Raw genomic sequence first — 106,325 nt, forward strand, 5'->3', positions numbered from 1 at the left:
CGCTGATACAGCTTATTTTGGCGGAGAAATTGTCAATCCTAATAACAATTATATCACCATCTACAGTAATGAAACTGAGCGAGATACTATTCGTCTAGACGCACAAAATAGGTTTGTCTATAAAATCAATGATTTGAAGGCTGGTTTATATTATTTTACCCATGGAGGTGAATATCAAACGCTTCTTATTGAGCCTAATGATAGCATCATGCTTAGATTAAACAGTAGTGATTTTGATGAGTCTTTAGTATATACTGGAATTGGTTCCAAAAAGAATAATTTTCTCATAAAAGCATTTTTAAATGATGAAGTAGTTAGCAAAAAGTTCTATGAACTACAACATTTAGAACCAGAAGAATTTGAAAAACACATCAATAAAGCAAGGCAGCAGCGATTAGAAAATTTAGAGCGTTTTGTAGTTAAACAAGAAACGTCATTATTATTTAAGAAAATTGCTGAGGCTGGAATTAATTACAGCTACTATACGTATAAAGAAAAATATCCTTTTGGTTACTTCGGAAATAATAAGTTGATACATTATAAGGATCTTCCTGACGGTTTTTATGATTATAGGACAGATGTTAATTTTAATGATGTGTCTCTAAGTGGTGTTTATTCGTATAATAAGTTTATGGATTGGTATTTTCATAATACTGCCTTAAAAGAATATTATCATGATGGAAGTCATCATAAATTTGATAGACAAGCTCTAGATTATAATCTAGAAAAATTAAGATTAATTGATAGTGTTATTGATAATAAAACAATAAAAGACTATGTGTTAAAACATGCTACTAGAGTATTTGTATATAATAGTTCTAGCGCAGAGCAATCTAAAAGTATGCTCGACTCTTACCTAAAAAAGAGCACTAATGAATTTGACAAAACCTACATTAAAAATTTGGTTAATTCTACTTTAAGCTTGTATCCTGGAAATAAGGTGCCTAATATTGATATTGTAGATTTTAATAGTAATGTGATAGATCTACATGATGTTATTAAAGCACCAACGGTAATTTACTGCTGGTCATCAAATTTTAAATTTAGTTATACAAATAATCATTATATGATGAAAAATTTAAAAGTTAAATATCCTAACATGGATTTTATTGCCATCAATATCAATGATATGAACACGAGTTCGTGGAAAAAGACATTAAATTTATTAAAGTATCCTACTGAGAATGAATACATGTTTAAAAACCCTAATGAAGCTATACAAAAGTTCGCTATAGCTAATTCACAAAAGGTATTAATCGTTGATAATAATGGATATATAATTAAATCAAATACCGATTTATTTAGCACTGATATTGACGAGCTTATTGAGGCTACTTTAGCCCAAACGCATTAAATAAACTAAACTTAAATTCCTAAAAGCAAAAAACTCCTGAATATATATTCAAGAGTTTTTTGCTTTTGGGAATTTCAAAACAGTATTTAGTTCCCTTTGTTGTAATCTGCTAGGAATTTCTCTAAACCTATGTCTGTTAAAGGATGTTTTAATAATCCTGTAATAGAGCTTAAAGGACCTGTCATAACATCTGCTCCTAATTTAGCACAATCAATAACGTGCATGGTATGACGAATTGAAGCTGCAAGAATTTCTGTTTCAAAACCGTAGTTATCGTAGATCATTCTAATTTCTGCAATAAGGTTTAACCCATCTGTAGAAATATCATCTAAACGACCAATAAATGGAGACACATAAGTTGCACCTGCTTTTGCTGCCAATAATGCTTGACCAGCAGAAAACACTAAAGTTAGATTCGTTTTAATACCTTTATCTGTAAAATACTTACAGGCTTTAATACCATCTTTAATCATTGGTAACTTGACAACGATTTGTTCATGTAAATCGGCAAGCGCCTCACCTTCCCTTACCATGCCTTCAAAATCTGTAGAAATCACTTCTGCAGACACATCACCATCTACAATATTACAGATGTTGACATAATGTTTCATAATGTTATCATGACCTGTAATACCTTCTTTTGCCATTAATGACGGGTTGGTAGTTACACCATCTAAAATACCAAGATCTTGAGCTTCTTTTATTTGGTCTAGGTTAGCTGTATCAATAAAAAATTTCATGTGTTGTTATGTTATAGTTGTGATTAAAATTATGATCACGAATTTACAATTTTATGACGCTTTCCATAGAACATATTATCAAATGATATTAACAATAAATTGCTTACTCCTAGTTAATAATAATTATATAATCCTTGAAAGTTAATCTAGAACACAAATTAACCTCATATTCTCTTAAGTATTCATCATAATCTCTTGGAGATAATACATCTAAAAATACAGTAAATTTAAAAGCACTCGAAATTTGAGTAATACCTTCAATTAAAACTGTTCTATCATCAAAATTAATAACAGAGTTAATAGCTGTGTCATATTATTAGTTATTTACAAATAAGTCAGCAAAAAAAATATAGAAACTTATAATTTATAATGATTCAGCAACATTTTCTCATACATCTTATCAGGTAAAATTCTTTTCAAAATAATAGAAAACTTTTGCATAAATGCACCTACTTTATAATGTATTCTAGGATTTGGAGTTGTAATAATTTTATGAATCATATGAGACACAATGATAGGATCATTGCCTTTATTGACATCCTCGTCAATAGCTTTCAAAACTTGACCATATTTTTCTTCATAAGGTGAACCCTTAATCACAGGAGCATGAAAACGACCCGCAGCAATATTAGTCGCAAAATCACCAGGAGCCACATTCGTCATATGGATATTAAAATCTTTAATTTCCATTCTAAAGGCCTCTGTAATCAACTCTAATGCACCTTTACTTGCGCTGTAAATTCCGCGATATGGTAATCCCATATAACCAGCAATCGATGTGACGTTTATTATAAGCCCGGAGTTTTGTTTACGCATTTGAGGCAACACTGCTTTTATAACATTGATAGGTCCAAAGAGATTAGTCTCAAAATTACGCTTGATTTCTTCGTTAGGAATATCTTCAATAGGCCCAGTAATTCCTGCTCCTGCATTATTAATGACCACATCTATACGTCCAGCTTCATGAGCTACAGTTGCAATTGCTTTTTCTACAGAAAGTACATCTGCCACATCCAATGCTACCAATTTGATTTTAGAATCTGGATAGCGTTCAGGTGACCTACTTGTTCCATAAACCGTAAATCCTTTTTGAGATAAAAACTCGCCAATTGATTTACCAATTCCTGAAGATCCTCCTGTAATTAAAACAACTTTAGACATATTATTTATAAATTTCAAATACCAAAATACAACATTTCAAAATACCGTATTTCATAATGAGATCCCGATGACCGCTGAGAGTATTAAAAACTAAAAAATCCTGATTCGCCAAGGCTTTCAAGATTTGAGTTTATGGTACAAAAAAAGGCAAGCTACCTACATCACACTGCTACGACCATTTACCTTTGCTTCGTTCCCGACCTGGAGGATTCAACAGGAGCTAGTTGTGTAGGACTTGCCAGCAGCAAAGATACAATCTTTTAATTCTTTTGCAATGATTTTAAACTGAATTTTATTTGATTTTTTAAACTGAATTTTATTAAATAACTTGCACCTAAATATCTACAAAAATGTATTCAATTAAAGCTTTCATAATCACAATCTTAAGTGTTACTATTATTTCCTGCGGAAATTCTACACCTCAAAAACCGAGTCTTTCCATTACAACAAATGCTAAGAGTAATGTTGCAACGCTAGGAGAAACTATAAATCTTTCAATTAAAAACCCAAAAGGGATTGAAATATCAACAATTAGCTACACCTTAAATGGGGAACCGGTTGATGCGTCTTTAAAATTGGATAATGTTCTTTTAGGAATTCAAACAGTCAAGGCTAAGGTTAGTATAGGAGATGCTTCCGAAGTTATAGAAACTAAGATCACCATTTTAAACAACCAATCTCCTAAGGTTTACGGTTATAAAATCATAAACGAGTATCCTCATGATATCACCTCTTACACGCAGGGTTTAGAATTTCATAATGGAGAATTATACGAGAGCACTGGACAATATGGTGAATCTAAATTGAGAAAAGTAGATTACAAAACGGGTGAAGTACTTCAAAATAAAGCTATTGGAAATCAATATTTTGGAGAAGGCCTAACCATCATGAATGATCATATTTACCACTTGACGTGGCAAGAAAACATTGGTTTTGTGTACGATGTCAATACGTTTGAAAAGAAAAGTAGTTTTACCTACGGAAAAAGTAAAGAAGGTTGGGGGATTTGTAACGATGGGACAAACATTTACAAATCTGATGGTACTGAACAAATCTGGTTACTAAATCCTGAAACTTTAGTCGAAGATTCTAAACTTCAAGTGTACACCAATAAAGGAAAAATAATTGGCATGAATGAGTTAGAATATGTTAACGGTAAAATTTATGCTAATCGTTATCAAAAAAATGGAGTGGCCATTATAAACCCTAAAAATGGGGCTATCGAAGGTGTTATTGATTTTTCTCCATTGCATAATCTAGTGAAGCAACATCCAGGTTTAGATGTACTCAATGGTATTGCTTACAATCCTGATACAAAAACACTTTTCGTCACAGGAAAACGTTGGGATAAACTATTTGAGGTTGAAGTTTTTGAGAAATAGGCCAAACGTTTATTTCACTCACTTATAAGTACTGTTCACTCATTCTTACTTTCAAAATGATCTCTTCTTTTAGTTCTTTGAATCATGAGAACGACACTAATCATAAATATTCCTAAACCTTGTCACGAAGACTGGAATCAAATGACAACACAACAAAAAGGTCGTCATTGCTCATCTTGCGAGAAAACTGTTATTGATTTTACTTCTAAAACAAATGAGCAAATTGTTAAAATATTTCTAACGTAAGGCAACCTTTGTGGACGATTTAAATCCATACAACTCAATAGAGAACTAGTCTTAAATCGGAAAGAAAAAAACAACTATTTAAGTTATGTTGCTTCTACCCTATTCGCTTTCTTGAGTTTTGGCACGGAAGATATCCAAGCCCAAGGCAAATCAAGAATCGTAACAGTGGATTCTTTACAACTTCAAATGGTTAATTAGAAAACTGCGCCTTCAATTTTAAATGAACAACTAATAAAAGCCAGTATTATAGCAAAAATTGACGGATTACCATTGCCAGGAATTACCATAACCAATTTACGTTCAGAAATAAAAACCGAGTCAGACTTTGATGGCAACTTTTCAATGAAAGCAAAAACGGGAGACACTATAAACATGAAATTTATTGGTATGTCTGATTATGATCTCTTCATAAATCAAAGTAGCGTTTACAAAATAGAACTTGACAAATATCCTAATGATTGTGGTGAAAATTTAATATATGCAGGTGTTCCAGATTTCTATGAGATGAATAAATGTTTGAGACGTAAAGTAAAAAAAGAAGAACGCGAAAACATCAAAAACTGAGAATTAGAGCGTACATTAATAGGTGAATTGTTATATAACATCTCCAATATTTTCAGAAAGAAAGAATAATCCATACTTTTAAATTTTTATTCTAGAAATTAAAAAGTATGCAAATCTACGAGCAAGAACTCACGGTTACAAAAGACCAGTTAGACTTATTAAATCATGTCAATAATATAGAATATGTACGTTGGGTTCAAGATATTGCTGCGGCACATTGGACTTTAAAATCCACTCAAGAGATAAGACTAAAATACTTCTGGGTGATGATGAGCCATCACATTCAATATAAAGGAGAAGCGCTTTTAGGTGACACTCTTTTATTAAAAACATTCATACTACACTCTAAAGGCGCAAAATCCACTCGAGCAGTAGAGATATTCAATAAAACTACAGGAAAACTACTCACAACCTCAGAAACAGTCTGGTGTTTCATGTCTAGTGACACTAATAAACCAGCACGAATCCCAGAAGACGTTGCCAATTTATTCAGTTAAAGAAACTCTAAAAGAGCTATTAAACTCTCTTAAATCTAATTTTATTCTCTTCGAAAATGTCTTAATTTGAGATATCGACCAATGATTTCATCCGATTGAAGTATTTAACAATTCTACTATTTACAGCCTCGTTTACCTCTAACGCTCAAACCATTAGTGGTTTTATCTACGATCATGAATCTACAATAAAAGGGGTCAAACTTATAAACATAACTCAAAATATTTTAACATACTCTAACGAGAGCGGCCAATTTAAAATAGGAGTTAAACATAAAGACACACTTACTATCAGTTCTTATTTTCATTCGCAACAAACCATCATACTATCACAGGACTATTTTGAAGAGGAAATCGTTATCGAACTTCAAAAAACCACTAATGCATTGGATGAAGTAAAAGTTACTAAAATTTTGGAAAAGAAATTTGATTCTATTGTCTTAACAACTGAGATTAAAAATCAACTCCCTAATGATATAAAAGCAGACCTTATCTATACGGAATTCAACCCAGTAGCAATATAGATTTTATAGCTATTGGAAAACTTATTGGTAGTCTGTTTAAAAAGAAAAACAAAACTCCTGAAATCGTTTATATCCAAATAGAAGATTTGATCACCTTATTTGAAAACAATAGGCTTTTTAATCAATCCTTGCTCATCTCAGAATTAAAAATACCGGCAGAATTACAGTATTTGTTTTTTGAATATTGTAGTGCTCAAAACATAAATAAGACCCTTATTATGGAACATCGAGAGATTGAATTATTAGACTATTTAATTATTTCTAGCGAAGCATTCAACTCACTTTTAGCCAGACAAGTAGACGATTAAATCAACAATATTACATATAGTAAGGCCGTTAAACTCTCTTAATATCTATTTTTATTCCTCTAAAATTTCTTAATTTTAAAATTCAATTAACAACCACGGTTTTGAAACATCTAAAATTACTTATTGTGCTTCTTTTACCCTTATTTACTGGAGCGCAATCTATAAAAGGTTTTATCTATGACAACGAAGCACCAATAATAGGCGCTAAAATCATTAATAGAACACAAAACATCTTAAGCTATTCTGATGATAAAGGCGTTTTCCAAATTGAGGCTCAGGCAAATGATGTGCTGGTAATTAACTCTTATTTTCATAGTCAAAAATTTATAAGTATTAATGCCTCTCATTTTGAAGAAGATATGGTTATCGAGCTCAAAAAAATCACGAATGAATTAGATCCAGTTGAAGTTAATCAGATTAAAGAAAAAATGTTTGATTCAATTGGATTAAGCACGAATACGGCAAAGCAAGGACAAATAGCATTCAAAAAACGAACCTTTGGAAGTGGAGAAAACCTCCAACCTACTTTAGACCTTATTGCAGTTGCTAAATTAATAGGAAACCTCTTTAAAAAGAAAAAAAGTGAACCTGATGTGGTTTATTTAGCTCCAGAGGACTTTATTATTCTTTTTGAAACGAATACCTACTTCAATCAGAAGTATTTAACTATTCAATTAGATATCCCAAAACCATATCAACAATTATTTTTTGATTATTGCAGCGCGCAACAATTGAATGCTACAATACTTAAAAAAGAAAATGAGTTTATGTTGGTTGACGCACTTTTAACGCACAGTGAAGCCTTTAAAAAAATACTTGAAGCTCATACTAAGAATTAGATTTAAAACATTTTGTAGACAACCATAATAAAAGTTAACTACAAAAGTTATATTTGAGGTGTCTAAGGCACGTTTGATTATTTACTCAAACGCACTAGGTTTAGATTATTTTTTTATGAAACGAATTATATACTTTCTATTTACAATTGGCATATTAATGTTCTGGAGCTCATGCAGAAAAGATTTTGATTTTGCGCCAAGTACGGGTAATCTAGAATTTTCTAAAGACACCATCTATTTAGATACCATTTTTTCAAATATAGGATCAAGTACGTATAACCTAAAAGTCTATAACCGTAGTAATGATGATATTTCTATTCCTACAGTACGTTTAAGCCAAGGTGAAAGTTCAAATTACAGATTAAATGTTGATGGTCTCCCTGGAAAAGAATTTGAAAACGTAGAGCTTTTAGCCAATGATAGTCTGTTTATTTTTGTAGAAACTACAGCAGATATTCAAGCGCTCGCGCTAAACAGTTTAGAGTTTCTGTATACCGATGCTATTGAGTTTGATACTGGTACTAATTCCCAAAAAGTAGAATTGGTAACCCTTATAAAAGACGCAGTATTTATCTATCCAGATAGAGATAATACTACTGGTATCGTTGAAACCTTAACGTTTGATGTAGATGGTAACGGTACGCAAGATGAAACAACACTTCAAGGTCGCTTTCTAGAAAATAACGAACTCACATTCACAAACGAAAAACCCTATGTTATTTATGGTTACGCAGCGGTCGGTGATGGAGATGTTTTAACTATTGAAGCTGGAGCACGTGTGCATTTCCATGCTAATTCTGGTTTATTGGTGACTAATAATGCGTCATTAAAAGTTAATGGTGCTTTGAGCGCTGACCAAGAGCTTTTAGAAAGTGAAGTTATCTTTGAAGGTGACAGATTAGAACCACTTTTTGCTGATGTTCCTGGACAATGGGGAACGATATGGTTGTTTAATGGTAGTGTAGATAATGATATTAATTATGCGACTATTAAAAATGGTACGGTTGGGATTTTAAGTGAGGGCAACCAAAATGCCATAGATGATAAATTAACGATAACAAACTCACAGATTTATAATTCTAGTAACTTCGGAATATTGGGTCGTGCGAGTTCTATTTCTGCAGAAAACGTGGTAATTAATGCTAGTGGACAATCCTCTTTTGCTGGAACTTTAGGCGGAAAGTACAGTTTCACACATTGCACAATCGCTAACTATTGGAATAATAGTTTTAGACAATTCCCAGCAGTATTTTTAAACAATTATGTTACTGATGAAAACAATATGAATATTGGTAATGATTTAATGGAAGCTAACTTCAACAACTGTATCATCTTTGGAAATGATAATCCAGAGATTGGTTTTGATAATATTTCTGACAACCTTTTCAATTTCAAGTTCACCAATTGCTTAATCCGTTTTCAGGACACTAGTGGTAACTTCTCGAGTAATGCCAACTATCTTATAAGTAATACAGATTTATACGAGGACTGTATTTTTAATAGCGATCCAGATTTCAAACTCCCGTTTGAAAACATGTTGATGATTGGTGAGAATTCTGCAGCTAATGGCGCTGGAAGCACGAGTTTTGAAATAACTAATGATATTTTAGGTGCAACAAGACCATCTCCTCCAGATCTTGGCGCTTACAAGAGTACTCCTTTTACTGAGGACTGATTTATTCCAATTTATGACTAAAAAGAATCGATTTAATCTTTGTTGGTGTTTTTTACCGACAAGGCTAGAACTACTCTATACTACTGTTATAACTTAAAATTTTAGAAGCATACCGGAAGTCCTTAATAAGTCATATAATGAGATTTCTCCTTTCGTCGAAATGGCATTATACAAAAAAGACCCCATAGGTTTTAAAAGCCTATGAGGTCCAATTATAAATATCTACTTTAAAACTTAAAGGTTGTTTCTGTTGTTTTAAGCAAACAATGGCTTCCCGCCCATCATCTCATTCACTTGTAATGCAATCGCTTCTAGCTTTACATCATCTTCATAATTAGTAATCGCTTGATCAATAAAATCAACAATCGATTCCATATCGCCTTCCTGTAAGCCTCTAGTAGTAATTGCTGCTGTACCGACTCTAATTCCTGAGGTCACGAACGGACTCTTATCATCAAATGGCACCATGTTTTTATTCACTGTAATATCTGCTTTACCTAGAGCTTCTTCTGCAGCTTTACCTGTAATATCCTTATTTCTTAAATCAATAAGCATCATATGGTTATCTGTACCTCCAGAAATAATATGATAATCTCTATCTACAAATGCTTTTGCCATGGCTGCTGCATTATTTTTTACCTGCAACATGTAATGCATAAATTCATCAGTAAGCGCTTCACCAAATGCGATAGCTTTAGCAGCAATGATATGCATCAATGGTCCACCTTGATTACCTGGAAATACAGACGAATTTAACAACGAAGACATTTTTTTAAGATTTCCGTTTTTCAGTTTTAAACCAAAAGGATTATCAAAATCTTGTCCCATCATTATTAAGCCACCTCTTGGCCCTCTTAATGTTTTGTGAGTTGTAGTTGTTATAATATGACAATGAGGTAACGGATCGTTTAAAATGCCTTTAGCTATTAAGCCTGATGGATGCGAAATATCTCCTAACAATAATGCACCAACACTATCTGCAATAACACGAAAACGCTTAAAATCAATATCACGAGAATAAGCAGAGGCTCCTGCAATAATCATTTGAGGTTTTTCACGAGATGCAATCTCTTGAATTTTATCGTAGTTTAAAACACCTGTCTCCTCTTCTACTCCGTAAAATGTTGGGTTATATAATTTACCAGAAAAGTTTACCGGAGATCCATGGGTTAAATGTCCACCATGCGACAAATCAAATCCTAAAATTTTATCTCCCGGATTTAAACAAGCTGAAAAAACTGCAGTATTTGCTTGACTTCCAGAGTGTGGTTGTACATTAGCATACACAGCACCAAATAAAGTTTTGGCTCTATCAATAGCAAGTTGCTCTACTTCATCAACGATTTCACAACCACCGTAATAACGTTTACCTGGATAACCTTCGGCATATTTATTCGTTAGTACAGAACCTGCAGCTTCCATGACTTGGTCGCTTGCAAAATTCTCTGAAGCAATAAGCTCTAAACCGTTTATTTGTCTGCTTTTTTCAGCATCTATAAGCTCAAAAATCTGTGAATCACGTTGCATATCTAAAGTTTAAATTAAGTTTCACAAAAGTAAGAAATCATGCTCTTAAAAGAGTTCAAATAAACAGATTTATAACAAACTTTTATGAGCATGTTATTAACAGTTAAATTATCCCTATTTTTTATACTTTTATGAGATTAAAATAAAAAAATTATGTAGGTTTGAATAGAAAATAAAATATAATAAAACTGTTATACATGCCATTATCTGCAAATAATCCTGACCGTTCTTCGTGGTTGCACGTTGGAAAAAACTCTGATTTCCCAATTCAAAACATTCCGTTTGGAGTATTCTTAACTCGTGATGACATCATTACTATTGGAACTAGAATAGGAGACACAGCCATTGACCTTGGTGCTTTACATCAACTTGGTTATTTTGAAGGAATCCCTTTAACAGATGATATTTTTCTTCAAGACACCTTGAATGACTTTATTGCAGATGGTAGAAAAACGTGGCGTTTAGTTCGTAATCGCATCGCTAAAATTTTTGATAACGAAAACGAAACACTTAAAAACAACAATCCACATAAAGAAATTGTGTTATTTCGTTTAGATGAAATTGAAATGCAATTACCTGTTCAGGTTGGTGATTATACCGATTTTTATGCTAGTAAAGAACATGCAACCAATGTAGGCACCATGTTTAGAGATCCTGACAATGCGTTATTACCAAATTGGGTCCACATGCCTGTTGGTTATCATGGTCGTAGTTCGTCTATTATTCCGTCGGGAATTCCTATTCATCGTCCGCAAGGGCAAACGATGCCAGAAGGTGCAAAAACTCCTGTTTTTGGTCCCTCTAAATTAGTTGATTTTGAATTAGAAATGGCCTTCATTACAACAGATGCAAATGACTTGGGTGAACCAATTCCTATCGCTGAAGCTGAAGAATACATCTTTGGACTAGTGTTATTTAATGACTGGTCTGCACGTGATATTCAAAAATGGGAATATGTACCATTAGGACCATTTTTAGGTAAGAGTTTTGCCTCTTCAATGTCGCCCTGGATTGTAACGCTTGATGCTCTAGAACCCTTTAGAGTTGAGAGCCCAAAACAAAATCCTAAACCACTTGAGTATTTGCAAACTAAGGGTAAAAAGAGTTTTGATATCAACTTAGAAGTTGGTATCAGACCAAAAGGTGCTAAGGAAACGACTGTTACTAAATCAAACTTTAAGTACATGTACTGGAATATGTCACAGCAGTTAGCGCATCACACTGTAAATGGGTGTCCTGTGAATTCTGGAGATATGATGGGAAGTGGTACAATTTCTGGACCCACGCCAGATTCTTACGGATCTATGTTAGAGTTATCATGGAAGGGCACAAAACCAGTAACAATGAAAGATGGTAGTGAGCGTAAATTCATAAATGATCATGATACAGTAATCATGAGAGGGTATTGTGAAAATGACGGTACACGTATTGGATTTGGATCTGTGAAAACAGAATTATTACCTGTTTTTAATCCGAAGAAAAAGAAGTAGTAGAAAAAATACAAAACTAGAACATGGAAGCTTGAAGTTAGAAGGATATCCCTTTTAATTTCAAGCTTTTTATTTTATATGTTCTTCGGAATTTATAAAATATAAATGTTGCTTTTTTAGTATGGCACGTAATTTGGAATTACGAGTTTAAGATCCCGAAACGAGTTCGGGATTAGTTCAACTAACTATGTTGCTAAATCCTAAAGGATTTGCAACATAGAGTTTCACTAAAATCTAGAATTATGAAGCAATTACTACTCACAACAGTACTTCTTCTGGTACTAACATCATGTAGCGGAAGAAAACAAATTGAAAGCGCCATTAATCATGGTAACTATGACCAAGCCATCAATGATGCGTTAAAAAAACTCGAAAACAACAAAGACAAAAAGCGTAAGCAGGACTATATCGTTATGCTTGAAGATGCTTACTACAAAGTTTTAGAGGGAGATTTACTAGATGTTGTACATTTAAAAAAGGATGGAAATCCTGAGCAATACAAAACGATTTACGAAACTTATTTAGACCTAGAAGCAAGACAAAATGCGATTAAGCGCGTCATGCCCTTACAAATAAATGGTAGAAATCTTGATTTAAAATTCAATGATTATACCTTGGAAATCATCGACTACAGACATAAGACTTCAGAGTATTTAATTGGCCAAGGAATCATGCTTTTAGATTCTGAAGATAAGCACAAGGCTAGACAAGCATACGATATCTTTAGTTATATAGAACGTATCAATCCAAATTTTGAGGATACTCGAAGTCTTATGACCGAAGCTCACAATAAAGGCACCGATTATGTTATGGTTTCTATTGAAAACCAAACAAGACAAATCATTCCGCAGCAATTAGAGGCCGATTTATTGAACTTTGACACGTACGGATTAAATCAATTTTGGACGGTTTATCACGCTCAGCACATTTCCGAAGTCAACTATGATTTTGCAATGCAATTGCAATTAAAGCGCATTAATATTTCGCCAGAGCAAGTAAACTCTAGACAAGTATTAAAGCAAAAAAACATAGTTGATGGTTGGGAATATCAAACAGATACTCATGGTAATGTGATGGTGGATAGTCTAGGCAACAAAATAAAGATTGATAAGATTGTTACTATTAGAGCGCGATACTTTGAGGTTAATCAATTTAAATCAACGCAAGTTATTGCCGATGTGGTGTATACAAATTTAAGAACAAACCAAACCTTAGATGCTTTTGCTATTGATAGTGAGTTTGTATTTGAACATTTCTATGCAACTGTTAGAGGTGACCGAAGAGCTTTGAACAGACAAGAACATGCGTTAACTAGAAATAGAAGACTCCTGTTCCCTAGCGATGCACAAATGGTGCATGACACTGGTGAAGATATCAAGTTAAAATTGAAAGATATTATTAGCTCTTATAGAATGAGAAGAGGCTAAAGTTAGTATAACAAACTCTCAAAGTAATTGCTTTGGGAGTTTGTTATAAGAATGACAATCTAAAGATTAAATCTTAAAATAAATGCTAAAGAGTTCTAAACTATTAAAGGTTATTCTATTTTTACCTAAAATTCTGAACTAGCCAGATCTAAATGAAAAAATTTCTACTTTTAATTACGATAGCAACTGTAATAGTGGCCTGTAATACTACCAAGAGCATTGAAAAACAAGTTAATAATGGCAACTATGATATTGCCATAAATGATGCTTTGAGAAAATTGAGTAACAACAAGTCTAAAAAAAGCAAACAAGCCTCTATATTATTATTAAAAAACGCATTTAATAAAGCAACTAAGAGAGATTTAGATCGAATTTCATATTTAAAAAAAGATGCAAACCCAGAGAATTTTGAAGATATTTATGGACTATTCCAAAATTTAAATAACCGTCAGGAACAGATTAAGCCGATACTTCCACTCTATTATAATGGTAAGGAGGTTAAGTTTCAGTTTAGTGATTACAATACACAGATTATTAAATACAAAGAGGAAACGACTAATTACCTATATGGCAAAGCTATAATTTTACTAGAGACTGATGATAAGTTGAATGCAAGACAGGCTTATGATGATTTTAAATATATAGATAAAATAAACCCTAATTATAAAGATGTAAATGCACTCACAAATGATGCGTTATACAAAGGTCAGGATATTATACTTATAACTCTCAAAAACAATACAGAGCAAATAATACCACAACGATTAGAAACAGATTTACTAAACATAAGTACATATGGATTAAATGATTTATGGACTGTTTATCACAATGAAAAAGTAGCCGATTTAAATTATGACTATAATTTATCTTTAATTTTTAAAGATATTATAATGTCCCCAGAACAAATAAAAGAGCGACAAATTATTCAAGAAAAACTCGTGAAAGACGGTTTTAAATATGTCTTAGACCGCAATGGCAACGTAAAAAAAGATTCTTTGGGTAATGATATAAAAGAAGATAAATTCACAAAAGTCACATGTGAGTATCTAGAGACTCGTCAATTTAAAACATCGACTATAGTTGCAACTGCAGAATATACAGATACAAAAACGAAGCAGCTGATAGACCGCTTTCCTATAGAAAGTACATTTTTATTTGAACATTTTTTCGCCACATATCAAGGGGACAAAAGAGCCATAGACGGTGTGTATTTAGATTATATCACTAATAGAGTTGTACCGTTTCCAAATACAGAACAAATGATTTTTGATACAGGCGAAGATTTAAAACTCAGACTAAAAGAAATTATTACTAGATATAATTTTAAAGGTTAAAAAAAGTGCTAGAATTGGCACATTTTCTAATGTTCACTTTACTTTAAAAATCATACAATGTTGCCAAGGTAAGTTATCAATATTGTTTTCTAAGACAAAACCAGCAACTGCAAACTCTGTTATAGCTTGTTTTTCTGTCATTTTATGAATGGATTTAATGGGAACGTTACCATCTTCACCACGATACTCGATTAAAAATATTCTACCATTGGGTTTTAATGCTTTTTTGATGGATGCCAACATTTCTGCAGGATAATTAAACTCATGATACACGTCTACCATAAGTACTTTATCGATAGAATTTTCTGGAAGATTTTCACTTTGCTCACCACCTTTTATAGTTTCCACATTTTTAATATTGTCAGCATTTATTTTATAATCCATAGCCACTAACATTTCTGGTTGAATATCAATAGCATAGATCAATCCTTTAGAAGCCATTTGCGCCATTTTAAAGACGTGATAACCAGAGCCAGCGCCAATATCTGCAATAACATCTGTAGAATGAATGTTCATATTGCTTAGTAATTTTGCAGTCTTTTCTTCCTCTTCGCGCTCTGTACGCTCCAACCATCCAATCCCTTGATACCCCATAACATAGGCGATTTCTCGTCCCATATACCATTTACCAATACCATTGGGATTATCTTTTTTGTAAGTATACCTATGTTTAGCTTCACGGTCTTGAGCATATGAGTTGAAATACGCCAGCAGCATTATTATCAAAAAAATAAAGTAAGTTGTTTTTTTCATCCTAAATCTTATAACTAATGAATCGTCTAACGAAATTAACCCATTAACTATTTGAAAAAAAATCCTTTAACGTTGCTATAACAAAATGTAAATTAACTAAGCTTCATAAAATCAAAATCTTCAATTTAACTATAAGCTGATTGAACTGTTAAAGTATCATTTTATGAATTATTCAACTTTAGCCACATAGTACACCTTATCTAATACTCTTGAAATAGCCATAGCTTCGTTCACAATTTCTTTAGGGTAATCATTGATATCAAGGACTCTAATGACATTAAGTCCAACAGCGCGAATAAAAGAGGTCTTACCAGACATATTAGAACCCGTGAGCAACACGGACTTATCAGTTATTGTAATACTATTGGGAGTGCAGTCATAAATTAACGCGTGTCTCATTTTATGAGCTATAATTCCGTTACCACTTATAACAGTGGGTTTACAAGACGAATCAATACCTGCTCTCAAAGAAGCAATAGAAATGAGCATATCAACATGACCAACAAATTCGAAAACGTTCTCTATGTCCTCTCTCTTGGTATCCAATCGTCTCAAAACTCCAAATAAAAACAAAGGTTCTATTAGAAATAATGTTTTAAATATTTCAAAGAGAAACCAAAATATGATTTGAAAATCTCCTTGTAATTTTGCTTCATGCTGAAAGAGAGACATTCTACTTTTTACTTGATTTATTAATTTAATTGACGTCGGTAATTTTATATTTAAATCTTTAAATAAAGGAATACTATATAACGAAGTTGCTACTTTATTAAGATTTAATAATTGGGGAATAGAACTTACATATTGAAATAAGTTGTTTTTGTTCCAAAAGTGAATGACACAATTCACACAAAACACAACAAGTAAAATAATAAAAAATAATGGATTGATAAATGAAAGAATCAATGGAACTAAGCTTATAAAGGATAATAGTTTCATTACAAAAAACCACTTTGATGGCTTCACATGCGCATCTTAAAAAAGTGAAATCACATGATTAGCATCCTTATGATTTAGTTTTTCTATCTTTTTTTGAACAGATATTCTAAATTCCGAATCTCTAGTTAACACATCAATGATAGTCTCGTCCAATTTCGTTTGTTCTTCATTACGTTGAATGGCACGACGTTTATTATACAGGTATTGCTGACCTATTTTTGAATGTGTTCGATCTAAAAACGCATACAAATCTTCAAAACCCAGGTCATTACACGTTTTATCTGACAGAACCTGATACGCTTTAGAATTGTCTTTATTTCTAAAATACTTACTGATTATATCAAAGTCAAAGGACTTATCTTTGGGTTGACTAAAAGAGGATGTTAATCTTTTATCGATTCCTTTTTTTCCACTCAAGGTAAATTTAGAAAACTCGTGCTTTATTCGAAATAGAATATCTCGTGTCATTGACTAGTTAGTATCATAATTCACTCGCATGTTACAAAGTAGTCATTTAAAAAGTTTAAACAAAGGTCTCTAAATCCAATTCACCAATCGCACCATGAGATGCGTGTCCAACTGTAGTTCCGTTTTTTATGATAACTAATTGAGGAGATTGATGAATCACTTGAAATTTGTAACCAACTTCATTAGACACCTCTCTGTAACTCAACAAGTCTAAATAATGGAGATCTAAATTAGCATCCAAATTATAAGCACTAACAAATTGTTTCATTGCCATTTTACTAATTCCGCACGTTGTTGAATGTTTAAATATCACTTGCGTTTTAGTTTGTGATTGCTTTTCTATTTCTGCCAACTGCGCAACTTCAGTTAACGCTTGCCAAGGCAATACTTTTTCTTCTTTAGGCTCTGAAGAACCAAATACATTTTTAAATAACCCCATCTATAACTAGTTTATAATTCCCATAAAAACGGAAAGCTCATTATTAATTCTATTACTGTAAGTCGTACCCAATCTCGAATCTTACAAGCTGTCGTTTTATAAATTTTAAATTACAAAATTACTGCTTTATAAATTTAAAGGTTTGGCTAATTCCATTACCAAAAGACAAAGTTATAAAATAAACACCTGTATTGAGAGATGAAGCATCGTAAATAAGATTTTCATTATCTATTAAATACTGTGTTTTAAAAATAATGCAACCACTTATATCTGCCACCTGCAAATTGGTTTTTGTGTTTGTAAATTGACTAGATTGAATATGTAAATTATCTTGAACTGGATTTGGATAGAAACTCACTTTATTATCCTCAATGTCTGATATAGTTAATGTTGTTTCTTGATATACTCTAACGTAATCTATTTCCATAGCATCTTGATTAAATCCAGGTTGTATATCACCTCCTAAACTACCTCCCATCGCAACATTAAGTAAAATATAAAACTCCTGATTAAATGGATTCACCGAATCCATTTGGTTCACCAAAACATCATCCATATAAATCTTCATATTATCTTCATTCCATTCTAAAGCATAAACATGCCAATTTTGAGAGGTATCTGTATTTGTTGAAGCTATGCTGCTACTATTGTACTCGTAGCCATTACCATTGTCCCAATGCCATGTTGCTAAAATTTGAGTCTTTGGAACATTTGGCTCCATAATATCAATTTCCCCACACGAAGGCCATGAGGTATCTCCAAACCCTTCATTATCCCAATGACCACCATCTTCATTTATATTTTTTCCTAACAACCAAATAGCTGGCCAAGTACCAGCAATTGCGGGTAATTTAGCGCGCACTTCAACACGACCGTACTGAAAAGAAAATTTAGAATTTAATCTGGCAGACGTATATTGTTTCGTAACACCTTGATCATTGAATGCTTCACCTTTTGCTAAAACTTTCAAACTACCATTATCCACAAATGAATTATCTAGTCTATTCGTATAATGTTGTTGTTCACCATTTGCCCAACTATCTCCAGCAATTAATTGAGTCTGCTGAAACCATTTAGAACCGTCAATAGCACCAGTTCCATCAAATTCATCAGACCATACTAAGTGATCATAAACAGGGTCATTAGATACAGTATCAAAATGTAGTACATCATCTAAATAAGCTAGAACATAATCGTTATTGTTTTCTCCATTAACTTGAATGACGACCCTATTAAAATCGGTTCTTTGAATTGGTGGAAGAGCGTTAGGATCTAGATTTAGATAATTATCGTTTTCAAAGTCAAAAGTAACCTCTTGCCATTCATTTAAAAGTAGGGGTTTTATAATTTCACTTTGAGTCATCCACGGCGCTCCTTGATTTTTATCTTGAAGCTTTAGTGAAATTTGATTAATTTGATTTCCTGTTAAACCATTTGAAGGCACATATACTTTTAAACTGAAACTGTTTTTAGTTGATAAATCAAAATTCGTGTTTACATCAAACTGCACATTAGCATATTGTCCACCAATATCATGATATTCTAAAACAGTACTAGACATATTAATTCCTTGTTGGTACAAATTTGAAAAATTAATATTCATATTACAATTATCACCATACCATGATGAAATGGTTCCAGAACCTTCAAAGTCATCTTCAACTACTTGAGCATGCACTTGGAATGTAAAGACTATAAATAGGAGGTAGAAATAACGCATAATTACTTTTTTTCAAAAATATTACTAACGTTTTAAATTCATCAATATTCTAACCATACAAAACCTATACACAATGAGCATATTATGTTAAAAACACGAGCCAACAGACAAAATGTCCTACAAGTCAATAGTTTAAATGACTTTTTGTCGCTTAAATCTTACATTTCACTATTGGTAAGATTATTGACTTAGAGATATTATAAAACTGAAATAAATGATTAATATCATTCCTAATCATAACTAAGAGTCTTAATTTAGATTCCTAAATTAAGACGAAATGATAGTCGCTAAAAACCACATATATAATGAACTTTAATAATTATACCATAAAATCGCAAGAGGCCATACAGCAAGCCCAGCAGCTTGCTCAAAGCTTAGGACACCAACAAATAGAAAACGAGCACATTATAAAAGCCATTTTTGAAGTTGACGAAAATGTATTACCATTCATTCTTAAAAAACTGAATGTCAATATTGATATTTTAAAATTAGCTTTAGACAAACAAATAGAAAGTTTTTCAAAAGTTTCAGGAGGTGAATTAAATATCTCCAGAGAGGCCAGTAAGACACTTAACGAAGCATCAATCATCGCTAAAAAAATGAATGATGATTATGTTTCCATAGAACACCTAATATTGGCTATTTTTAAGTCTAAGAGTAAGATTGCACAAATGTTAAAAGATCAAGGTGTTACCGAGAAACACCTAAATGCAGCAATTGAAGAACTGCGAAAAGGTGATCGCGTCACCTCTCAAAGCCAAGAAGAGACCTACAATTCACTTAATAAATATGCAAAAAATTTAAATCAGTTAGCAAAAGACGGAAAACTAGACCCTGTGATTGGTCGCGATGAAGAGATTCGACGAATTCTTCAAATTTTGTCTCGTAGAACCAAAAACAATCCAATTTTAGTGGGAGAACCTGGAACTGGTAAAACTGCTATTGCTGAAGGTTTAGCACATAGAATTGTAGATGGCGATATTCCAGAGAATTTAGCAGATAAGCAAATCTTTGCACTTGATCTGGGAGCATTGATTGCAGGTGCAAAATTTAAGGGTGAATTTGAAGAACGCCTAAAAGCGGTCATAAAAGAAGTCACAGACAGTGATGGAGACATCGTTCTCTTTATTGATGAAATACATACTCTTGTTGGTGCGGGTGGCGGTCAAGGCGCCATGGATGCAGCGAATATATTAAAACCAGCTTTAGCTCGTGGCGAATTACGTGCTATTGGTGCAACGACTTTAGACGAATATCAAAAATATTTTGAAAAGGACAAAGCTCTAGAGCGTCGTTTCCAAAAAGTGATGGTTAATGAACCAGATACTGAAAGTGCTATTTCTATTCTCCGCGGCATTAAAGAAAAATATGAAACGCATCACAAGGTTCGCATTAAAGACGAAGCAATTATTGGTGCTGTAGAATTATCTGAGCGTTATATCACCAACCGTTTCCTACCAGATAAAGCTATCGATTTAATGGATGAAGCTGCTGCTAAATTGCGTATGGAGATCAACTCCAAACCAGAAGAACTCGATGTTTTGGATCGTAAAGTTATGCAACTAGAAATTGAGATTGAGGCTATTAAACGCGAGAAAGATGAACCGAAATTAAAATCTTTACGTGCCGATTTAGCAAATCTTAAAGAGGAACGTAATGAGTTAAATGCAAAATGGAAAAGTGAAAAAGAAGTCGTTGATAACATTCAATCAATAAAAGCAGATATCGAAGACTATAAGCTAGAAGCAGAACGTGCTGAGCGTGAAGGTAACTATGGAAAAGTTGCAGAAATACGCTACGGAAAAATTAAAGAGTCTCAAGAAGCCCTTGAGAAATACCAGAATGAATTAAAAGAAAACAAAAGTGAAAACTCTCTTATTAAAGAGGAAGTTACTTACGAAGATATTGCTGAAGTTGTCGCGAAATGGACAGGTATACCTGTGACCAAAATGTTACAGAGTGATCGCGAGAAACTCCTAAAACTAGAAGACGAACTCCATAAGCGTGTGGTTGGACAAGAAGAAGCAATTACCGCTGTAAGTGATGCTGTGAGACGCTCTCGAGCAGGCTTACAAAATCCAGCAAAACCAGTAGGAACCTTTCTTTTCTTGGGGACGACAGGTGTTGGTAAAACAGAACTTGCAAAAGCTTTGGCAGAATATCTATTTGATGATGAAAATGCGATGACTAGAATAGATATGAGTGAGTATCAAGAAAGCCATAGTGTAAGTCGTTTAGTCGGAGCTCCTCCAGGGTATGTTGGTTATGATGAAGGCGGACAATTAACCGAAGCGGTTAGGCGTAAACCCTATTCTGTAGTGTTACTAGATGAAATTGAAAAAGCGCATCAAGATACTTTCAATATTTTATTACAAGTATTAGATGAAGGTCGATTGACAGACAATAAAGGACGTGTTGCCGATTTCAGAAACACCATAATTATTATGACCTCAAATTTAGGAAGTCAAATCATACAAGAGCGTTTTGAAGCAACAAAAGATGTTAAGTCGGCAATTGAAGCTGCAAAAGTCGATGTTCTAGGCTTATTAAAACAAAGTGTTCGTCCAGAGTTTTTAAATAGGATTGATGATACCATTATGTTTACACCTTTAACAAAAGGTAATATTAAAGATATTGTTGGTTTACAATTAAAAGGTCTACAAAAAATGCTTGTAAAACAAGGAATCACTTTTGACGCAACACCAGAGGCTATTTCTTATTTAGCTGAAAAAGGCTACGACCCAGAATATGGAGCGAGACCTGTAAAGCGAGTCATTCAAAAAGAAGTACTCAATGAATTAAGTAAAGAAATATTATCAGGTACAATAACAACAGATAGTATTATTCTGCTCGATGCTTTTGATAATAAATTAGTATTTAGAAATGAAACAAGTGTTGTTGCTGAAGAATATTAAAATAATGCTGTAACATTTTTACAATATTACAGTCTTTTAAGTGGTTGGTTAGTTGAAAAGCAACGTGAATTTTAGAAATAAAATGAGCGTTGCTTTTCTGTTTTAAATACTCGTTTTGTATCGACTAGTTTTGTATATTACTCGTAACAACCAAACTTAACAATCTATGGGAATGTTTCACTATTATGATATTGGTCACGCAGAAGTTTTTATTTTCGATGACTTTTTAATTAAACAAGTTCGAGAAGGAGAATTAGTGGACAAAGAAGAGACACTAGAATTTAAGGTTATTTTAAACGAGCATTTTAAAGGTAAAAACATGGCCTATATTTCAAATAGAGTTTTTTCATATTCTGTCAATCCTTTAGTTTATAAAGAAGCCGAAAAAATACCTAATTTAGTTGCCATAGCTGTTATTCCATCAAACGACAAAACACGCGCTAGTGCTCAATATGAAAGTCAGTTTTATGACCGCCCATTTGGGATTTTTAAAAACTTAAGTGACGCTATTCAATGGGTCCATAAAATTATAGAAAGAGAAAATAGCGAATTGAATATTAAAACTATGTAGCCATCAATACTAAAATAGTGAAACAAAAAAAAAGGCCACAACGCTATGACCTTTTAATTTCAAGAGTATAATTTTAATTAAAACTTAAATCCTGCACCAAAACCTACTAACAATGGGTTAATTTCTACCTCTGCTTTATTTGCCGAATCATTATTAAGCGTTACATCTGTTTTTAAGAATAATTTCTTAATATCAAAGTTTAAAAACCATTTATCATTTAAGTTGTAATCCACTCCAGCCTGAAATGAAAAACCAAAAGCGTTATCATAGTCAATATCATCAATATCTCCGGCGTCTTCACCATAAAAAATTGTATAGTTTATACCAGCTCCTACATAAGGTTTAAATTTATCTGCGTAGAAATGGTATTGTAAATTAAGTGATGGTGGTAATAACCAAACATATCCTAAATCTGCTCCATTTTCTATTTCAACTTCATGCTTGGTCGTTGCTAAAATTAATTCGGCTGCTAGATTTTTATTAAAAAAATAGGTAAAGTCTACTTCAGGAACTAAAGTTGTCGAAATATCTACGTTGGCACCATCAATATCATCCTCGGGAGAAGGCACTACAGCTATTACTCTAAAGCGTGCCTGCCATTTACTATAAGTTGTATCATCTGTTGTATTTGCGTCTTGTGCGTTAACATTAGTTAAAGAAAAAAGACCTGTCATTAGTAATCCAAAAATTAATTTTTTCATAATACTTCGTTTAATATTTACACAAATTTAGAATTAAATCACAAGGAAAATCATGACAAAAATCATAGTCTATTTTTTGTTTTATTCAGGTTTATTTCATAGCAAAAAAAATCAATACAATTAACGAAGCAAATCAAAATATTTACAAGAATTAGAGTAAAAGTGTCTGATGTATAAAAAACAAAATTTCGTGAAATAGTATTAAGAATTGACTATAGTTTTAATCGCTCTGCACAAATTTTAAGTTGTGTTTTAAATCACTTTTTATTAATTTCAATATTAGATGTTGGAACAATATCTATAAATAGAGCCTTATCCTTTTCAGAATTCAGTAGTTCTGGAAACGCTTTACCCAAGATGCTTAACATCACGTGAGTTGCTGTTGATGCACCTGAAGAGGCACCTAATAGACAAGCTACACTTCTATTTTTACTACTCACGACTTCTGTGCCAAATTGAAGTTCACCTTTTTCAAAATCATTTTTCTTTATAATCTGAACGCGTTGTCCTGCGATCAAAATTTCCCATTTATCACTTTTTGCGTCTTCATAAAATTTCCGAAGATCATTCATTCGATCCTCATGAGACATTGCTAACTGCTCAATTAAATATTTTATTAAGGGAAGATTTTGCCAAAACGCACCTAACATGGGTGAAATATTATCCAGATTTATAGATTTAAATAAATCAAGAAAAGATCCTTCTTTTAGAAATTTCGGACTAAAACCAGCAAATGACCCAAACAATAATTCACGTTTTCCATCAATATATCGAGTGTCTAGACGAGGTTTTGACATTGCTGGAGCATCGGGTCCAGTTTTACTATAGACTTTAGCGTTCTACTAATTAATGATGTCCTCATTTTTGCAAACCAACAATTCACCACTTACTGGAAATCTACCACAACCTTCTTTTTAATCAATCTCTACTTTCTGCAATAACAACAGACTTCCGCCTCCTGCTCCAATAAACACATGGTGTGCGTCACAATATTTTTTTTGATGCGTTTCCAACTATAGACCATTCGATATTGTCATAAGGATCAATATCTAAAACCTCATGACAACATTGAACTTTAGTATTATATTCTATTTCTAAGATCTTAAATAGTTGACGTGTTAAACTTCCGAAGTTTACCTCAGTACCTCTATTTATTCTGCTAGCTACTATTTTTTCTTCGGAAGTTCTAACGTTAGCAATTAAAGGGAATCAATCTTTCCTTTTTTAAATACGCTCTGTGTATGCTATAGAACCAAACATAAAATATGTTTTTATTACCTCAAAACGTTTCTTAAGGTACTTGACATTATCGTCACCAAATACACAGCTATGATCTGGCACATGTGTTATAAAATCTTCTGGAGATTCAATTAAACCTTGAGCAACTAAGTAGGACCAAAATTGCTTAGACACTTCAAACTGATTTCAAATATCAGTAGCATTTTTTATGGATACATCTCCATTCTCTTTCGTAGTGCAATAATTCAACTCACACAACGCATAATGACCTGTTCCTGAATTATTCCAAGCAGCAGAACTTTCTAATGCAACATCATCTAATCGTTCTAATATTAAAGCCTTAATCGTTGGGTCAAAAAGTTTTGCCATCAATGCTAAGGTCGCACTCATAATACCGGCACCAACACAAATTAAATCGTAGTCTTTTTCAATATGAATAGATGATGTATTTATAAAAATAATTTTTACCGAATTTAATTAAGTTTTTGTAACATTTAAAATTAAAATAGCACTAATAGCTAAAATTAAAAAACTATGAAAATATCTATTTTACTTTTATTATTACACTATGTACTGCTTTTAGTTTACATGCTCAAGACCTCGAAAAATCACTGCTTTGGAAAATCTCTGATAATGGCTTAACAGAAACGTCATATCTCTATGGAACGATACACATGACTTGTGATGCCTCCTTAGATGCAAATGTAAAAAGCGCCTTAGATGAGACTCAACTTCTTGTTTTAGAAATAGATATGGACGACCCTTCTATGCAAGCATCTATGATGAAAGGGATTTATATGAAAGACAATACAACCCTAAAAGATTTAGTAACTAATGACGAATATGTATTGATTTCAAAATTCATAAAAAAACAAATGGGAATGCCTCTAGAGGCACTTGCCACTATGAAACCCTTTTTCTTAACGGCTATGTTTTACCCTAAATTATTAGGATGTCCTGTACAATCCTATGAAGAGGCATTGATGAAAGTAGCTCACGAACAAGGTGAAGAAGTACTAGGCTTAGAGACCGTTGAGGAGCAACTAAATGTGTTTGATGAGATTCCCTACAAGGATCAAGCAATAGATTTGTTGCGCTCTGCTAAAGACGAACTAGCTTATGATAAAGAATCATTTGATAAACTTATGCCGTATTATAATAGTAAAGACATTGAGGGCATGATTACAATGATGGAAGAAGACAAAAATCTAAGCACATCAAAGCATATACACAAAATACTAAACAACAGAAATAAAAATTGGATTTCTAAAATTAGTGATCACGCAAAAAAACAACCCACCTTTTTTGGTGTTGGCGCTGCGCATCTTGCTGGAGACAGTGGCGTGATAAAACGCCTTATAAAAGCTGGTTATACTGTTAACGCAGTTTTATAGAATTAGTAAAAAAAGACACTTAAGCCTCTCAATCAGAGGCTTTTTTGTTTAAAATATTTTTTAATCCATGATTCACACAATAAAACTTTAGTCATTATGGTTATGAATATTGGATTTAATGACTAACTTTGGAAGCTATTAATTCCCAAATTTACAATTATTGCAATACTATTGATTCTTCTTCAAATCAAGAATCAATACTAATTACACCTACTTGAACATGAATATTAATTCACATATTGACCATACGCTTTTAAGCGCTACAGCTACTGAACGAGACATTATTGATCATTGCAATCAAGCTAAGAAACATCAATTTTATTCCGTTTGTATTAATAGCTGCTATATACCTCTTGCTAAACAATTACTCAATGGCTCTAATGTAAAAATATGCACTGTGGTTGGTTTTCCGCTCGGGGCAACAGCAACTTCATCGAAAGTTTCTGAAGCAAAACAAGCTATAAATGATGGCGCTCATGAGATAGACATGGTCATGAACTTAGGTTTTTTTAAAAGCAAAAATTATGTTGAAGTTTTTAAAGATATTAAAGACGTAAAATCTGCTATAGGCAAAATACCACTTAAAGTCATTCTTGAGATAAGTGAATTATCAAAAAACGGAATTGTGAAAGCATCTGAAATTTGTTTAGACGCCAAAGTAGATTTCATTAAGACTTCCACAGGGTTTACTAAAAGTGGAGCTACACTTACCGCAGTAAAAATCATTAGAAAGACAGTTAGAAAAAATTGTAAAATTAAAGCCTCTGGAGGCATTGGTGATTACGAAACTGCTAGGAAATATATTGATATTGGTGTGGAGCGCATAGGAACTTCAAAAGGAGTTGCTATTTCTAATGGAGAATTGTCTTGTGCAGACCACTAAATTTCGCTAGCCTTTAGTGGTATTCTAATAAAGAGTTTTTATATTTGGTAACATTAAATCATCAAATTATGAAGTCTCTTTTCACAGTACTACTAATCATTACGTTTTGCTTACCTAGTTGGTCACAAGAAGACACGAGGACTAATGAAACAACAACATATTACTTTATTCGTCACGCAGAAAAGGACAGAAGCGATAAAACCAATAGAAACCCAGATCTTAATAAATTAGGAAAAAAACGAGCTAAGAAATGGGCCAAATATTTTAACAAAATCAACATTGATGCTATTTATTCTACCAACTACAACCGCACTCAGCAAACCGCTCAACCCACAGCAAAAAATAAAAAACTAGAAGTTTCAGATTATGATCCTAGAGCTTTATATTCAGAAGAATTTATTAAAGCCACTAAAGGAAAAAGAGTGCTAGTTGTTGGTCACAGCAACACAACACCAGCATTTGTAAATATAATTTTAGGGAATAAAAAACACGAAAATATTGATGATCATGATAATAGCAAATTATTTCTTGTTACTATTTCTGGAGAAAAAATCACAGATAAAGTGCTTACGATTAATTAAGCTGCACTGCGATATTCTCTAATTCTATTTTAGAGATCATTTTTAGTTTTCCTTTTTCAAATAATTGAGGTAAACTTATCAGTGAAATAGAGCTATCTGCTGGCTTATAATTATTATAATCTACAAATCGTAGTCCGTTTACATAACGTTCATTATAAGCTTCCCTAAAACGAATTCCTTTCCCATCACTTTCATTGTAAGAGTACGCTAAATAATCGACCTTATTCGTTTCTTTATTTACCCAATACATAAAAACATCTTCAAAATCTTCTCCTCCACCATCTTGATTAAACGTCACTTTAACAGCATAATAGCTATTATTTTTTACTAAAACATCTTCTAATAACGTCTTTTTAACTGCAAGGTCATTAAGTCCGTAAGGCAACACCGCAAAATAATGTACAGAATTCACAGAAGCTGAATATTTCACAGCCATAGAATCAGGAACTGATATTGGAAAGTCGTTTATAAAACGTTGAAATTCACCGCTACTTAAAACATCCTTCACGGAGTCGTTGTTTTCATTTATCATATACCTACTTAAAACTCGACTGTCAAAATCACGAATAGAAGTATATTTAGTCGCTCTAAAAGTAAATTCTATGGCTGATTTATCAAACTTATTCCCTCCTGAAACCTCAATCGTTTTATCAATAATGGATTGCACTTTCTGAGTTTCTGCGGAAACATCTTGCTTCACGTCTTTACAGTTCAGAAGAAAAAAGGCACCTAATGCGAGTATGGTGTATTTCATTTTTAATATAATTTATAAGTCATTATGACACGAAATCTATGTCGGAAGTTATGATTTTTACTTTCATGTATTCAAGAATAATTTAATAATTTAAATTGTCGACACTTGTGATTTTACAAAATTACGAGAATCGCTATTTAATATTCTTTAAATTGACGATTGATTCAAACCATAGCTATTATTCTATCAAAATTCTATAACTTTGTAACCTATGCAAAAACCAGTAAACATAAAGAATAAAAAGGCAAAGTTTGAGTATGAGATTCTCGATACTTATACTGCTGGAATTGTATTAACTGGAACTGAAATTAAATCAATTAGAGACAGTAAAGCTTCTATAGCCGAAGGTTTTTGTGAGTTTAACGATCGTAGTGAGTTATTTGTCATCAATATGACCATACAAGAGTATGTATTTGGTAATTACTACAATCACAAACCTAAAGCAGAGCGCAAACTGCTACTCAATAAAAGGGAACTTAAAAAACTAGAAAAAGAGGTTAATATCAAGGGTAATTCTATTATTCCGCTTCGACTATTTGTCAATGAGAAAGGATTGGCAAAGCTTGATATTGCTTTAGGGAAAGGTAAAAAACTCTTCGATAAACGCGACAGTATAAAAGACCGTGACAACAAGCGAGATTTAGATCGCATAAAGAAAATCTACAATTAGTTTATGAGTTGGCATTAAAATTGTTGTAGAGAAACATTGAACAAAACTATTCGTTTTATTTATGATTGTTTAACAATTGACATTTAATTAAATGTCTAATTTTGACAACGCTAGGCAACCCTTTTTCAATAAAAGTGCGGCTCTATATATAAAACTATCAATCAACACAAATAAAAAGAGTATGCTAAAAATTGTTATCGTTTTAAAAAACGAATCCTAGCGAACAGCATGGGACCTATAAACAAGAATAAACACACCACCACATGAAAAACAAACTACTCTCTACACTTACACTTTTGTGCGTATTCGCTTCATTTGCTCAAATTAAAGGAACCGTTACAGATGACAAAAATCAACCGTTACCCTTCGTAAATATTTATCTCGAAAACACCTACACTGGAACAACTAGTAACGAAGATGGCAATTATGAACTCAATGTCACCGAAATTAAAAATCATACCGTTGTATTTCAGTATTTAGGTTATAAGACCGTTAAGAAAAATGTAGACATTCAATCCTTTCCATTTAGGTTAGATGCTGTTCTTTTAGAAGAAGAAGTGTCTCTTGATGAGGTTGTCATAAATTCCGAAGAAAATCCGGCTAATAAAATAATTCGTGCAGCTATTGCCAAACGAAAAGAGAATCTTGAGAAGATTAATAGTTATAAAGCTGATTTCTATTCTCGTGGATTAATTAGAATTAAGGAAGCACCAGAAAAAATATTAGGACAGGAAATCGAAATTGATGGTCTAGATTCTACAAGAAGTGGTGTCATCTATCTTTCAGAAACGGTTTCTAAATTAGAATATTTACGTCCCAATAAACTTAAAGAAAAAATCTTGGCTTCTAAAGTTAGCGGCGATAGCAAAGGCTTTAGTTTTAATAATGCTATTGATGTAGAATTTGATTTGTATGAGAATACGATTGAACTGGGCAACCAAATCATCTCTCCTATTGCCAATAATGCTTTTGGGTATTATCGTTATAAACTAGAAGGTGTTTTTTATGATGATAGAGGCAACCTCATCAACAAAATCAAAGCAACACCTAAAAGAAAAAACGATCCAGTTTTTGAAGGATTTATTTATATAGTTGAAGATCAATGGACCATTTATGCTGCAGAATTAGATATCTCAGGAACGCAAGCCAGACTTCCTGCAGTAGAAAAAATCACAATTACTCAAAACTATACGTTCTCAGAAAACGATAATATATGGGCTAAAATATCTCAAAATATAGATTTTAAATATGGTCTCTTCGGGATCAAAGGAGATGGTCGTTTCACTGCTGTTTTTAGTAATTATGAATTTAATCCTGGCTTAACTAGGAAAGATTTTTCTAGAGAAATCGTGTCCTTTGCAGATGAAGCTAACAAAAAAGATTCCACATTTTGGAACACTATTAGACCCGTTCCTTTGACCACAGAAGAAATCACAGATTATATCAAAAAAGATAGCATTCAAATTGTAAAAGATTCTAAAGTCTATAACGATTCGGTAGATACGGTTAAAAATAAATTTAAGCTAGGAGATATTATTGGAGGCTATAACTATACCAATACATTTAAAAACTGGAGTGCAGGAATTAATTCTCCTATTGAAGCTATCAGTTTTAATACCGTACAGGGTTGGAATGCTAATTTAGGTGCCTATTACACAAAAAGCTTTAACGATAACGAACGTTATTTATCTATTGGTGGAAATCTAAATTACGGCTTTAGTGATGACCGTTTAAGAGGAACACTTTATGCGCAATATAAATTTAACAACAAAAGCAAACCCTATTTAACACTTGCAGGTGGTGTGACAACTCAGCAATTTAATTCTAGTGAGCCCATATCTAAATTGATTAACACTTCCTTTTCTTTATTTTCTGAACAGAATTTCATGAAAATTTATGAAAATAGTTACGTCCAAGCCTCCTACTCCAATGAGCTTTTTAATGGTTTTAGACTCAATACTAGCTTGAGTTATCAACGTCGACAAGCCTTATTCAATACCACAGATCAAGCTTGGTATCCAAAAGACGATAGAGCATATACCAGCAATAATCCACTAGATGAATCTGCTTTTGGAATTGCTCCTTTTGCAACGCATAACATCATGAAATTTGCAGTAGATGCTCGTATTAATTTTGCACAAGATTACTTGAGCTATCCTGACGGAAAATATAATGTTTCAAGCGGAAAATATCCAACACTAAGAGTTGGGTATGAAAAAGGTTTTTCGTCAACAGTTGATGATTATAATTTTGATCAAGTAAAAATTCGTATCTCTCAAGGTTTGAATATTGCAGATAAAGGTCGTTTTGACTACAATATTAAAGCCGGTAAATTCTTTAATGGAGATGATATTGCTTTTGTGGATTACCAGCATTTTAATGGTAATCAAACACAAATTGGTCAAGGTTCATACCTCGACGTTTTTAATAATTTGCCTTACTATGCAGCGAGTACTAATGATTCTTATTTAGAGATGCATGCAGAACATGATTTTAATGGTTTTCTCCTCGGAAAAGTGCCATTATTAAAAAAGCTCAACTTTAATTTGGTCGTTGGCGCTCATGCATTAGCAACTCCAGATAACAATCCTTATCAAGAATACACGATTGGTTTAGATAATATTGGCTGGGGAAAATTTAGATTCTTAAGATTAGATTACGTGCGTTCGTATCAAAGCGGATTTCAAAGCGACGCCATTTTGTTTGGTTTGAAGTTTTTTTAAGATTATTTACTCAATTTTAATATTCTCAAAGCACCTTGAACAACTAAAGCAAAAACAACAGTTCCTATGATTAAATCTGGTTTGTTGGAGTCTAATACTTGTACTAGAATTCCAGCTAAAATAACGCCGCAATTAATAATAACGTCATTAGAAGTAAAAATCATACTTGCTTTCATGTGCGCTTCATTATTACTTTTAGATTTCTGTAAAATGTAGAGACAAACACCATTTGCTATGAGCGCTAAAACTGAAATCACAATCATTGTAGAAAAGTTTGGTAATTCTTCAGCACCAAAAAAGCGCCTTAAGACTTCCAGAAAACCAAAAACAGCCAATATAATTTGAAAAACACCTGCAAGCTTAGCAATTTCCTTTTTCTTGACTACTGTTCCTCCAACGGCTAAAAGACTTATCGCATAAACAAAAGAATCTGCTAGCATATCAAGACTATCTGCAACCAATCCCATGGATTTTGAAATCAGTCCTGTAGTCATTTCTATGATAAAGAACACGAAGTTTATAATGAGAACTGTCCAAAGTAATTGTCTTTGATTGGTATCCTCCTCAAAATCGGTTTGGTCTGTGTCCTCTGTTGAGACTTTTTTGGAGCCTAACTTTAACTCGGTAAGTAAATTTTCAATGGTATCAATACTGCCAACATGAAATACCGACAATCTTCTATTCGCGATATCAAATTCGAGATTTTTAATATTAGTAATCCCATCCAATTTCATACGAATCAAATTTTCTTCGGAAGGACAATCCATTTTAGATATTTCAAAAATAGATTTTTGCATGGTGTATTATTTTTTTATCAACTTTAAAGTTTCCTGTAACCTTTCCGAAGACACCTTATCCTGAGGTAAGCTTAGACGTTTCTATTTGAGATTGATTAGTGTAGTGAGCCACCTGCTTTCCGAAGAGATTATAAACTCTAACTTCAAAACTGGCTAACTGAGAGTCAATCCTAATCACGTCTTTAAACGGGTTTGGACCTACAGAAATATCTAACATTTCATTTTCGGTAACACTCAGCAAATCACATTCTGGATTTACCGTTGATGACGCAGAAAACGAACCATTAATAACCGTCCAATTTTCCCAAATAACGCCTTGAGAATTTGACCAATCTGTTAAGTCGATATAATTTTCAGCACTGTAGAGTCCGGGGATTTTAGCTACTTTAATCGCTTCTCCCCCTTGGTCCCATACTAATGGCTGGCCGTCAATACAAGTTTCTGGCATAAAATCGCCAACACAATTAGCCTGTAAGAAGAATGCAAATTCAGGATAATCTGGATATTCTCCAAAAACATAAGCACGTCCTGCGTCGTGGATACAAACTGCTGTGTATTCGTTACAAGCAATCCCAAAAGCACGCGTGTTATTATCGATTGAATAACGCGCTAAAAAAGCGGCGTGTCTTGCTCGTCTATCTGGATCATCATAATGTGTATCTGTAATCACATGTTCAAAAAAAGGAATATCTAAAAAATCATTATAGCCCAAAGTCATCCGATTATGATAAGGGTTTGATAAGGCTTGTGCGTTTGTAACTGTTCCATTTTCTGCAGAAAAATAACCTCCTCCTAAAATGGCCATTCCAGCGCTCGTTCCTCCAATCACACCTTGTTTTGTGTTGATGAATGCATTAAGCACATCTTCCATAGCATTGTCTTTAAAGTAGCTCACATAATCATATTGATCACCTCCAGCAAACCAAATAGCTTCGGCATTTTCTACTTTTTGAAGCACGTCAGGATCTAGTGCTCCTACTTCATTATTAAAAACAAAAGTCGTCACAGAGTTGATACTTACGCCTAATCCTGAATACATGTAATTGTTATATCCATCACTTCCAGAAGCTCTTAAAACAACAACGTCTCCTCCATTAGCTTTTTCTAAAAACCAAATCATAGCATCATTATTTTCACTAGCTCCACCCATCATACAAACTCCAAATTGATGATTTGTTGTGATATCTGTCACACTTCCTGTTGCGTATTCTGTATAGTTTTGTGCAACTAGTAGTTGTGTGAATAGTATAAATAGTAGTGTGATTTTTTTCATTATATTTTCTATTTCTCTCTCAAAGTCTCAGAGACACACAGGTTTACTCATATGTTCAACTCATTGCTATATTTTATTTAAAAATAGAAATTATTTTTATTTTGAATAAGAGTAATCACAAAACGCTTTGCGTCTTTGCAGCTCTTCTAGAACCCTAATTCTTATCCTCTAACAATGGTACAAACCTAAACTCACCAAACTCATGTTGTTCAAAATCCTTTGGTCCTTTTCTAATAAATAGGGTCATCATTTGCACGTCACCACCAACAGGAATAACCAAGCGACCACCAATTTTCAACTGACTTAACAACGGCTTAGGCACAAAAGGTGCTCCAGCGGTAACAATAATACTATCAAAAGGTGCTTCGGTCTCTAACCCTATATATCCATCCCCAAAAACAAGTCTCTTAGCACGATAACCCAATTTAGGCAAAAACTTACTTGTTTTTTTATAGAGTTCGTTTTGACGTTCTATACTGAATACCTTTGCTCCTAACAAACATAGTACAGCGGTTTGATACCCACTTCCTGTGCCGATTTCTAGAACGGTATCTCCTTGTTTAATTTGCATTAATTCTGTTTGAAATGCTACTGTATATGGTTGTGATATGGTTTGGTCGGCAGCAATAGGAAAGGCTTTGTCTTGATATGCATGGTCTAGAAAGCTAGAATCCATAAATAAATGCCTCGGAATTTTACCAATAGCAAGTAATACTTTCTCATCCGTTATTCCTTTCGTTTTTAGAATATCAACCAATTTTTGTCTTAGGCCTTGATGTTTTAATGTGTCTTTCAAAGTAGTTAGGTTTGCTTTATAGTGTCTGGTCGCAAACACGATGTAAAAATAACTGAAACATTTTTATACTGAAAGTTAAATGTAATCGAATTATCAACTAAGTATATTAGGTATATTTTTATCATTAATTTCACATAATTACACTATGAAAATCTTATTTTTGATAAAAATCATAAAACAATGCTAAAAGCTGGTGTACTTGGTGCTGGTCATCTAGGAAAAATTCATTTAAGACTCCTAAATCAATCTGATAAATATGACCTTGTTGGGTTTTATGATGCAGACGAAATTAACGGAAAAAAGGTGGAAGAAGAATTTGGTTATAAATATTTCAAAACCATGGACGCACTCATTGAAGCCGTTGATATGGTTGATATCGTAACACCAACATTATCACATTATGAGTGTGCTAAAAAGGCCATTTCCTTTGGTAAACATATTTTTATAGAAAAGCCAATTACAAATACCATTGAAGAAGCTGAGCATATTAGAGAATTATTGGCTGAGCATGATATTCGCGGACAAGTAGGACATGTAGAGCGTTTTAATCCAGCGTTTATAGCGGTAAAAGAACAAATCAAAAATCCCATGTTTATTGAAACTCATCGTTTAGCAGAATTTAACCCTCGTGGCACAGACGTGCCTGTAGTTTTGGACTTAATGATTCACGATATTGATATTATCCTTAGTGTCGTTGCATCTAAAGTTAAAAATGTCTCTGCAAGTGGTGTTTCGGTTATTAGTGATACACCAGATATTGCAAATGCTCGTATAGAATTTGAAAATGGTTGTGTCGCGAATCTTACTGCTAGTCGTATTTCATTAAAGAATATGAGAAAAACACGTTTCTTTCAAAAAGATGCTTACATCTCTGTAGATTTTCTAGAGAAAAAATGCGAAGTGGTTAAAATGAAAGATGCACCTACAAGTCCTGGTGATTTTGATATGATTCTTCAAAATGCAGAAGGCATTAAAAAGCAAATCTATTTTGACAACCCAGAAGTCGCTAATAACAATGCTATTCTAGATGAACTAGAAACGTTTGCCGATGCCATAAATAATAACACGACACCAATTGTAACACTTCACGATGGCACAGAAGCTTTGCGTGTGGCGACTATGATTATTAATCAATTTTAAACACTTACATTATGATGCAACTAATTACAGCACTGTCAATATTAGTTTTAGGTTTAATTTATGTCTTTTCAATACGGAAGGATAAAAACAAAAATCCTGAAAACTAATAATTACTAGTGAAATTCACTTTTTTTAAGGGAAAGAAAAATGAAACAATAGATTCCTATAGAGACGGGAATGAAAATCGGATGTGAAACTTAATTAATGAAAAAAAATAATGTACCAGCTGTTTTAATTACTGCTAGTATCCTTTTAATAGTGGTCAATGTTGCAACAACCAATGAATTCGATAATGGCTTTTGGATGCAAACTTTATCTAGTGTCCTATTGATATTAGCAATGCTGCTAACAATTCGCAATAGAAATAAAACAAATTAATAAATAAAAGTTCCTCTTTACTATTGATAGGATTAATTGAAATAAATGACTCCCATCATCATGGGAACAACAAATTAAAATTTTTTATGAAAAACATAGCAGTTATAGGAGCAGGAACAATGGGAAACGGAATTGCCCACACCTTCGCTCAATCTGGATTTAAAGTACAATTAATAGACATTAGTGAAGCTTCTCTTAAACGAGGTATGGATACTATTACTAAAAATTTGGATAGAATGGTGTCTAAGGAGAAAATTTCCGAAGATGATAAAAAAGCAACACTTGATAATATTACAACATATACAGATATTACTGCTGGTGTTGAATATGCGAGTTTAGTTGTTGAAGCTGCTACAGAAAACATTGATTTAAAGCTTAAAATATTTAAACAATTAGACGACGCGTGTAGCGAAGACGCCATATTGGCATCAAACACCTCTTCTATCTCAATTACGCAAATTGGTGCTGTGACCTCAAGACCCGATAAAGTCATTGGTATGCACTTTATGAATCCTGTACCCATTATGAAATTGGTTGAGATTATTCGTGGTTATAGCACAAGTGACGAAGTAACAAATACCATTATGGAGTTATCTAAAACATTAGGCAAAGTCCCAACAGAGGTTAACGATTATCCTGGATTTGTAGCGAATCGTATTTTAATGCCAATGATCAATGAGGCTATTGAAACGCTATACAATGGCGTTGCTGGAGTTGAAGAAATTGACACCGTTATGAAATTAGGAATGGCACACCCTATGGGACCTTTGCAATTAGCAGATTTTATTGGTCTTGATGTGTGTCTTTCGATTTTAAATGTGATGTACGACGGATTCAAAAACCCAAAATACGCTCCCTGTCCGCTTTTAGTAAATATGGTAAGAGCTGGTAAATTAGGATCTAAATCAGGAGAAGGGTTCTATGATTATTCTGAAAGCAGAAAGGCGGAGCATGTTGCTGATCAGTTTAAGAAGTAGTCATACTAAGCGTTGTTTTACAGCAGCATAATACAATTTCTATTTATGATAAAAACGAAACCTTACAATTTAACAAAAGAAAAATACACAAATATTGTTGTTAAAAAAAGGTTTAAAAAATCTTGGTGGCTTTATCTTTTAATGCTTCTTATATCGATATTCAATTTTAATAAATTTGGTCAAGATAACTTCACAACATTTACGGTTATTTTTGGTTTCACTTATCCAATAATTATCTTTATGTATCTTTACTTTTGGTCAAGATCTAAAAATCATGATACGCTTTTTGAGACCATGAACATGTCATTTGATAATTCCAATCTTTATTTTGAAAGAAGTGGAAATGAAACTAAAATCCCTTCTGCTAATATAGAGAAGGTGATTTCTGAAAAAGACTTTTGGCTGTTATATCTCCAACAAAAAGGAAGCTTTATATATATTCAAAAAGATATTTTTTATTTAAAAACTGATATGAATGATTTTAACAATCTATTAATGATTGAAGAATAATATGATGCGTTTTTTTGTGTTTTACTGTCTTTTAAGTACAGTTTTCTCTTGCAAACAAAAAGATAACACTGCAAAGAGCCTTACATATCCTTCTGAGGAAAACGCTATAATAATCGAGTCTTTGGAGATTTTTAATCTGCCAAGCCGTAATGCAGAAGAAAAGACAGATTACATCAAACTCTTTAAAGATAATCCAGAGTTTGTCTCTAATGGATTTGATTTCCCCATAGGAAAACCGGATGCTCACGGTTGTTATAACGCACAAAAACTCAAAGTAAACGATCATTTAGGTGATGATTGGAATGGCGTTGGTGGTAGAAACAGTGATTTAGGCGACCCCATTTATATGCTAGCAAATGGTTATATTAGTGAGGTAAAAGATTATAAAGGTGGATGGGGAAATGTGGCGAGAATTGTTCATCTCCACGATAAGAAACTATACGAATCATGATATACACATTGCGATACTATTTTTAGTAACTCCAAATACCTTCATAAAAAAAGGCGAACAGATAGCCACCATAGGGAATTGTGATGGCACATATCTAGCACATTTACATCTAGAAATCAGAAATGAAATAGATATAGAAATTGGTGCAGGATATTCAGTAAATATAACTGGCTATTTGAACCCTACAAATTTTATAAATAAAAACAGAAATTAATTGGCAAAAATTCTACCATTTAAAGCAGTACGTCCAACCCGTGACAAAGTAAGTCTTGTGGCAGCACGTTCCTATCAAAGTTATACAATCGAGCAACGCGAGGCACGTTTGCGTGATAATCCATTTTCATTTTTACATATCGTTAATCCAGGTTATAAATACGATAAAGACATTTCTGGTAAGGATCGTTACGATTTAGTTAGAAACCGCTATTTAGAATTTAAAGAAGATTCAATTTTTGTTCATGATGAAAAACCAAGCTATTATATTTATAAAATTGTAAATAGAGATCAGCAAGTTTTCAATGGTATTGTCGCTGCAGCAAGTGCTGAAGATTATGAAAATGACATTATCAAAAAACATGAAGACACTATAGAATATCGTGAGCGCATTTTTAAGGATTATTTAAAAACTGTGGGTTTTAATGCAGAGCCTGTACTCCTCACCTACCCAGATAATCAAGTGATTTCAAACATTATTAAAGAGACACAAAAAGAGCGTGCAGAGTTTGAATTCACGACCACATACCGTGACACTCATTATCTGTGGAAATTAGAAAACCCCAGTATAATTGCCTCTATACAAAAAGAATTTGAACAGATGCCAACCATTTATATTGCAGATGGTCACCATCGTTCTGCGTCTTCCTATTTACTATATAAAGAAGAAAAGGAGCAAAATCCTAATCATACTGGTCTTGAATCTTATAATAAATTTATGACATTTCTAATTCCAGAGTCTGAATTATGCATTCACGAATTTAATAGATTAGTTAAAGATTTAAATGGATTATCTAAAGAAGAATTCTTAATACAATTAGATACAATTTTTAGAATTGAAAACAGAGGGGTTATGCTATATAAACCCTCAAAGAAACATCATTTTAGTATGTACTTAGATGGCGAGTTTTACTCTTTATATCTGCGGAAGACCTTGTACAACTTCAAAACAGCGTTAGAGGCATTAGACGCTCAAATCTTATACAACACTATTTTACAACCCATATTGGGAATTGAAGATTTACGTAATGATGATCGCATCAATTATATCAACGGAAAGAAAGATGTTATCAACGTAAAAAGCGCTATTGATTCTGGTGATTTTGCTGTTGGTTTTGGCATGGTTCCTGTTGATATTACTGAGATCAAACAAATCGCAAACGAAGGACTTAAAATGCCTCCAAAGAGCACATTTATAGAGCCTAAACTGAGAAGTGGTGTCACTATTTATGAGTTTTAACCTAATTCATGCGAAGGTAGAAATCTCTTATTCAAAATGACCAGCAATTATTTAGCTCCCAAATTAAAAATAACACAGAATGAAATACAATATTTTTTATATTATATCATTTTCTATTGTACTCTATTCATGTAAAACACAAAAAATAGAAGAACCTGAAAAAATAAGTTGTAGAACTTATCAAATTGAAGATCTAAATCAGGTAAGTTATCATGAGAGGTTTATTGAGGATATTTTTAATAAATCTTTTAATGAAGTTCGGTTTTGTAATTACCATCCAAGTATAGTAGCTGAAATAACTTATGAAAAATCTGGTAGATGGAATAAAATTATAAGAACAGTTAAAAAGAAACCTTCAATTTTACTATGGAATAACATTTATATTGAAGGCATTGTTAAACCTCTGAATTTTGCAACCACAACTTATGACGATAAATTTTCAGCAGTTATGATTTTTGATGATGAAGGAAACGACATGTTATCCTACACTTCTGGCAAAAAAGTTTTCTTAATAAATTATTTAATTTATGAAATAAATAGTTATGATAAAATACATAAATCAGATTACAGTAAAGAAAGTTGAAAGGCTATAAATCCTAAATCATATAAAAAACATCATTTCAAAGACAATTATATAGACTAGTAACTAAAACAACTTCACAACAAACAACATATGAACATAAAAGAAAGCCTAAACAACATAAAATCACAAATCCCTGAAAAAGTCGCACTAGTTGCAGTTTCAAAGACCAAACCCGTAAGTGATTTAATGGAAGCTTACAATGCTGGTCAACGCATTTTTGGAGAAAATAAAATCCAGGAAATGGCAGACAAGTATGAAGAAATGCCTAAAGACATTAAATGGCACATGATTGGTCATGTACAGCGTAACAAAGTTAAATACATGACTGAGTTTGTGACTTTAATTCATGGGGTAGATAGCTTTAAATTACTTAACGAAATTAATAAACAAGCATTAAAGTATAATAGAGTTGTCAATTGCTTACTTCAAATTAAAATCGCCGAAGAAGATAGCAAATTTGGAATGTCAGCTCAAGATGCTAAAGAACTATTGATTTCCGAAGAGTTTAAAAAATTAAAAAACATCAAAATTACGGGTCTCATGGGAATGGCAACATTTACTGATGACAGCAACCAAGTAGAACAAGAATTTAAAAAGCTAAAAACCACATTCGACGATTTAAAACCATTACAACTTGCTAACTGTGAACTAGAAATTATTTCTATGGGAATGAGTGGTGATTTTAAATTAGCAATTGACTGCGGAAGTAACATGATTAGAGTTGGAAGTAGTATATTTGGCGCACGTAATTAGAGTCATAAAAACACATTAAGAGTATTAACTTATTGCTTTGGCATTTGTGCCTTTGCAACGAAAAAAAAACAAGAAACATCTACGCAATACTAGACATAGAAACTACTGGAGGAAAGTACAATGAAGAAGGCATAACAGAAATTGCTATCTATAAATTTGATGGACATCAAGTCGTGGATACATTTATAAGTCTCGTAAATCCAGAACGGGACATACAACCTTTTGTCGTTAACCTTACAGGTATTAACAGCAAAATGCTCAAAAGTGCTCCTAAATTTTATGAGGTCGCTAAGCGCATTGTAGAAATCACAGAAGATTGCATCATTGTAGCACATAATTCGCAATTTGACTATAGAATTTTACGTACCGAATTTAAAAGATTAGGTTTTGGTTTTGTACGTAAAACACTTTGTACGGTGGAGCTTTCAAAACAATTAATTCCCGACCAAGCATCATATAGTTTAGGTAAATTAACACGTGCTCTAGGGATTCCTGTAAGTGACAGACACCGTGCTAATGGGGATGCTATGGCTACTGTAAAATTGTTTAAAATACTACTATCTAAGGATATAGAAAAGCAGATTATTAAAGATAATGTTAAGCTCGATATAACCAAAAGATTACATAATACTCATAAAACCATAATTGATGGCTTACCTTCAATTACTGGAGTTTATTATATACATGATGACGAAGGAGATATTATTTATATTGGGAAGAGTAAAAACATAAAACACCGTATCAATCAACATTTGACGAACACCAGTTCTAAATCTAAGAAGATTCAATTACTGGCAAAGACGGTCACCTACGAAGCTACAGGAAGTGAATTAATTGCTTTATTAAAGGAAAGTGAAGAAATTAAACGCAATAAACCTAAGTTTAATAGGACTTTAAAACAAACTGTATTTACTCATGGCCTTTATAGCCATACAGATAACGACGGTTATATACATTTAAATATTGCGAGAGTACACAGTGAAGATATACCTATCACTACATTTAGTAATCTTCAAAGTGCTAAAAGTTTTATTCATCGTGTGGTAGAAGAGTATCATCTATGTCAAAAACTAACAGGTATAAGCACATCAAAAAATGGCTGTTTTGATTATACCATAAAAAATTGTGCAGGTGCTTGCGTACTAGAAGAATCATCAACAGAGTATAATTTAAGGGTGAATCAACTCATTGCTAAAAACAGTTATGCCAATCAAAACATGATCATTATAGATCAAGGCCGGGAAATAGACGAAAAAAGTGTGATTTATATAGAAAACGGAACTTTCAAGGGGCTTGGTTTTTATGATCTTAATCATCAAATTAATAATACAAAAGTCTTAGAATCTATTATAACACCTATGGAAAACAATAGGGATACTCAACATATTATCCAAAGTTATTTGAGACGTAATAAGAAAGTTAAAACTCAAATAATCTAATACATGAAGGACCTTTTAAGATTCATCATTATCTTTATTACAATAAACTTACATGCGCAATCTGGGTTTAATTCTGGAGGTTTTGAAGTCACTAAACAAGATGTAGAACTACATTCCTACGATAGAGATTCTACAGCTAATGCTATAGTTATTTATGAGATGGGTAATAGTTATGTGGATCGATATAGTTACAGACTCACAACAGAAATAAAACGTAAAATAAAAATTCTAAATCGCAATGGCTTTGAAAAGGGATTGGTTTCGATATTTATTTATAATAGAGGAAAAGAAAATAGGGAGGAAGTAGATGAAATCAATGCTACCGTTTATAACATAGAAAACGGAAAAGTAGTTAAGACAATACTCGAAAATTCAGCCATTTTTAAAGAAGATTATAATGAAAATTATACTTTAGTAAAATTTGCATTACCAAATATTAAAGTGGGATCTGTAATTACCTATAGCTATACCGTAGCGTCACCTTTTATGTTTAAATATAGAAGCTGGTATTTTCAGGATGACATTCCTAAACTCCACAGTGAATATAATGCAAGCATTCCTGGTAATTGGGAGTACAATATAAAACTGGTTGGAGGACAAAAACTAACAACGAACGATTCTTCAGTTAAGAAAAACTGTTTGCAAATATCGAGTGGAGCTAATTCTAGTTGTGGTATTTACAAGTATGTAATGAAAGATATTCCTGCATTTATTGAAGAAGAATATATGACTACGAGACTTAACTATTTATCAAGAATTGAATATGAACTAAAGGTGTTTCGAAGTTTTAATGGCTCCGTTGACAACATCACTAAATACTGGAAATCAATAGATAATGATTTAAAAAGAGATACAGATTTAGGCAAACAACTTAGAAGAAACAGCGTTGTTAAAAAGCTACTTAATGACACTATCACGTCAGAAAACGACAAGTTAATTAAAGCAAAAAAGATATTAGAATTTGTTCAAAACGAATATACTTGGAATAAAGAATTCAATGTCCTTGAAAATGTTTCTATAAAAGATTTAATCAACAAGAAATCTGGAAATGTTGGTGAAATAAATGCCTTACTTTATAATCTTTTGGTTACCAATAATATTGAGGCAACGCCAATTCTGTTATCAACAAGAAATAACGGTTTTATAACACAAGTATTCCCTGTGATTTCAGATTTTAACTATCTAATTATTAAAGTAAACATTAATGGAGAAGTATATTTACTTGATGCTACAGATGATTATTTGACTTTTGGTCAAATACCGTTTAGATGCCTTAATTCACATGGTCGATTAATAGATTTAGATAAAGAAAGTGAATGGTATCCTATCAGTGTCGATGATTACAGTGTAAAGCAGTATAGATATAATTTAGATTTTGATGAGAATCAAATCTTAAAAGGTGATGTGAATTATTTATCTAAAGGTTATCACTCACTTAATGATCGTGAGCGTTATTTCACAAATAGTGAAACCTTTATAAATGATTATATAAATGATTATATAAATGATTACAACTCAGTAGAGTTCTCAGATTTTGAGATTATTGATACGCAAAAAACAAGCGACGATTTTAATTTTAAATTCAGTATTAAAAGTTCTCCAGATCTTGTAGGTAACACAGTGTACGTTAACCCATTTTTAATTAAGTTTTTTGATAACAACCCCTTTCAACTACAAGAACGCAGTTATCCTATAGATTTTGGCTTTAAAGATACTTACACGTATGCAATAAAAATTAATATCGATGATTCTTTTGACATCAAATCTCTTCCAGAATCAATAAATTTAGGACTACCAAATAATAAAGGATCATTTCTATTCTCTGCAAAACAGGAAGAAAATTCGGTTATTATTTATTTTAAATTAGCGTTTAAAGAGGCTATTTATGATCCAGCATATTATGACGGTTTGAAAAAACTGCTTGCTCAGGTTTTAGATACTCAAAACAACTCTCTAATTGTCTTAGAGAAAAAACAATAAAGTTTTAGTACATTTGATAGAATGAGTAGTAACGACAGACACCCCAATTGGAAAGAAAAACTTCATGAAGTTATTTATGAAGCAGATACTCTTGCAGGGAAAATATTTGATATTGTTTTACTGATATTTATCATTGCAAGTATAGCACTAGTAATGCTCGAGAGTATTAGTACAATTGACAATAAATATCACGATATTTTATATTATGGCGAGTGGGTGATAACTATTCTATTTTCTATAGAGTATATTGCTCGAGTCATTACCGTTCGTAAACCATGGAAATATATTTTTAGTTTCTACGGAATTATTGATTTCCTCTCGACCATCCCCATGTATGTATCCTTTGTTTTAGTGGGATCACAGGCCCTACTCAGTCTTAGAGCTCTAAGACTACTTCGCATCTTTAGAATTTTAAAAATTGCTCGTTATTTAGGAGCTTCCAATCAATTAAAAGATTCACTAATTGCTAGTCGTGTTAAAATTCTTGTCTTCTTATTTGGAGTCATCGTATCATCCATCATTTTTGGTACAATTATGTATTTGGTTGAAGGTGAAGAAAACGGGTTTACAAATATCCCAAAAAGTGTGTATTGGTGTATTGTAACGTTGACTACTGTTGGGTTTGGTGATATTGCACCACAAACTGCACTTGGCCAGTTTATAACTTCTATTATTATGATTTTAGGATATGGTATTATTGCTGTTCCTACGGGAATAGTATCGGCAGAATACGTAAAAAGTAGTAATAAAGATGAAAAATTAAAAGAAGCCATTGTAGAGTCAAAGTCTTTAGATCTCAATTCTCAAGTTTGCCGCAATTGTAATGCCTCAGATCACAAAGACACAGCAGACTACTGCCATGCCTGCGGACAAAAACTCCACCTTTAAAACAAACGATAATCACTAAAAAAACACCAATATTAATATCTATAGTTGGACCTACTGCCATTGGAAAAACAGCACTCAGTATTAAACTTGCTAAGTATTTTAATACTGAAATTATTTCGGCAGATTCAAGACAGTTTTATCAAGAAATGCAAATTGGAACCGCGGCACCTACTCTCGCAGAGCTTGCTGCAGTACCCCACCATTTCATAAAGCAAATATCTGTTGACAGCTATTATAATGTTGGTGCATTTGAAAAAGATGCCATCTCTTTACTTACAGAGCTATATATAAAACATGATATCGTTATTATGGTTGGTGGTTCTGGTCTATATGTCAATGCAGTCACAAAAGGATTAGACGAATTTCCAGAAGTAAATCCTGATATAAGGGACGTCCTCAATAGTCGGTTTAAAAATGACGGACTTGAAGGTTTACAATTTCAGCTAAAAGAATTGGACCCAAAAGCATATAATAAAATTGCGATTGATAATCCACAACGTTTAATCAGAGCACTAGAAGTTTGTTTATCAAGCGGAAAGCCATATTCCTCTTTCTTAACTTCGGAAAACAAGAAAAGAGATTTTGAAACAATCACCATAGGAATCACTGCTGATAGAGAGATCATTTATGACCGAATTAATAGACGCGTAGATCTCATGATTGAAGATGGTTTATTGGGAGAGGTTGAGGATTTACTTCCAAAGAAACACCAAAACGCATTAAATACCGTTGGCTATAAAGAATTATTTAATGTGTTGGAGAAGCAATGGACCTTAGCCTTTGCAATTTCTGAAATTAAGAAAAATACCAGACGTTTTGCAAAACGACAATTGACATGGTTTAAAAAAAATGAAGAAACCATATGGTTTGATTATGAAGTAGACCTAAAAACAATTATTGAGTATATCAATAAGAGGGTTAACACTTTAGATCATAGTTAGTTTTTAAATAAAAAAACAAAAAACTCTTTTTTTTACCATAAAATAATATTATATTTGCGACTTAATATAATTTAATATACATTATGAGTAAAGGTACAGTAAAATTCTTCAACGATTCTAAAGGATTTGGTTTTATTACAGAAGAAGGAAATGACAAAGAACACTTTGTACACATTTCAGGTTTAATCGATGAGGTTAGAGAAGGAGATGCAGTTGAATTCGATTTAACAGAAGGAAAAAAAGGATTGAACGCAGTAAACGTAAAAGTTATCTAATATTTCGATATTTTTTAATAAAAAAGCCAATCTTAACGATTGGCTTTTTTTATATCTATAATTTGGAGTTAAACATCTTGATTAACTACTAGTCGAAATCCTTCACCGTGTATATTTAATATTTCAACATTAGGATCTAGCTTTAAATATTTTCTAAGTTTAGCGATATAAACATCCATACTTCTAGAAGTAAAGTAATTATCATCTCTCCAAATTTTAGTCAAAGCTAACTCTCTTGGCATCAAATCATTTTCATGAAGTGCTAACATACGCAACAATTCATTTTCTTTAGGAGACAACTTAATGGGATCTTTTCCATCACACTTCAAGAAGCGTAGCTTAGAGTTTAAATCAAACCTACCTATTTTAAATTCAAATTGTTTGCTATCTGCTATAGTATCTGTTGCCTTACGCTGTATGATAGCTTTAATTTTCATTAAAAGCACTTCACTATCAAATGGCTTATTTAAATAATCATCAGCACCAACCTTGTAACCTTTAAGCACATCTTCTTTCATTGCTTTAGCAGTCAAGAAAATAATTGGAACATCAGTATTTTTCTCTCTAATTTCTTTTGCTAGAGTAAAACCGTCCTTATAAGGCATCATGACATCTAAAATACACAAGTCATAATCGTCTTTTTTGAATTTCTCGAAACCTTCCATTCCGTTTTTTGCATGAACAACATCATAATCGTTCATGTTTAAATAGTCTTTTAAAACCGTTCCAAAATTTGGATCGTCTTCAACCAAAAGTATTTTCTTATTTTGCTCTTCCATAATTTTATGATATTAATGGCAGTTTTATTGTAAATATACTGCCTTTTCCTTTTTCACTTTCTAATGATATATAACCTTGATGGTCATCAACTATTCTTTTTACATAAGCCAAGCCTAAACCATGACCTTTTACATTGTGTACATTTCCTGTATGTTCTCGATAAAATTTCTCGAACACTCTTTTTTGAACTTGCTTCGACATCCCATTTCCTTGATCTGAAATTCTAATTAAAATACTGTTTCCAACATTCTCTGTGAAAACATCTATTTTAGGTTCATCCTCACTATATTTAATCGCATTATCTAAAATATTTACAATTACATTAGTAAAGTGAGTTTCATTGGCTAAAACAGAAGCCTTATCTGCATTTAAATGCGTTTTCACATAGCCATTACGATCTTCCACCAATAATTCAACATGAGTTATTGCATCTTCAATTAACTCGTTAAGCTCTACTCTTTCCTTGCTTATATTAAGCTCGTTTTTTTCTAACTTCGAAATACGTAATACATTTTCAACTTGAGCATGCATTCGTTTGTTCTCATCTTTAATCATCTTTAAATAACGCATCACCTTTTCTTGATCACCTATTATTTTTGGATTTCTAATAGAATCTATAGCTAAATTAATTGTCGCAATAGGAGTTTTAAACTCATGAGTCATATTATTGATAAAATCTGTCTTAATCTGTGAGATTTGACGTTGTTTAATTAATTGATAAATAGCACTAGAATATGCTAAAATTATAATAAACGTAAAGACTACAGATAATACAATCATACTTAAAATAGAGGACAACAAATACTTTTTACGTTGTGGAAAATCAACATATAAAGAAAAGCTGCTTCTACTTTCATTATCTAAAAAAACAGGAATTCCTATTGTTGTTTTAGGAGTTAACTCAAAATTATCTGATCGTATTTTTGTAGATAAATCTTTATCATAAATAGCGTACTCAAAGGCAGTTTTAATACCACTTACATAAAATTGAGATTTTAATAACTCTAGAACCTCTTCGTTAGAAATTCGTTTATAAACTGGGTAATTTTTATATACTGCTCGATAATTTTGTTTATAAAAAGTACGGCTCAGCTCATCCATTGTGCTATAATCTCTGATCGTTTGAATGGGTTGCATATTAACTTCACCATCAATAGGAGTAGCATCCCATACATTAGTTTCACTTCGGCTCGTGAATTTTTTAATATCTATACTGTCTGTACCAATGTCAAAGAACAAGGATGGAACTTTAAAGCTTTCTTCAGATATAATATTTTTAAAACGTGTCGCTTGATTTGTGTCTTTATTGAAAGAATCATAAATCAAAAGTTGTTTAATTTCAATACTATCTGGTGTTCTTCCAGTTTTTGTAACTTCTCTGTAAAGTTTATCAAAACTAAGAAGCTCTTTATCCTCAATAGCTTTTGAAACTAAACTAAGGGAACGAAATACATCTGAAGTGAATTGTTTTTCTTCGTTATTCAATGCGTTATTAATAAAAAATGCCTGAACGAAGATAATACCAATGAGCGATAAACTCATTAAAATCACCAATGCAACGAATAGCCTTTTGCCCATCATCCAAATCTAATATTTTAACATTTAGAATGATTACTGTTTAACCTTACATTAACACAACTGTTAATTTTTAAGTTTTTTGATATGTTTCAAAATAGATTGATGGATTTTTATAACTTGATTCTCAGTATCCGCTAAATTATCATTAGTGATTACAAAATGAGATTTTTTGATTTTCTCTTCATCACTCATTTGATTTTTTATAATAGTTTCTATTTTTGATTTACTAGAGTGATCTCTTTTAATAACGCGACTAATACGTACGTCCATATTGGCAATAACCGTAATTATAAAGTCATAATTAGCCTCTTTATTATGTTCAAAAATAATAGCTGCTTCCTTAATGACATATAAAGATTCCTGCTTTTCAACCCATCGCTTAAAGTGAGAAGCTACTTTTGGATGAATAATAGCATTCATCTTTTTAAGATAGGCTTTATCATTAAAAATTTTAGAAGCTAGAAGCGGTTTATTGAGTGCGTCATCAATGTAAGCATCCTCACCAAATAAAGCCGTTAATTTTCTTTTAATGACTTTAGATTTTGCCATTAATCGTTTAGCTTCATCATCTGCAATATAGATTGGTATATCCAACGCTTTAAAAAAGTTAGCGACTATAGTTTTTCCGCTACCAATTCCTCCTGTGAGTCCTACGATAATCATTTAATAATGTATTCTACTTTATTTTGTTTCATTCTAGCAGATTTTACTTGACCTGAATTTACGATAAGTTTTGGATTAAAATACGATTTTCCAGATTTTAGAACATCTCTATAGTCACATTCTATGATAAAATCTGAAAGGTTAACTTCTCTATAATCCCTTAAACTTAAGTAGTATGATACCTTAATATACTTTGGAAAGTAATTAATCTCTATATTATTTGGAACATTTAAAATTGTAATAGGAACATCAAACGTCCCTTCTGTAAACTTCTCTACACTAGCGGTTATATTTATATTTTCTTCTGAAAGTTTTAACCGCTTAGAAGAATTTGGAAGTTCTAAACCTAAATTTGTGTTGATGTTCATCTTAATGTTTTCTAAACTTAAAAGTTGTGTTTCTACAAAATCAACATTGTCGATCTCCTCTTTTGCACCAATAACATTAACTGAGTCGGGTTTTATTTCTATACCATCTAACGTATCAAAACCTGAAGCAAAATTAATTTTAGACTTTAAAACAACGGGGACCCTTTTCATACTTAACGTCCCAAAGGGTAATATTAAAGTATCAGGTTTCACCGCAATTATATCTACATTTTTACCTAAAAGTTTTTTAAAATCGTAAATTCCTTTATCTGCTAACCACACATAATTATTACCCTTTATATAGGTGCTCTTTTTAAAATCTAATTGGAAGTTTTTGTCATAGAAATAATAGGATAGTAAATTAAACCCATGGGTTGAAACTGTGACATTAACTTTAGGAATACTATCTAACGTAATGATATTTTTCTCTGGAAGGTTTCTATATTCAATATTAAATGGAATCGTTTCCACATAAGTTTCTGAAAGTTTAGTTACCACTAATATCAAAAAAGCCAACAAAAAGAAAAGCCCAAAAACATTAAGCTTTTTGCTTTTTAATGATCTAACTAATTTTGTTTTTATGTTATTTAACATCTTTAAAGAATAATTTCGGAAAGTGTTTTTCAGGATTTTTATTCAAAATTTCGATTGCTAGAGTAGACTTAAGAAAGCCATACCCATATCCAAAGAATTGAATAAAAATAGCTAATATAGATTGAACTGCGACACTTATACTTTTATTAGCGACTAATGACAATGTAAATGCTAAGAACAGATAACATCCATAGAGAAGTAATGGTATTTTAAAGTCAAATAAAGCACATACGACCGCTATTATAAAACCTATTGAAAATAGAGCTGGAAACCAATACGTTAAACGTTTTGTTTGAGTATGCCACTTATTTAGTATAGGTCTAACCATACCAAATTTATGAACTTGCTGGTAAAATTTCATCCATGAAATACGACGTTTGTGATACACAAAGGCTTCTTTAATTAATATCGTTTCATAACCCAGCGTATTAAGTCTTATAGATAAATCTGGATCTTCTCCAGGATGAATTAATCCAAAACCTCCAGACGCCTCAAAAGCTGTCTTAGACAAGCCCATATTAAAACTTCTTGGTTGAAATTTATCACCAGAAATCTGACCTCCTCTAATTCCTCCTGTTGTAATAAAAGAAGTCATAGCAAAGTTAATGGCTTTTTGAAGATTTGTGAAAGAATCATGAGCGGCATCGGGACCTCCAAAACAATCTATATAATTGGAAAACAAATATGAATTAACTATTGTCAAATAATGCTTTGGCACTAAACAATCTGAGTCTAAAATAATAAAGTAGTTCCCTTTAGCCTTAGACATACCAAAATTTCTAGAATCACCCGGTCCTGAATTAGGTTTAACATAATATGATATCTCTAAATTGGATGAGAACTCATCAATTATAGATTTACAATCTATAGTTGATCCATCTTCAACAATAACAATTTCAAAAGTAAAATCACCTTCTAAAGTTGTAAAGCTTTTTAAAAGCTCTTCTATTTCATCTGGTCTGTTATATACAGGGACTATAAAAGAAAAATGTAATGCAGTCATACCCTACAAAGGTAAGTAAAGAAAATACAAAAGCCACCTAAACGGTGGCTTTTGAAAAACTATGTAAACTAAGCTTATTGCTTAATAACTCTTACTGTTTCTATAACATTACCAATAGTAACTTGCACAAAGTAAGCACCTTGGCTTAATTCATTCATATTGATAATACTACCTGTAGCATTAGGAGCCGTTCTAAGAACTTCTTGACCTAACAGATTAAAAATAGATACATTTTGAATATCCTTTTGAGCATTCAATGTTAACTCATTTTTAACTGGGTTAGGAAAATATGTAAATGCATTTTCATTTTGAAGTGAATCCACAGATAACGTTGCATCAGCAACTATTGTAAATGTCCCTTCAGTACGGCCTCCACTTGGTGGTGCTGGTGCAACGCCGTCACTCCATACACGAATTAAATACGTAGTTCCTGCAGTACCTCCTATAGTTAAAGTTTCTCCTGAAAAACCTCCTGATTCATCACAAGCTAATTGATTAACTTGTAAAATGGTACAATCATTTGAATAGATCGCTAAGTTAGCTTCTGAAGAACCTCCACCAGATACAGTAGTTATGACATTTAATGTATTTGTTCCAGTAGGAAGTGTTACAGTATACCAAACATCTGCAATAGTTCCAAATTCATCACAACCTGGTTTCTCATTTGCTACATTTTCAACCGCTCCAACTGTAGTACCGTTTTCTGCTACAGTTAACGTTAAAGCAATTGCATCTCCACACAAATCATTTGCAGGTGGAGGCGTTGGAGCAGCACAAGTAATCGTCAAAGTAAAAGCACCCTCAACAGTTGCATACCCTTCAACAGCTATATAATATGTTGACATTCCATCTGCAACAAAAGTAGCTACAGATCTTGTACCACAAGAATCATCATTATTTGTAATCTCTATACCACCACAAGAATCAAAAATTCTTATGTTCGTATCGTAAGAAGAATCACATAAACTAGCAGTAATATCACCAGCAGCTCCAGAGTAAGAATACCATAAATCTGCAGAAGCGTTACCTACTGTATTTGTAACTGTAGGGTCTGAAGTATCCCCAAAAACCGTTTCATCACATGCTAAAGGAATTGCATCTGCACACAAATCATTTGCAGGAGGACAAAGAAAAATTAAACCAGCGATTGTAACATCACATCCAGAATCTTCATCATCAACAAATGTGATATCAAATACTGTGTCTGTTGGAAAACCAACTAAAGTGACAATACCTGTCGCTGTAACCGATGTAGGTGGTAAACCAGCAGTATTCGTAATCGTAACAGAGGTAGCGCCTCCTAAATTTGTAATATCAACATCAAAATCAAATGTTTGAGCGACACAGTCGTCATTAGAAACTACTCCTATGGCACCAGCAGGTGGTGTACAAACCGCACAACTTACGGTAATATCTGTCGTTATACTTGCCTGAGCTCCAGATCCAACTGCTATACTATTAGCACTCAGTATTCTGTAAGATGTTTCACCACCAAATGTTCCTCCTCCATTCCAAAGTGTCGTAATTTGATCACCGTCAGTAACTGCGAAAGCAATTATAAATTGTTCTCCTACGGGAGTTCCTTCCGTTTCGTCAAAAGTAACATCGTCTAAAACTGTAACACCGTTTACAAGAACGTCTATTGTGTTGCCATTCCACCCATCTCCAAAGGAGTCATTCATCTCCAAGGTATAGTCACATTGTGCATTAGCAGAAAAGCCAAAACATAAAATAACCATAGCAAAAAGTAATAAAGTAATTTTTTTCATATTAGTTGAATTTATTAATTAAGTGTTAAAAATATAATAATTCTTCTATCCTCCACATTGAAATAATGAATAATCGATAAAAAGTTAATAATAACGACTAAAGACTTTAATGTTTTCAATCTCAGGACTTTAAAATCATCCTCTATTGTATGTGATTTTCATTATACAAATCGTCATAATATTTCATGTAAATAACTATCATAAACTGCGTTTTTATTTAAAAAAAAGAGGTCTATAAAGACCTCTTTTAAAATGCTATAAGAAAAACGCTCTCTTACTGTTTTATAACTCTTACTGTTTGTAGTACAGAATTGATTGTTACTCTTACGAAATATATCCCTGTTTGTAACGAAGACATATCTATTACTGAATTGATAGTGTTTGGAGAAGTTCTTAACACTTCTTGCCCTAACATATTAATTACTGTAATATTATCGATTTCATTTTGTGCATTTAATGTCAATGTATTTTTAACTGGGTTAGGAAAATACGTAAACGCAGACTGATTTTCAACATCGTCAACAGATAATGTTGCATCCACTGTAACCGTATAATCCTCTGTTTCTCCTCTTCCAGATCCAAATGAACATGGTGCATCATCTCCCGGGTTTGAATCATTCCAGTCAATCATAACTCTCATTCTATAATTTCCATCTGGAGTAGCATCAGGAATAGTGACTGTGCCTGTAAATGGACCACTACCATAACTTGTTGTACTAAAAGACACTTCAGAAACATCAAATATGAAATCGTTATTCCAATCTACCCAAACAGCACAACCAACAGTACCACTAACAATATCAACTTCAAAATCAAAAGTTCCGTTTGAAGCTTGACTAACTGACATTGTACCAGAATTATTTTCATAATTACCTGTAGTCAAACCAGATGTTAAGTTAGATATATTGACTGCTCCTCCTGTTGTTGAAAAATTATCAATATAAGTATTTGTATTTGTTCCTGAAGGAATACAATAACCAGCATTAAAACTAAAAGGTGCTGACCATGAACTCAAATCTCCTGTTCCACAATTAGATTGAACGCGTAAATCATATAACGTATCCAAAGTTAAACCAGTAGCTGTAGCAAATAAATCGGTAGTCGTGCCACTAGATACAGCTCCATCTCCTTGAGCATTTCCTTGTGGCACTACTTCCCAATTATAATCAGAAGGCACCGTTCCATCTGTTGGAGTAACCCAAGATAAATCTGCAGAGTTTGGAGCAACGAAAGCTGCTGCCAAGTCTTCAGGAACAAAACATGTTGGCTCTAAATACAAACAGAGATCGAACTCAACATAACTGGAAGATGACGAACTTCTTATATTTACAAAATATGTATTACCAGCAACTGTAGGAATAATTAAATCTCCCGAAAAGAAACAAGTAGTACTGCTTCCTATTTGTGTAAGGCCACCGCAACTTCCCTCGTAAGCTGAAATATAAGTTGACGAAAATCCTGAATCAAAAGTTTCAGTTTCTGAAGCAATATAATTTCCATCTACGACAGCTGTGAAACTATACCAAACATCTCTACCACCTGTACAACCAGACCCACTAGGCGTGGCACTTTGCGTAGTTCCAGAAACAGCATTTTCACATGTAGGTCCACTAGAAGTATTCAATACAATAGCCCCTGAACACTCATCATTCGAAGGTGGTGCAAGAGGCGTTCCTATACAAATATCAAAATTATTATATTGGATAGATGAAGACCATCCATAAACTCGCACATAATAAGTATTACCTATAGTTAAACCAGACAATGAAAGCGTATCAGGATCACTTTCCCCAACTTCGTTAACATCAGTCATATTGCATCCAGCAGCAGCATCAAAAACACTCATACCCATATCAGTACTTGTTGATGTTCCTCCACCTTGGTTAACTACATTTGATATAACTATGTTATTGTTTACTGCTGTTGCTACAAAAGTAAACCAAACATCTGTATTTGGTGTTCCAGTAGCATCATCAGGCTGTGCAGAAGCAGTAGCAAATTGAGTCGTTGCAGAAGTAATTTCGGCACAATCCGTATCCGCATTTACAGTTAAAGCTATTGCAGCATCACATTCATCGTTAGCAGGTGGACACCCGACCTGAGTCTGAGCTTCACTGGCTATTGTACAACTATCATCATCATCATCTTGATCGTCTACTGTAATAATCACATCTGTTGCATTTACAAAAGGACCAAATTGAACTGTCTCTGCTACCGTTACAGTAAACGTATCAGCATTTTGATCATTAGATACTAAAAGTGTACTAGCAGTACCTAAATCTGTGATTTCTACATCTATAACGAACCCTCCTGAAACATCACAGTCACTAACTACTGCATAAGTCACAGTTGCATCAGTACACGTATTTTCAAAAATATCTAAAGCGTAGTCGACAGTTTGCGGAAAAGCAAATGTTGAAATAACTATATAGTAAGTTGTACCATTAATTACATCTAAATCAATTTCTCTAATATCTGAATTTGAACTTCCAACTCCTGCAACACAAGACGTTCCTATATCAGAACAATTTGTATAAACAAAAACACCAGACCAAGTTCCTTCAGGATCTAAATCAATACTAATCTGAGTATCAGAAATCGCTGTGTAAGAATATACTATATCATCACCATTGAGATACGAGCTGGTTGTACCACAACCACTAGCTCCAGGAGAACCTGCATAGTCATCTCCAAACCCTGCAGTAGTTCCTGCTGCTTCACTATACGGTAAAGTAACATCTATCGCAACCTCGCAAATTTCTCCAGGTATATAAGTTTTTGTTATAAATGTTTGCTCGGCACATCCCGTTGCGCTCCCATTATCATTGTATGGCGTGATAGTAACAAAGTAGGTTGTGTTTTCTAGCAAGCCGCCCAAACTAAAAGTAGTCAATGCGCCATTATCCACATTATCGGCTAGGTCTGTTCCACCAGATGTAGTTCCTGCTGTTACAAAATATCCTGTTGGAATACCCGTAGCACTGCTCCAAGAAATTTCTCCATCAATAGACACATCTGCAGTCTCTGCCAATATGGCGTCACAATTTGGAGGGTTTGATACTACTTGCGCAGCATTGAAATTATCTACATGAAAATCATAATCTCCAGATACCCATGTATTAAAAATTCTCAATTTAACATCTGAACCTGTTGGTAATGAAGCAGCTGGTATTACTGCCATCATTGTTGCACATGTATTCGCAATAACATGATTGTTATCATCAATAATTAATACTGTTGTCCATACACCGCCGTCATCAGTAGAATATTGTAATTCCGCTGTTCCCCATCCTGAACCTGCAGCGTTTTGTGAATTCCAATCTTCAATTTTATAATCAAAAGATATTGTAAGGTCAGTTCCATTAGAACCTGCCGCAAAATTTGGAGATGTTAAATTTCCTGAATTAGAAGATGCATATAAATTACCTCTTTCTGTATTTCCTTCACAAGCATCTGTTGCATTATTTTGATAGGTATCAGTCCAGCCAGCAGGCGTTCCGGCGTTAAAATCCTCACTAATCCCAACCTGTGCATGAGTCAAACTAAGCACAAATAGAGTAAGTAATAAAGTAATTTTTTTCATAAATTCTAGTTTTAGTTATTTAAATTTAAAAATATAATAAATCACTTAGCTTATCTTAATAAACCAGCTTAATCGTTTAAAAGTACTTATCACCGACAAAACACATCTAAAACCCTAACATTTGATCTTAAATAATTAAGTTAACTTTAATACTTTCATGATAGACAAACAAAAGAAACCTTGCTAGCAAAATGCACCTAGATACTAGTAGTAGATATGGAGAATGATTGTTAACAGTTCTATGTAATTATTAGCAGATGCGTTTTTAAGCAATTATCTCAATTATTAAGGAGAAAATCAATAATTTGTAATCCCATCTACTTATGTAAATCTAAATTTCAAAGTAATCATAACTAGTAATTCAGGGTGTGACGTATAATATATAAAAGAATGAAACAAAAAAAGCCGCTGTTTTCACATCGGCTTTTTTTGTTGTAATATTTTAATTACTTTACTGGTTATCAACAAAGGTTTCCATAACCGCATCACTCACGCCCATATTACTAAAACCACCGTCATTATACAGGTTTTGGAGTGTCACACGCTTCGTTAAATCACTAAATAAGGTCACCGTATAATTTGCGCAATCCAAAGCAGTCGCATTTCCTAAGGGAGACATTTTTTCTGCATACGCAATAAAACCATCAAAGCCTTTAACACCAGAACCGGCTGTTGTTGGTGTTGGTGATTGTGAAATTGTATTCACACGTACGTTTTTATCTCTACCAAAGAAATAACCAAAACTACGAGCGATACTTTCTAAATAGGCTTTATTATCTGCCATATCATTATAATCAGGAAAAACTCGCTGTGCAGCCATATAGGTTAAAGCAACGATACTTCCCCATTCATTCATTGCATCTTGCTTATATAAAGTTTGCATGACTTTATGAAAAGACATTGCAGAAACATCTGTTCCCTTTTGAGTCCAAGCGTAATTTTGATCTGTATATGACTTCCCTTTTCTTACATTGATAGACATCCCTATAGAATGTAAAACGAAATCTATTTTGCCTCCCAAAATCTCCATAGATTGCGCTACCAGATTTTGAATATCTTCTTCAGAGGTTGCGTCAGCAGGAATAACTTGAGAACCTGTTTGTTCAGCAAGTTCATTTATTTGTCCCATTCTCATCGCCACTGGTGCGTTTGTTAAAACAAATGTACCGCCTTCTTCATGTACACGTACAGCTGTTTTCCAAGCTATAGAATTTGCATCTAATGCTCCAAAAATAATTCCTCGTTTTCCTTTTAGTAAATTGTAAGACATGCTTTTATAATTAAGTTATTTAGTTGTTGTTTTTTATATGCTCAAATATAGTATTAATTGAGTAATTGCTTGGCATGTTCCATAGCAGAGCTAGAAACATTAGTACCCCCAAGCATTTGAGCAATTTCTACGATACGCTCTTCTGGTGTCAATTTTTTAAGTTGTGTTTGAGTTAAATCATTAACATCTTCTTTAAACACTTTGAAGTGATGATCTCCTTTAGCAGCAATTTGAGGAAGATGCGTTATGGTAAATACTTGCATTGCTTTACTCATCTCTTGCATTATAATTGCCATCTTATTTGAAATTTCACCAGAAACCCCAGTATCTATCTCATCAAACATGATGGTTGGCAACTGTGTGTAATTTGATAAAATATGCTTTATAGCGAGCATAATACGGGATAACTCTCCACCAGATGCCGACTTTTTTAAATCGTTAAATTGACCGCCTTTATTGGCCGAAAATAAAAACTGTAATTCATCACTTCCATTAGAAAGGAAAGTTACTGATGTTTTCAAATCTATATTAAACTTAGCATTTGGCATTCCTAGCGTTACTAAAATGGACTCTAATTGTTTTATTAACTTCGGAATAACTTTATTCCTATTAGAGTGAATTGTTTGTGCGACCAGCACTAATTTATTTTTAAACAGCTCTTTTTGATTCTCTTTTTCTGAAATGTGAGCATCTAAATTTTCTGTTTCTAAAACTTTATTTGATAAGTCTTCTCTTATATGAATAAGCTCTTTAACGCAAGACACTGAATGCTTTTGCATTAAATTATGAAGTGTCTGTAGTTTTGTGTTCACCACGTCTAAGCGATTAGGATTTGCTTCAAGCTGATCTTCTAAGTTTTCAATTTCAGAAAAAACATCATCCAATTCAATTAAACTACTATCTATACGATCATAAATGGATTGATATTGCGCACCAAAACCTACCAACTTAGACAGATGTTGTTTTATGTCTCTTAAATTTGATGCAATACCCACGTCTTCGTCACTTAACAATTGATGAGATTGACCTAGTTTATCTTTGATCTCTTCTACGTTATTAAGTGTTTCATATTCGATTTCAAGCGTTTCCAATTCGCCGTCCACTAACTTCGCTTCTTCTAATTCTTTTAATAAGAACAAATTATAATCAAGCTCTTTAAGAGCTTCTACCTTTTGATTTTGGAGTATTTTAATTTCCGAAGTGATACTTTTAAACCCTTTTAATTCTGAAATGTACTGACTCAAATTCTCGTCATTATTGGCTAAGGCATCAATAATTTGAAACTGAAAATCATCATTAGTTAGTTGTAATGTCTGGTGTTGTGAATGGATGTCTAATAAGTGCTCGCCTAATACTTGTAGATCATCTAATTTAACTGGAGTATCGTTTATAAAAGCTCTCGACTTTCCTGACGGGAGTATCTCTCTCCTTAAGATAGTAACCGATTCGTAATCCAAATCTCGATTTTGAAATAATGGCTTTAGCTTGTATTTAGCAATATCAAAAACACCTTCAATAACACATTTTTTTGATGAATCTTTAACACTAGCTAAATCTGCCCTTTTACCTAATATAAGTGACAAACCCCCTAAAAGAATAGATTTCCCTGCTCCTGTTTCTCCTGTAATAATAGTAAGTCCATTATTAAAGCTTACTTGAAGTTCATCAATAAGTGCGTAATTTTTTATGGTAAGTTGTGTAAGCATAAAGTTCTTTAATGTAAAGTAAAATTAACCAAAATACTTATGGTAATAACTAAAAGCTTAGAAATTTATATCGCGCCACTTTGAGGCATGCATTGGTGCTATTTTGGTTAATGTAGATATCAAATCAGATACATTAACAGATGGTCCTCCACTAAATATTTGTTGTATTTCATCAGATTTTGTATCAAAAAATACACGCATCAAAAAAGAATTGGGCCTCTTATTGTTCATGCTTTGCAAGCTTCTTATCGTCTTAGCTATTGCCTCTTTAGCTTCTTTAGGATTGGTATTCATTTGATCCATACCTTCTCTGTGATACGAATACAGCACCTCTCTATACTCTTTAAATGTCGGTGATAATATATTATCAATTAATATAAAACGGGTTTGTCTTCCATCTTCAAGCTTCCAACCTTTAGCACTATTTTGTTGCGAGTAATTTAAAATAGTTTGTGCTTGTTGAAAATACTCATCACCACCATTTGGGCTAAACGTATCTGCATCTAAACCTAAAATCATATACATATGAAACGAAAGAACCGATATTAAATTAGATTCAAATTGTGTTGGATTGTATACAAAATTCTGAAATTCTAAATATTGAAAATCAAAATCTTGATCGTTAAAATTATAGGTAGGTGTTCCATACGTTGATCCAAAAACTGGTCTCGACGCTTGCACTTGAAGAGTCGCTTGAAATCTATCTGTATCATAATCGACTATTGTCACGACCATAGTACAATCTATACGCTCTTGATTTTTGTATGATTTATTAGTCCATTGTGTATTATTCACAAATTCTCTAAGTTGACGCTCTAAGGTTTTGAAAACTTGGACATTTTCATTACCTGTTTGTTGTGCATTTACAACCACATTACAATTCAACTCTTGAGACCAAGACATCGTAACTACTAATATTAAAAAAATATATAAATACTTATGCATGTGTTTGTTTTAAAATTTGTTGCATTAAATCTTGTGCTACTTCTGTCTTAGACTTTAACTCATGAGCAATAATTTCATGAGATGCAGTTATAAAAGTAACTTTATTTGTTGAACCTCCAAAACCTGCTCCTATATCATTTAATGAATTCAACACAATTAAGTCTAAATTTTTAGATACTAATTTCCCTTTAGCGTGTTCCAATTCGTTATTAGTTTCTAATGCAAAGCCGACTAAGAACTGCTGTTTTTTAATCGCTCCCAAGGACTTTAGTATATCTTTAGTTTTTTCTAACTCAATAGTAAACGTTGATTCCTTCTTTTTTATTTTTTGCTCTGCAATATTTTTTGGTCTATAATCTGCAACTGCTGCAGACAACACAGCGATATCTACATTTTTAAAATAATTATGACATGCCTCATACATCTGTTGAGCACTTGTTACACGAATTACATTGATGAGACTGTGAGCTACAGTTTGATGAGATGGTCCAGAAACCAATATCACCTCAGCGCCTAAATTCGCAGCTGCTTTAGCGATTTCAAAACCCATTTTACCACTAGAATGATTTCCAACAAATCGTACAGGATCTATCGATTCGTAAGTTGGGCCCGCTGTGATTAATACTTTTTTATGGCGCAGTGGTAATTTCCCTAGAATATCATTTTCAATAAAGGTAACAATATCTTCAGGTTCAGCCATACGACCTTCTCCAACAAGACCACTTGCTAATTCTCCAGAAGTTGCTGGAATCATGATATTTCCGAAGGTATTTAATTTTTCAAAAGAATTTTTAGTAGATTGGTGTTTGTACATATCCAAATCCATTGCTGGAGCAAAATATACTGGACATTTCGCCGAGAGATACGTCGCCATCAACAAATTATCAGAAGTACCATTTGCCATTTTAGACAGGGTATTTGCTGTAGCTGGAGCGATAACAAAGACATCTGCCCAAAGCCCTAATTCTACATGATTATTCCACATAGCATTATCATCATCTTCATTAGTAAAGGAAGAATATACTGAATTTTTGGATAATGTAGATAATGTTAAAGGGGTAATGAAGTCTTTAGAAGCAGGCGTCATAACGACCTTTACGTTTGCGCCTGCTTTTATAAAAAGCCTAACTAGGCCAGCCGTCTTGTAAGCAGCAATACCAGCAGTAATGCCTAGTAATATGTTTTTGCCGCTTAATATTGAAGACATGCTTATATTATTCCTGAACGTCGTCGTCAGTATTTCTGTAATAGATTTTGTCATCTAACCATTCTTGAACTGCTAAAGCATGTGGCTTTGGCAATTTCTCGTAGAATTTAGACACTTCAATTTGCTCTTTGTTTTCAAAGATTTCTTCAAGGCTGTCATTGTAAGTTGCAAATTCTTCTAATTTGTCAACTAACTCACGTCTAATGTCTGTGTTAATCTGTTCTGCCCTTTTAGCGATTACAGAAATTGCTTCATAGATATTATCTGTGGTAGCATCGATAATATTTCTATCGTACGTTTCTGTTGATACAGGAGCATGTGTCTTCTTTAAATCCATGGTATGTGTAAATTAACTTTTTGTATTATATTGTTCAAATGCAGTGGTCATTTCTTCATTCATTTTATCTGCTTCTAAAATTAATTCAGAATTTGGATAAAACTTTTTGAACGTCGTGTAATAATTAATTGCAATATTTAATCGTTCTTCTTGTTTTGCATTGATACTATTGATTCCCAGTTTATAAGCCGAATCTAATCTGTAAAACATGGCTTGCTCTCTAAAACTTGTTCCTGGAAAATCTGCTAGAAAATTGTCAAATGCTTTTATCGCAGCCAGATAATCTGAAGATTCGAAATAAGCTATATAATTATATTGTTTAGCAATTTCAAATGCCTTACGCTCCAATTTGTAATCTAATTCTTTGATTAATACATTCGCTTGAGGTAACAACTCTGAGTCTGGGTATTTATTTACAAACAATTGAAATCTTTCTAGTGCATGAACAGTTTCTTGTTGATCTTTGCTATACACAGGTGACACCTGGTAAAAACTTTTTGCTGCTAAAAACGACGCTTCTTGTACTTTTTCACTTGTTGGATAACTACTTTCAAAACGGTTTAATTGATACCCAGCAGTAACGTAATCTCCCATTTCATAAAATGATCTAGCATACATGTACATTAATTTTTCGGCTTGAGGTTTCCCTCTATATTTTGGAACTATTTGTGTAAAAAGTCTATTAGCTTTAGACCATTTTCCTGCGTCAAACAATTCTGTCCCCAAACTAAACTTGGTCGCAGTATCCTCAGATTTAAGTGCTTTTTGAAATTCACTACAGGAACTCAAGACAATCGATATGGCTAATAAATAAAATAATTTCTTCATAAATAAAAAACAGGTTGCAAAAGTACGTATTTATAACGTATAATAAAAACAAATATTCTATACTAAGTAATAACCAAAAATAGCCCATGAATTTAGGCTCTCATTATGATTAAGTAATTTTTAACTTTTAAATTAAGATTCAATTTCTTGAAGCGCCAATTTTATATTTTGTTTAAGTTGATTTGAAGCTTCGACCAAAGGTAATCTCACGATAGCTTTTGATAGTTTCAAAGCTTCTAAAACGGCCTTAATACCAGCAGGATTATTTTCAGAAAATATAAGAGCCGTCATGTCCATTAATTTAAAATGAATCTTATAAGCTTCTTTTGCATTCCCTTTTAGTCCTAAATTAATCATTTTAGTAAATTCTTTAGGAATTGCTTGTCCTAAAACAGAGATAACTCCTGCTCCACCGGCCAAAATAATACCTAAAACAAGATCGTCATCTCCAGAAATAATCAAGAAATCTTCTGGTTTATCACGAAGTAATTTTAAATATTGATGCACATTATTACCTGCTTCTTTTACTGCTATTATATTTTGAAAATCCTTTGCCAAACGTAATGTGGTTTCTGTAGACATATTAGAAGAGGTACGTCCAGGTACATTGTACAAAATAATATCTATAGGTGATGCGTCTGAAACCGCTTTAAAATGCTGATAAATCCCCTCTTGTTGTGGTTTACTATAGTATGGTGAGACTGACAAAAGTGCATCTATTTCGGATAAATCTGTTGCTTTAATTTCATCTACTACACTTACGGTATTATTACCTCCAATACCCAAAACCAAAGGTACTCTACCGTTATTTACTCTAGTAATTGTTTTTATAATAGCTTTCTTTTCAGCCTGGGTAATCGTTACACTCTCTCCAGTTGTACCACTAATAACAATATAGTTTGTACCGTTGTCAATATTAAAATTCACCAAGTTTGCCAATGCGATATGGTCTATGGTTAAATCTTCGTTAAATGGAGTAATAATGGCGATACCTGTACCATGAAATTTTGTCATTTATAATTTATTTAAAACTGTTAAATATTTTTTTAGTTCGTCTTTAAAAACTGAAAACTCTTTGGGTTTTACATCTATCATTAAATCAAATAAGCGCTCATCTTCATTTGTTAACCCTACTTTGAAATTAGCCTTTGAAGATGCCGTAATTAAGTTAAGTTCAAGATGATTTTCTTTGTAATAACTAATTAAAACATCAAATTTTGTATCCACAAAAATTTGTAAGTCAATATTATTAATTTTTCCTTTCCAACCGAAATCTTTTGGATTAAAATACGTATCCCAAAGCTCATTTGAATCTTTTGTGTCTTCAACAAAAGCTATAATTTTTGTTTTCGCTGCCTGAATTCCTAGGGACTTAAAAAACAACCTAAAGGACTCAAAATCAGAAAATTCACTGACACTCAAGATAACACCAACGGTATTCATTTTATTATTACTAACTGCAACTTGTCGTGCACTTAACAATTTGTTGATATATTTTTGATTTGATTTTTCTTTAAATACCTTTAAAATCATTTATCTTTATGCTTTATACAAATGTAATAAAAACACCTAGTAAGACATTCTAAACATCATATAATAAAGTTCATGAATTATAAACATGTAATACTCTTATTTTCAATTTTAATTTTAAGTGCTTGTAAAAAACAAGACGTTTATCTAAATAAAATTGAAGGCAGACAGATTAACATTTCTGATAGCCTAAAAATTGACCAAAACATAGAAGACTTCGTTAAACCGTATCGCAAGCGTGTTAACGCGGACTTGGATAGTGTGCTTGCTTACGCTGTTGACACGTATTCAAAAAATGATGGCGATTACAATACCGCAATTGGAAACATGTTGGCAGATGCCGTTTATGAACAATCTAACCCTATCTTTAAAAGTAGAACTGGAGAGACTATTGATTTTGTATTACTTAACCATGGAGGTATTAGATCCATAATCTCTAAAGGCGACATTACTACGAGGACTGCTTATGAAGTAATGCCTTTTGATAATTCTGCTGTGGTGGTAAAATTAAAAGGAACTCAAGTTAAAGAGCTTGTTGAATACTTAGCTAAAGGCAAACGTGCTCATCCTATTTCACGACTTAATATTGTTTTAGATGCCGACGGAAATCTTAAATCTGCAACACTAGATGGCACACCACTAGATTTTAGCAAAACATACAATGTAGCTACCAATGATTACCTATATAATGGAGGTGATCGTATGGACTTTTTTAAGACTAATGATAGTTTATATGTGCTAGATTATAAAGTTAGGAATGTACTTATTGATTATTTCTCCAAAATTGACACCCTTAATCCGGTCATTGACAACCGATTTATTAAGCTTAAAAAATAATTATGCAAAGAAGACAATTTTTACAACAAACAGCAGCTGCTTCAGCATTAGTAGGACTTAGCGGATTAGGTTTAACATCCTTCACTCCTGCAACAACTAAAAAAATAACCATATTACATACCAATGATGTGCATAGTCACATTGATGCTTTTGGACCTGATGACGGAAGAAACCCTAATCAAGGAGGTGTAGCTAGGCGTGCAAGTTTGGTTGAATCTATTAGAAAAGAAAACCCAAATACTTTATTACTAGACGCTGGTGATATTTTTCAAGGCACACCTTACTTCAACTATTATGGTGGAGAATTAGAGTTTAAACTCATGAGTATGCTTAAATATGATGTTGCAACTATTGGAAATCATGATTTTGATAATAGCATAGAAGGACTTTACGCTCAATTACCACATGCTAAATTTGATTTTGTATCTGCTAATTATGATTTTTCAAATACAGTAATGGATACACACGTAAAACCTTATCGTATTATCATTAAAGATGGTATAAAAGTTGGGGTTTTTGGATTAGGTATTGAACTCAACGGTTTGGTAGAAAAACGCATGTATAAAGAAACAGTCTATTTAGATCCTACAGAAGCTACTCAAGAAATGACGAGAATTCTAAAAGAGGACGAAAAGTGTGATCTAATTATCTGTTTATCTCACTTAGGATATAACTACAGAGAACCTTCTCAAAAAATATCTGATTTGAAACTTGCAAAAACCACTAAAGACATTGACCTTATTATAGGTGGTCATACGCACACATTTTTGAAAAAACCAACGGTTGTAAAAAATTCCGAAGGAAAAAACGTACTCGTTAATCAAGTTGGTTGTTACGGAATTAACCTAGGGAAAATAGATTTCTATTTTGATAGCGATAAAAATAAAGCAGCAAACGGTACGTCTATTATTGTCTAAATAACTCACTTTTTTTTAACATAAAAGCTATTACAAAAATATAGCCTTATAAATTCAAAGTTATTTGACGTAAATGTTCTCTAGTGGAAATGACATATTTGCTACAACTACTTACATAAAAAAGACACTCAAAATAGGTGTTAGTAGAAACACCAGGCTAATTGACTTTCTAAATGAGGAGTTTAAATTAAAGGAAATGCTGGACTTTTATTTTATGCTACTTTCACAACGGTTATATTGCCATTAATAATAGTGCTACTTTAGACCACGGAAAAGAGATTTGAATAATCAAAAAGAGATTAAATCTTCAACTCTTGATGCCTCTCATAAAGAGGATTATACTCGGCCTTTAATTTGGATTGAATATAAAAGAAAACAAAAGCTCCAACTAAAAAGAAAGAATACGTAACATTAAGAGCATTGTCGAGATCTGAAATATAAAAATAGGCTATTTGAGTCACCTCAGAAAACACAATACATATAGATCCAACAAGAATATTCATTGACTTCTTAGTATCATTATACATGCAATTAATCAAAGCTAAACACATTAAAAACATAATAACCGAATTATATATGAGCTCTACAGAATGCGTATAATTGAGAAACAATCGGGTCTCCGATAAATCTGTTATCATATAAACAACAAAAAATCCTAAGATAAAAAGTAATACTGTTTGAAAAGGAAATCTAGAAACAGCTTTCTTAAAGTTCATTATTGAAAAGATTCGTGAAATTAAAAATACATATGCTAAAATATAAAACGCATTTCCAATCAAATAGTGTGGGTCGTATACAGCGCCTGCTGGTGGAATTATATCGTAGGTAATATAATTATGGACTTCGGCAGCAGAATAACTTACCAAAAACAATATAAATAACATATGCTTTTTCTTTACTCCAATACAATACAATACAACTAAAAGAGACATACCTAACGCTTTTACACCAAAAGCCTCAAGCTGCTGTCCTAGATACTGCAGCCCCAGAAATAGCACACTCAATAGTATGAGAACACTACTTAAAATTTTACTTATGTTCATACATCATTTATTAAAACAAGACAAATATATAAAATAATTGCACTTAAACGTATAAAAACGTATTTAATCGATAAAATAAGAGGTTTTGTAAGAATTTTATCTAAGTTTTAATAAAAAGTCATTTTCCGAAATTATCTCTACTCCCAGTGTTTCTGCCTTGGCCAGTTTACTTGGGCCCATTTTATCACCTGCAACTAAAAAATTGGTCTTCGAAGATATTGAAGACGACACCTTTCCGCCATTATCTTCAATCATTTTTTTGAGCTCTGTTCTAGAAATCGTTTCAAAAACTCCAGAAACCACTATCGATTGTCCTTTTAGCTTATCGGTTTGATTGGCTAACTTTTCGGCAGAGATAGCAAGCTGAAGTCCAAAACTTTTCAACTTCTCTATATTTTCTTTATTGTCTTCAGAAGAAAAGAAAGCCACAACACTCTCAGCAATACGATCTCCAATCTCATCAACAGCTATCAAATCCTCAACCGATGCATTTGCAATAGCATCACTACTTTTATAATGCTTAGCTAGTTTTTTAGCTACGGTTTCACCCACATATCTAATCCCAATGGCGAATAAAACCCGCTCAAATGGTATTTGCTTTGAAGTCTCAACGCCATTTATCAAATTCTCAGCACTTTTCTCGGCCATACGTTCTAATGGCAATACCTGCTCTTTAGTTAATGTATATAAATCTGAATAGTTTGAAATCAAACCTTCATTAACTAAAAGCGCAATAGTCTCACCTCCTAAACCCTCTATATCCATGGCTTTTCTAGAAATATAATGCTGGATACGTCCAATAATTTGCACATTACACCCATTATAATTAGGACAATAATGTTTCGCATCACCCTCCTGTCTCACCAATTCGGTTTGACACTCTGGACATTGCGTAATATATTGAGTAGACAAAGAATCTACTGGTCGTTTGCTAAAATCAACAGCTATGATCTTTGGGATAATTTCTCCGCCTTTTTCTACATAAACGGTATCACCTTCTCTAACATCAAGTTTTTCAATTTGATCTGCGTTATGTAATGATGCACGTTTTACAGTCGTACCTGCTAATTCTACAGGTTCCAAATTAGCGACAGGTGTAATAGCTCCAGTGCGCCCCACTTGATAGGTGATTTCATTTAAACGCGTGGAAACCTGCTCAGCTTTAAACTTATATGCCATTGCCCAACGTGGCGCTTTCGCTGTATAGCCCAATTCTTCTTGCTGCTGTAGATTATTAACCTTAATCACAACACCATCGGTTTCATAAGGCAGATCATGACGATGCTCATCCCAATACTCCACAAACTCAAAAATAGCATCTACAGAACTCACTAATTTTGCAGCACTTGGAACTTTGAAACCCATTTGTCTCGCTTTTTCCAAACCTTCAAATTGAGTATCAAACCCTAAATTAGGTCCCGTAATATTATATAGCAAACATTCTAAAGGTCGTTTTGCAACCTCAGCGCTATCTTGTAGTTTTAAACTTCCAGACGCCGTATTTCTTGGGTTTCTGTAAGGTTCCTCTCCTGCTTCCAATCGCTCTTCATTCATTTTAATGAACCCTTCAAAGGGCAATACGATTTCTCCTCTAATATCAAATATCGCCGGAAAATCGCCTTTCAACTGTAATGGAACAGATTTTATGGTTTTTATATTAGCGGTCACCTCATCACCTTGCGTACCATCACCTCGTGTTACTGCTCTTAATAAACTTCCGTTTTCATAAGTCAAACTAATAGAGGCGCCATCATACTTTAATTCACAGGTATAATGAACCTCACCGTCAACCATTTTTTTAATACGTTTTTCCCAATCCAATAAATCGTCCTTAGAATAGGAGTTATCTAACGAATACATACGATGCTCATGAACAACGGTATTAAAATTTTTAGTCACCTCACCTCCTACTCGCAACGTTGGCGAATTAGCATCGTAAAATTCTGGATGCATTTCTTCCAAAGCCTGAAGCTCCTTTAATTTGAAATCAAAATCATAATCACTAATCGTTGGATTATCTAATACATAATAATTATAGTTATGCTCGCGAAGTTCATTGCGAAGACCTTCTATATTTTGTTGAATGCTCATTAAAATCGTAGTAAAAAAAAGTTATCTTTAAAGCATCTAATATAGTAAAATGTCATTCAAAAAAATTGTAGTCCTCTTTGTTTTTATAACCTTTTTATCCAATTGCAAAACAGAAGATTATGCCACTGAAATTCCGCAAATTATTCCTGCACCCAATACCCTAACAATTAATGAAGGGTATTTCTTATTAGATAGCACTATAGGAATCGCTTACGATGACAACTTTAAAATTTCTGGAGATTTTCTTCGGAAATATCTGCAGAAAGGAAGTACAATCGAATTAACTGACAGTAACGATATCCAATTCAAATTAGACGATACCATTGAAAACCCTGAAGGCTACCAACTCGACATTCAACCTTCGGCTATAATAATCAAGGCAAAAACAGACCAAGGTGCTTTTTATGCAGTGCAGACCTTACGTCAATTATTACCTCCAGAATTTGAAAACGGTTCATTTTCCGAAGAAAACCTAAGTATTCAATGCATAACCATTACAGATGCTCCGGAATTTCAATATCGCGGGATGCACTTAGATGTTGGTCGTCATATGTTCTCTGTAGATTTTATTAAACAGTATATTGATGCGCTTGCGCTCTTAAAAATGAACACCTTTCACTGGCATTTAACCGAAGACCAAGGTTGGCGTATTGAAATCAAAAAATATCCAAAGCTTCAAGACATCGCAGCGTATAGAAACGAGACATTGATTGGCCATTACAGTGACCAACCACATCAATTTGATGGGAAACGTTATGGTGGATTTTACACACAAGAGGAAGTCAAAGCTATTGTGGCTTATGCGCAAGCACGACATGTGACTGTTATTCCTGAAATTGAATTACCTGGACATGCTCAAGCAGCAATTAGCGCTTATCCTAATTTAGGGTGCACTGGAGAGCAAGTTAACGTCGCCACAAAATGGGGCGTTTTTGAGCATATCTATTGTTCTAAAGAGGAGACTTTTGAATTTCTTGAAGATGTTCTTGACGAAGTCGTCACTTTGTTTCCTAGTGAATACATTCATATTGGTGGAGACGAAGCCCCAAAAACAAACTGGAAAACATGTGATCAATGTCAGAACCGAATTAAAGAAGAAGGTTTAAAAGACGAGCACGAACTTCAAAACTATTTCATTACTCGAATAGAAAAACACCTCAACTCCAAAGGCAAAAAAATTATTGGTTGGGATGAAATTCTAGAAGGTGGTCTAGCTCCTAATGCAACAGTAATGTCTTGGAGAGGAACTAAAGGTGCAATTGAAGCTGCAAAACAAAAACACAATGTGATTATGACACCAACATCACATTGCTATTTTGATTATTATCAATCCACGAATCCTAATGAACCAACAGCAATTGGCGGATTCCTACCCTTGGAAAAAGTATATAATTTCAATCCTATTCCTTCGGAATTATCTGTGCGAGCATCCAAATATATTCTTGGCGCTCAAGGAAACATCTGGACTGAATACATGCCAACAGAGGATCAAGTTGAATACATGGCTTTCCCGAGAATGTTCGCTATGAGCGAAGTAGTTTGGTCTCAAAACGAGAATAAAGACTATCCAGATTTCATAAAACGCGTAGAACATTTTAATAAGCGTTTAGATGTTTTAGACATCAATTATGCGAATCATTTGTATGAGATTGAAGGCAAGCTCATTTCCAAAAACAATAAAAACTATTATCAATTGTCTACAACCTTAGCCGATAAAATAATATATTATACAACAGATGGAAGTCCGGTGAATCTATTATCATCGGTTTACGATAAGCCAATACCTATTAAGGAAAACACTAAAATCATAGCTGCAGTTTTTGATACTGAAAAACGTCTTGGTTCTGTTTTTTATGAAACGATAAATTATCATAAAGCGGTTGGCGCAACAATAACGATTAACAAAACAGCACACAAGTCCTATTCAGGAAGTGGACCAGAAGGATTGATTAATGGAATTTTGGGAAGTGATTCTCGTTATGGTGATCACCAATGGTTAGGATTTTGGGGAGAGGATATTGAGATTACGATTGATTTGGTTGAAGAAATAGAAGTGAAATCGATTGAGACTAGATTCTATAATGGGAATGGTCAATGGATTTATGCTCCAAATGAAGTAGATATTGAATTTATACTGGATGATGGAAGTCGAGTAACAGATAAAATAAAGGTAGAAAATCAAGAAAACAAGACGCTAGCAAACATAAATTACAAATTTGTGACGCCAAAAAAGTTAGATATCAAAGTCAAGACAATAATTTTAAACATCCCAAACTACGGCATTATTCCAGATGGTAAACAAGGTGCAGGACAAAAAGCTTGGACGTTTATTGATGAAATCATTCTAAACTAATATCTTGTTGTCATTTCGTACATGATGAGGAACCCACTTTTAACTAAAAATTAATAAGATTCCTACCTTCGCAGGAATGACAGTAAATATGACACTAGAAATCTGCACCAACTCATACCAATCTGCAAAAAATGCTCAAATCGCTGGAGCAAAACGCATCGAACTCTGTAGCGAATTATCTGTTGGTGGCATCACACCTAGTTATGGATTGATACATCAAATCATTGAGGAATTAGATATTGAAACCTTTGTGCTCATTAGACCCAGAAGTGGTAACTTTCAGTATTCTGAAGCTGAGTTTGACATCATCAAAAAAGATATTCAAATCTGTAAAGACTTGGGCTGTCACGGGATTGTCTCTGGTGTTTTAAATGAAGATAACACTATCGATATCAAAAGAACTCAAGACCTTATAGCATTATCAAAACCACTACCATTTACATTTCATCGCGCCTTTGATGTTGTGCCAAATCCAGAAAAAGCTTTAGAACAACTCATCAAATTAGGTGTCCATAGAATTTTAACCTCTGGACAACATCCAAAAGCTATTGATGGCATAGAAAACTTAAAGGCACTAAAAGAGCAAGCTAAAAACAGAATTATACTATTAGCTGGAAGTGGTATTAATTCTCAAAATGCTAAACTATTCAAAGATGCTGGTTTTGAAGAACTACACGCATCAGCTTCGGAAGTAATACATACAGTATCTTCAGTATATTTTGGAAACACACCTCAAACGGTTTCCAGTATTACAGAAATTAAAGCCATTTTAAAAACGATTGACAATGAAGTATAGTGTTTTAGTAATTATTCTTTTGACACTAATGAGTTGTCAGCCAAAGCATGATCTTCCTGTGACTGTTGATTTACATAAAGATTGGCAATTTAAAGCCTTAACAGATTCTATATGGCAAGCAGCAACTGTTCCAGGGAATGTGCATTCAGATTTGTTGGATAATAAACGTATTGAACATCCATTTATTGGCGCTAATGAAGATGGTTTACAATGGATCACCGCAACCAATTGGGAATATAAAACCACATTTTTTGTGGACAAAGAAACGTTTCTAAAGAAATACATAGAACTCAATTTTGAAGGCTTAGATACCTACGCATCTGTGTTTTTAAATGACAGTTTAATTTTGGAGACGAATAATGCGTTCCGTCAATTTTCAGTGGATGTCAAACCTACTCTAAAACTTCAAAACGAGCTAAGAATCATATTTGAGAGAACGTCTATTTCCGAAGAAAACAAAAAGGCAAAACTAAATTACCAACTACCTGAAGGTAATCGCATTTTTACACGCAAAGCACAATTTCAATATGGCTGGGATTGGGGACCAAAACTCAATACGAGTGGAATTTGGAGACCTGTAACTTTGAGTGCCTGGAATGATTTTAAGATCAAAGAATTTTATGTGGAACAACTCGAACTAAACAAGGAATTTGCTCATATGGTAATTAACTTAAAAAATGCGAGTACTATTGAGAACAATTCAGATTATGATATTTATATAAACGATCATCTCTATAAAACCTATAAAAATAAAGAAGGTAGTAAAGAACGTCATTCTAAACCTTTAATGGTTACTATTGAAAACCCAAAATTGTGGTGGCCACATAATTTAGGAGAATCTTATTTGTACGATATAAAAGTTGTTGTTCGGGATGACAAAACCATTCTCGATAGCATTTCTGTAAAAAAAGGATTGCGGACTATTGAATTGGTGACAGACAAAGACAGTATTGGTGAATCATTTTACTTTAAAATAAATGACGTACCTGTGTATATGAAAGGTGCCAATTACATTCCGCAAAATAGTATGCAAAATCAAGTTACAGATGCACATTATGAAAAACTTTTAGACGATGTCGTGGATGCTAATATGAATATGTTGCGTGTTTGGGGAGGAGGGATTTATGAAAATGATATTTTCTATGACCTATGTGACGAAAAAGGCATTTTAATTTGGCAAGATTTTATGTTTGCTTGCGCTATGTATCCTGGAGATAATGACTTTTTAGAAAACGTAGAAAAAGAGGCGATACAAAACGTAAAACGCTTACAAAACCATGCCTCTATCGCACTTTGGTGTGGTAATAATGAAAGTTCTGAAGGTTGGAATCGTTGGGGCTGGCAAGCCAATAGAAGTGATAATGAGAAAGATGAGATTTGGAATAACTACTTAAAGATATTTGATTCCATCCTACCAAATACGGTTAGTAAACTTACAGAAACTCCATATTGGCAATCGTCTCCACGTTATGGAAGAGGCAATCCAAGCTATAAAACCGAAGGCGATGCACACGATTGGTGGATTTGGCATGATGCCTACCCTTTTGAGCATCTAGAAGAAAATGTACCCCGATTTATGAGTGAGTTTGGGTTTCAGTCGTTACCTAGTTATGAAACGATTAGATATATCAACCAAAATGATTCTATCGAGATGTCATCTGCTGGTTTTAAAAATCATCAAAAACATGCTCGCGGATTCCAACTCATTGACGAGTATATGCAACGTGATTTCCCGGTTCCAAACAATGCAGAAGATTATGTGTATGTGAGTCAGTTATTACAAGCCTACGGAATTGCAAAAGGCATCGAAGCACATCGTCGCGCCAAACCTTATAATATGGGCACGCTATACTGGCAATTAAACGATTGCTGGCCTGCGGTGTCTTGGTCGAGTATTGATTACTTCGGAAATTGGAAAGCTTTGCATTATCAGGCTAAAAAGAGTTTTGAGAATGTTTTGATATCTGCTGTTATTGAGGATAATCGTGTAAAGATTCATATTGTTAACGATCACCCAGAATCAGTTTCGGGTCAACTAAAAGTAACATTAATAGATTTCAAAGGCAACAATAGCTTTGCGTATATTAAGGAGCAAACAACAGTTTCTAGATTGTCAAGTGCTCTTGTTTTTAATGAAGAACTCACTATTAAAGATAAATCAACATCGTTTTTAAGGGTTACTTTTGATAATAAAACGCGATTGTTTTATTTTAATAAACCCAAAAATCTAAAATTAGATAAAGCACCAATCGAAAAAACAATAACGAAAACGACCAAAGGGTTTCAAATCACTTTAAGAAGTACAACGTTACAGAAAAATGTATTTCTACACACTAAAGCAAAAGGTCATTTTAGTGATAACTATTTTGATTTAATGCCTAATGAAACCATAGTAATTAAGCTTAAAACTGAAGCTGAAATTGAAAAACTCGTTGATTTGAAGATTAAGACTTTGAATGATTTAGTACAATAACCCTATTGTTATAAAAATTCCATTAAACTCTCCTCGTTTTCTTAAGGAGCAGTGGCTTCATAGCTAGTAAAGGCGATGAAAGCGAGGTGGTTACTTCACACCTTTGACCATCCTGTCTTTCCCATATAGATCTTTCTTTAGTTCAATGTTTTTAAAACCATAGCCTTCTAACAATGCAATCATCTCCGCTCCTAGATATTCGTTGATTTCAAAATATAACATCCCATTGGCTTTGAGGTTGATTTGTGCAAATTCACAAATAGCTTTATAAAACTGTAATGGATTCTCATCATCCACAAATAAGGCCAAATGCGGTTCGTTATCGAGAACATTGGGTTGTATTTCAGCTTTTTCAAGGTTGCGAACGTATGGTGGATTTGAAACAATAACATCATACTTATGAAATACTGAAACAAGTTCTGTTTGACGCGAATTCAAAATGTCATCATGAATAAACTCAACATTAACTACATTCAATTCTGCATTTTGTTGAGCTATTACTAATGCTTCTTCGGAAACGTCTAAGGCAGAAACTTTGGTATTTAAAAGGTGTTTTGCTAATGAAATAGCAATACATCCTGTTCCTGTTCCTATATCTAGAATTTTGGTTTGAGGTTCTTTGCTTACAATTTGACTGCGCTCAGTGTGACAATTAATTATCCAGTCAACGAGTTCTTCCGTTTCAGGTCTTGGTATTAATGTATGCTCATTCACTTTAAATAGTAATCCGTAGAATTCGGTTTCACCCAAAATATACTGGATAGGTTTTTGTGATTTTAAATGTGTTAAGGCTTCAAAAAGTGGTTTTTCTTCCTCTTTTGTGATCATATATTGAGGATCTAAAACCAAATGAATGCGTTTTAGATTCAGATAGTGTTCTATCAACACGTTGAAAAAGGAATCTACTTCCTCTTTTCCGAAGAGAGCATCTAACTCACTATGGTATATGTTACGTATGTCTTTTAAAATCATAATACTTTTTCCATCCAAATACCACAAGAATAATGACCTGTATTCCCTAAAGGCTCTGTTCTATGGGTAAACCCATGAGTTTCATAAATATAAATTGCTGCCTTAAGTTCTGGAATCGTTTCTAAATAACAGGTATCATAACCAAAATTTTTAGCAGCCTCTAAGCATTTACCAATGAGTTTCTTACCATAACCTTTTCCTCTAATCTCTGAAGAAAAATACATTTTTTGCAACTCACAAACATTACCGTTGTAGTCCTTAAGATGTTTTATTCCTGCACCTCCAAGAACTTGAGTAGCGTTGGCAACCACGAAGTAAACCGATTTTTCTTCACGATACGCCTCATACATAAAAGGCGTTTCGGCGTCTTCATAAGCAGTGCCAGTTAAAGGCAGTTTAAAGTCTAAAAAACAAGCTTTTATAACTGCTTCTGTTTGCAGATTATCATCTGCTCTAATTTCTCTAATTACAATCTCCTCTTCACTCACTTTATTATCCTATTTTTGCGCTGTGAAGATACAGATAAATCTATTTTAAGACCATGGGCAAACTCATTTTATTATTAATAGTCACCATGAGCATACTGAGCTGTGCCGTAAAAGAAAAACCAATTTTTAAAGGCATTGAAGATATCAAAGTTGTAGATTCTAACTCCAGATTAATTACCCTTACAGCGACTGTGCTTTTTGAAAACCCTAATGACCTCGGCGGAAGTTTAAAGAGCGATGCAATTTCCATTTATGTGAATGATATTAAATTAGCGAAACTGTCGTCGGAAAGTTTTGATGTTCCTGAAAGAAAGGAGTTTACGATTCCATTAAAAGTAGATATTAGTACCGATAGTATTTTAAAAATGAGAGGAACAGATGCTATTGGCTCATTATTAAACAGTTTAATTAACAAACAAATTAAGGTGCAATATAAAGGAGACCTTATTTATAAAACATTTGGATTTTCATACACCTACCCTATTGATGAAACCGAAATGGTCAAACTTAACTATTGAGAACACACGCAACCTATATAAAACGCTGTATTGAAATCGCCAAAAAAGGCTTAGGCACAACTGCTCCAAACCCAATGGTTGGGAGTATAATTGTGCATAACGACGAAATTATTGGTGAAGGCTACACGAGTGCTTATGGTGGTAATCACGCGGAAGTGAACGCCATAAATTCCGTAGAAAATAAAGAATTACTTAAAGACGCAACACTTTACGTGACATTAGAGCCTTGTTCTCACTTCGGAAAAACACCGCCTTGTAGTGATTTGATTATTAAGCATCAAATTGCGAATGTCGTGATTGGTTGTATTGATGATAATCCTGAAGTTTCAGGAAAAGGAATCGCAAAACTTATAGCTGCTGGACGCCATGTCACTGTTGGTGTTCTAGAAACCGAATGCAAACGACATCACAAACGCTTTTTTATATTTCATAACAAAAAGCGTCCTTATATTATATTAAAATGGGCAGAAACTGCAGATGGGTTTGTAGCGCCTTTACAAAAGGATGAAAAAAAACCCGTTTGGATTACCAATAAATTTTCTAGGCAATTGGTTCATAAATGGCGCGCTGAGGAACAGGCTATTTTGATTGGCACAAATACGGTTTTAGAAGATAACCCAAGTTTAACAGCTAGAGAATGGACTGGAAAGAACCCTACTCGTGTTGTTATAGATCAGGAATTGAAATTATCAAAAGAACATTCGGTTTTTAATACTGATGCTGAAACATTAGTAATTTCTGACCAAAATGTTGATTTCAAAAACCCTCTAGCGAAACAGATTGCTACACTGTTGCATTCTAAAGCTATAAACTCTGTCATTATAGAGGGAGGTGCTAAAACACTTCAAACCTTTATTGATGAAAATCTTTGGGATGAAGCACGCGTATTTGCAGGACCTACAACTTTTAAAAACGGAATAAAAGCGCCCGAGTTTATAGGTAAGCTCATTTCCGAAGAAAAAATAATAGACGATACACTACATATATATGTCAACAATTAAAACATTAATATTTGATTTTGGTGATGTATTCATCAATTTAGATAAGCAAGGTGCTATGAAAAATGCTCTTGAGTTATTTGAGTTGGATGAATTGCATGAGGACTTAATCGCCATCAACACCTTATATGAACAAGGTTTAATTTCTACAGAAGAATTTACAGAGTTTTATACAGATAATTTCCCTGAGTTATCTAAAAAAGAAATTATAGACACCTGGAATTATATCCTCAAAGATTTTCCTGAGCACAGATTAGAATTCATAAAAAAACTTGCGAAAGAGGGAAAATACAAGCTTATATTATTGAGTAACACCAACGAATTACATATTAGTTGGATTGCAGATAATATATCATTTTACGAAGATTTCAAATCATGTTTCGACACATTCTATTTATCGCACGAAATTAAGTTAAGAAAACCAAATGCCGATATTTACGAGTTTGTAGTCCAAGAAAACAAACTGAAATATGAAGAGTGTTTCTTTGTAGATGACACCAAGGAGAATACTGATACCGCAGCGTCTCTGGGGATACATGTTTGGAATATTGACGAAAACAAACAGGATATCGTAGAATTATTCGTTATAAATAAAGACTTATTTTGATCTATCTATTACTAAGTATTGTTGCCTCTACGTGTATATTCATCATTTTTAAATTATTTGATAAATACAAAATCAATACACTTCAAGCCATTGTCGTTAACTACTTCATTGCCTGTTTATTTGGATTATGGATGTACGATAAGCCCATAGCTATAGGTGATATTATAGGATCAAAATGGATTTATGGAGCAATTGGTTTAGGGTTTTTGTTTATCGCCATCTTTAATGTTATGGCTTTGACTGCTCAACGCAAAGGGCTTTCGGTCGCTTCTGTTGCTTCCAAAATGAGCGTAATCATTCCTGTAATTTTCGGGATTTATATTTACAATGAAGGAGTAGGCGTTCAAAAAGTTATTGGGATTTTATTGGCATTAGTATCGGTATATCTGAGTTCTGTCAAGTCCAAAACTATTAATAATCCAACCAAAGGCCTATGGTTGCCCATCTTATTGTTTTTTGGATCTGGTATTATTGATACTTCGATAAAATATATAGAAACCACGTATCTGCCTGAGAATAGTATTCCTATTTTTTCGGCTAGCATTTTTGCCTTTGCTTTTATCATTGGTGCTAGTATTTTAATTGTAAAAGCAATACGACAACCTTATAAATTCCCAGCTAAATCAGTAATTGGCGGCATAATCTTAGGAATGGTAAATTACTTTTCAATCTACTATCTATTAAAAGCTCTCAATCACGAAAGCTTAGAGAGTTCGACCTTGTTCACCGTAAATAATGTGGCCATAGTGATGGTATCAACGCTTTTAGGCTTGCTCTTTTTTAAAGAGAAGATCTCTAAAATTAATTGGATGGGAATTATACTAGCAATTATTTCTATTGTTATTGTTACCTTAGCGTAAATGGAAGCAACCGATATTTATAAAACAATAACGAAACCATCTCCAGAGGCTTTATTTAAAGATAGAAACAGCAAGTTTTTTGGTTATGCGTTTCCTATTACTTCAGAAAACGAAGTCAAACATCACATTGAAGATCTAAAAAAGCAGCATCATCAAGCAAGACATTGGTGTTATGCCTACCAATTTGGCAAACAAGAGAAAGACTTTGTATTTAGAGCGAATGATGATGGTGAACCAAATAATAGCGCCGGAATGCCCATTTACGGTCAAATACAATCCTTTGAAGTCACCAACCTACTCATTGTGGTAGTTCGTTATTTTGGAGGTACAAAACTTGGTGTTGGCGGATTAATAAATGCTTACAGAACTGGAGCTCAAATGGCTTTAGAGGTCTCTAAAATTGTAACTAGAACCGTAAATATCGAATACCGCATCACTTTTGACTACAAAAACATGAATACTGTGATGAGAATTATTAAAGAGAAAAACTTAAAAATAATTAAACAGACTTTAGAATTAAGTTGTGAACTTATAATTTCAGTAAGATTAAAAGATGCTTCTTCAATATTTGAGATTTTTGATACACTTTACGAAATAAATATAAAGGATTTAAACGATTAATCTTGCAGTTTATCTAAAATATAATCCGGACATTTTGTAGGCCTATTCTTCTTTATATCAATAAAGACTAAAACGGAATTTCCAGTCGTTAAAATTTCATTATTTTCATTTACTATTTCATAATCAAATTCAATTTTTGCAGTTGGCAATTTCACAAGTCTAGTTTTTACTTTAATGAGGTCATCATAACGTGCTGATTTTTTGTAATTTAACATTAAAGAAATTACTGGCAACATGATACCACCCTCCTCTATTGCTCTATAAGAAAAACCTATTTCTCTTAGCCAATCAGTCCTTCCCATTTCAAAATACTGAGCATAATTGCCATGATATACAACTCCCATTTGATCTGTTTCACTATAACGAACTCTAAATTCTATTTCTGTTGTTTTAGTAAGATTCCCCATAAGTTTTGATATTTTTTTTGTAATTTCGAGTCGAGTTAAACATGAGGAAAAATTTCTAATTAATCAACAGCTTTTGATTTTTTTATTAAGAAATTTGTTCACATATTTGCCGCCTAGAATTATTGGAGAGAAATTCACATTTCTCTTTTTTTTGCTAACTAATTATCAACATAAAAATTAACTTAGAGAATGGATGTAACTGCGCAATCGGTTTGGGATAACTGTCTTTCATTTATAAAAGACAATATACAACCACAAGCCTACAAAACTTGGTTTGAACCTATAGTAGCAGTTAAGCTTACAGATAATGCATTGAGCATTCAAGTCCCTAGTAAATTTTTCTACGAGTGGTTAGAAGAACACTATGTTAAAATTTTAAAAGTAGCCCTTACTAAGCAAATTGGCGAATCTGCAAAATTAGTTTATGTTATCAAAATGGAAAATACCTATGGTAACAAACAACCATTTACTGAAAAGATTCCAAGTTCTAATCGCGGGGCTTTAAAATCTCAAGAGGTAGATGTTCCTTTAAACAACAGAAGTCCTGAGTTAAAAAACCCATTTGTGATTCCTGGAATTAGAAATGTGAAAATTGAATCTCAGCTTAATCCTAATTATAGTTTTGAAAATTTCCTTGAAGGAGACGCGAACCGTTTAGCAAGAAATGCTGGTTTAGCAGTTGCTAACAAGCCAGGAGGAACTTCATTTAATCCACTCCTTATTTTTGGCGGTGTAGGTTTAGGAAAAACACATTTAGCACATGCAATTGGTGTTGATATAAAAGATAAATATCCAGAGAAAACAGTATTATATATTTCTGCGGAAAAATTCACACAGCAATATATTGATTCTGTAAAAAAGAATAATAGGAACGACTTCATTCACTTCTATCAAATCATAGATGTTTTGATTATTGATGATGTTCAGTTTTTATCTGGAAAGTCGGGAACACAAGATGTATTCTTCCACATCTTTAATCACTTACATCAAAACGGAAAGCAAGTGATACTAACGAGTGACAAAGCTCCTGTTGACATGCAAGACATTGAACAACGTTTGTTATCTCGCTTTAAATGGGGACTTTCTGCCGAATTGCAAAGCCCAGATTTTGAAACAAGAGTTTCTATCCTTAAAAATAAGTTATATCGGGATGGTGTAGAAATGGAAGACGACATTATTGAATATGTTGCTAAACATATTAAAACTAATGTACGCGAATTAGAAGGTGCAATCATCTCATTAATTGCTCAATCTTCTTTCAATAAAAAAGAAATCACGATTAATCTTGCTAAAGAAATTGTTGAGAAGTTCGTTAAAAATACAAAACGAGAAGTGTCAATAGATTACATTCAAAAAGTAGTATCAGATTATTTTCAAATGGATGTCAGTACACTACAATCTAAAACGAGAAAACGACACATCGTGCAAGCCAGGCAGCTAGCTATGTTTTTTGCTAAAAAATATACTAAAGCCTCATTAGCAAGTATTGGTTCTCAAATAGGAAAGCGAGATCATGCTACGGTACTTCACGCATGTAAAACAGTAGACAATTTGTCTTCCACAGACAAACAGTTTAGGAAATACGTGGAAGACCTTTCAAAAAAACTATCTCTATAAACTCATAGTAATGATAAGTATACTAATGGTTTGTTTAGGCAATATCTGTCGCTCTCCATTGGCACATGGTATCTTAGAATCTAAACTTCCTCCTGATTCTTTTTGTGTAGATTCTGCAGGGACCGCAAATTATCATATTGGGAGCTTACCAGATCAACGCTCTATAGCAGTTGCTAATACTCACGGAATAGATATTTCTAATCAACGTGGACGACAATTTGAAGTTTCAGATTTTGATACGTTTGATTATATTTACGTAATGGATCATTCTAATTTTGAAAATGTTTTAAAACTCGCAAGAAACATATACGATATTGCGAAAGTCAAACTCATACTAGAAGTTGATACAACTTCTATAGTTAAGGAAGTTCCCGATCCTTACTATGATGAAATCTCAGGATTTGAGACTGTTTTCGAGCTTTTAGATCATGCTACCGATTTTATTGCTAATCAACTTTTGAGATAGTTCACAATGTGATTAAAAACAATATTGCATCTTTTTGTCGTATTTTGTAAAAAAATCCTTAGATCTTAGAAAAATGAAAAAAATTACATTTCTTATAACCTGCTGTTTTGTGTCCTTAACTTTTGCCCAAGACATCTCTTTAGAACCTTTTGCAACTGGCCTTTCAAATCCCGTGAATATTAAGCATGCTGGAGATGACAGACTTTTTGTTGCTGAGAGAGATGGTAGAATAAAAGTGATGAATACAGATGGCTCTATAAACCCAACTAACTTTTTGGACATTGATGGTAGAGTAACAGATTTTGGAGGAGAACAAGGCTTACTCGCCATGGCTTTTCACCCCAATTATGCTAGCAATGGTTACTTTTACGTTAACTATATAGATAATAATGGAGACACTGTGATTGCTAGATTTACGCGAAGTTCTGCTGATATCGCAGATCCAAACTCAGAAGTAGTTCTTTTAAGCGTTGTACAACCATTTGGTAATCACAATGGTGGTGATATGCACTTTGGTCCAGAGGGCTACCTCTATATCTCTTTAGGTGATGGTGGTGCAGCAGATGACCCTGGTAATAGAGCCCAAAGTTTAAACACCTTACTAGGAAAAATGCTTAGAATTGATGTGGACGCAACAGATATGGGGAATTATGGTATTCCAGCGGACAATCCTTTTGTTGAAAACTCTGCTGCTTTAAATGAAATATGGTCTTATGGGTTAAGAAATACTTGGAAATTTTCTTTCGATAAAACTACAGGTGATTTATGGACCGCAGATGTAGGACAAAATCAAATTGAAGAGATTAACAAAGCACTCGCATCTTCAACCGGTGGAGAGAATTATGGCTGGAAATGCTTTGAAGGAAATTCTATCTTTAGTAGTCAAACAAGTTGTAATACAATAACGCATGAAGCACCAGTAGCACAATATACTCATAGTAGTACTGGTGGATGTTCAATTACTGGAGGCTATGTTTACAGAGGCACCACAAAAATCACTTTACAAGGCCTTTATTTCTTCGCAGACTTTTGTAGTGACGATATTGGATATGTGCAGGAAACAACACCAGGCAATTATGACATCTCTTTTATAGAAGACCTGTCTGGTCTTGGTATTTCTGCTTTTGGAGAAGATTTTGATGGAGAACTATATGTCGTTAGTTTGTTTCAAGGCGCTATTTTTAAATTAAACGAAGTAGATTTAAGTATAGACAATCAATCCATCAGCAACATAAAGATGTATCCTAATCCAGCAAAAACTATTTTGACTTTTGCTTCATCAAACGCATCAAATCAAATAGAGTCAATTACTATTCATGATACACAAGGACAATTAATTGTAAGCCATTCAAATTTTGAAAAGCACTTAATCACTATTCCCACAGAATTTTTAACTATTGGAGTTTACATCGTACAGATTAGTAATAAGCGAGGTGACAGAAGTGTTCGTAAACTTATAGTTGAGTAATTATGACAAATAACTTCGGAATACTATATCTTATCCCAACCCGTCTTGGCGATAATCCACCTTTAGAAGTCTTGCCTATTTCAGTAAAAAAAATCATTGAAATAGTGGATGACTATATTGTAGAGAACGAAAAAACTGCTAGAGGATTTATAAAAAAAATTGATTCACGTAAACAACAATCGTCTTTAAATTTCAAGGTTTTAAATAAATACACGCAACCCGAAGAAACTCAAAATTTTCTTGATGATTGTAAAAATGGAAAGTCAATGGGCTTACTATCCGAAGCTGGCTGTCCTGGAATTGCAGATCCTGGTGCAGATATTGTGAAATTGGCTCATGAATACAATATTCAAGTTGTCCCTTTAGTAGGTCCTTCATCTATTGTCTTGGCTTTAATGAGTTCTGGAATGAACGGACAGTCATTCGCATTTAATGGATATATTCCCATAGACAAATCTGAACGTAAAGCAACACTTAAACGATTAGAGCGCTTATCTTTTGAACAAAACCAAACACAATTGTTCATTGAGACGCCTTATCGCAATAATAAAATCTTAGAAGATATTTGTGCAATACTCCATCCAAATACTAGAGTTTGTATTGCTTGTGATATCACATTACCTACAGAGTATATTAAAACAATGACCGTAGGTGAATGGAAACACTCTAAAGTTGATTTACACAAGCGTCCAGCTATTTTTATAATTCATAAGGATTAACAAAATGATTTATATGATATTAAAATTTTTACTTTTCACTACATTTTAATGGCTAATTTTCAATTTAAAAAACTAATTTCGACTTCGCTCAAAATAAGAAAAACAATAAATTACTAGTATTAGGTCTGTTGACAATTCTTAAACAAAATGATTAGATTAATTACAGTTGATGATATAATTGATACTTTTTTAAAAGGAAAACAAAGAGGTTGGGAATTTATAATTTCTAAATTCACCTTCTCTAGTTCATCAAGAACAAAAAGTGCTTTTAACAAGACTTCAAAGTTGAGTTCTAATTGGTGGATAATCCCATCTGTTCAAGCCAGGAGAAATTTAAAAATAACCGGAAACCCTAAAGTTAATTATAAGCAATTTTTAATGCAAGACATTCTAAAAGACAGGACTAACTTAAAGTTACTTTCTTTGGGAAGTGGAACATGTAGACACGAAATGGAATTGGCTTGTTATGAGAATTTTGAAAAAATAACCTGTGTTGATTTATCAAAAGAAAGAATTGATGGCGCTATTAAACATGCAAAATCTAAAAATCTAAACAACATTGAATTTCTCTGTTCAAACATCGATAAATTTGAATTTAAAAACAATTATTACGATGTTGTCCTCTTTAATTCGTCGCTTCATCATTTTAAAGATGTCAAACATTTATTAACTCAAAAAATTAATAAGTGTTTAAATGATTCTGGCTTATTGGTTATCAATGAATACATTGGACCTAATAGATTACAATTCCCTAAGCATCAAACTAAAGCGATTAATAATGCTCTTAATATAATTCCAAAAAAATTTAAAAAACGTTATAACTCGACGATAATAAAGGACAACTTTTACGGTTCTGGAGTTTTAAGAATGATAATAGCAGACCCTTCGGAATGTGTAGACTCAGCAAATATAAAGCCAACTATTCATAATAATTTTGATACGATTATCGAAAAACCTTATGGTGGCAATATATTAATGAACGTTCTAAAAGATATATCTCATCATTTTTTGGATTTAAATGATGAAAAGCGCGAACTACTGCATAATCTATTCCAATTTGAGGATGACTATTTAGACACTAACTCTTCAGATTTTTTATTTGGTGTTTATAAAAAACAATAGTTTAAAAAAAAGCAGAACAACTAAGTTATTAGATGTTCTGCTTTTTTTTTAATGACTTAAATCTTTCTCTACAAAATAGCCTTCGCTCTCTTATCTGCTTCAATAAAAGACGTATCATATCCTGAAAATTTCTTCATATAATATCGTACTGAAGAGCCATATGCATCAGATACATTTTTAATTCCATAGCTTCTTAAAAACTTCTTTACACTTCCAGGACCCGCCAAATGAGCAGCTGCCAGAATTCCTGACTCTGTAATCTCAATACCGCTAATTTTTTTACCTTCAAAACGTTTGATATCCTTTCTTAGAATCCATTTATTACGCTCTGCATTTGCTAAGAACGCTTTTTCTTGAAGTTTAGGGTTGTATAAAAACTTTGTAGGATTATAAATCCCTATAAGTTTCAAAGTTTCTGCCCCAAATTGATATTTACCTAAGTAACCTAATGTGTTTACTGTAAAATAATTACCTCTAGACTCTTTGAAAGCTAAGGCCTCTTTAAAACCAACATAAGATTTCCCTAAATTGGGAAAATAAACAGGAGATGATTGAAATGGATTTGACAATTGGGTTTGTTCAAAATTATGCGCCTCGTCAAGATGAGCCATATCATAATTTAACTCTATACCTTCGGTTGAATAATCATCAAAATTCAATGATTCTTGAGGTTTAAGTGCCATAGAAAGAGTGGCACAAATAGCTAATGAAATAACGAAATAATTACTTACTTTTTTTATCATAGAAGCTAACTTTCTTTAAGACATATTGTTTATTAAACTGTCCCAAAATTTCAGCATGCAAATATACGCTTTTTATTAAACTATTGAAAATTAGGTGTTAAACTGTTGTTAAAAGTAGATATAGTGTAGCTTAACGCCATTTTCTCGGTCAAACGAAATCGTTGGAGCTGGTACTTTTATTGCGTTCAAAACGTCAAGTAAAGTTCTCAAAACGCGCGACTTTGTCTGTATTCTAGTCAAATCTACATCAAAACTGAGATAAAATTGTCGCCTCCTATTTTGATTTATTAATAGGTTATCAACATCTTCTGTTCTTCCAGACAACATCCCTTCTGCTCCGTAACCAAATGCAACGTTAAACCACTTAGGTATTTTACTCTCTTTAAAAAAAGAATTGACGTTTGCACTTAACCAGTATGTTTGTCCGTTATAATCTTTTAGAATCTCCTCTAAGAAGCCATCTCCTAATTTATCTGGACGCTGATTTGCGAATTGCGTTTGATGAAATGAGTATTTAAGTGTGATACGTTGCTCATCCCATAATAATTCTTGTCCAATATAAAGTCCAGTTCCCGCAGCGTTAGCTGCCATATCAGACCACGAGAAACCCCACTCTTGAGAATAGCCATCAAATATCTCAACTGCCGTTAAAAACCCAAAACCTAGAGTTGCGCCATAAATAAGTTGATCTCTTTTATTAACTCCAGCCCAATTAAGAACGTTAGCTCCTACTCTTCCTAATTGATAAGCAGAAAATACATGTCCAAACTTATCCATCTGCAACCACTCATCAGAATCATTTACCGTTTTAAATTTAGAACGCTCAAAATCTGAGTACCATAACTGGTCCAAACCAATTAAGGTAAGAGACGCCAATGACACTTCAGCAATAGCAATAGTATTTCTCCGTGACTTGTGGAATGTGTCACTTGGTTTAAAAAAGGAATCAAATTTGAATTGAGACTGTGCTTGAGAGTTAGCAAATAGTGTCACAACACAACATAGAAAAAGAAGTATGTAACGGTTCATAGCATTATTTATTAATCCCTTGAGACGATAAATAATTATGATATTCTCTAGCATTAGCATTATGCTGGCTCAATGTCTTAGAAAACTTATGAAAACCCAACTTTTTTGCATTTGCTGCAAAATACAAGTAATTATGTTTTTCATAATTAAGTACAGCACCAATAGCAGAAACATCTGGCATAGCAATTAAACCAGGAGGTAAACCAGCATTCAAATAAGTATTATAAGGCGATTTAATCTCCTTATGCTTATTAAGCACACGTTTAATTATGGTATTCTGATATTCTGGTAATTGGTAAGCCGCAAATTTTAGTGTTGGATCTGCTTGTAATGGCATACCAATTCTAATTCTATTCATATATACACCAGCAATTCTAGGTTGCTCACTAGCTTGCTTTGATTCTTCGTGAACAATAGAGGCAAGTGTCATAATCTGATCTCTTGTTAGACCAAGAGCTTTTGCTTTCGCCTTTCTGTTATCATTCCAAAAGCGATTATATTCTTTTAACATGCGATTTCTAAATCCTTCCGCAGAGGTATTCCAGAAAAACTCATAGCTATTGGGTATATACATCCCAAGTGCTGTTTTTGAAGTAAATCCGCTAGCTTTCAAAAACTCTGGATCAATCATAGACTTTAAAATCGACAAGCTATCTGCTTCAATTTGAGTACTAATGCGACTAGCTAATTTTGATAATTTCTCTTGATTGTTAAAGGCTATTTTAAGCGGTATATTATTACTACGAATTGAATTTATAATATCATTATTACTCATTCCCTTTTTAATTATAAATCGTCCAGCCTTAAGATTGGTCGTGTATTTTTTTTGATTTGCCAAGGCATCAAAAGAATCAATATCTGTTAAAAGAGGTTCTAATTGCGATCTTACCTCAGCGTAACTAGCATTAGATGGAACAAATATATAAGCTTCGTCATTATTGAACGTTGTATTTGGCGCAAGCATGGCACCATAAATATAATAGCCAAAAATTCCAACTGCGATTAAACCAATGATGGCAATAGCCCAAAGTATTTTTTTAATGTACATTTAATATAGATTGTAATAAGTATTCATTTTTATAAGAACCGTTAACGTAGTTCCAGCCTTTTTTTAGTCCGATAATTTCAAAACCTTGATTCTTAAAAAGCTTTAAGCTTTTTTCATTCTCTTCAGAAATATTACAATACAACTGATGTAAATCTAATTGGGATTTACAATAGCCTGTTAATAATTGTAGTGCTTCTTTTCCGTAGCCTTTTTGTCTGTTGACCGAATCCTTTATCAAAATCCCAACCCCAGCACGTCTATTTTTAAAATCGAAATCGAACAAATCTATCATCCCAAGAGCGACATCCTCAAAATCGCAAATTACCAATCTCAATTGCTTTACTTCGTAAATATCTTTATGTGCCTGTTCCAGATATTGCTTTATTAAAAACTTAGAATATGGCGTAATAGTATTACTGATCTCCCAAATGTCCTGATTGTTTTCAATCTCATGGATAAGGTCGAGGTCTTCAGGCTCTAAAGCTCTCAAATAAATATGTTCCCCTTTGAGTGTTATCATTATATAGTACCTTTAAAAACCTGAGTTGCTGGACCAATGAGCCAAATATTTTTATAGCCTTTATCTAACTTTTCAAAAGCTACTTGTAAATCACCACCCTCTGTTTGAAGCGTAATGTGATTTTTTTTAGTTTCTCCAATATAATTCATTGCTAAAGCTACAGCTGTAACTCCTGTTCCGCAAGATAACGTTTCATCTTCAACACCTCTTTCATAAGTTCTTACTGCAAATTTTTCTTCGGAAATTTTAGACACAAAATTAATATTGCTACCGCTTTCGTTATAAGGAGCAGCAAAACGAATCTGTCTCCCAACAGTTTTCACATCAAAATGCGATAGATGATCTTCCATTTGAACATGATGCGGAGAACCTGTATCTAAAAACACATGCGTTTTGTGATCTTCAATGCCCTTCACATTTTGCATTTGTAAACTTACCAATCCTTTACTAATAGTCGCTTTGTGTAAACCATCAATGGCTTCAAAGGTTGCCTCATCATTAATGACTCCTATAAAGTTAGCAAAAGCTGTAATACAACGACCACCATTCCCACACATAGAACTTTCGTTTCCATCAGCATTAAAATACACCATCTTAAAATCAAAGGTATCATGGTTTTCAAGCAAAATTAAACCGTCTGCCCCAACACCAAATCGCCTATCGCATAAAAACGCGATAAGCTTAATATTGGTTTTATCAAAAAGCTCTTGACGGTTGTCAATCATCACAAAGTCATTTCCTGTTCCCTGATATTTATAAAAAGTTAGATTCATATGCCTTGCAAATATAGGAATTATGAATCAAAAACAGGACTGTTAAATGAGCGTTAATAGGGACGTTAAAAATCGTTAAAGTTGAATCTCAAACTCAATAAATAGTTAAATTTAAGCGTTAATTATTTTATATAACAACAAAAACTAATATCTAATGAAAAAGATTTTAACCCTAGTATTTATCTCTATGTTAGGTGGAATAATAGCACTATCTGCCTATACTCTCTTTTTAGAAAAAGAGCAAATTGTAAAATTTGAAGGCGAGCAAGAGCAACCGCAGTTCTTGAATGCAAACTATAATGCAAAAACAACAAACGTATTAAATACAAACGCACCTGATTTCACAGTAGCAGCAGAAAACACAATTAACTCTGTAGTACATGTCAAAAACACTGCTTTAGTCTCTAGAGCTGCGTCGTTTGAAGACCTGTTTTATGGTCGTCAATCTCAACAAAGAACTCAAGTAGGAACAGGAAGTGGTGTTATCATCTCTCCAGACGGTTATATCATCACCAACAACCATGTGATTACTGGATCTAATACAATTTCAATCACGCTTAACGATAATCGTGTTTTTGATGCCATATTAATAGGTACTGATGAAAAAACAGACATTGCACTTTTAAAAATTGAATCAGAAGATGATTTACCAGCAATCGAGTTTGGCGATTCAGACACTGCTAAAGTTGGCGAATGGGTTTTAGCTGTCGGTAATCCTTTTAATTTAACCTCAACAGTAACTGCAGGAATTATTAGCGCAAAAGCTCGTGATTTATCTGGTAAAAACTCTCAGTCATTTATTCAAACCGATGCTGCTATAAATCCAGGGAACTCTGGTGGAGCATTAGTAAATTCTACTGGACAACTTATTGGAATAAATACAGCTATTTCTTCACAAACAGGTTCTTATATTGGATATTCATTTGCAGTACCTAGTAATATTGCTAAAAAAGTAATCCAAGACATTATAGAATATGGTGATGTACAAGAAAGTATTTTAGGAGTTTCTGGTGGAGCATTGTCAAGTCGAGCTGCTCAAGAATTTGGAGTCAACGCTACTCAGGGGTTTTTCGTAAAAGATGTTGAAGACAATACTGGTGCCAAAAAAGCAGGAATTAAAAGTGGTGATATCATTACTAAACTTGACAATATAGAGATCTCTAAATTTTCAGATTTAAGTGGTTACTTAAAAACCAAGCGTCCAAATGATGTGGTTAATGTGGAAATTCTCAGAGACCGCGAAATAAAATCTATACCAGTGACGCTTTCTAAAAGTGATATTGTAAGTGTTGATTTTATTGATATGGAATTACGCAACCTTCCGCAGAGATTTAAAAAGAAAACAGATATCACTGAAGGAGTCGTGGTACAATCTAATAAAAACAAGTACTTATATACAAAGTTAGGGATTAGACCAGGATATATTATTACTGGTATTAACGATATCCCAATTAAGACGATTGAAGATATTCAAGAATTTGTTGCGAAATATGGTAGCAATGCTCAGGATACAATTTTTAAACTAGAATATATGAATACAAATTTAGAACGAAAAGAAGTACTATTTAGATAGTTGTAGTTGGTTAGTGATAAAACCCTTAAGAATATTGAATTCTAAAGGGTTTTTAATTTTCAATAAATACACTCCGAAAACGTTTGAAATATAGTATTTTTGCCAAAATTTTAAACAACACAACACTAAATTAAATACAATGGGTTTGAACGGAACTTATGAAAAAGAACTCGCTTTTCAAGCAGACCGGAGACGAGCTACAGTCGAATTTATTAAAATTGTTAGCGACCTTTGGTATGACAAATCAATAGAATTAGTACTCTTTAGAAACCAGTTAATTGATCGTAATGTCAGCGAAATTTTAAATCTCCATGAATATGCTGGAGAATTCGTACAAAAACCAATCTCTATTTTTGATTCGGTAGAAATTGCTCAAGCTATTTTGGTTTTAGACATGCCTCCATCCAAACTAGATATTGGAAAGTTAACTTATGAATTTCATTTAGAAGACGAAACGTATAGTAATGCTACAGCTTTTGTTGCTGCTAAACTAAAAGACGCAAAGAAAAATAAAGCTATTGAGCCAAAGGACGTTGTCCTTTATGGTTTTGGTAGAATTGGTCGTTTAGTTGCTAGGGAGTTAATGACTAAAACTGGCAAAGGTAGCCAGCTAAGATTAAGAGCTATCGTGACTCGAGGTACTATTGACAAAACCGTTTTAGAAAAACGAGCATCGTTATTACGTAATGATTCTGTTCATGGCGATTTCTCTGGAACTGTAACTGCAGATGTAAAAAACAATGTTTTAATTATTAATGGAACTACTGTAAATATTATTTCTGCAAACGCTCCCGAAGATATAGATTACACAAAATACGGCATCAAAAACGCATTAGTTATTGATAATACTGGTGCCTTTAGAGATGACAAAGCCTTAAAAAGACATTTGAAGTCTAAAGGTGTAGATAAAATATTATTAACTGCTCCAGGAAAAGGAGTACCCAATATTGTTCATGGTGTCAATCATTTAGAATACAACCCTGATAAGGTTCATATATTTTCTGCTGCATCATGCACAACAAATGCCATTACACCTGTACTAAAAGTTATGGAAGATGCATTTGGTGTCATAAGCGGACATTTAGAAACGATTCATGCCTACACAAATGATCAAAACTTAGTTGATAATTTCCACGGGAAATATCGTCGTGGTAGAGCTGCGGCACTCAATATGGTAATTACAGAGACTGGAGCAGGTCAAGCTGTCACTAAGGCACTGCCCTCTTTTGAAGGCAAACTAACATCTAATGCTATTAGAGTCCCTGTCCCAAACGGATCTTTAGCAATACTTAATTTAGAATTAGATAAAGAAACTTCAATAGAAGGAATTAACACCGTCATTAAAAAACATGCACTAGAAGGTAATCTTGTAGAGCAAATTAAATATGAAATGAACGATGAGTTGGTTTCTAGTGATATTGTTGGTTGCTCTGCTCCTGCGATTTATGATAGTAAGGCAACAATTGTTCGCACAGATGGCAAAAATGCGATCCTATATATATGGTATGATAATGAATATGGCTATAGCCATCAAGTAATTAGATTGGCAAAATATATTGCCAAAGTAAGACGTTTTACGTATTATTAATCTAGAGTATACAGAGATAAAAAAATCCCATTTGCTAAAAACGGGATTTTTTTTATGTTTTGAAGCAACCTTTTACCAATTATAGCATCTACCTATTGTAATTAGAAAACAATCACTATGAAATTAAAAGCCGTTGTAGTATTACTAATATGCTGTAGTCTATTTTTTCAATCTTGTTGGCTCACAGATACAGAAGATGACGTCCTGCCGCAAATTCAAGAATATTATGAACCTGTGACGATGCAACGTTCAGAATTTAATGCAACAACCATATTGCAAACCACAGCAGAAGTGATCGTAAACTCGGGAAAGATTTATGTTAAAGATAATTTTATATTTATTAATGAGTGCAATAAAGGATTCCATATTATTGACAATACAGATCCTACAAACCCACAAAATATCGCTTTTCTTAACGTATTAGGGTCTTCAGATTTGACGATAAAGGGGAATTCAGTTTATGTAAATAATGCAACAGATTTATTAGCGATCACACTAAATCCGCAATTAGGCATTATGGAGATTACCAAGCGTGTGCCGAATGCTTTTCCGCAGATAACTTCACCATTTGGGAACATATACTATGGCGCCAATGAGGACGAAGTGGTTGTAGATTGGATTTTCAACGGAAACATCAACTAACCAATAAATTGAGCTCAAAAATGAAAACATATATACTTATACTTTTAGTACTTATGATGTTTGGTTGCGATTCAGACTCTGCTTCTGGATTATCTCAGAACACTAATGACATTGGAAAAGCAGGTTCACTTGCCCGTTTTACCACTTACGACGATCATTTGTACTCGGTTGATAACTCAACCCTTAATGTCTTTAGTATTGTTGATAGAGAAAATCCAGTTAAAGTCAATGAAGTTTTTATTGGTTTTAATATTGAAACCTTATTTAATTTTAAAGAGTTTCTATACGTAGGATCACAAAACGGAATGTACATTTACAGTATCCAAAATCCTGAGGAACCCTTATATCTTTCTGAAGTTCAACATTTCACGGCTTGTGATCCTGTTGTTGCTAATGCAACTCACGCGTTTGTGACCTTACATGCCGATATTGGCTGCGGAACAAACATCAACGTACTAGAAATCTATGACGTTAATGATGTCGTTAACCCTATTTTTATCTCTAGAAGACATTTAACCAAGCCTATTGGCCTAGGTTTATATGGTGATTATTTAATCGTTTGTGATGATGAAGTCAAGATTTTTGACATCTCAGATATAGAAAACACATCGCTTATACATTCTATAAATGGAGATGCTTTTGATGTTATTGTAAATAATGACACACTCATCCTAATTGGAGAAAACGGATTGTATCAATATAGTCTCAACCCAAACAGTATTCAAAACACCGAACAATTAAGCACGATTAACATCTAAAAACTAATTTCATTCGTATATCATAATATTAAATAGCCTTGCATTTTGTGAGGCTAAATTATATACTTTTTACGCTATAAATTATTATATTGCCAATTATTAATTAGCTATTAATTTTCAACCAAACCAAAATGAAATTTCTTAAAACGCTTTTATTTTCAGCATTAACCCTTTTATTATTCTCTACCGCAAACGCTCAAAACTCAAGTGATGACGAAAAACTATCACTAAATAGTGGCACAATAGACAATCAGTTTGAATACGTCATTAGACGTTCAAACAGCTGGCAAGATTACAAAACAGTAAAAAAAACGTGGTTATATGCCCTTAAAGCACATACTATAGATTCTCTTAAAGCGGTACATGATGATTTGAAAGCGACCCAAGTTATAGTGCAATCTCAATCAAATGAAATTAAAGTTTTAAAAAATAATTTATCTAATACTAAAACGAGTTTAGACAACACCATTATTGAAAAAGATAATATGGAGTTATTTGGAATGCCAATGACAAAACCAAATTACAGTCTAACGCTTTGGAGTATTGTTGGTATTTTATCTGCGTTGTTATTACTCTTTATTTATAAATACAAAAGCAGTAATTCTATTACTAAGCTAGCCAATACAAGTTTAGCAGAAATAGAAGAAGAATTTGAAGAGCACAGACGTAATGCTTTAGAACGCGAACAAAAAGTAAGACGACAGCTACAAGACATGATTAACGAGCAGAAAAAATCCTAGTTAATTAACTGTCATTACTAAGACGCCACCCCAAATCGTTTTTTAGCGATGAAAGAATCTAATAATATCAATAAAAATCTGTAATTTTAATTATAGATTTTTTTATGACTATAACTCACGCAAAACTTAAAGACTTAGACTCTTTAGCATCGCTTTTTGATAGCTATCGTGTATTCTACAATCAAGACTCTAACATAGAAGTTGCAAAACGCTTTTTAAAACAGCGCATGATTAGAGATGATTCCATCATCTATATCGCCAATGATAATGATAAAGCTATTGGCTTTGCACAACTGTATCCTTTGTTCTCGTCGGTTTCTATGCAACCTATGTATTTACTAAATGATTTGTTCGTGAGTTCAAAACATCGCAGTCAAGGCATTGGAGAAGCATTGGTTAATCGCGCTAAACATTTATGTGTGTCAGAAAACAACAAAGGTCTAGCTATTCAGACTGCTTTTAATAATCCTGCGCAACATTTATATAAGCGATTGGGGTTCATAAAAGATACTAATTTACAGTTTTTTTTGGAGTACTAAATAAAATAACACCTATGAAATTTAAACACCTTTATCTCCTACTCGCTATTTTAGGATTGATTTACACCTGGTATTTCAATATTCAATTTTACCTAACGGAAACAGATACGTCCGTAACAAATTTTATAGCCTTAACCAAAACGACACTTCCAGCGCAATCTATCATTGCAGATATTACAATCGTTGTTATCACTTTTTTAGTCTGGATAATTTACGAATCCATAAAACTGAAAATTAAGTTTTGGTGGATTGTAATTCCACTCACCTTCTTGGTGGCTATAGCTTTTAGCTTTCCTTTGTTTCTATATATGAGAGCTAATCGATTAGAGAGGATTGCTATTGATAAGAGTTCGAACATGTCGAATAACGGCTAATTACAACACGCAACGTGATCCATTATCCTCAACCTAAAAATGATTGAGGAATCAATCAATTACCAAACTAATAAAAGAATGATATGAACATAAAAGACGACACAATTAGCAAAGGTTTTATTATCGCTGGATTAATGAATATGTCTGTACTCGTGTTTTCTAAATTCTTCACTAATCCTGTTATTCCTCAGTCTGATCCTGATGTAATGTCAAATTTTGGGCTACTAATGATTCTTATTTGGGGCTTGGCTTATATTTCAGTCGCAAAAACATATCATAATATCAAATGGCTAGTTTTGGTATTTGCAATCGAAAAATTGATCTACGGACTTGTTTGGAGTCAATGGATGTTTAATAATTCTGTGTCAGATGTTTTTGATAGAGATGCAATGGCTGGGATATTCTTTTCTGTTTACGGTATTAATGATTGGGCATTTTGCATATTCTTTATACTCGTATTCTTCCGTTTAAATTCACATAAAAATAAAGTACATCAATAGGTTTGAAATGCGATTACTTGCTGAGTCTTCATATTTACGAAGAAAACATTATACAACAGGCTCAAAAAAACAATTCATCAAATACCTCAATTAACTCTATCTTTGCATTCCAAAATCAATTACAATGCGAATAGATATCATAACTGTATTACCAGAATTGCTCAAAAGCCCTTTTGAAGCTTCTATCTTAAAGCGCGCTATTGAAGCCAAATTGGTAAGTGTACATTTTCACAACTTAAGAGATTTTGCAACTGGCGGCTACAAAGCCATTGACGACACACAATTTGGAGGTGGTGCTGGTATGGTCATGATGATAGAACCGATAGATAAGTGTATCACTAAATTACAAAGTGAACGCGACTACGATGAGATTATTTATATGACGCCCGATGGTGAACGTCTTAATCAAGGTATTGCTAATCAAGTATCACTCAAGGAAAATATTATTATTCTCTGCGGGCATTATAAAGGTGTTGATCAACGTGTTCGCGATAAATTTATGACCAGAGAAATTTCTATTGGTGATTATGTCTTGTCTGGTGGCGAATTAGGTGCTGCAGTTTTGTGTGATGCTATTATAAGATTAATACCTGGTGTTTTAGGTAATGAGACTTCTGCGTTGACAGATTCTTTCCAAGATGGATTACTAGCTCCTCCAATTTACACTAAACCAAGAGAGTATGATGGTATGAAAGTTCCTTCCGTCTTATTTAGCGGAAATTTTCCCGAAATAGAAAAATGGCGTGAGGAGCAAGCTTACGATAGAACTAAAAGGCTTCGTCCCGATTTATTAGACGATTAATAAATAATTATAAAGATCTCATGATTGTTTGGCCATTGCAGCCTTATGTAGCAACTCGCTTAGAGCAACTGCGGAAAACAAGCCTAAACTTTTATTTAACACTGCAACTCAGATTAGAGACTTGCCAATCTTAGAAAAAGTAACATCAAAAAATATAAAGTAATAATTGTCCATTATTAATTATTAACTATCTTTGCACCCACTTTTAGATTAACCTCTGGCGAGAATCGTGAATGTTGATTTGAAACAATCATTATAAATAGTATAAAATGAGTTCTTTAGTAAAATTTGTACAAGACGAGTTTGTAACAAAAAAAGATTTTCCAGCATTTGGAGCTGGTGATACATTAACAGTGTATTACGAAATTAGAGAAGGAGAAAAAGTACGAACACAGTTTTTTAAAGGTGTGGTATTACAGGTTAAAGGATCTGGTTCTTCTCAAACATTCACAATTAGAAAAATGTCTGGTACAGTTGGTGTTGAACGTATCTTCCCAATTAATTTACCTGCACTTCAAAAAATTGAAGTTAATAAGAAAGGTAAAGTTAGAAGAGCAAGAATCTTTTACTTTAGAGGCCTTACTGGTAAGAAAGCAAGAATTAAAGAGGTTAGAAGAAAATAACCTTCAACCACATAAGTTTTATAAAGCCTTGACAATTAATTGTCAAGGCTTTATTTATTTATCAACGTTATCAACAAAAGTTAATAAGTGTAGTTGATAAAATGTGAATATCTAAATCCCTTATAAATTTGAAATTATTAAACAAAAACATATATTTATAGAACAATTAACAACAAACCGCGTTTGTTTTTGAATTAACTTTCAAATTAGTGTTAAATTGTAATAAATAAATGTTCTTTATTTTAGATACCGTTTTTTGAGGTTTTAGAAAAATCATGAAGCTTAAAAAGTACATTAATTGTGTAAACAAGTAATCACTGTTTAAGTGGAAAGCTTCTAAAAAGTAGCAGAATCGAAAGTGAATGCGAAAATAAAAAGCAATGTCTACTCAAGTATCCAACACAAATGTGAAAGATACAAGACATCAAGAAAAACAATCTAAACGAAGCCAAGTAGTGACAAGTCAATACCTTTTGATAGTTATGAACCGTTTCATTGATTTAGTGATGCTTGAATTGAAAAAGACACAAGAACAGTAGTTTAATTGTCTTGATTTTAACAGCAATGTTAAATAGATCATGTTAAGCTATTTCAAAAAAGCCATATCAACGTAGTAAAATACAGTGATATGGCTTTTGTTTTTTAGTGAGGTATGGTTTTAAATTATACTCTCATAAAAGTCATCCTGAGATTACCGAAGGAACTCAGATATTCGCAGAGCATTTCGTAAAAACAAAGTAATATTGTCCGCTATTTTAAGATAAACTATTCATGAACAATACACCAATAAATTATACATCAGTACGCCTCAGTGCGATTTTTACGAAATATCGTATAAAAAACCCTTAAACCTATCCCAAACCTCGTTTATAAAATCATTCAATTTTCGTATATTCGCCCAGCTTAAATTCTAAGCATTTTAATACACTAAATTCTAAATACTTTATGGAAAACACTCCTACAATCATTTATACAAAAACAGATGAAGCTCCTGCATTAGCAACACGTTCACTGTTACCAATTATAAAATCGTTTACAAAATCTTCAAATATTAATATAGAAAGTAGAGATATTTCTCTTGCCGCGCGTCTTTTGGCAAACTTTCCAGATTATTTAACAGAGTCACAACGGGTGCCAGATGCGTTAGCAGAATTAGGAGAATTAGTAAAAAGACCGGATGCAAATATCATTAAGCTTCCTAATATTAGTGCTTCGGCCCCCCAGTTAAAAGCTGCAATCACAGAATTACAAGAACAAGGTTATGCATTGCCTGATTATCCAGATGAGCCTTCAAACGATGACGAAAAAGCACGAAGAAAGCGTTATGATAAAATTAAAGGTAGTGCAGTAAATCCTGTGCTTCGAGAAGGAAACTCAGATAGACGTGCACCAAAAGCTGTAAAGAATTTTGCTAAAATGCATCCGCATTCTATGGGAGTATGGTCTAAAGACTCTAAAACTCATGTGTCCACAATGACTCATGGTGATTTTGCACATAATGAAGTTTCTGTTACTCTAGAAGAAGCAACCACAATTAAAATTGTTCACACAGATAAGTCTGGCAAAGCAACAGTTTTAAAAGAGGGTTTATCATTACTTCAGGGAGAAATCATTGATACCACAATCATGAGCAAAAAAGCATTACTTGAGTTTTTAGACGAACAAGTAGAAGATGCTTTAGACAAAAGTGTATTGTTTTCATTACACATGAAAGCAACGATGATGAAAGTTTCAGATCCCATTATTTTTGGTCATGCAGTTCGTATATTCTTTAAAGATTTATTTAAAAAACATGGTAGCACTTTTGAAAAAATAGGTGTTGATGTGAATAATGGTTTTGGAAACCTGTTAGAGAAATTAAGTGAACTTTCAGAAGATAAGCGTGAAGAAATTAGAGACGATATTAGATTTGCTCTAGATCATGGTCCAGATTTAGCAATGGTAAATAGTGATCGCGGTATTACAAATTTACATGTGCCTAGTGATGTTATTATTGATGCATCTATGCCAGCAATGATTCGGACATCTGGACAGATGTGGAATGCAGATGGAAAACTGCAAGACACAAAAGCAGTTATTCCAGATAGTAGTTATGCTGGAATTTACTCTGCAACTATAAATTTCTGTAAAAAACATGGTGCTTTTGATCCTACAACTATGGGAACAGTTCCTAATGTTGGACTAATGGCTCAAAAAGCAGAAGAATATGGTTCTCATGATAAGACGTTTGAAATATCCTCAAAAGGAAAAGTAGAAGTTATTGATGCTTCTGGAAACATTTTAACATCTCACAAAGTTGAGGCTGGTGATATCTGGAGAATGTGTCAGGTTAAGGATGCACCAATTCAAGATTGGGTAAAATTAGCAGTGACTCGTGCTAGGGCTTCACAAACTCCTGCTGTTTTCTGGTTGGATAAAAAGAGAGCTCATGATGCAGAATTAATCAAAAAAGTAAATACCTATTTACAAGATTACGATACTTCTGGTTTAGATATTAGAATTCTATCTCCTATCAAAGCGACTGAGTTTACGCTCGAAAGAATCAAAGATGGAAAAGATACAATTTCTGTTTCAGGAAACGTATTACGTGATTACTTGACCGATTTATTTCCTATTCTAGAACTAGGTACTAGCGCAAAAATGCTGTCAATTGTTCCTTTAATGAATGGTGGTGGCTTATTTGAAACTGGTGCTGGAGGGTCTGCTCCTAAACACGTGCAACAATTTACTCAAGAAAACCATTTACGTTGGGATTCTCTAGGTGAGTTTTTAGCACTAGCGGTCTCTTTAGAGCACTTCGGAAATGTAAATAATAACAAAAAAGCAATCATTTTGTCTCAAACTCTAGATGACGCAACAGATAAATTATTAGCAAATGGAAAATCACCCTCTAGAAAAGTTAATAAATTAGACAACAGAGGAAGTCACTTCTATCTATCTTTATTTTGGGCAGAAGCTCTAGCCAATCAAACTAAAGATGAGGAATTAAAGCACGAGTTTGCTAAAGTATTTAAAGATCTACAAGCTCATGAAGTTAAAATTGTTGAAGAATTGATTACTGTACAAGGAGAAGCCATAGATATAAAAGGATATTATGAGCCAAATGAAGACATAACTTCTAGAGCGATGAGGCCAAGTGAAACTCTTAATAAAATAATAGGTTAACAATTAGACTATTTTTAACATTAAAAAGCTCCACTTCAAAATGGAGCTTTTGTACTTTTGTAGAAATTTTCTTTAAATGAAGCAAAGCCTCCGTTCTTTCTTAACCACAATAGTCTTCCTAATTACATATTTGAGTTATTCACAAGACAATTTCACGTTAAGTGGTACCATTATAGATTCTGGTAGTAATGAAACTCTAATTGGTGTTAATATTATATTTCCTGCGTTACAAACTGGTACCATGACTAATGAATATGGCTTTTACTCTATTTCTTTACCAGAAGGAACTTATAAAATGCTAATAAGTTACTTAGGATATACTACTGTTACTGAAACCATAATATTTTCCGAAGATAAAACAGTTAATTATAAATTATTAGAAAGCACAGAAAGTCTTAATGAGGTCATAATTAAACAAGATATTGAAAAATTAAACATCAAAAAACCTCAAATGAGTGTTAACGCTTTATCTATTAGCACAATAAAGCAAATGCCAGTGGTTTTAGGAGAAGTAGATATTATAAAATCAATTACACTTTTACCAGGTGTAACGAGTGCTGGTGAAGGATCTTCTGGCTTTAATGTTAGAGGTGGTGCTGCAGATCAAAACCTTATTTTACTTGATGAAGCTACTATTTTTAATTCATCACATTTATTTGGTTTCTTTTCGGTCTTTAATCCTGATGCAATAAAAGATATTAAATTATACAAGGGTGGAATTCCTGCAAAATACGGTGGACGGGTATCTTCCGTTTTAGACATCTATCAAAAAGACGGTAACAGTAATGAGTTTCATATGAATGGTGGAATTGGTATTGTATCTAGCAGACTACTAGCAGAAGGACCAATTAAAAAAGAAAAAGGGTCGTTCTTAATTGCTGGAAGAAGTAGTTACGCACATCTCTTTTTACCATTATTCGATATAGATAATATTGCTTATTTCTACGATTTAAATGCAAAATTAAGCTATCGCCTAAATGATAATAATAGTATCTATCTCTCTGGTTATTTTGGAAGAGATGTCTTTAATATTTCAGATAGTTTTGAAAATACATATGGTAATACAGTTGTAAATTTTAGGTGGAACCATCTATTCTCAGATAAATTATTTTCAAATATGTCTGCTATTTATTCAGATTACTATTACGGTTTAAACTTAAACTTTGTAGGATTTGATTGGAATTCAGGAATTCAAAATTTTAATTTTAAATACGACTTAAAACATTATCTCAGTAACAATCTAAAATTAGAGTATGGTTTAAACAGTATTTATTACAAATTTAATCCAGGGGATATTAAGCCATCTACAGAGTCTTCTGGAATTAATCCATTCAAATTAACAGATAAGTTTGCCTTTGAAAATGCAATTTATATAGACGCAGAACATCAAGTTTCAGATAAATTAGCACTATCCTATGGTTTTAGAGTAAGTTCATTTTTGAGACTAGGCCAAGATGAACTTAATGTTTATGAAAATGACAATCCGTTAATCTTTAATAACGATCTTCAAATTTATGAAAAAGCAAATCCTATTGGGACAGAACAATCTGAGAGAACTGATATTATAAAATCTTTCGCAAATATTGAACCTAGGTTTTCATTAGCTTACCAATTAAATGAAAAATCATCTATAAAAGCTAGTTATAATAGAATGACGCAATATTTGCATCTCTTATCAAATACAACCTCCCCAACACCCTTAGATATTTGGACTCCAAGTGGAAAATACGCTAAACCACAATTATTAGATCAAGTCGCTGTAGGTTACTTTAGAACATTTAAGGACAATTTATTTTCTTTAGAAGTAGAAAGTTTCTATAAAAAAATACAAAATAGAATCGACTATGTTGACGGTGCAGATTTAATTGCTAATAACGCTATAGAACAAGTTATTTTAAACGGCAGAGCAAGAGCTTATGGTCTAGAAATTTTGTTTAGAAAAAATGAAGGAAAATTCAAAGGCTGGCTAGCCTATACATTATCAAAATCTGAGCAGCAAACACCTGGCAGAAATTCAAATGAAGCAGGAATAAATAACGGTCAATGGTATGATACCCCGTTTGACAAAACACACGACATATCATTAACAGCAAGTTATGAATTTAATGAGAAATGGACATTTGGTAGTAATTTTATTTTTCAAACAGGACAACCTAGTACATTTCCAAATGGCCAATATGAATATAACGGTATAACGATACCAAATTATGAAGCTCGAAACTTAAGTAGGTTACCCACGTATCATAGATTAGATCTCTCTGCTACTTATAACCCCAATACTAATTCAAAAAAACAATTGAAAGGTGAATGGGTTTTCAGTATTTATAATCTTTATAACAGACGAAACGCAGCTTCAATTAATTTTGGTCAAAATAGAATCACAGGTCAAAATGAAGCGACTAGATTAGCAATTTTTGGTGTGATTCCATCAGTTTCATATAATTTTAAGTTTTAAATCATGAAAAAATATCTATATATATTAGTAGCCTTATTAATCTGTTCCTGTGAAGACGTTATCGATGTAGATTTGAATACTATAGAACCCAAATTAGTAATCGATGCCTCAATAAATTGGTTCAAAGATACTCCAGGAAATGAACAAGAAATAAAGCTAACGTTAACAGCTCCCTATTTTGCCAATGAAATTCAACCAGCTACTGGAGCACAAGTTACGGTATCAAAAGCTGGGGATGATATATTTGTGTTCACAGAAGATAGTAATACGGGAATTTACAGAAACAACGCGTTTATTCCACAAATTAATGAAACCTATAGTTTAAAAATTAGATATCAAGATCAAATATACTCAGCCACAGAGACACTAAAGTCTGTTGTTGATATTGATTTTGTAGAACAAAATGATGAAGGCGGTTTTAGCGGAGATGAAACAGAACTCAAGGCTTTTTATACAGATCCAATTAATGAAGAGAATTACTATTTCTTTGAGTTCCTGAATGATCTTCCAGATATTCCAACTCTAGAAGTCTATGACGACAATTTTACAAATGGTAATCAAATTTTCGGCTTCTATACAGAAGAAGAACTAGAAGCTGGTGATCTTGTTACTATAAGAAATTATGGGGTTTCAGAGCGTTTCTATGAGTTTATGTTTATACTTCTTCAGCAAAATGCACAAGAAGGTGGCGGGCCTTTCGAGACACAACCTGCAACCGTTCGAGGTAATTGTATCAACGAAACCAATCCAAAAAATTTTCCTCTTGGATATTTTAGATTGTCAGAAGTTGCAGAATTAATTTATACGGTTGAGTAAAATATTTTGGACGTTACCCTTTAAAGTGAAACTTTAAAGCGTCGTGTTATCCGTTATATCTTTTTGTAAAAAACACAAAAAGGATGTCACTGCTACCACTAACGCAAAAAAAATGAGCTACTTTTACAATATGACGTTTATAAAAACTACTGAGCAAGACTCCTATTATAATCATTTAGAGAAAATGACTATTAATGAACTGCTAACACATATGAACAACGAAGATAAGTCTGTTCCTCTAGCTGTAGAAAAAGCCATCCCTCAAATCGAGATAATCGTAGAAAAAATAGTTGAAAAATTAAAAGTTGGTGGCCGACTATTTTATATTGGCGCAGGCACTAGCGGACGATTAGGCATTCTTGATGCATCAGAATGTCCACCAACTTTCGGAATCTCACATGATGTAGTTATTGGACTTATCGCAGGAGGAGATATAGCCATAAGAAAGGCTGTAGAAAATGCTGAAGATTCAACAACACAAGGCTGGAAAGACTTACAAACATGTAACATTTCACATAATGATATTGTCATTGGAATTGCAGCTTCAGGCACTACACCGTACGTCATAGCTGCCTTAAATCAATGCAACTCAAAAGGGATCATTACCGGTTGTATTACTTGTAATAAAAATAGCCCGCTATCCAATGTATCACAGTATCCAATAGAGGTTGTTGTCGGTCCAGAATTTGTCACCGGTAGTTCTCGTATGAAAGCAGGTACTGCACAAAAATTAGTATTAAATATGCTTACGACTTCTACCATGATTAAACTCAACAAGATAAAAGGAAATAAAATGGTAGACATGCAACTAAGTAATAATAAGCTTGTTGATCGAGGAATCAAAATGCTTATAAAAGAACTTAGCATTAGTTTTGAAGAAGCACAGAGTTTAATAAAAAAACACAAAAACGTTAGAACAGCAATACAAAACTATACCAATGGAAACTAAAAGAACAAACAAAGATGTTTTAGTAAAAGGCATGAAAACAATGGGTATTACTGCTATACTTATGTTCTTAGGACCTACACTCGTTTACGTCGGACTAAGTAATCCAGATAAACCCCTGTATATTCCAATTCTGATTGCGGCAGCTATCATCTGCATTCTAGCCATCTACTTTGCCTTTAAAGGATTAAAAACAATTATGGATAGTATGTTTAAAAAATAATATTTCTTCGTACAACTTCGAATACTGACTAAAAAAGCCTATATAATACAAGACTGATAAACTTTAAATTTAATGTTTACGTTATCTAGACGTCAATCAAACATCTTTTAAAATATTTCACTTATGTGTTAACGTTATGGATTTAATAACTATTGAATCAACGCATTAAACTGCGGTTTCTGTAAGTATTGACACATTATGCAATGATTACTATAATGGTTTGAAAGAAAATAAATAAATGTTAAAATTTATAGCATCGCATGGTATGATAATACTGACTGCTCATTTAATTCAAATCTCATAATTGAAAACGTCATTTATACTAAACTTCAAGCAAATAAAATAGGTATTGGATCAGATATGATGATATCACTTACAACGAAAACAATCTAAAATAATAGACTCCCAAACACTATTATTTAAGTTCAGTAATAATTAGGACATAACCAAATAACAACAAGCCAGCTTTAATCTTAAAGCTGGCT

100 protein-coding genes, 1 other RNA gene and 1 pseudogene (1 of these 102 only partly in view) are annotated in these 106,325 nt (G+C 33.1%); 62 read left to right on the forward strand and 40 right to left on the reverse strand.

The genetic code is table 11. The annotated features are described in order from the left end of the window. Positions 1–1,354: the 3' portion of a TlpA family protein disulfide reductase gene (locus H593_RS18650; protein ID WP_051229644.1), read on the forward strand. 68 nt of this gene lie to the left of the window's left edge; the window shows 1,354 of its 1,422 coding nt (coding positions 69–1,422); its start codon lies off the left edge, out of view; it ends in the stop codon at positions 1,352–1,354. A gap of 86 nt (positions 1,355–1,440) precedes the next feature. Here the strand turns inward: H593_RS18650 and fsa are convergent, their stop codons facing one another. The 3 genes from fsa to ffs form a co-directional block, all read right to left on the reverse strand. Then, positions 1,441–2,094: a fructose-6-phosphate aldolase gene (fsa, locus tag H593_RS0107010; RefSeq protein WP_028871792.1), complete on the reverse strand. Its 654-nt coding sequence runs from the start codon at positions 2,092–2,094 to the stop codon at positions 1,441–1,443. 357 nt (positions 2,095–2,451) lie between these two features. Further along, a complete protein-coding gene (locus H593_RS0107015; RefSeq protein WP_028871793.1) occupies positions 2,452–3,255 on the reverse strand; it encodes an SDR family oxidoreductase in 804 nt (267 codons plus the stop codon). Positions 3,256–3,397: 142 nt separating this feature from the next. Continuing rightward, positions 3,398–3,496, reverse strand: an RNA gene (ffs, locus tag H593_RS20445) — signal recognition particle sRNA small type. Between the two features lie 109 nt (positions 3,497–3,605). Here ffs and H593_RS0107020 point away from each other — a divergent pair. The 8 genes from H593_RS0107020 to H593_RS0107055 all read left to right on the forward strand — a co-directional run bounded on the left by H593_RS0107020 (position 3,606) and on the right by H593_RS0107055 (position 9,287). Further along, on the forward strand, positions 3,606–4,637 hold the full coding sequence (locus tag H593_RS0107020) for a glutaminyl-peptide cyclotransferase (RefSeq protein WP_028871794.1): 1,032 nt from the start codon (positions 3,606–3,608) through the stop codon (positions 4,635–4,637). 84 nt (positions 4,638–4,721) lie between these two features. Continuing rightward, complete coding sequence (locus H593_RS20770; RefSeq protein ID WP_157588794.1) at positions 4,722–4,883, forward strand: hypothetical protein; 162 nt, start codon at positions 4,722–4,724, stop codon at positions 4,881–4,883. Positions 4,884–5,153: 270 nt separating this feature from the next. Then, positions 5,154–5,447: a hypothetical protein gene (locus H593_RS0107035; RefSeq protein ID WP_147231648.1), complete on the forward strand. Its 294-nt coding sequence runs from the start codon at positions 5,154–5,156 to the stop codon at positions 5,445–5,447. 107 nt (positions 5,448–5,554) lie between these two features. Next, a complete protein-coding gene (locus H593_RS0107040) occupies positions 5,555–5,944 on the forward strand; it encodes an acyl-CoA thioesterase (protein ID WP_028871797.1) in 390 nt (129 codons plus the stop codon). Positions 5,945–6,039: 95 nt separating this feature from the next. Next, a complete protein-coding gene (locus tag H593_RS0107045; RefSeq protein ID WP_028871798.1) occupies positions 6,040–6,465 on the forward strand; it encodes a hypothetical protein in 426 nt (141 codons plus the stop codon). Between the two features lie 86 nt (positions 6,466–6,551). Beyond that, a complete protein-coding gene (locus tag H593_RS20775) occupies positions 6,552–6,773 on the forward strand; it encodes a hypothetical protein (RefSeq protein WP_147231647.1) in 222 nt (73 codons plus the stop codon). Positions 6,774–6,874: 101 nt separating this feature from the next. Then, the gene (locus tag H593_RS0107050) at positions 6,875–7,612 is read left to right on the forward strand and encodes a hypothetical protein (protein WP_147231646.1); all 738 of its coding nucleotides are present in this window, start codon (positions 6,875–6,877) and stop codon (positions 7,610–7,612) included. 115 nt (positions 7,613–7,727) lie between these two features. Continuing rightward, positions 7,728–9,287 (forward strand): hypothetical protein, encoded by a 1,560-nt coding sequence (locus H593_RS0107055; protein WP_028871800.1) that lies wholly within the window; start codon positions 7,728–7,730, stop codon positions 9,285–9,287. Positions 9,288–9,542: 255 nt separating this feature from the next. On the opposite strand, the gene glyA is transcribed toward H593_RS0107055, so the two are convergent. After that, positions 9,543–10,814 carry a serine hydroxymethyltransferase gene (gene glyA, locus H593_RS0107060; protein WP_028871801.1) on the reverse strand — a complete coding sequence of 424 codons (1,272 nt, stop codon included), beginning with the start codon at positions 10,812–10,814 and terminating at the stop codon, positions 9,543–9,545. Positions 10,815–11,011: 197 nt separating this feature from the next. Here glyA and fahA point away from each other — a divergent pair, with 197 nt between their 5' ends. The 3 genes from fahA (at position 11,012) to H593_RS0107075 (ending at position 15,065) form a co-directional block, all read left to right on the forward strand. After that, on the forward strand, positions 11,012–12,304 hold the full coding sequence (gene fahA, locus H593_RS0107065) for a fumarylacetoacetase (RefSeq protein ID WP_028871802.1): 1,293 nt from the start codon (positions 11,012–11,014) through the stop codon (positions 12,302–12,304). Positions 12,305–12,546: 242 nt separating this feature from the next. Then, positions 12,547–13,731 (forward strand): hypothetical protein, encoded by a 1,185-nt coding sequence (locus tag H593_RS0107070; protein WP_028871803.1) that lies wholly within the window; start codon positions 12,547–12,549, stop codon positions 13,729–13,731. A 152-nt stretch (positions 13,732–13,883) separates the two neighbouring features. Further along, entirely contained in the window at positions 13,884–15,065 is a 1,182-nt protein-coding gene (locus tag H593_RS0107075; RefSeq protein WP_028871804.1) for a hypothetical protein, read from the forward strand. Positions 15,066–15,098: 33 nt separating this feature from the next. Here H593_RS0107075 and H593_RS0107080 read toward each other — a convergent pair whose 3' ends face one another. From H593_RS0107080 to H593_RS0107095, 5 genes are all read right to left on the reverse strand, one after another. Continuing rightward, positions 15,099–15,818 (reverse strand): class I SAM-dependent methyltransferase, encoded by a 720-nt coding sequence (locus tag H593_RS0107080; protein WP_028871805.1) that lies wholly within the window; start codon positions 15,816–15,818, stop codon positions 15,099–15,101. 168 nt (positions 15,819–15,986) lie between these two features. Continuing rightward, positions 15,987–16,757, reverse strand: coding sequence for a P-loop NTPase family protein (locus H593_RS19935; RefSeq protein ID WP_051229645.1), 771 nt, complete (start codon positions 16,755–16,757; stop codon positions 15,987–15,989). A gap of 36 nt (positions 16,758–16,793) precedes the next feature. After that, a complete protein-coding gene (locus tag H593_RS19940) occupies positions 16,794–17,174 on the reverse strand; it encodes a hypothetical protein (protein WP_147231644.1) in 381 nt (126 codons plus the stop codon). Between the two features lie 106 nt (positions 17,175–17,280). Continuing rightward, positions 17,281–17,664 carry a bacillithiol system redox-active protein YtxJ gene (gene ytxJ, locus H593_RS0107090; RefSeq protein ID WP_028871806.1) on the reverse strand — a complete coding sequence of 128 codons (384 nt, stop codon included), beginning with the start codon at positions 17,662–17,664 and terminating at the stop codon, positions 17,281–17,283. Between the two features lie 118 nt (positions 17,665–17,782). Continuing rightward, on the reverse strand, positions 17,783–19,384 hold the full coding sequence (locus H593_RS0107095) for a glycoside hydrolase family 16 protein (RefSeq protein WP_028871807.1): 1,602 nt from the start codon (positions 19,382–19,384) through the stop codon (positions 17,783–17,785). A 305-nt stretch (positions 19,385–19,689) separates the two neighbouring features. On the opposite strand from H593_RS0107095, the gene clpB reads away from it, so the two are divergent. After that, positions 19,690–22,299 (forward strand): ATP-dependent chaperone ClpB, encoded by a 2,610-nt coding sequence (gene clpB, locus H593_RS0107100; RefSeq protein ID WP_028871808.1) that lies wholly within the window; start codon positions 19,690–19,692, stop codon positions 22,297–22,299. A gap of 172 nt (positions 22,300–22,471) precedes the next feature. Next, a complete protein-coding gene (locus tag H593_RS0107105; protein WP_245585022.1) occupies positions 22,472–22,870 on the forward strand; it encodes a hypothetical protein in 399 nt (132 codons plus the stop codon). Between the two features lie 77 nt (positions 22,871–22,947). Here H593_RS0107105 and H593_RS0107110 read toward each other — a convergent pair whose 3' ends face one another. Both H593_RS0107110 and H593_RS18660 read right to left on the reverse strand, forming a co-directional pair. Continuing rightward, positions 22,948–23,571 carry an OmpW/AlkL family protein gene (locus H593_RS0107110; RefSeq protein WP_028871810.1) on the reverse strand — a complete coding sequence of 208 codons (624 nt, stop codon included), beginning with the start codon at positions 23,569–23,571 and terminating at the stop codon, positions 22,948–22,950. Positions 23,572–23,828: 257 nt separating this feature from the next. After that, positions 23,829–25,200 (reverse strand): annotated as a pseudogene (locus tag H593_RS18660) (malate:quinone oxidoreductase). 170 nt (positions 25,201–25,370) lie between these two features. On the opposite strand from H593_RS18660, the gene H593_RS0107135 reads away from it, so the two are divergent. From H593_RS0107135 to H593_RS0107145, 3 genes are all read left to right on the forward strand, one after another. Next, complete coding sequence (locus H593_RS0107135) at positions 25,371–26,204, forward strand: TraB/GumN family protein (protein WP_245585023.1); 834 nt, start codon at positions 25,371–25,373, stop codon at positions 26,202–26,204. Between the two features lie 220 nt (positions 26,205–26,424). Then, complete coding sequence (gene deoC, locus H593_RS0107140) at positions 26,425–27,087, forward strand: deoxyribose-phosphate aldolase (protein WP_028871816.1); 663 nt, start codon at positions 26,425–26,427, stop codon at positions 27,085–27,087. A 68-nt stretch (positions 27,088–27,155) separates the two neighbouring features. Continuing rightward, positions 27,156–27,668 (forward strand): SixA phosphatase family protein, encoded by a 513-nt coding sequence (locus H593_RS0107145; RefSeq protein WP_028871817.1) that lies wholly within the window; start codon positions 27,156–27,158, stop codon positions 27,666–27,668. Here the strand turns inward: H593_RS0107145 and H593_RS0107150 are convergent. Next, complete coding sequence (locus H593_RS0107150; RefSeq protein WP_028871818.1) at positions 27,661–28,422, reverse strand: DUF6503 family protein; 762 nt, start codon at positions 28,420–28,422, stop codon at positions 27,661–27,663. The two genes, H593_RS0107145 and H593_RS0107150, sit on opposite strands and share 8 nt — an antisense overlap. Positions 28,423–28,633: 211 nt before the next feature. Between H593_RS0107150 and smpB the strand changes: the two genes are divergently transcribed. Continuing rightward, positions 28,634–29,092, forward strand: a complete 459-nt coding sequence (smpB, locus tag H593_RS0107155; RefSeq protein ID WP_028871819.1) for an SsrA-binding protein SmpB — start codon at positions 28,634–28,636, stop codon at positions 29,090–29,092. 263 nt (positions 29,093–29,355) lie between these two features. Then, complete coding sequence (locus H593_RS0107160) at positions 29,356–31,815, forward strand: DUF5686 and carboxypeptidase regulatory-like domain-containing protein (RefSeq protein ID WP_028871820.1); 2,460 nt, start codon at positions 29,356–29,358, stop codon at positions 31,813–31,815. Positions 31,816–31,817: 2 nt separating this feature from the next. On the opposite strand, the gene H593_RS0107165 is transcribed toward H593_RS0107160, so the two are convergent. From H593_RS0107165 to H593_RS0107175, 3 genes are all read right to left on the reverse strand, one after another. Next, positions 31,818–32,612: a cation efflux transmembrane domain-containing protein gene (locus H593_RS0107165; RefSeq protein WP_028871821.1), complete on the reverse strand. Its 795-nt coding sequence runs from the start codon at positions 32,610–32,612 to the stop codon at positions 31,818–31,820. Between the two features lie 55 nt (positions 32,613–32,667). Further along, positions 32,668–33,885: a T9SS type A sorting domain-containing protein gene (locus tag H593_RS18665; RefSeq protein ID WP_051229648.1), complete on the reverse strand. Its 1,218-nt coding sequence runs from the start codon at positions 33,883–33,885 to the stop codon at positions 32,668–32,670. Positions 33,886–34,039: 154 nt separating this feature from the next. Further along, complete coding sequence (locus tag H593_RS0107175; RefSeq protein ID WP_028871822.1) at positions 34,040–34,681, reverse strand: protein-L-isoaspartate(D-aspartate) O-methyltransferase; 642 nt, start codon at positions 34,679–34,681, stop codon at positions 34,040–34,042. Between the two features lie 180 nt (positions 34,682–34,861). On the opposite strand from H593_RS0107175, the gene H593_RS0107180 reads away from it, so the two are divergent. The 13 genes from H593_RS0107180 to H593_RS0107240 all read left to right on the forward strand — a co-directional run bounded on the left by H593_RS0107180 (position 34,862) and on the right by H593_RS0107240 (position 46,449). Then, complete coding sequence (locus H593_RS0107180; RefSeq protein ID WP_028871823.1) at positions 34,862–35,821, forward strand: Gfo/Idh/MocA family protein; 960 nt, start codon at positions 34,862–34,864, stop codon at positions 35,819–35,821. A gap of 204 nt (positions 35,822–36,025) precedes the next feature. Then, positions 36,026–36,199: a hypothetical protein gene (locus H593_RS21090; RefSeq protein WP_157588797.1), complete on the forward strand. Its 174-nt coding sequence runs from the start codon at positions 36,026–36,028 to the stop codon at positions 36,197–36,199. Between the two features lie 86 nt (positions 36,200–36,285). After that, a complete protein-coding gene (locus H593_RS0107190) occupies positions 36,286–37,176 on the forward strand; it encodes a 3-hydroxybutyryl-CoA dehydrogenase (RefSeq protein WP_028871824.1) in 891 nt (296 codons plus the stop codon). A gap of 45 nt (positions 37,177–37,221) precedes the next feature. Continuing rightward, the gene (locus H593_RS0107195; protein WP_028871825.1) at positions 37,222–37,686 is read left to right on the forward strand and encodes a YcxB family protein; all 465 of its coding nucleotides are present in this window, start codon (positions 37,222–37,224) and stop codon (positions 37,684–37,686) included. Then, entirely contained in the window at positions 37,676–38,137 is a 462-nt protein-coding gene (locus H593_RS18670) for a hypothetical protein (protein WP_211224954.1), read from the forward strand. Before H593_RS0107195 ends, H593_RS18670 begins: the two co-directional genes overlap by 11 nt. 214 nt (positions 38,138–38,351) lie before the next feature. Then, positions 38,352–39,590, forward strand: coding sequence for a DUF1015 domain-containing protein (locus H593_RS0107205; RefSeq protein ID WP_028871826.1), 1,239 nt, complete (start codon positions 38,352–38,354; stop codon positions 39,588–39,590). A 79-nt stretch (positions 39,591–39,669) separates the two neighbouring features. Further along, positions 39,670–40,173 (forward strand): hypothetical protein, encoded by a 504-nt coding sequence (locus H593_RS0107210; protein WP_028871827.1) that lies wholly within the window; start codon positions 39,670–39,672, stop codon positions 40,171–40,173. Between the two features lie 90 nt (positions 40,174–40,263). Then, entirely contained in the window at positions 40,264–40,926 is a 663-nt protein-coding gene (locus tag H593_RS0107215; RefSeq protein WP_028871828.1) for a YggS family pyridoxal phosphate-dependent enzyme, read from the forward strand. A 77-nt stretch (positions 40,927–41,003) separates the two neighbouring features. Next, positions 41,004–42,365, forward strand: coding sequence for an exonuclease domain-containing protein (locus H593_RS0107220; protein WP_028871829.1), 1,362 nt, complete (start codon positions 41,004–41,006; stop codon positions 42,363–42,365). Positions 42,366–42,368: 3 nt separating this feature from the next. Then, positions 42,369–44,345, forward strand: coding sequence for a DUF3857 domain-containing protein (locus tag H593_RS19945; RefSeq protein ID WP_051229650.1), 1,977 nt, complete (start codon positions 42,369–42,371; stop codon positions 44,343–44,345). A 21-nt stretch (positions 44,346–44,366) separates the two neighbouring features. Beyond that, entirely contained in the window at positions 44,367–45,233 is an 867-nt protein-coding gene (locus H593_RS0107230; RefSeq protein ID WP_028871830.1) for an ion transporter, read from the forward strand. Positions 45,234–45,244: 11 nt separating this feature from the next. Continuing rightward, entirely contained in the window at positions 45,245–46,174 is a 930-nt protein-coding gene (miaA, locus tag H593_RS0107235; protein ID WP_037051700.1) for a tRNA (adenosine(37)-N6)-dimethylallyltransferase MiaA, read from the forward strand. 83 nt (positions 46,175–46,257) lie between these two features. Further along, the gene (locus H593_RS0107240) at positions 46,258–46,449 is read left to right on the forward strand and encodes a cold-shock protein (protein WP_028871832.1); all 192 of its coding nucleotides are present in this window, start codon (positions 46,258–46,260) and stop codon (positions 46,447–46,449) included. 68 nt (positions 46,450–46,517) lie between these two features. Here H593_RS0107240 and H593_RS0107245 read toward each other — a convergent pair whose 3' ends face one another. The 15 genes from H593_RS0107245 to H593_RS0107315 form a co-directional block, all read right to left on the reverse strand. After that, on the reverse strand, positions 46,518–47,228 hold the full coding sequence (locus H593_RS0107245) for a response regulator transcription factor (RefSeq protein WP_028871833.1): 711 nt from the start codon (positions 47,226–47,228) through the stop codon (positions 46,518–46,520). A 4-nt stretch (positions 47,229–47,232) separates the two neighbouring features. Beyond that, on the reverse strand, positions 47,233–48,807 hold the full coding sequence (locus H593_RS0107250; RefSeq protein ID WP_028871834.1) for a sensor histidine kinase: 1,575 nt from the start codon (positions 48,805–48,807) through the stop codon (positions 47,233–47,235). 63 nt (positions 48,808–48,870) lie between these two features. Further along, positions 48,871–49,470 (reverse strand): dephospho-CoA kinase, encoded by a 600-nt coding sequence (gene coaE / locus H593_RS0107255; RefSeq protein WP_028871835.1) that lies wholly within the window; start codon positions 49,468–49,470, stop codon positions 48,871–48,873. Next, complete coding sequence (locus H593_RS0107260; protein ID WP_028871836.1) at positions 49,467–50,432, reverse strand: CdaR family protein; 966 nt, start codon at positions 50,430–50,432, stop codon at positions 49,467–49,469. Before H593_RS0107260 ends, coaE begins: the two co-directional genes overlap by 4 nt. Then, a complete protein-coding gene (locus H593_RS0107265) occupies positions 50,422–51,435 on the reverse strand; it encodes a glycosyltransferase family 2 protein (RefSeq protein ID WP_028871837.1) in 1,014 nt (337 codons plus the stop codon). The genes H593_RS0107260 and H593_RS0107265 overlap by 11 nt, the downstream gene beginning before the upstream one ends. Positions 51,436–51,509: 74 nt before the next feature. Continuing rightward, positions 51,510–53,204: a T9SS type A sorting domain-containing protein gene (locus H593_RS0107270; protein WP_028871838.1), complete on the reverse strand. Its 1,695-nt coding sequence runs from the start codon at positions 53,202–53,204 to the stop codon at positions 51,510–51,512. A gap of 274 nt (positions 53,205–53,478) precedes the next feature. Next, complete coding sequence (locus H593_RS0107275; RefSeq protein ID WP_028871839.1) at positions 53,479–56,787, reverse strand: GEVED domain-containing protein; 3,309 nt, start codon at positions 56,785–56,787, stop codon at positions 53,479–53,481. A gap of 451 nt (positions 56,788–57,238) precedes the next feature. Next, positions 57,239–58,057: an enoyl-ACP reductase FabI gene (locus H593_RS0107280; RefSeq protein ID WP_028871840.1), complete on the reverse strand. Its 819-nt coding sequence runs from the start codon at positions 58,055–58,057 to the stop codon at positions 57,239–57,241. A gap of 53 nt (positions 58,058–58,110) precedes the next feature. Next, the gene (gene recN / locus H593_RS0107285) at positions 58,111–59,763 is read right to left on the reverse strand and encodes a DNA repair protein RecN (protein WP_028871841.1); all 1,653 of its coding nucleotides are present in this window, start codon (positions 59,761–59,763) and stop codon (positions 58,111–58,113) included. Positions 59,764–59,820: 57 nt separating this feature from the next. After that, positions 59,821–60,708: a type IX secretion system protein PorD gene (porD, locus tag H593_RS0107290; protein WP_028871842.1), complete on the reverse strand. Its 888-nt coding sequence runs from the start codon at positions 60,706–60,708 to the stop codon at positions 59,821–59,823. Then, complete coding sequence (gene coaBC / locus H593_RS0107295) at positions 60,701–61,915, reverse strand: bifunctional phosphopantothenoylcysteine decarboxylase/phosphopantothenate--cysteine ligase CoaBC (RefSeq protein WP_037051703.1); 1,215 nt, start codon at positions 61,913–61,915, stop codon at positions 60,701–60,703. Before coaBC ends, porD begins: the two co-directional genes overlap by 8 nt. Before the next feature lie 7 nt (positions 61,916–61,922). Beyond that, positions 61,923–62,252, reverse strand: coding sequence for a DNA-directed RNA polymerase subunit omega (locus H593_RS0107300; RefSeq protein ID WP_028871844.1), 330 nt, complete (start codon positions 62,250–62,252; stop codon positions 61,923–61,925). A gap of 12 nt (positions 62,253–62,264) precedes the next feature. Next, positions 62,265–63,080, reverse strand: coding sequence for an outer membrane protein assembly factor BamD (locus H593_RS0107305; protein WP_028871845.1), 816 nt, complete (start codon positions 63,078–63,080; stop codon positions 62,265–62,267). A gap of 132 nt (positions 63,081–63,212) precedes the next feature. Continuing rightward, complete coding sequence (gene dapA, locus H593_RS0107310) at positions 63,213–64,094, reverse strand: 4-hydroxy-tetrahydrodipicolinate synthase (protein WP_028871846.1); 882 nt, start codon at positions 64,092–64,094, stop codon at positions 63,213–63,215. After that, the gene (locus tag H593_RS0107315; protein ID WP_028871847.1) at positions 64,095–64,613 is read right to left on the reverse strand and encodes a DUF6913 domain-containing protein; all 519 of its coding nucleotides are present in this window, start codon (positions 64,611–64,613) and stop codon (positions 64,095–64,097) included. Between the two features lie 72 nt (positions 64,614–64,685). Here H593_RS0107315 and H593_RS0107320 point away from each other — a divergent pair, with 72 nt between their 5' ends. Together H593_RS0107320 and H593_RS0107325 are read left to right on the forward strand one after the other, a co-directional pair. Continuing rightward, complete coding sequence (locus tag H593_RS0107320; protein WP_028871848.1) at positions 64,686–65,447, forward strand: 5'-nucleotidase C-terminal domain-containing protein; 762 nt, start codon at positions 64,686–64,688, stop codon at positions 65,445–65,447. 2 nt (positions 65,448–65,449) lie between these two features. Beyond that, entirely contained in the window at positions 65,450–66,364 is a 915-nt protein-coding gene (locus H593_RS0107325) for a bifunctional metallophosphatase/5'-nucleotidase (RefSeq protein ID WP_028871849.1), read from the forward strand. Positions 66,365–66,663: 299 nt separating this feature from the next. Here H593_RS0107325 and H593_RS0107330 read toward each other — a convergent pair whose 3' ends face one another. Next, the gene (locus H593_RS0107330) at positions 66,664–67,407 is read right to left on the reverse strand and encodes a hypothetical protein (RefSeq protein WP_028871850.1); all 744 of its coding nucleotides are present in this window, start codon (positions 67,405–67,407) and stop codon (positions 66,664–66,666) included. Between the two features lie 96 nt (positions 67,408–67,503). Beyond that, the gene (gene ligA, locus H593_RS0107335) at positions 67,504–69,498 is read right to left on the reverse strand and encodes an NAD-dependent DNA ligase LigA (protein WP_028871851.1); all 1,995 of its coding nucleotides are present in this window, start codon (positions 69,496–69,498) and stop codon (positions 67,504–67,506) included. A 49-nt stretch (positions 69,499–69,547) separates the two neighbouring features. Between ligA and H593_RS0107340 the strand changes: the two genes are divergently transcribed. The 3 genes from H593_RS0107340 (at position 69,548) to H593_RS0107350 (ending at position 75,120) form a co-directional block, all read left to right on the forward strand. Then, complete coding sequence (locus tag H593_RS0107340; protein ID WP_028871852.1) at positions 69,548–71,851, forward strand: beta-N-acetylhexosaminidase; 2,304 nt, start codon at positions 69,548–69,550, stop codon at positions 71,849–71,851. 88 nt (positions 71,852–71,939) lie between these two features. Next, positions 71,940–72,647, forward strand: coding sequence for a copper homeostasis protein CutC (locus tag H593_RS0107345; RefSeq protein ID WP_028871853.1), 708 nt, complete (start codon positions 71,940–71,942; stop codon positions 72,645–72,647). Next, entirely contained in the window at positions 72,637–75,120 is a 2,484-nt protein-coding gene (locus H593_RS0107350; RefSeq protein ID WP_037051707.1) for a beta-mannosidase, read from the forward strand. The genes H593_RS0107345 and H593_RS0107350 overlap by 11 nt, the downstream gene beginning before the upstream one ends. Positions 75,121–75,210: 90 nt before the next feature. On the opposite strand, the gene prmC is transcribed toward H593_RS0107350, so the two are convergent. Further along, positions 75,211–76,092: a peptide chain release factor N(5)-glutamine methyltransferase gene (prmC, locus tag H593_RS0107355; RefSeq protein WP_028871855.1), complete on the reverse strand. Its 882-nt coding sequence runs from the start codon at positions 76,090–76,092 to the stop codon at positions 75,211–75,213. Beyond that, positions 76,089–76,580, reverse strand: a complete 492-nt coding sequence (locus H593_RS0107360; RefSeq protein ID WP_028871856.1) for a GNAT family N-acetyltransferase — start codon at positions 76,578–76,580, stop codon at positions 76,089–76,091. The genes prmC and H593_RS0107360 overlap by 4 nt, the downstream gene beginning before the upstream one ends. 53 nt (positions 76,581–76,633) lie before the next feature. Here H593_RS0107360 and H593_RS0107365 point away from each other — a divergent pair, with 53 nt between their 5' ends. Genes H593_RS0107365 through H593_RS0107385 form a run of 5 tightly spaced genes read left to right on the forward strand, consistent with a single transcriptional unit; the run spans position 76,634 to position 80,184 of the window. After that, entirely contained in the window at positions 76,634–77,098 is a 465-nt protein-coding gene (locus H593_RS0107365) for an LEA/WHy family protein (protein ID WP_028871857.1), read from the forward strand. Then, a complete protein-coding gene (gene ribD / locus H593_RS0107370; RefSeq protein WP_028871858.1) occupies positions 77,095–78,099 on the forward strand; it encodes a bifunctional diaminohydroxyphosphoribosylaminopyrimidine deaminase/5-amino-6-(5-phosphoribosylamino)uracil reductase RibD in 1,005 nt (334 codons plus the stop codon). The genes H593_RS0107365 and ribD overlap by 4 nt, the downstream gene beginning before the upstream one ends. Further along, positions 78,086–78,703 (forward strand): HAD family hydrolase, encoded by a 618-nt coding sequence (locus H593_RS0107375; protein ID WP_028871859.1) that lies wholly within the window; start codon positions 78,086–78,088, stop codon positions 78,701–78,703. Before ribD ends, H593_RS0107375 begins: the two co-directional genes overlap by 14 nt. Further along, complete coding sequence (locus H593_RS0107380; protein ID WP_028871860.1) at positions 78,700–79,563, forward strand: EamA family transporter; 864 nt, start codon at positions 78,700–78,702, stop codon at positions 79,561–79,563. Before H593_RS0107375 ends, H593_RS0107380 begins: the two co-directional genes overlap by 4 nt. Next, positions 79,564–80,184: an IMPACT family protein gene (locus H593_RS0107385; protein WP_028871861.1), complete on the forward strand. Its 621-nt coding sequence runs from the start codon at positions 79,564–79,566 to the stop codon at positions 80,182–80,184. Here the strand turns inward: H593_RS0107385 and H593_RS0107390 are convergent. Further along, positions 80,181–80,591 (reverse strand): acyl-CoA thioesterase, encoded by a 411-nt coding sequence (locus tag H593_RS0107390; RefSeq protein WP_037051709.1) that lies wholly within the window; start codon positions 80,589–80,591, stop codon positions 80,181–80,183. The genes H593_RS0107385 and H593_RS0107390 overlap by 4 nt on opposite strands. A gap of 189 nt (positions 80,592–80,780) precedes the next feature. Here H593_RS0107390 and dnaA point away from each other — a divergent pair, with 189 nt between their 5' ends. From dnaA to H593_RS0107415, 5 genes are all read left to right on the forward strand, one after another. Beyond that, positions 80,781–82,208, forward strand: coding sequence for a chromosomal replication initiator protein DnaA (dnaA, locus tag H593_RS0107395; RefSeq protein WP_028871863.1), 1,428 nt, complete (start codon positions 80,781–80,783; stop codon positions 82,206–82,208). 10 nt (positions 82,209–82,218) lie between these two features. Continuing rightward, complete coding sequence (locus H593_RS0107400; protein ID WP_037051712.1) at positions 82,219–82,674, forward strand: low molecular weight protein-tyrosine-phosphatase; 456 nt, start codon at positions 82,219–82,221, stop codon at positions 82,672–82,674. Positions 82,675–82,747: 73 nt separating this feature from the next. Continuing rightward, positions 82,748–84,142, forward strand: a complete 1,395-nt coding sequence (locus H593_RS18680) for a PQQ-dependent sugar dehydrogenase (protein ID WP_037051714.1) — start codon at positions 82,748–82,750, stop codon at positions 84,140–84,142. A 2-nt stretch (positions 84,143–84,144) separates the two neighbouring features. Further along, a complete protein-coding gene (locus H593_RS0107410) occupies positions 84,145–84,861 on the forward strand; it encodes an SAM-dependent methyltransferase (RefSeq protein WP_028871865.1) in 717 nt (238 codons plus the stop codon). Positions 84,862–85,008: 147 nt separating this feature from the next. Next, entirely contained in the window at positions 85,009–85,983 is a 975-nt protein-coding gene (locus H593_RS0107415) for a class I SAM-dependent methyltransferase (protein WP_028871866.1), read from the forward strand. 68 nt (positions 85,984–86,051) lie between these two features. Here the strand turns inward: H593_RS0107415 and H593_RS0107420 are convergent, their stop codons facing one another. The 5 genes from H593_RS0107420 to dapF form a co-directional block, all read right to left on the reverse strand. Beyond that, positions 86,052–86,726, reverse strand: coding sequence for a hypothetical protein (locus tag H593_RS0107420; RefSeq protein ID WP_028871867.1), 675 nt, complete (start codon positions 86,724–86,726; stop codon positions 86,052–86,054). Between the two features lie 108 nt (positions 86,727–86,834). Next, positions 86,835–87,755 (reverse strand): DUF2279 domain-containing protein, encoded by a 921-nt coding sequence (locus H593_RS0107425; protein ID WP_028871868.1) that lies wholly within the window; start codon positions 87,753–87,755, stop codon positions 86,835–86,837. A gap of 4 nt (positions 87,756–87,759) precedes the next feature. Further along, on the reverse strand, positions 87,760–88,803 hold the full coding sequence (mltG, locus tag H593_RS0107430) for an endolytic transglycosylase MltG (protein ID WP_028871869.1): 1,044 nt from the start codon (positions 88,801–88,803) through the stop codon (positions 87,760–87,762). Then, positions 88,793–89,323: a GNAT family N-acetyltransferase gene (locus tag H593_RS0107435; protein WP_028871870.1), complete on the reverse strand. Its 531-nt coding sequence runs from the start codon at positions 89,321–89,323 to the stop codon at positions 88,793–88,795. The genes mltG and H593_RS0107435 overlap by 11 nt, the downstream gene beginning before the upstream one ends. After that, complete coding sequence (dapF, locus tag H593_RS0107440) at positions 89,323–90,096, reverse strand: diaminopimelate epimerase (protein ID WP_028871871.1); 774 nt, start codon at positions 90,094–90,096, stop codon at positions 89,323–89,325. The genes H593_RS0107435 and dapF overlap by 1 nt, the downstream gene beginning before the upstream one ends. Positions 90,097–90,250: 154 nt before the next feature. Between dapF and H593_RS0107445 the strand changes: the two genes are divergently transcribed. The 15 genes from H593_RS0107445 (at position 90,251) to H593_RS0107515 (ending at position 105,840) form a co-directional block, all read left to right on the forward strand. Next, complete coding sequence (locus H593_RS0107445) at positions 90,251–91,669, forward strand: trypsin-like peptidase domain-containing protein (protein ID WP_028871872.1); 1,419 nt, start codon at positions 90,251–90,253, stop codon at positions 91,667–91,669. Between the two features lie 139 nt (positions 91,670–91,808). Next, on the forward strand, positions 91,809–93,257 hold the full coding sequence (locus H593_RS0107450; protein WP_028871873.1) for a glyceraldehyde-3-phosphate dehydrogenase: 1,449 nt from the start codon (positions 91,809–91,811) through the stop codon (positions 93,255–93,257). A 117-nt stretch (positions 93,258–93,374) separates the two neighbouring features. Continuing rightward, entirely contained in the window at positions 93,375–93,899 is a 525-nt protein-coding gene (locus tag H593_RS0107455; RefSeq protein ID WP_028871874.1) for a hypothetical protein, read from the forward strand. A gap of 20 nt (positions 93,900–93,919) precedes the next feature. Further along, positions 93,920–94,657: an LVIVD repeat-containing protein gene (locus tag H593_RS18685; RefSeq protein WP_037051735.1), complete on the forward strand. Its 738-nt coding sequence runs from the start codon at positions 93,920–93,922 to the stop codon at positions 94,655–94,657. Positions 94,658–94,788: 131 nt separating this feature from the next. Continuing rightward, on the forward strand, positions 94,789–95,397 hold the full coding sequence (locus tag H593_RS0107465) for a hypothetical protein (RefSeq protein WP_028871875.1): 609 nt from the start codon (positions 94,789–94,791) through the stop codon (positions 95,395–95,397). Positions 95,398–95,501: 104 nt separating this feature from the next. Next, the gene (locus H593_RS0107470) at positions 95,502–95,936 is read left to right on the forward strand and encodes a GNAT family N-acetyltransferase (protein ID WP_028871876.1); all 435 of its coding nucleotides are present in this window, start codon (positions 95,502–95,504) and stop codon (positions 95,934–95,936) included. Positions 95,937–95,950: 14 nt separating this feature from the next. Continuing rightward, entirely contained in the window at positions 95,951–96,310 is a 360-nt protein-coding gene (locus H593_RS0107475; RefSeq protein WP_028871877.1) for a DUF2834 domain-containing protein, read from the forward strand. Positions 96,311–96,393: 83 nt separating this feature from the next. Then, positions 96,394–96,810, forward strand: a complete 417-nt coding sequence (locus tag H593_RS0107480) for a hypothetical protein (RefSeq protein ID WP_028871878.1) — start codon at positions 96,394–96,396, stop codon at positions 96,808–96,810. Between the two features lie 124 nt (positions 96,811–96,934). After that, positions 96,935–97,612: a tRNA (guanosine(37)-N1)-methyltransferase TrmD gene (gene trmD, locus H593_RS0107485; protein ID WP_028871879.1), complete on the forward strand. Its 678-nt coding sequence runs from the start codon at positions 96,935–96,937 to the stop codon at positions 97,610–97,612. 269 nt (positions 97,613–97,881) lie between these two features. Beyond that, the gene (rplS, locus tag H593_RS0107490) at positions 97,882–98,235 is read left to right on the forward strand and encodes a 50S ribosomal protein L19 (protein WP_028871880.1); all 354 of its coding nucleotides are present in this window, start codon (positions 97,882–97,884) and stop codon (positions 98,233–98,235) included. Positions 98,236–99,180: 945 nt separating this feature from the next. Further along, positions 99,181–101,400 carry an NADP-dependent isocitrate dehydrogenase gene (locus H593_RS0107495; protein WP_028871881.1) on the forward strand — a complete coding sequence of 740 codons (2,220 nt, stop codon included), beginning with the start codon at positions 99,181–99,183 and terminating at the stop codon, positions 101,398–101,400. 76 nt (positions 101,401–101,476) lie between these two features. Further along, positions 101,477–103,855: a TonB-dependent receptor gene (locus tag H593_RS0107500; RefSeq protein WP_028871882.1), complete on the forward strand. Its 2,379-nt coding sequence runs from the start codon at positions 101,477–101,479 to the stop codon at positions 103,853–103,855. Positions 103,856–103,858: 3 nt separating this feature from the next. Next, positions 103,859–104,671, forward strand: a complete 813-nt coding sequence (locus tag H593_RS0107505; RefSeq protein ID WP_028871883.1) for a DUF4249 domain-containing protein — start codon at positions 103,859–103,861, stop codon at positions 104,669–104,671. 130 nt (positions 104,672–104,801) lie between these two features. Next, positions 104,802–105,620 (forward strand): N-acetylmuramic acid 6-phosphate etherase, encoded by an 819-nt coding sequence (gene murQ / locus H593_RS0107510; RefSeq protein WP_028871884.1) that lies wholly within the window; start codon positions 104,802–104,804, stop codon positions 105,618–105,620. Beyond that, entirely contained in the window at positions 105,610–105,840 is a 231-nt protein-coding gene (locus H593_RS0107515) for a DUF6095 family protein (RefSeq protein ID WP_028871885.1), read from the forward strand. The genes murQ and H593_RS0107515 overlap by 11 nt, the downstream gene beginning before the upstream one ends. Positions 105,841–106,325 lie beyond the last annotated feature (485 nt).

Source organism: Psychroserpens burtonensis DSM 12212, assembly GCF_000425305.1.
Lineage (GTDB): Bacteria > Bacteroidota > Bacteroidia > Flavobacteriales > Flavobacteriaceae > Psychroserpens > Psychroserpens burtonensis.

Excerpts from the sequence above, each read along its gene's own strand:
- fsa (WP_028871792.1), bottom strand. The coding sequence starts at position 2,094 with ATGAAATTTTTTATTGATACAGCTAACCTAGACCAAATAAAAGAAGCT.
- H593_RS0107015 (WP_028871793.1), bottom strand. The coding sequence starts at position 3,255 with ATGTCTAAAGTTGTTTTAATTACAGGAGGATCTTCAGGAATTGGTAAA.
- H593_RS0107020 (WP_028871794.1), top strand. The coding sequence starts at position 3,606 with ATGTATTCAATTAAAGCTTTCATAATCACAATCTTAAGTGTTACTATT.
- H593_RS20770 (WP_157588794.1), top strand. The coding sequence starts at position 4,722 with ATGAGAACGACACTAATCATAAATATTCCTAAACCTTGTCACGAAGAC.
- H593_RS0107040 (WP_028871797.1), top strand. The coding sequence starts at position 5,555 with ATGCAAATCTACGAGCAAGAACTCACGGTTACAAAAGACCAGTTAGAC.
- H593_RS0107055 (WP_028871800.1), top strand. The coding sequence starts at position 7,728 with ATGAAACGAATTATATACTTTCTATTTACAATTGGCATATTAATGTTC.
- glyA (WP_028871801.1), bottom strand. The coding sequence starts at position 10,814 with ATGCAACGTGATTCACAGATTTTTGAGCTTATAGATGCTGAAAAAAGC.
- fahA (WP_028871802.1), top strand. The coding sequence starts at position 11,012 with ATGCCATTATCTGCAAATAATCCTGACCGTTCTTCGTGGTTGCACGTT.
- H593_RS0107070 (WP_028871803.1), top strand. The coding sequence starts at position 12,547 with ATGAAGCAATTACTACTCACAACAGTACTTCTTCTGGTACTAACATCA.
- H593_RS0107075 (WP_028871804.1), top strand. The coding sequence starts at position 13,884 with ATGAAAAAATTTCTACTTTTAATTACGATAGCAACTGTAATAGTGGCC.
- H593_RS0107080 (WP_028871805.1), bottom strand. The coding sequence starts at position 15,818 with ATGAAAAAAACAACTTACTTTATTTTTTTGATAATAATGCTGCTGGCG.
- H593_RS19935 (WP_051229645.1), bottom strand. The coding sequence starts at position 16,757 with ATGAAACTATTATCCTTTATAAGCTTAGTTCCATTGATTCTTTCATTT.
- ytxJ (WP_028871806.1), bottom strand. The coding sequence starts at position 17,664 with ATGGGGTTATTTAAAAATGTATTTGGTTCTTCAGAGCCTAAAGAAGAA.
- H593_RS0107095 (WP_028871807.1), bottom strand. The coding sequence starts at position 19,384 with ATGCGTTATTTCTACCTCCTATTTATAGTCTTTACATTCCAAGTGCAT.
- clpB (WP_028871808.1), top strand. The coding sequence starts at position 19,690 with ATGAACTTTAATAATTATACCATAAAATCGCAAGAGGCCATACAGCAA.
- H593_RS0107105 (WP_245585022.1), top strand. The coding sequence starts at position 22,472 with ATGTTTCACTATTATGATATTGGTCACGCAGAAGTTTTTATTTTCGAT.
- H593_RS0107110 (WP_028871810.1), bottom strand. The coding sequence starts at position 23,571 with ATGAAAAAATTAATTTTTGGATTACTAATGACAGGTCTTTTTTCTTTA.
- deoC (WP_028871816.1), top strand. The coding sequence starts at position 26,425 with ATGAATATTAATTCACATATTGACCATACGCTTTTAAGCGCTACAGCT.
- H593_RS0107145 (WP_028871817.1), top strand. The coding sequence starts at position 27,156 with ATGAAGTCTCTTTTCACAGTACTACTAATCATTACGTTTTGCTTACCT.
- H593_RS0107150 (WP_028871818.1), bottom strand. The coding sequence starts at position 28,422 with ATGAAATACACCATACTCGCATTAGGTGCCTTTTTTCTTCTGAACTGT.
- smpB (WP_028871819.1), top strand. The coding sequence starts at position 28,634 with ATGCAAAAACCAGTAAACATAAAGAATAAAAAGGCAAAGTTTGAGTAT.
- H593_RS0107160 (WP_028871820.1), top strand. The coding sequence starts at position 29,356 with ATGAAAAACAAACTACTCTCTACACTTACACTTTTGTGCGTATTCGCT.
- H593_RS0107165 (WP_028871821.1), bottom strand. The coding sequence starts at position 32,612 with ATGCAAAAATCTATTTTTGAAATATCTAAAATGGATTGTCCTTCCGAA.
- H593_RS18665 (WP_051229648.1), bottom strand. The coding sequence starts at position 33,885 with ATGAAAAAAATCACACTACTATTTATACTATTCACACAACTACTAGTT.
- H593_RS0107180 (WP_028871823.1), top strand. The coding sequence starts at position 34,862 with ATGCTAAAAGCTGGTGTACTTGGTGCTGGTCATCTAGGAAAAATTCAT.
- H593_RS21090 (WP_157588797.1), top strand. The coding sequence starts at position 36,026 with ATGAAAAAAAATAATGTACCAGCTGTTTTAATTACTGCTAGTATCCTT.
- H593_RS0107190 (WP_028871824.1), top strand. The coding sequence starts at position 36,286 with ATGAAAAACATAGCAGTTATAGGAGCAGGAACAATGGGAAACGGAATT.
- H593_RS0107195 (WP_028871825.1), top strand. The coding sequence starts at position 37,222 with ATGATAAAAACGAAACCTTACAATTTAACAAAAGAAAAATACACAAAT.
- H593_RS0107210 (WP_028871827.1), top strand. The coding sequence starts at position 39,670 with ATGAAATACAATATTTTTTATATTATATCATTTTCTATTGTACTCTAT.
- H593_RS0107215 (WP_028871828.1), top strand. The coding sequence starts at position 40,264 with ATGAACATAAAAGAAAGCCTAAACAACATAAAATCACAAATCCCTGAA.
- H593_RS19945 (WP_051229650.1), top strand. The coding sequence starts at position 42,369 with ATGAAGGACCTTTTAAGATTCATCATTATCTTTATTACAATAAACTTA.
- H593_RS0107230 (WP_028871830.1), top strand. The coding sequence starts at position 44,367 with ATGAGTAGTAACGACAGACACCCCAATTGGAAAGAAAAACTTCATGAA.
- H593_RS0107240 (WP_028871832.1), top strand. The coding sequence starts at position 46,258 with ATGAGTAAAGGTACAGTAAAATTCTTCAACGATTCTAAAGGATTTGGT.
- H593_RS0107245 (WP_028871833.1), bottom strand. The coding sequence starts at position 47,228 with ATGGAAGAGCAAAATAAGAAAATACTTTTGGTTGAAGACGATCCAAAT.
- H593_RS0107250 (WP_028871834.1), bottom strand. The coding sequence starts at position 48,807 with ATGGGCAAAAGGCTATTCGTTGCATTGGTGATTTTAATGAGTTTATCG.
- coaE (WP_028871835.1), bottom strand. The coding sequence starts at position 49,470 with ATGATTATCGTAGGACTCACAGGAGGAATTGGTAGCGGAAAAACTATA.
- H593_RS0107260 (WP_028871836.1), bottom strand. The coding sequence starts at position 50,432 with ATGTTAAATAACATAAAAACAAAATTAGTTAGATCATTAAAAAGCAAA.
- H593_RS0107265 (WP_028871837.1), bottom strand. The coding sequence starts at position 51,435 with ATGACTGCATTACATTTTTCTTTTATAGTCCCTGTATATAACAGACCA.
- H593_RS0107270 (WP_028871838.1), bottom strand. The coding sequence starts at position 53,204 with ATGAAAAAAATTACTTTATTACTTTTTGCTATGGTTATTTTATGTTTT.
- H593_RS0107275 (WP_028871839.1), bottom strand. The coding sequence starts at position 56,787 with ATGAAAAAAATTACTTTATTACTTACTCTATTTGTGCTTAGTTTGACT.
- H593_RS0107280 (WP_028871840.1), bottom strand. The coding sequence starts at position 58,057 with ATGTCTTACAATTTACTAAAAGGAAAACGAGGAATTATTTTTGGAGCA.
- recN (WP_028871841.1), bottom strand. The coding sequence starts at position 59,763 with ATGCTTACACAACTTACCATAAAAAATTACGCACTTATTGATGAACTT.
- porD (WP_028871842.1), bottom strand. The coding sequence starts at position 60,708 with ATGCATAAGTATTTATATATTTTTTTAATATTAGTAGTTACGATGTCT.
- coaBC (WP_037051703.1), bottom strand. The coding sequence starts at position 61,915 with ATGTCTTCAATATTAAGCGGCAAAAACATATTACTAGGCATTACTGCT.
- H593_RS0107300 (WP_028871844.1), bottom strand. The coding sequence starts at position 62,252 with ATGGATTTAAAGAAGACACATGCTCCTGTATCAACAGAAACGTACGAT.
- H593_RS0107305 (WP_028871845.1), bottom strand. The coding sequence starts at position 63,080 with ATGAAGAAATTATTTTATTTATTAGCCATATCGATTGTCTTGAGTTCC.
- dapA (WP_028871846.1), bottom strand. The coding sequence starts at position 64,094 with ATGACAAAATTTCATGGTACAGGTATCGCCATTATTACTCCATTTAAC.
- H593_RS0107315 (WP_028871847.1), bottom strand. The coding sequence starts at position 64,613 with ATGATTTTAAAGGTATTTAAAGAAAAATCAAATCAAAAATATATCAAC.
- H593_RS0107320 (WP_028871848.1), top strand. The coding sequence starts at position 64,686 with ATGAATTATAAACATGTAATACTCTTATTTTCAATTTTAATTTTAAGT.
- H593_RS0107325 (WP_028871849.1), top strand. The coding sequence starts at position 65,450 with ATGCAAAGAAGACAATTTTTACAACAAACAGCAGCTGCTTCAGCATTA.
- H593_RS0107330 (WP_028871850.1), bottom strand. The coding sequence starts at position 67,407 with ATGAACATAAGTAAAATTTTAAGTAGTGTTCTCATACTATTGAGTGTG.
- ligA (WP_028871851.1), bottom strand. The coding sequence starts at position 69,498 with ATGAGCATTCAACAAAATATAGAAGGTCTTCGCAATGAACTTCGCGAG.
- H593_RS0107340 (WP_028871852.1), top strand. The coding sequence starts at position 69,548 with ATGTCATTCAAAAAAATTGTAGTCCTCTTTGTTTTTATAACCTTTTTA.
- H593_RS0107345 (WP_028871853.1), top strand. The coding sequence starts at position 71,940 with ATGACACTAGAAATCTGCACCAACTCATACCAATCTGCAAAAAATGCT.
- H593_RS0107350 (WP_037051707.1), top strand. The coding sequence starts at position 72,637 with ATGAAGTATAGTGTTTTAGTAATTATTCTTTTGACACTAATGAGTTGT.
- prmC (WP_028871855.1), bottom strand. The coding sequence starts at position 76,092 with ATGATTTTAAAAGACATACGTAACATATACCATAGTGAGTTAGATGCT.
- H593_RS0107365 (WP_028871857.1), top strand. The coding sequence starts at position 76,634 with ATGGGCAAACTCATTTTATTATTAATAGTCACCATGAGCATACTGAGC.
- H593_RS0107375 (WP_028871859.1), top strand. The coding sequence starts at position 78,086 with ATGTCAACAATTAAAACATTAATATTTGATTTTGGTGATGTATTCATC.
- H593_RS0107385 (WP_028871861.1), top strand. The coding sequence starts at position 79,564 with ATGGAAGCAACCGATATTTATAAAACAATAACGAAACCATCTCCAGAG.
- H593_RS0107390 (WP_037051709.1), bottom strand. The coding sequence starts at position 80,591 with ATGGGGAATCTTACTAAAACAACAGAAATAGAATTTAGAGTTCGTTAT.
- dnaA (WP_028871863.1), top strand. The coding sequence starts at position 80,781 with ATGGATGTAACTGCGCAATCGGTTTGGGATAACTGTCTTTCATTTATA.
- H593_RS0107400 (WP_037051712.1), top strand. The coding sequence starts at position 82,219 with ATGATAAGTATACTAATGGTTTGTTTAGGCAATATCTGTCGCTCTCCA.
- H593_RS18680 (WP_037051714.1), top strand. The coding sequence starts at position 82,748 with ATGAAAAAAATTACATTTCTTATAACCTGCTGTTTTGTGTCCTTAACT.
- H593_RS0107410 (WP_028871865.1), top strand. The coding sequence starts at position 84,145 with ATGACAAATAACTTCGGAATACTATATCTTATCCCAACCCGTCTTGGC.
- H593_RS0107415 (WP_028871866.1), top strand. The coding sequence starts at position 85,009 with ATGATTAGATTAATTACAGTTGATGATATAATTGATACTTTTTTAAAA.
- H593_RS0107420 (WP_028871867.1), bottom strand. The coding sequence starts at position 86,726 with ATGATAAAAAAAGTAAGTAATTATTTCGTTATTTCATTAGCTATTTGT.
- H593_RS0107425 (WP_028871868.1), bottom strand. The coding sequence starts at position 87,755 with ATGAACCGTTACATACTTCTTTTTCTATGTTGTGTTGTGACACTATTT.
- mltG (WP_028871869.1), bottom strand. The coding sequence starts at position 88,803 with ATGTACATTAAAAAAATACTTTGGGCTATTGCCATCATTGGTTTAATC.
- H593_RS0107435 (WP_028871870.1), bottom strand. The coding sequence starts at position 89,323 with ATGATAACACTCAAAGGGGAACATATTTATTTGAGAGCTTTAGAGCCT.
- dapF (WP_028871871.1), bottom strand. The coding sequence starts at position 90,096 with ATGAATCTAACTTTTTATAAATATCAGGGAACAGGAAATGACTTTGTG.
- H593_RS0107445 (WP_028871872.1), top strand. The coding sequence starts at position 90,251 with ATGAAAAAGATTTTAACCCTAGTATTTATCTCTATGTTAGGTGGAATA.
- H593_RS0107450 (WP_028871873.1), top strand. The coding sequence starts at position 91,809 with ATGGGTTTGAACGGAACTTATGAAAAAGAACTCGCTTTTCAAGCAGAC.
- H593_RS0107455 (WP_028871874.1), top strand. The coding sequence starts at position 93,375 with ATGAAATTAAAAGCCGTTGTAGTATTACTAATATGCTGTAGTCTATTT.
- H593_RS18685 (WP_037051735.1), top strand. The coding sequence starts at position 93,920 with ATGAAAACATATATACTTATACTTTTAGTACTTATGATGTTTGGTTGC.
- H593_RS0107465 (WP_028871875.1), top strand. The coding sequence starts at position 94,789 with ATGAAATTTCTTAAAACGCTTTTATTTTCAGCATTAACCCTTTTATTA.
- H593_RS0107470 (WP_028871876.1), top strand. The coding sequence starts at position 95,502 with ATGACTATAACTCACGCAAAACTTAAAGACTTAGACTCTTTAGCATCG.
- H593_RS0107475 (WP_028871877.1), top strand. The coding sequence starts at position 95,951 with ATGAAATTTAAACACCTTTATCTCCTACTCGCTATTTTAGGATTGATT.
- H593_RS0107480 (WP_028871878.1), top strand. The coding sequence starts at position 96,394 with ATGAACATAAAAGACGACACAATTAGCAAAGGTTTTATTATCGCTGGA.
- trmD (WP_028871879.1), top strand. The coding sequence starts at position 96,935 with ATGCGAATAGATATCATAACTGTATTACCAGAATTGCTCAAAAGCCCT.
- rplS (WP_028871880.1), top strand. The coding sequence starts at position 97,882 with ATGAGTTCTTTAGTAAAATTTGTACAAGACGAGTTTGTAACAAAAAAA.
- H593_RS0107495 (WP_028871881.1), top strand. The coding sequence starts at position 99,181 with ATGGAAAACACTCCTACAATCATTTATACAAAAACAGATGAAGCTCCT.
- H593_RS0107500 (WP_028871882.1), top strand. The coding sequence starts at position 101,477 with ATGAAGCAAAGCCTCCGTTCTTTCTTAACCACAATAGTCTTCCTAATT.
- H593_RS0107505 (WP_028871883.1), top strand. The coding sequence starts at position 103,859 with ATGAAAAAATATCTATATATATTAGTAGCCTTATTAATCTGTTCCTGT.
- murQ (WP_028871884.1), top strand. The coding sequence starts at position 104,802 with ATGACGTTTATAAAAACTACTGAGCAAGACTCCTATTATAATCATTTA.
- H593_RS0107515 (WP_028871885.1), top strand. The coding sequence starts at position 105,610 with ATGGAAACTAAAAGAACAAACAAAGATGTTTTAGTAAAAGGCATGAAA.